At 70.6% G+C, this 105,445-nt stretch carries 93 protein-coding genes, 1 tRNA gene and 1 pseudogene (1 of these 95 cut by a window edge); 63 read left to right on the top strand and 32 right to left on the bottom strand.

Annotation, left to right across the window (positions count from 1 at the left end; genetic code table 11):
• Nucleotides 1–99 precede the first annotated feature (99 nt).
• From ACZBH1_RS17485 to der, 16 genes are all read left to right on the top strand, one after another.
• A complete protein-coding gene (locus ACZBH1_RS17485) occupies nucleotides 100–1,659 on the top strand; it encodes a primosomal protein (protein ID WP_463647054.1) in 1,560 nt (519 codons plus the stop codon).
• Nucleotides 1,659–2,696, top strand: a complete 1,038-nt coding sequence (locus ACZBH1_RS17480; protein WP_463647053.1) for an HAD-IIA family hydrolase — start codon at nucleotides 1,659–1,661, stop codon at nucleotides 2,694–2,696. Before ACZBH1_RS17485 ends, ACZBH1_RS17480 begins: the two co-directional genes overlap by 1 nt.
• 82 nt (nucleotides 2,697–2,778) lie before the next feature.
• Nucleotides 2,779–2,937 carry a hypothetical protein gene (locus ACZBH1_RS17475; protein WP_336397690.1) on the top strand — a complete coding sequence of 53 codons (159 nt, stop codon included), beginning with the start codon at nucleotides 2,779–2,781 and terminating at the stop codon, nucleotides 2,935–2,937.
• On the top strand, nucleotides 2,934–3,734 hold the full coding sequence (locus tag ACZBH1_RS17470) for a TlyA family RNA methyltransferase (RefSeq protein WP_463647052.1): 801 nt from the start codon (nucleotides 2,934–2,936) through the stop codon (nucleotides 3,732–3,734). Before ACZBH1_RS17475 ends, ACZBH1_RS17470 begins: the two co-directional genes overlap by 4 nt.
• Nucleotides 3,731–4,732, top strand: a complete 1,002-nt coding sequence (locus ACZBH1_RS17465) for an NAD kinase (protein ID WP_336397692.1) — start codon at nucleotides 3,731–3,733, stop codon at nucleotides 4,730–4,732. The genes ACZBH1_RS17470 and ACZBH1_RS17465 overlap by 4 nt, the downstream gene beginning before the upstream one ends.
• A complete protein-coding gene (recN, locus tag ACZBH1_RS17460) occupies nucleotides 4,729–6,423 on the top strand; it encodes a DNA repair protein RecN (protein ID WP_452324205.1) in 1,695 nt (564 codons plus the stop codon). Before ACZBH1_RS17465 ends, recN begins: the two co-directional genes overlap by 4 nt.
• Before the next feature lie 74 nt (nucleotides 6,424–6,497).
• A complete protein-coding gene (gene pyrG, locus ACZBH1_RS17455) occupies nucleotides 6,498–8,219 on the top strand; it encodes a CTP synthase (protein WP_336398045.1) in 1,722 nt (573 codons plus the stop codon).
• Nucleotides 8,216–8,845 (top strand): NUDIX domain-containing protein, encoded by a 630-nt coding sequence (locus ACZBH1_RS17450; RefSeq protein WP_336397694.1) that lies wholly within the window; start codon nucleotides 8,216–8,218, stop codon nucleotides 8,843–8,845. Before pyrG ends, ACZBH1_RS17450 begins: the two co-directional genes overlap by 4 nt.
• A gap of 55 nt (nucleotides 8,846–8,900) precedes the next feature.
• Nucleotides 8,901–9,851 (top strand): site-specific tyrosine recombinase XerD, encoded by a 951-nt coding sequence (gene xerD, locus ACZBH1_RS17445; protein WP_463647051.1) that lies wholly within the window; start codon nucleotides 8,901–8,903, stop codon nucleotides 9,849–9,851.
• 159 nt (nucleotides 9,852–10,010) lie between these two features.
• Nucleotides 10,011–10,901 (top strand): ParA family protein, encoded by an 891-nt coding sequence (locus tag ACZBH1_RS17440; protein WP_336397696.1) that lies wholly within the window; start codon nucleotides 10,011–10,013, stop codon nucleotides 10,899–10,901.
• A complete protein-coding gene (locus ACZBH1_RS17435; RefSeq protein ID WP_463647050.1) occupies nucleotides 10,885–11,730 on the top strand; it encodes a segregation and condensation protein A in 846 nt (281 codons plus the stop codon). The genes ACZBH1_RS17440 and ACZBH1_RS17435 overlap by 17 nt, the downstream gene beginning before the upstream one ends.
• Entirely contained in the window at nucleotides 11,720–12,325 is a 606-nt protein-coding gene (gene scpB / locus ACZBH1_RS17430; RefSeq protein WP_336397697.1) for an SMC-Scp complex subunit ScpB, read from the top strand. Before ACZBH1_RS17435 ends, scpB begins: the two co-directional genes overlap by 11 nt.
• A complete protein-coding gene (locus tag ACZBH1_RS17425; RefSeq protein WP_463647049.1) occupies nucleotides 12,322–13,134 on the top strand; it encodes a pseudouridine synthase in 813 nt (270 codons plus the stop codon). The genes scpB and ACZBH1_RS17425 overlap by 4 nt, the downstream gene beginning before the upstream one ends.
• The gene (locus ACZBH1_RS17420; protein ID WP_463647048.1) at nucleotides 13,135–14,241 is read left to right on the top strand and encodes a prephenate dehydrogenase; all 1,107 of its coding nucleotides are present in this window, start codon (nucleotides 13,135–13,137) and stop codon (nucleotides 14,239–14,241) included.
• A complete protein-coding gene (gene cmk, locus ACZBH1_RS17415) occupies nucleotides 14,234–14,998 on the top strand; it encodes a (d)CMP kinase (RefSeq protein WP_378880303.1) in 765 nt (254 codons plus the stop codon). The genes ACZBH1_RS17420 and cmk overlap by 8 nt, the downstream gene beginning before the upstream one ends.
• A 1-nt stretch (nucleotide 14,999) precedes the next feature.
• Nucleotides 15,000–16,538 carry a ribosome biogenesis GTPase Der gene (gene der / locus ACZBH1_RS17410; RefSeq protein ID WP_336397701.1) on the top strand — a complete coding sequence of 513 codons (1,539 nt, stop codon included), beginning with the start codon at nucleotides 15,000–15,002 and terminating at the stop codon, nucleotides 16,536–16,538.
• Nucleotides 16,539–16,544: 6 nt separating this feature from the next.
• On the opposite strand, the gene ACZBH1_RS17405 is transcribed toward der, so the two are convergent.
• Entirely contained in the window at nucleotides 16,545–16,970 is a 426-nt protein-coding gene (locus ACZBH1_RS17405; protein WP_336397702.1) for a GNAT family N-acetyltransferase, read from the bottom strand.
• Nucleotides 16,971–17,044: 74 nt separating this feature from the next.
• Between ACZBH1_RS17405 and ACZBH1_RS17400 the strand changes: the two genes are divergently transcribed.
• From ACZBH1_RS17400 to ACZBH1_RS17390, 3 genes are all read left to right on the top strand, one after another.
• Nucleotides 17,045–17,947: an NUDIX domain-containing protein gene (locus ACZBH1_RS17400; RefSeq protein ID WP_463647047.1), complete on the top strand. Its 903-nt coding sequence runs from the start codon at nucleotides 17,045–17,047 to the stop codon at nucleotides 17,945–17,947.
• A gap of 150 nt (nucleotides 17,948–18,097) precedes the next feature.
• The gene (locus ACZBH1_RS17395) at nucleotides 18,098–19,720 is read left to right on the top strand and encodes a helix-turn-helix transcriptional regulator (RefSeq protein WP_463647046.1); all 1,623 of its coding nucleotides are present in this window, start codon (nucleotides 18,098–18,100) and stop codon (nucleotides 19,718–19,720) included.
• A 113-nt stretch (nucleotides 19,721–19,833) separates the two neighbouring features.
• On the top strand, nucleotides 19,834–20,238 hold the full coding sequence (locus ACZBH1_RS17390) for a hypothetical protein (RefSeq protein ID WP_194395709.1): 405 nt from the start codon (nucleotides 19,834–19,836) through the stop codon (nucleotides 20,236–20,238).
• Here ACZBH1_RS17390 and ACZBH1_RS17385 read toward each other — a convergent pair.
• The 3 genes from ACZBH1_RS17385 to ACZBH1_RS17375 form a co-directional block, all read right to left on the bottom strand.
• Nucleotides 20,156–20,533 (bottom strand): RNA-binding S4 domain-containing protein, encoded by a 378-nt coding sequence (locus ACZBH1_RS17385; protein ID WP_452324213.1) that lies wholly within the window; start codon nucleotides 20,531–20,533, stop codon nucleotides 20,156–20,158. The genes ACZBH1_RS17390 and ACZBH1_RS17385 overlap by 83 nt on opposite strands.
• Complete coding sequence (locus ACZBH1_RS17380; protein ID WP_463647045.1) at nucleotides 20,530–21,210, bottom strand: lysoplasmalogenase family protein; 681 nt, start codon at nucleotides 21,208–21,210, stop codon at nucleotides 20,530–20,532. The genes ACZBH1_RS17385 and ACZBH1_RS17380 overlap by 4 nt, the downstream gene beginning before the upstream one ends.
• 80 nt (nucleotides 21,211–21,290) lie before the next feature.
• Entirely contained in the window at nucleotides 21,291–21,878 is a 588-nt protein-coding gene (locus ACZBH1_RS17375) for a GNAT family N-acetyltransferase (protein ID WP_463647044.1), read from the bottom strand.
• A 131-nt stretch (nucleotides 21,879–22,009) separates the two neighbouring features.
• Between ACZBH1_RS17375 and ACZBH1_RS17370 the strand changes: the two genes are divergently transcribed.
• The 4 genes from ACZBH1_RS17370 to ACZBH1_RS17355 all read left to right on the top strand — a co-directional run bounded on the left by ACZBH1_RS17370 (nucleotide 22,010) and on the right by ACZBH1_RS17355 (nucleotide 26,784).
• Nucleotides 22,010–22,083, top strand: a tRNA-Pro gene (locus ACZBH1_RS17370).
• A 582-nt stretch (nucleotides 22,084–22,665) separates the two neighbouring features.
• Nucleotides 22,666–24,327 (top strand): ribosomal protection-like ABC-F family protein, encoded by a 1,662-nt coding sequence (gene abc-f / locus ACZBH1_RS17365; protein ID WP_463647072.1) that lies wholly within the window; start codon nucleotides 22,666–22,668, stop codon nucleotides 24,325–24,327.
• A gap of 421 nt (nucleotides 24,328–24,748) precedes the next feature.
• Complete coding sequence (locus tag ACZBH1_RS17360) at nucleotides 24,749–26,146, top strand: sensor histidine kinase (RefSeq protein ID WP_463647043.1); 1,398 nt, start codon at nucleotides 24,749–24,751, stop codon at nucleotides 26,144–26,146.
• Nucleotides 26,140–26,784 carry a response regulator gene (locus ACZBH1_RS17355; protein WP_463647042.1) on the top strand — a complete coding sequence of 215 codons (645 nt, stop codon included), beginning with the start codon at nucleotides 26,140–26,142 and terminating at the stop codon, nucleotides 26,782–26,784. Before ACZBH1_RS17360 ends, ACZBH1_RS17355 begins: the two co-directional genes overlap by 7 nt.
• On the opposite strand, the gene ACZBH1_RS17350 is transcribed toward ACZBH1_RS17355, so the two are convergent.
• The 4 genes from ACZBH1_RS17350 to ACZBH1_RS17335 all read right to left on the bottom strand — a co-directional run bounded on the left by ACZBH1_RS17350 (nucleotide 26,762) and on the right by ACZBH1_RS17335 (nucleotide 34,038).
• The gene (locus ACZBH1_RS17350) at nucleotides 26,762–27,070 is read right to left on the bottom strand and encodes a DUF6907 domain-containing protein (RefSeq protein ID WP_336397722.1); all 309 of its coding nucleotides are present in this window, start codon (nucleotides 27,068–27,070) and stop codon (nucleotides 26,762–26,764) included. The two genes, ACZBH1_RS17355 and ACZBH1_RS17350, sit on opposite strands and share 23 nt — an antisense overlap.
• Nucleotides 27,071–27,188: 118 nt before the next feature.
• Nucleotides 27,189–31,853 (bottom strand): OmpL47-type beta-barrel domain-containing protein, encoded by a 4,665-nt coding sequence (locus ACZBH1_RS17345; RefSeq protein WP_463647041.1) that lies wholly within the window; start codon nucleotides 31,851–31,853, stop codon nucleotides 27,189–27,191.
• 156 nt (nucleotides 31,854–32,009) lie between these two features.
• Entirely contained in the window at nucleotides 32,010–33,335 is a 1,326-nt protein-coding gene (locus ACZBH1_RS17340) for a flavin monoamine oxidase family protein (protein WP_463647040.1), read from the bottom strand.
• Nucleotides 33,336–33,411: 76 nt separating this feature from the next.
• Nucleotides 33,412–34,038: a helix-turn-helix domain-containing protein gene (locus ACZBH1_RS17335; RefSeq protein ID WP_378880337.1), complete on the bottom strand. Its 627-nt coding sequence runs from the start codon at nucleotides 34,036–34,038 to the stop codon at nucleotides 33,412–33,414.
• Nucleotides 34,039–34,169: 131 nt separating this feature from the next.
• Between ACZBH1_RS17335 and ACZBH1_RS17330 the strand changes: the two genes are divergently transcribed.
• Together ACZBH1_RS17330 and ACZBH1_RS17325 are read left to right on the top strand one after the other, a co-directional pair.
• Complete coding sequence (locus tag ACZBH1_RS17330) at nucleotides 34,170–35,390, top strand: globin domain-containing protein (RefSeq protein WP_378880340.1); 1,221 nt, start codon at nucleotides 34,170–34,172, stop codon at nucleotides 35,388–35,390.
• A gap of 209 nt (nucleotides 35,391–35,599) precedes the next feature.
• A complete protein-coding gene (locus ACZBH1_RS17325) occupies nucleotides 35,600–37,984 on the top strand; it encodes a LuxR C-terminal-related transcriptional regulator (protein WP_463647039.1) in 2,385 nt (794 codons plus the stop codon).
• A 19-nt stretch (nucleotides 37,985–38,003) separates the two neighbouring features.
• On the opposite strand, the gene ACZBH1_RS17320 is transcribed toward ACZBH1_RS17325, so the two are convergent.
• On the bottom strand, nucleotides 38,004–41,453 hold the full coding sequence (locus tag ACZBH1_RS17320) for an Ig-like domain-containing protein (RefSeq protein WP_463647038.1): 3,450 nt from the start codon (nucleotides 41,451–41,453) through the stop codon (nucleotides 38,004–38,006).
• Nucleotides 41,454–41,867: 414 nt separating this feature from the next.
• Here ACZBH1_RS17320 and ACZBH1_RS17315 point away from each other — a divergent pair, with 414 nt between their 5' ends.
• The gene (locus tag ACZBH1_RS17315) at nucleotides 41,868–42,254 is read left to right on the top strand and encodes a hypothetical protein (protein ID WP_463647037.1); all 387 of its coding nucleotides are present in this window, start codon (nucleotides 41,868–41,870) and stop codon (nucleotides 42,252–42,254) included.
• Nucleotides 42,255–42,327: 73 nt separating this feature from the next.
• On the opposite strand, the gene ACZBH1_RS17310 is transcribed toward ACZBH1_RS17315, so the two are convergent.
• A complete protein-coding gene (locus ACZBH1_RS17310) occupies nucleotides 42,328–43,071 on the bottom strand; it encodes an NADPH-dependent F420 reductase (protein WP_463647036.1) in 744 nt (247 codons plus the stop codon).
• A gap of 73 nt (nucleotides 43,072–43,144) precedes the next feature.
• Nucleotides 43,145–44,227: an aromatic acid exporter family protein gene (locus tag ACZBH1_RS17305; RefSeq protein WP_463647035.1), complete on the bottom strand. Its 1,083-nt coding sequence runs from the start codon at nucleotides 44,225–44,227 to the stop codon at nucleotides 43,145–43,147.
• Between the two features lie 105 nt (nucleotides 44,228–44,332).
• On the opposite strand from ACZBH1_RS17305, the gene ACZBH1_RS17300 reads away from it, so the two are divergent.
• Nucleotides 44,333–45,325 (top strand): aldo/keto reductase, encoded by a 993-nt coding sequence (locus tag ACZBH1_RS17300; protein ID WP_463647034.1) that lies wholly within the window; start codon nucleotides 44,333–44,335, stop codon nucleotides 45,323–45,325.
• 67 nt (nucleotides 45,326–45,392) lie between these two features.
• Here ACZBH1_RS17300 and ACZBH1_RS17295 read toward each other — a convergent pair whose 3' ends face one another.
• Both ACZBH1_RS17295 and ACZBH1_RS17290 read right to left on the bottom strand, forming a co-directional pair.
• Nucleotides 45,393–47,309 carry a pectate lyase-like domain-containing protein gene (locus ACZBH1_RS17295; RefSeq protein ID WP_463647033.1) on the bottom strand — a complete coding sequence of 639 codons (1,917 nt, stop codon included), beginning with the start codon at nucleotides 47,307–47,309 and terminating at the stop codon, nucleotides 45,393–45,395.
• A gap of 101 nt (nucleotides 47,310–47,410) precedes the next feature.
• Nucleotides 47,411–47,998 (bottom strand): GNAT family N-acetyltransferase, encoded by a 588-nt coding sequence (locus ACZBH1_RS17290; protein ID WP_336397735.1) that lies wholly within the window; start codon nucleotides 47,996–47,998, stop codon nucleotides 47,411–47,413.
• Nucleotides 47,999–48,075: 77 nt separating this feature from the next.
• On the opposite strand from ACZBH1_RS17290, the gene ACZBH1_RS17285 reads away from it, so the two are divergent.
• Both ACZBH1_RS17285 and ACZBH1_RS17280 read left to right on the top strand, forming a co-directional pair.
• Nucleotides 48,076–48,504, top strand: coding sequence for an SRPBCC family protein (locus ACZBH1_RS17285; protein WP_452324235.1), 429 nt, complete (start codon nucleotides 48,076–48,078; stop codon nucleotides 48,502–48,504).
• A gap of 34 nt (nucleotides 48,505–48,538) precedes the next feature.
• Nucleotides 48,539–48,838: a DUF1905 domain-containing protein gene (locus ACZBH1_RS17280; RefSeq protein ID WP_336397737.1), complete on the top strand. Its 300-nt coding sequence runs from the start codon at nucleotides 48,539–48,541 to the stop codon at nucleotides 48,836–48,838.
• A 4-nt stretch (nucleotides 48,839–48,842) separates the two neighbouring features.
• On the opposite strand, the gene ACZBH1_RS17275 is transcribed toward ACZBH1_RS17280, so the two are convergent.
• The 3 genes from ACZBH1_RS17275 to ACZBH1_RS17265 all read right to left on the bottom strand — a co-directional run bounded on the left by ACZBH1_RS17275 (nucleotide 48,843) and on the right by ACZBH1_RS17265 (nucleotide 51,792).
• Entirely contained in the window at nucleotides 48,843–50,228 is a 1,386-nt protein-coding gene (locus tag ACZBH1_RS17275; protein WP_463647032.1) for an HNH endonuclease signature motif containing protein, read from the bottom strand.
• 92 nt (nucleotides 50,229–50,320) lie between these two features.
• On the bottom strand, nucleotides 50,321–51,349 hold the full coding sequence (locus ACZBH1_RS17270) for a lactonase family protein (protein WP_463647031.1): 1,029 nt from the start codon (nucleotides 51,347–51,349) through the stop codon (nucleotides 50,321–50,323).
• 62 nt (nucleotides 51,350–51,411) lie between these two features.
• Complete coding sequence (locus tag ACZBH1_RS17265) at nucleotides 51,412–51,792, bottom strand: hypothetical protein (RefSeq protein WP_463647030.1); 381 nt, start codon at nucleotides 51,790–51,792, stop codon at nucleotides 51,412–51,414.
• 68 nt (nucleotides 51,793–51,860) lie between these two features.
• Here ACZBH1_RS17265 and ACZBH1_RS17260 point away from each other — a divergent pair.
• From ACZBH1_RS17260 to ACZBH1_RS17205, 12 genes and pseudogenes are all read left to right on the top strand, one after another.
• A pseudogene (locus tag ACZBH1_RS17260) lies at nucleotides 51,861–52,049 on the top strand (DUF2510 domain-containing protein); the annotation flags it as partial.
• A 525-nt stretch (nucleotides 52,050–52,574) separates the two neighbouring features.
• The gene (locus ACZBH1_RS17255; protein ID WP_463647073.1) at nucleotides 52,575–53,153 is read left to right on the top strand and encodes a hypothetical protein; all 579 of its coding nucleotides are present in this window, start codon (nucleotides 52,575–52,577) and stop codon (nucleotides 53,151–53,153) included.
• A 245-nt stretch (nucleotides 53,154–53,398) separates the two neighbouring features.
• Entirely contained in the window at nucleotides 53,399–53,827 is a 429-nt protein-coding gene (locus ACZBH1_RS17250; protein ID WP_463647029.1) for a type IV pilin protein, read from the top strand.
• 118 nt (nucleotides 53,828–53,945) lie between these two features.
• Nucleotides 53,946–54,299 (top strand): hypothetical protein, encoded by a 354-nt coding sequence (locus tag ACZBH1_RS17245; protein ID WP_463647028.1) that lies wholly within the window; start codon nucleotides 53,946–53,948, stop codon nucleotides 54,297–54,299.
• Nucleotides 54,296–54,838 (top strand): PilW family protein, encoded by a 543-nt coding sequence (locus tag ACZBH1_RS17240; RefSeq protein WP_463647027.1) that lies wholly within the window; start codon nucleotides 54,296–54,298, stop codon nucleotides 54,836–54,838. The genes ACZBH1_RS17245 and ACZBH1_RS17240 overlap by 4 nt, the downstream gene beginning before the upstream one ends.
• Nucleotides 54,826–56,412, top strand: a complete 1,587-nt coding sequence (locus ACZBH1_RS17235; RefSeq protein WP_463647026.1) for a hypothetical protein — start codon at nucleotides 54,826–54,828, stop codon at nucleotides 56,410–56,412. The genes ACZBH1_RS17240 and ACZBH1_RS17235 overlap by 13 nt, the downstream gene beginning before the upstream one ends.
• A gap of 3 nt (nucleotides 56,413–56,415) precedes the next feature.
• The gene (locus ACZBH1_RS17230) at nucleotides 56,416–57,300 is read left to right on the top strand and encodes a prepilin peptidase (protein ID WP_463647025.1); all 885 of its coding nucleotides are present in this window, start codon (nucleotides 56,416–56,418) and stop codon (nucleotides 57,298–57,300) included.
• 28 nt (nucleotides 57,301–57,328) lie between these two features.
• A complete protein-coding gene (pilM, locus tag ACZBH1_RS17225) occupies nucleotides 57,329–58,339 on the top strand; it encodes a pilus assembly protein PilM (protein ID WP_463647024.1) in 1,011 nt (336 codons plus the stop codon).
• Nucleotides 58,336–58,983, top strand: a complete 648-nt coding sequence (locus tag ACZBH1_RS17220) for a PilN domain-containing protein (RefSeq protein ID WP_463647023.1) — start codon at nucleotides 58,336–58,338, stop codon at nucleotides 58,981–58,983. The genes pilM and ACZBH1_RS17220 overlap by 4 nt, the downstream gene beginning before the upstream one ends.
• The gene (locus tag ACZBH1_RS17215) at nucleotides 58,983–59,678 is read left to right on the top strand and encodes a hypothetical protein (protein ID WP_463647022.1); all 696 of its coding nucleotides are present in this window, start codon (nucleotides 58,983–58,985) and stop codon (nucleotides 59,676–59,678) included. The genes ACZBH1_RS17220 and ACZBH1_RS17215 overlap by 1 nt, the downstream gene beginning before the upstream one ends.
• Complete coding sequence (locus tag ACZBH1_RS17210; protein ID WP_463647021.1) at nucleotides 59,675–60,940, top strand: type IV pilus twitching motility protein PilT; 1,266 nt, start codon at nucleotides 59,675–59,677, stop codon at nucleotides 60,938–60,940. The genes ACZBH1_RS17215 and ACZBH1_RS17210 overlap by 4 nt, the downstream gene beginning before the upstream one ends.
• 1 nt (nucleotide 60,941) lies before the next feature.
• Nucleotides 60,942–62,177 carry a type II secretion system F family protein gene (locus tag ACZBH1_RS17205; protein WP_463647020.1) on the top strand — a complete coding sequence of 412 codons (1,236 nt, stop codon included), beginning with the start codon at nucleotides 60,942–60,944 and terminating at the stop codon, nucleotides 62,175–62,177.
• A 7-nt stretch (nucleotides 62,178–62,184) separates the two neighbouring features.
• On the opposite strand, the gene ACZBH1_RS17200 is transcribed toward ACZBH1_RS17205, so the two are convergent.
• Nucleotides 62,185–63,852 carry a GspE/PulE family protein gene (locus ACZBH1_RS17200; protein ID WP_463647019.1) on the bottom strand — a complete coding sequence of 556 codons (1,668 nt, stop codon included), beginning with the start codon at nucleotides 63,850–63,852 and terminating at the stop codon, nucleotides 62,185–62,187.
• Nucleotides 63,853–64,111: 259 nt separating this feature from the next.
• Here ACZBH1_RS17200 and ACZBH1_RS17195 point away from each other — a divergent pair, with 259 nt between their 5' ends.
• Together ACZBH1_RS17195 and ACZBH1_RS17190 are read left to right on the top strand one after the other, a co-directional pair.
• On the top strand, nucleotides 64,112–65,224 hold the full coding sequence (locus ACZBH1_RS17195) for a YihY/virulence factor BrkB family protein (protein ID WP_463647018.1): 1,113 nt from the start codon (nucleotides 64,112–64,114) through the stop codon (nucleotides 65,222–65,224).
• Complete coding sequence (locus tag ACZBH1_RS17190) at nucleotides 65,221–65,988, top strand: NAD(P)H-hydrate epimerase (protein WP_463647017.1); 768 nt, start codon at nucleotides 65,221–65,223, stop codon at nucleotides 65,986–65,988. The genes ACZBH1_RS17195 and ACZBH1_RS17190 overlap by 4 nt, the downstream gene beginning before the upstream one ends.
• Nucleotides 65,989–66,026: 38 nt before the next feature.
• Here the strand turns inward: ACZBH1_RS17190 and ACZBH1_RS17185 are convergent, their stop codons facing one another.
• The 3 genes from ACZBH1_RS17185 to ACZBH1_RS17175 form a co-directional block, all read right to left on the bottom strand.
• On the bottom strand, nucleotides 66,027–66,407 hold the full coding sequence (locus ACZBH1_RS17185; RefSeq protein ID WP_463647016.1) for a hypothetical protein: 381 nt from the start codon (nucleotides 66,405–66,407) through the stop codon (nucleotides 66,027–66,029).
• 99 nt (nucleotides 66,408–66,506) lie between these two features.
• Entirely contained in the window at nucleotides 66,507–67,238 is a 732-nt protein-coding gene (locus ACZBH1_RS17180) for a glutamine amidotransferase (protein ID WP_452324253.1), read from the bottom strand.
• A gap of 89 nt (nucleotides 67,239–67,327) precedes the next feature.
• Complete coding sequence (locus ACZBH1_RS17175; protein WP_463647015.1) at nucleotides 67,328–69,853, bottom strand: rhamnogalacturonan lyase; 2,526 nt, start codon at nucleotides 69,851–69,853, stop codon at nucleotides 67,328–67,330.
• Nucleotides 69,854–70,217: 364 nt separating this feature from the next.
• Between ACZBH1_RS17175 and ACZBH1_RS17170 the strand changes: the two genes are divergently transcribed.
• Nucleotides 70,218–71,048, top strand: a complete 831-nt coding sequence (locus ACZBH1_RS17170) for an endonuclease domain-containing protein (RefSeq protein ID WP_463647014.1) — start codon at nucleotides 70,218–70,220, stop codon at nucleotides 71,046–71,048.
• A 241-nt stretch (nucleotides 71,049–71,289) separates the two neighbouring features.
• Here the strand turns inward: ACZBH1_RS17170 and glgP are convergent, their stop codons facing one another.
• Complete coding sequence (glgP, locus tag ACZBH1_RS17165) at nucleotides 71,290–73,845, bottom strand: alpha-glucan family phosphorylase (RefSeq protein ID WP_378880418.1); 2,556 nt, start codon at nucleotides 73,843–73,845, stop codon at nucleotides 71,290–71,292.
• Between the two features lie 150 nt (nucleotides 73,846–73,995).
• Between glgP and ACZBH1_RS17160 the strand changes: the two genes are divergently transcribed.
• Together ACZBH1_RS17160 and ACZBH1_RS17155 are read left to right on the top strand one after the other, a co-directional pair.
• On the top strand, nucleotides 73,996–74,229 hold the full coding sequence (locus tag ACZBH1_RS17160; RefSeq protein ID WP_336397760.1) for a response regulator: 234 nt from the start codon (nucleotides 73,996–73,998) through the stop codon (nucleotides 74,227–74,229).
• Nucleotides 74,216–74,869, top strand: a complete 654-nt coding sequence (locus ACZBH1_RS17155) for a CYTH domain-containing protein (protein ID WP_452324257.1) — start codon at nucleotides 74,216–74,218, stop codon at nucleotides 74,867–74,869. The genes ACZBH1_RS17160 and ACZBH1_RS17155 overlap by 14 nt, the downstream gene beginning before the upstream one ends.
• An 89-nt stretch (nucleotides 74,870–74,958) precedes the next feature.
• On the opposite strand, the gene lpdA is transcribed toward ACZBH1_RS17155, so the two are convergent.
• Genes lpdA through ACZBH1_RS17140 form a run of 3 tightly spaced genes read right to left on the bottom strand, consistent with a single transcriptional unit; the run spans nucleotide 74,959 to nucleotide 77,366 of the window.
• Nucleotides 74,959–76,359: a dihydrolipoyl dehydrogenase gene (gene lpdA, locus ACZBH1_RS17150; protein WP_463647013.1), complete on the bottom strand. Its 1,401-nt coding sequence runs from the start codon at nucleotides 76,357–76,359 to the stop codon at nucleotides 74,959–74,961.
• 9 nt (nucleotides 76,360–76,368) lie between these two features.
• Nucleotides 76,369–77,055, bottom strand: coding sequence for a copper resistance CopC family protein (locus tag ACZBH1_RS17145; RefSeq protein ID WP_463647012.1), 687 nt, complete (start codon nucleotides 77,053–77,055; stop codon nucleotides 76,369–76,371).
• Nucleotides 77,055–77,366: a hypothetical protein gene (locus ACZBH1_RS17140; protein WP_452324260.1), complete on the bottom strand. Its 312-nt coding sequence runs from the start codon at nucleotides 77,364–77,366 to the stop codon at nucleotides 77,055–77,057. The genes ACZBH1_RS17145 and ACZBH1_RS17140 overlap by 1 nt, the downstream gene beginning before the upstream one ends.
• Between ACZBH1_RS17140 and ACZBH1_RS17505 the strand changes: the two genes are divergently transcribed.
• Entirely contained in the window at nucleotides 77,251–77,562 is a 312-nt protein-coding gene (locus ACZBH1_RS17505; RefSeq protein WP_491721159.1) for a four-helix bundle copper-binding protein, read from the top strand. The two genes, ACZBH1_RS17140 and ACZBH1_RS17505, sit on opposite strands and share 116 nt — an antisense overlap.
• Nucleotides 77,563–77,636: 74 nt before the next feature.
• Here the strand turns inward: ACZBH1_RS17505 and ACZBH1_RS17130 are convergent, their stop codons facing one another.
• Complete coding sequence (locus ACZBH1_RS17130) at nucleotides 77,637–77,987, bottom strand: hypothetical protein (protein WP_452324262.1); 351 nt, start codon at nucleotides 77,985–77,987, stop codon at nucleotides 77,637–77,639.
• Between the two features lie 206 nt (nucleotides 77,988–78,193).
• Here ACZBH1_RS17130 and ACZBH1_RS17125 point away from each other — a divergent pair, with 206 nt between their 5' ends.
• From ACZBH1_RS17125 to ACZBH1_RS17115, 3 genes are all read left to right on the top strand, one after another.
• Nucleotides 78,194–78,697: an FHA domain-containing protein gene (locus tag ACZBH1_RS17125; RefSeq protein ID WP_463647011.1), complete on the top strand. Its 504-nt coding sequence runs from the start codon at nucleotides 78,194–78,196 to the stop codon at nucleotides 78,695–78,697.
• Nucleotides 78,697–79,389: a transcriptional regulator FtsR gene (gene ftsR, locus ACZBH1_RS17120; protein WP_336397767.1), complete on the top strand. Its 693-nt coding sequence runs from the start codon at nucleotides 78,697–78,699 to the stop codon at nucleotides 79,387–79,389. The genes ACZBH1_RS17125 and ftsR overlap by 1 nt, the downstream gene beginning before the upstream one ends.
• A 128-nt stretch (nucleotides 79,390–79,517) precedes the next feature.
• A complete protein-coding gene (locus ACZBH1_RS17115) occupies nucleotides 79,518–80,060 on the top strand; it encodes a MerR family transcriptional regulator (RefSeq protein ID WP_336397768.1) in 543 nt (180 codons plus the stop codon).
• A 16-nt stretch (nucleotides 80,061–80,076) separates the two neighbouring features.
• On the opposite strand, the gene ACZBH1_RS17110 is transcribed toward ACZBH1_RS17115, so the two are convergent.
• Complete coding sequence (locus tag ACZBH1_RS17110; RefSeq protein ID WP_463647010.1) at nucleotides 80,077–81,291, bottom strand: trans-sulfuration enzyme family protein; 1,215 nt, start codon at nucleotides 81,289–81,291, stop codon at nucleotides 80,077–80,079.
• Between the two features lie 138 nt (nucleotides 81,292–81,429).
• A complete protein-coding gene (locus tag ACZBH1_RS17105) occupies nucleotides 81,430–82,239 on the bottom strand; it encodes a ParA family protein (protein WP_336397769.1) in 810 nt (269 codons plus the stop codon).
• Nucleotides 82,240–82,327: 88 nt separating this feature from the next.
• Between ACZBH1_RS17105 and ACZBH1_RS17100 the strand changes: the two genes are divergently transcribed.
• Genes ACZBH1_RS17100 through ACZBH1_RS17090 form a run of 3 tightly spaced genes read left to right on the top strand, consistent with a single transcriptional unit; the run spans nucleotide 82,328 to nucleotide 88,343 of the window.
• Nucleotides 82,328–85,735, top strand: a complete 3,408-nt coding sequence (locus ACZBH1_RS17100) for a pyruvate carboxylase (RefSeq protein ID WP_463647009.1) — start codon at nucleotides 82,328–82,330, stop codon at nucleotides 85,733–85,735.
• A 58-nt stretch (nucleotides 85,736–85,793) separates the two neighbouring features.
• Nucleotides 85,794–87,845, top strand: a complete 2,052-nt coding sequence (locus tag ACZBH1_RS17095; RefSeq protein ID WP_463647008.1) for a nucleotide-binding protein — start codon at nucleotides 85,794–85,796, stop codon at nucleotides 87,843–87,845.
• Between the two features lie 6 nt (nucleotides 87,846–87,851).
• Nucleotides 87,852–88,343 (top strand): peptide deformylase, encoded by a 492-nt coding sequence (locus ACZBH1_RS17090; protein ID WP_463647007.1) that lies wholly within the window; start codon nucleotides 87,852–87,854, stop codon nucleotides 88,341–88,343.
• A 104-nt stretch (nucleotides 88,344–88,447) separates the two neighbouring features.
• Here ACZBH1_RS17090 and ACZBH1_RS17085 read toward each other — a convergent pair whose 3' ends face one another.
• Both ACZBH1_RS17085 and ACZBH1_RS17080 read right to left on the bottom strand, forming a co-directional pair.
• The gene (locus ACZBH1_RS17085) at nucleotides 88,448–89,503 is read right to left on the bottom strand and encodes a zinc-dependent alcohol dehydrogenase family protein (protein ID WP_463647006.1); all 1,056 of its coding nucleotides are present in this window, start codon (nucleotides 89,501–89,503) and stop codon (nucleotides 88,448–88,450) included.
• 170 nt (nucleotides 89,504–89,673) lie between these two features.
• Nucleotides 89,674–91,500: an AMP-dependent synthetase/ligase gene (locus ACZBH1_RS17080; protein WP_463647005.1), complete on the bottom strand. Its 1,827-nt coding sequence runs from the start codon at nucleotides 91,498–91,500 to the stop codon at nucleotides 89,674–89,676.
• 153 nt (nucleotides 91,501–91,653) lie between these two features.
• Here ACZBH1_RS17080 and ACZBH1_RS17075 point away from each other — a divergent pair, with 153 nt between their 5' ends.
• The 3 genes from ACZBH1_RS17075 (at nucleotide 91,654) to ACZBH1_RS17065 (ending at nucleotide 94,710) form a co-directional block, all read left to right on the top strand.
• The gene (locus ACZBH1_RS17075) at nucleotides 91,654–92,589 is read left to right on the top strand and encodes an ROK family glucokinase (protein WP_378880450.1); all 936 of its coding nucleotides are present in this window, start codon (nucleotides 91,654–91,656) and stop codon (nucleotides 92,587–92,589) included.
• A 7-nt stretch (nucleotides 92,590–92,596) separates the two neighbouring features.
• Nucleotides 92,597–93,298, top strand: coding sequence for a lysophospholipid acyltransferase family protein (locus ACZBH1_RS17070; protein WP_336397776.1), 702 nt, complete (start codon nucleotides 92,597–92,599; stop codon nucleotides 93,296–93,298).
• Between the two features lie 74 nt (nucleotides 93,299–93,372).
• Nucleotides 93,373–94,710 carry a class II 3-deoxy-7-phosphoheptulonate synthase gene (locus tag ACZBH1_RS17065; RefSeq protein WP_336397777.1) on the top strand — a complete coding sequence of 446 codons (1,338 nt, stop codon included), beginning with the start codon at nucleotides 93,373–93,375 and terminating at the stop codon, nucleotides 94,708–94,710.
• A gap of 91 nt (nucleotides 94,711–94,801) precedes the next feature.
• Here ACZBH1_RS17065 and pknB read toward each other — a convergent pair whose 3' ends face one another.
• Nucleotides 94,802–96,754, bottom strand: a complete 1,953-nt coding sequence (pknB, locus tag ACZBH1_RS17060; protein ID WP_463647004.1) for a Stk1 family PASTA domain-containing Ser/Thr kinase — start codon at nucleotides 96,752–96,754, stop codon at nucleotides 94,802–94,804.
• A gap of 89 nt (nucleotides 96,755–96,843) precedes the next feature.
• Entirely contained in the window at nucleotides 96,844–98,085 is a 1,242-nt protein-coding gene (locus tag ACZBH1_RS17055) for a LysM peptidoglycan-binding domain-containing protein (RefSeq protein WP_463647003.1), read from the bottom strand.
• A gap of 140 nt (nucleotides 98,086–98,225) precedes the next feature.
• Between ACZBH1_RS17055 and ACZBH1_RS17050 the strand changes: the two genes are divergently transcribed.
• The gene (locus ACZBH1_RS17050) at nucleotides 98,226–98,576 is read left to right on the top strand and encodes an Rv2175c family DNA-binding protein (RefSeq protein ID WP_378880461.1); all 351 of its coding nucleotides are present in this window, start codon (nucleotides 98,226–98,228) and stop codon (nucleotides 98,574–98,576) included.
• A 33-nt stretch (nucleotides 98,577–98,609) separates the two neighbouring features.
• Here the strand turns inward: ACZBH1_RS17050 and ACZBH1_RS17045 are convergent, their stop codons facing one another.
• Nucleotides 98,610–99,704 (bottom strand): polyprenyl synthetase family protein, encoded by a 1,095-nt coding sequence (locus ACZBH1_RS17045; RefSeq protein WP_463647002.1) that lies wholly within the window; start codon nucleotides 99,702–99,704, stop codon nucleotides 98,610–98,612.
• Between the two features lie 63 nt (nucleotides 99,705–99,767).
• Here ACZBH1_RS17045 and ACZBH1_RS17040 point away from each other — a divergent pair, with 63 nt between their 5' ends.
• The 6 genes from ACZBH1_RS17040 to ACZBH1_RS17015 form a co-directional block, all read left to right on the top strand.
• Nucleotides 99,768–100,133 carry an SCO2097 family morphological protein gene (locus ACZBH1_RS17040; RefSeq protein WP_336397782.1) on the top strand — a complete coding sequence of 122 codons (366 nt, stop codon included), beginning with the start codon at nucleotides 99,768–99,770 and terminating at the stop codon, nucleotides 100,131–100,133.
• Between the two features lie 197 nt (nucleotides 100,134–100,330).
• Entirely contained in the window at nucleotides 100,331–100,762 is a 432-nt protein-coding gene (gene mraZ, locus ACZBH1_RS17035) for a division/cell wall cluster transcriptional repressor MraZ (protein ID WP_336397783.1), read from the top strand.
• A gap of 123 nt (nucleotides 100,763–100,885) precedes the next feature.
• Entirely contained in the window at nucleotides 100,886–101,839 is a 954-nt protein-coding gene (gene rsmH, locus ACZBH1_RS17030; protein WP_463647071.1) for a 16S rRNA (cytosine(1402)-N(4))-methyltransferase RsmH, read from the top strand.
• Nucleotides 101,836–102,438: a cell division protein FtsL gene (gene ftsL / locus ACZBH1_RS17025; protein WP_336397784.1), complete on the top strand. Its 603-nt coding sequence runs from the start codon at nucleotides 101,836–101,838 to the stop codon at nucleotides 102,436–102,438. Before rsmH ends, ftsL begins: the two co-directional genes overlap by 4 nt.
• 49 nt (nucleotides 102,439–102,487) lie before the next feature.
• Entirely contained in the window at nucleotides 102,488–104,275 is a 1,788-nt protein-coding gene (locus ACZBH1_RS17020; protein WP_463647001.1) for a peptidoglycan D,D-transpeptidase FtsI family protein, read from the top strand.
• Nucleotides 104,276–104,316: 41 nt separating this feature from the next.
• A protein-coding gene (locus tag ACZBH1_RS17015; protein WP_452324269.1) for a UDP-N-acetylmuramoyl-tripeptide--D-alanyl-D-alanine ligase crosses the window boundary here: on the top strand, nucleotides 104,317–105,445 show its 5' portion. It continues 287 nt past the right edge of the window; 1,129 of the gene's 1,416 nt are visible here — the first part of the coding sequence; its start codon is at nucleotides 104,317–104,319; its stop codon lies off the right edge, out of view.

The following is a 105,445-nucleotide window of genomic DNA, read 5'->3' as shown; positions in this document are numbered from 1 at the left end:
CGGACACCCATTACACGGAATGGCCACCCAACGCAGGGTGGCCATTCCGCGTTAACACGGTGGATTGCCGACGCAGAACGCATCCGGGAGGATCGAAGAATGGCAGAGCAGGAGCCGCGCGACGATCGACGCGCGCCGCGCGATCGACCCAGCAGCGGGAGGCCCTCGTCAGCGAGTTCGGACCGCAAGCCGTATGCAAAGCGTGACGGCGATCGGAAGCCGTACGCCAAGCGCGACGGCGACCGCCCGTACGCGAAGCGTGACGGTGATCGGAAGCCGTACGCCAAGCGCGACGGTGACCGTAAGCCGTACGAGAAGCGCGACGGCGACCGTCCCTACGCCAAGCGCGACGGTGACCGGAAGCCGTACGAGAAGCGCGACGGCGATCGGAAGCCGTACGAGAAGCGCGATGGCGACCGCAAGCCGTACGAGAAGCGTGACGGTGACCGTCCCTACGCGAAGCGCGACGGCGACCGCAAGCCGTACGAGAAGCGTGACGGCGACCGTCCGTACGCGAAGCGTGACGGTGACCGGAAGCCGTACGAGAAGCGCGACGGCGACCGCAAGCCGTACGAGAAGCGTGACGGCGACCGCCCCTACACGAAGCGCGACGGCGACCGTCCCTACGCCAAGCGCGACGGTGACCGCAAGCCGTACGCCAAGCGCGACAGTGACCGCAAGCCGTACGAGAAGCGCGACGGTGACCGCAAGCCGTACGAGCGCAGCGCGCGGCCGACGCGCGGCGGGGCGGACCGGCCTGACCGCGCCGTCCGCGAGGGCGAGATCCGTCCGGTCCGTCCGCGTCACGACGACCCGGTCATCTCCGATGACGTCACGCCGCAGGATCTGCCGCCGTCGGCGCGCAACGAACTGAAGACACTGAGCAAGGAGAATGCCGAGCAGGTCGCGCGTCATCTCGCCATGGCGGCGCAGCTGATCGACGAGGATCCCGTGCTCGCGCACCAGCATGCCCTGTCGGCGTCGCGTCGCGCGGGCCGGATCGCAGTGGTGCGCGAGACGCTCGCGATCACGGCGTACGCGACGGGCGACTTCGCTCTGGCGCTGCGCGAGTTGCGCACCTACCGCCGCATCTCGGGCAAGGACGACCAGATCGCGCTCATCGTCGACAGCGAGCGCGGTGTGGGACGCCCCGACCGTGCGCTCGAGGTGGGTCGGTCGGTCGACCGCTCCGCCCTCGACACCGCCGTCCGCGTCGAACTGGCGATCGCCATGTCCGGCGCCCGGCTCGATCTGGGCGAACCGGAGCGCGCGCTGCAGGAGCTCGACATCCCCGAGCTGGATCCCGACCGCGCCTTCGAATGGAGCCCGGGACTGTTCGCCGCGCGCGCCGCGGTGCTCGAGGAGCTCGGCCGTGCGGACGAAGCGGCTCAGTGGCACCGCCGCGCCATGGTCGCCGGAGAGGCGCTGGATGCGGCATCGGGCCTCGGCGATCTCGAGACCGTCTTCGTCGAGGAGGTCCTGGAAGAGGAATCCCTCGAGGACGACGCCGGCCGGGACGACGCCGAGTCCCTTCCCGACGACGCCGACGCCGGCGCCGACGAACCCGCCGGTGCTGAGGCATCCGTCGCCGACGAGGTGAGCGAGATCCTCATCGAGGCCGGCGTCGACGAGCCGGCGGCGGACGAGGCCGACCGCTGATGGCGCTGTTCGGGCGCCGCGCGGTGACGCGCGCCCCGCTCGACGGGGTCGACGTCGTGCTGGCCGACCTCGACGGCGTGGTGTACGCCGGCGCCGGGGCACTGCCGTATGCCGTCGAGAGCCTGAACCGCGCCCGCGACGGCCGCGTGCTCGCGTACATCACCAACAACGCGTCGCGGACGGATGCCTCGGTCGCCGGGCATCTCAGCGAACTCGGCCTCGCCACGGCGCCGCGTGACGTGGTGACCAGTCCGCAGGCCGCGATGCGACTGCTCGCCGACAAGATCGAGCCCGGCGCGACCGTGCTCGTGGTCGGCGGCGACGGTCTCGTGGTGGAGGTGGAGAAGGCGGGTTTCGTCGTCACGCGCAGCGCGGACGACGCCCCTGCTGCGGTCGTGCAGGGCTTCGCTCCCGAGGTCGGGTGGCTGCAGCTCGCCGAGGCGGCCTTCGCGCTCAAGACTCCCGAGGAGGAGGGCGGCATCCCCTGGGTGGCGACCAACACCGACTGGACGATCCCGCAGTCGCGGGGCGTCGCGCCGGGCAACGGCACGCTGGTGTCGGCGGTGCACACCGCCGTCGGCCGGCTCGCGACCGTCGCGGGCAAACCCGAGGCGCCGATCTTCCACGAGGCGGTGGCGCGCTTCAGGGCGCGGCATCCGCTCTTCCTCGGCGACCGGCTCGACACCGACATCCTGGGAGCCAACCGCGCGGGCATCGAATCCGCCCTCGTGCTGACGGGCATCGACCGGCCGAAGCACGTGCTGGCGGCGCCGGAGGGCTCGCGTCCGACGTACATCCTGGGCGACCTGCGCGAACTCCACGAGCCGTACCCGGAGGTGCACGTGAAGGACGGCGTCGCGAAGGTGCGCGATGCGCGCGTCGCGATCGACGGGGCCGACATCCGCATCCTGAGCGCCGGCGACCGGCCGATCGACCTCGTGCGCGCGGGCGCGGCGGCGATCTGGTCGACCGGGCGTGCGATCTTCGGGTTCCGCGTGCCCGAAGAGCTCTACGCCGATCCGTTCCACCGCCCCTGACCGCTGCTCGCCTCCGATCAGCGCGTGCGTGAGCGCGAGGCGCTTCGCGGTAGCGTCGCGGCACCGACGTATCCTGGGGACCATGGATCAGCCCCGAGAGCGTGAGGACGAGACCGGCGACCTGCTGTCGACACTCGAGGTGATCGAGGCGCAGCCGCTGGCCACGCGCGCCGCGGCGTACGACACGCTGCACGACACCCTCGCCCGTCGCCTCGAGGCGAGTCCCGGCACCGGGTCATGACGAGCCGCCTCGACGCCGCTCTGGCCGCTCGAGGTCTCGCGCGCTCGCGGACGCACGCTGCGACGCTCATCGCCGAGGGGGTCGTGACCGTCGACGGACGCCCCGTGGTGAAGGCCTCGATGCCCGTGGCCGACGACAGCGTGATCGAGGTCGCCGCCGCCGACCACTACGTGAGCCGTGCCGCCCACAAGCTCATCGCCGGCCTCGACGCCTTCGAGGTCGACGTTCGGGGCCGGCTGGCGCTCGACATGGGCGCCTCGACCGGCGGCTTCACGCAGGTGCTCCGCGAGCGCGGCGCCGCGCCGGTGATCGCCGTGGACGTCGGGCACGGTCAGCTCGCGGCATCCGTCGCGGCAGACCCTGCAGTGAGATCGGTCGAGGGCTTCAACGTGCGGTACATGACCGCGGCGTCCCTCGCCGAGGCGAGCGGGATCGCCGATGCGCCGTCCGTGATCACCGGCGACCTGTCGTTCATCTCGCTGGGCCACGTGCTGCCCGCCGCCCGCGCGGTCGCTGCCTCCGATGCCGACCTCGTGCTGCTGATCAAGCCGCAGTTCGAGGTCGGACGCACGGCTGTGAAGGGCGGACTCGTCACCAACCCCGTGCTGCGCGCCGACGCGGTCGCACGCGTGCTGTGGGCGGCGTGGGACGCCGGGCTCGGCACGTGCGGCCTGGTCTCCTCCCCGATCGCGGGCACGCACGGCAATTCGGAGTACATCGCCAACCTCGCGCCGGGCCGGGGGAGCAATCCGACAGAATGGTTGAGCACTGTGAACCGACTGGCGGGGAGCCGATGAACAACGCCGACGCACGCGCCGAGCGCAGCATCCTGGTGGTGGCGCACGCGCATCGCGCCGACACGGTGGCCTCCGCCGAGCGCGTCGTGGCCGCCCTCCGCACCGCCGGGGCGACGCCCGTGCTCGCCCCCGACGACAAGCAGGAGCTCGTCGACGCCGGCTCGCCGCTGGGCGATGTCGCGGTCCTCGGCGTCGACGTGCCCGTCCCGCACATCGAGCTGGCGATCGTGCTCGGCGGGGACGGCACGATCCTGCGGGCGGCCGAGCTCGTCCGAGACGGCAGCGCGCCCGTGCTGGGCATCAACATGGGCCACGTGGGCTTCCTCGCCGAGATCGAACGCGACGACATGGATGAGGCGGTGCGGCGGGTGATCGCCCGCGAGTACGAGGTCGAGGAGCGCATGGCGCTCCAGGTGCGCGTCAAGGACACCGGCGACTCCGTCATCTACGAGACCTGGGCGCTCAACGAGGCGACGGTCGAGAAGGCCAGCCGTGAGCGCATGCTCGAGGTCGTGGTCGAGATCGACGGCCGCCCGCTGTCGACCTTCGGCTGCGACGGCATGGTCGTCTCGACGCCGACCGGCTCGACGGCCTACAACTTCTCCGCCGGCGGACCGGTGATCTGGCCGACCGTCGAGGCGATCTCGGTCGTTCCGCTGTCGGCCCACGCGCTCTTCGCCAAGCCGCTCGTCGTCGGGCCCGAGCACGCGGTCGCCATCGAGGTGCTCGAGCGCACGAACGGCACCGGCATCCTCTGGTGCGACGGGCGCCGCTCGCACGATCTGCCCCCCGGCGCGCGCGTCGTGGTCCGGCGGTCCGATCGTCCGGTGCGCCTCGCGCGCCTGCACCCCTCCCAGTTCACCGATCGCCTGGTGCGCAAGTTCCGGCTCCCGGTGGAGGGGTGGCGCGGTCCCGCCGCGATCACGGGTGTGCTGCCGGTGCGCACGGCGCCGGAGACGGATGCCACGCCCGCCGCCGGCGCGGAGGCGCCGCTGTGATCGAAGAGATGCGGCTGCGCGACCTGGGCGTCATCGCCGAGGCGACACTGCCGATCGGGCCGGGCTTCACCGCCATCACGGGTGAGACCGGCGCGGGCAAGACGATGGTCGTGACCGGCCTCGGGCTGCTGCTCGGCCAGCGGGCGGACTCCGGCGCGGTGCGCGCCGGAGCGTCGCAGGCCACCGTCGACGGCGTGTGGATCGTGCCCGAGGAGGGCCCGGTCGCCTCGCGCGTTCGCGAAGCCGGCGGTGACGTCGAGCCCATCGGCGGCGGGCGTGCCGAGTTGTACGTCGGGCGGTCCATCTCGAGCGAGGGCCGCGGCCGGGCATCCGTCGGCGGCCGCGCCGCGCCGGCGGGCGTGCTGGCCGACCTCGCCGAGCAGCTCGTCGTCGTGCACGGGCAGTCCGAGCAGCTGCGGCTGCGCTCCGCGGCGGCGCAGCGCGACGCGCTGGACCGGTTCGGCGGCGAGGCCGTCCACACCGCCCGCGACGCGTACCGGCGCGCCTACGAGCACTGGCGTGCGGTGGATCGCGAACTGTCGCAGCTCACCGACGACCGCGACGCCCGGGCGCGCGAGGCGGACGAGCTGCGGGCGCAGCTCGCCGAGATCGAGCAGGCGGCGCCCATGGCGGGGGAGGACGCCGACCTCGCGACCCGCGCCGAGCGCCTCGCCAACGCCGAGGAGCTGCGGCTCGCCGCCGCGTCCGCGCACGACGGCCTCTCGGGCGACGGCGACGTCCCCGACGCCGGGTCCCTCCTGGCCGAGGCCCGGCGCGCGCTCGAGCGCGTCCACGACCCCGTGCTCGAGGAGCTCGCGGGGCAGCTGGCCGACGTGGGCTACCGCGTGGCCGACATCGCCGCGGCCCTGGCCGGGTACCTCGCCGATCTCGACGAGTCCGGCCCGCACGAGCTGGCGGCCGTGGAGGAGCGCCGCGCCGTGCTCGCGGGCCTCGTGCGCACGCACGGCACCCTCGACGCCGCGATCGACCTCCTCGACACCGGCTCGGCACGCCTGGCCGAGCTCGACGACGACGGCGAGCGCATCCAGCGGCTGACCGAGGAGCGGGAGGCCGCGGCATCCGTCCTCGACGACGCGGCGGCCGTCCTCACCGCCGCCCGCACCGACGCCGCCGCGCGCCTGGGCGCCGCCGTGACCGACGAGCTGCGCGCGCTGGCGATGCCCGATGCGCGGCTCGAGGTCGCCGTGACGCCCGGCGCCGACTCGACCCACGGCCGGGACGACGTCGCGATCCTCCTCGCGCCGCATCCGGGAGCGGAGCCCCGCCCGGTCTCGCGCGGCGCGTCGGGCGGCGAGCTCAGCCGCGTCATGCTCGCGATCGAGGTGGTGATCGCCGCGGTCGACCCCGTGCCGACGTTCGTGTTCGATGAGGTCGACGCCGGCATCGGCGGCGCCGCCGCGATCGAGGTCGGCCGCCGGCTCGCGCGGCTCGCCCAGTCGTCGCAGGTGATCGCCGTCACCCACCTCGCGCAGGTCGCGGCGTTCGCGGCCAACCACCTCACCGTCGTGAAGGCGAACGACGGCTCGGTCACGGCATCCGATGTCCGTCGCCTGGACGGCGCCGATCGCGAGGCCGAGATGGCGCGGCTGCTGTCGGGCATGCCCGATTCCGACGCCGCGCTCACCCACGCCCGCGAGTTGCTCAGCCTTCGCTCGGATGCGAACGGGTGAGCGCCCCGGCGCCCGCGTGTCCTCCGCTCCCGCGAAGCTCAACGAAACACCGCCTGATAGGATAAAAGCCCGTGATGCAGACTTCTGATTCTTCCCACGGCGACTCCCAGAGCGACACCACCAAGCACATCTTCGTGACCGGTGGTGTCGTTTCCTCTCTGGGCAAGGGCCTCACCGCCGCCAGCCTCGGGAACCTGCTGACCGCGCGGGGTCTGCGCGTCGTGATGCAGAAGCTCGACCCGTACCTGAACGTCGACCCGGGCACGATGAACCCGTTCCAGCACGGCGAGGTCTTCGTGACCGACGACGGCGCCGAGACCGACCTCGACATCGGCCACTACGAGCGCTTCCTCGACATCGAGCTGAGCCAGGCCGCCAACGTCACCACCGGCCAGATCTACTCGCAGGTGATCGCCAAGGAGCGTCGCGGCGAGTACCTCGGCGACACGGTGCAGGTGATCCCGCACATCACCGACGAGATCAAGCGGCGCATGCGCCTGCAGGCGACCGAGGAGCCCCGCCCCGACGTCATCATCACCGAGATCGGCGGCACGGTCGGCGACATCGAGTCGCAGCCGTTCATCGAGTCCGCCCGCCAGATCCGCCACGAGCTCGGCCGCAACAACGTGTTCTTCGTTCACGTCTCGCTCGTGCCGTTCATGGGCGCATCGGGCGAGCAGAAGACCAAGCCGACGCAGCACTCCGTCGCCGCGCTCCGCTCGATCGGCATCCAGCCCGACGCGCTCGTGCTGCGCAGCGACCGGCCGGTCACCGAGTCGAACAAGCGCAAGATCGCGCTCATGTGCGACGTCGACGAGGGCGCCGTCGTGAACGCCGTCGACGTGCCGAGCATCTACGACATCCCGTCGATGCTCAACGAGCAGGGCCTGGACGAGTACATCGTGCGCGCGCTCGGACTGTCGCGTGCCGGCGACGTCGACTGGTCGCGCTGGCAGCGGGTGCTCAACGCCGTGCACAACCCCAAGCACGAGGTGACCATCGGCCTGGTCGGCAAGTACATCGACCTGCCGGACGCCTACCTCTCGGTCACCGAGGCCCTCAAGGCCGGCGGGTTCGCCCAGGAGACCCACGTCAGCATCCGCTGGATCCCGTCCGACGAGTGCGAGACACCGGAGGGCGCCGCCAAGGCGCTGGGCACCCTCGACGGCATCGTGATCCCCGGCGGCTTCGGCATCCGCGGCATCGAGGGCAAGATCGGCGCGCTGAAGTTCGCGCGCGAGCAGGGCATCCCGACGCTCGGCATCTGCCTGGGCCTGCAGTGCATCGTCATCGAGTACGCCCGGCACGTCGCCGGCATCGAGGACGCGTCGTCGAGCGAGTTCGACCCCGACACCGAGCACCCGGTCATCGCGACCATGGAGGAGCAGGTCGACATCCTCGACCGTGGCGACATGGGCGGCACCATGCGCCTGGGGCTGTATCCCGCCGAGCTCGCCGAGGGCTCCATCGCCGCCGAGGTGTACGGCGCCCGGCGCGTCTCGGAGCGCCACCGGCACCGCTACGAGGTCAACAACCGCTACCGCGAGCAGATCGCCGAGGCGGGACTGGTGTTCTCCGGGATCAACCCCGACCTCGACCTCGTCGAGTACGTCGAGCTGCCGCGCGACGTGCACCCGTACTACATCGCGACGCAGGCGCACCCCGAGCTGCGCTCGCGCCCCACGAACGCGAACCCGCTGTTCCGCGGCCTCGTGGGCGCGGCGCTGGAGCGTCACCGTTCGAGCGAGCTGTTCGAGGTGGAGCCCTTCGAAGAGGTTCAGGAACCGGTCGCGTGACCGGCGGACGGATGCCGCAGCCCGGCGCCTCCGAGACGACCGGGGCGCTCCTGGCCGACGAGCCCGTCGACGCGACCGTCCTCGAGAGCGAGCGCGTCTACGAGGGCCGCGTGTGGGATGTGCGCAGCGACACGGTCGCCTACGGCGACGGGAGGATCGTGCGCCAGTACGTCGATCACCCCGGCGCCGCGGCGGTCGTGGCGGTCGACGACGAGAGCCGCGTGCTGCTGATCCAGCAGTACCGGCACCCGATCCGCCTGCGCGACTGGGAGGTGCCCGCCGGTCTGCTCGACGTGGCGGGTGAGACGCCGCTCGAGACCGCCCGTCGGGAGCTCGCCGAAGAGGCCGACCTGGTCGCCGACTCGTGGGAGCCGCTGCTGAGCATCTTCACCACGCCGGGCGGGAACGACGAGGTCGTGCACCTGTTCCTGGCGCGCGGCCTCTCGCCCGCCGGCGAGGTGCACGCGCGCGAGGACGAGGAGGCCGACATCCGCCTGGAGTGGGTGCCGCTGACCGACGTCGTCGCCGGCATCTTCGCCGGACGCCTTCGCAATGGCATCATGACCGTGGGGGTGCTCGCCGCGGCCGAGCGGCTGCGCGCGGCACAGGGGGCGCCGACGCCCTGACCTGCCGGTGGTGCAGGGCAGGGCACGGGTCGCCCCGGGACGAGGGCGGACGGACATGCGGATCGATCGTGCGGTGGACGCGTACCTGCGGCACATCGCGGTCGAGCGCGGGCTGTCCGAGAACACGGTGGCCGCGTATCGCCGCGACCTCGCCGGCTACGCCGGCTGGCTTCGCGAGCAGGGCGTCGAGGAGACCGGCGAGGTGACCGCGGTCATGCTCGGCAGCTTCGTCGCCGACCGCGCCGCCGCTCAGCCGCCGATGGCTGCGTCGTCGCTGGCGCGGCTGCAGTCGTCGGTGCGCGGGCTGCACCGCTTCCTGGCGCGGGAGGGCATCGAGACCGCGGACCCTTCCGCGAACCTGCGCCCGCCCAAGCAGCCGAAACGACTCCCGAAGGCGCTCACGATCGAGCAGGTGGAGAAGCTGCTGGATGCCGCGGGGCCGCCTCCCGCGACCGGCTCCGATGCGACCGGTGCCGCGGGTGGGGCGACCGGCGACCTGGTGGGGCTGCGCGACCGCGCGCTGCTGGAGCTGCTCTACGCCACCGGCGCCCGCGTGTCGGAGATCGTGCAGCTCGACGTCGACGACATGGCGCACGGCGACGTGCTGCGCGTGCGCGGCAAGGGGTCGAAGGAGCGGATCGTCCCGGTCGGCTCGTACGCACGGGCCGCCGTCGACGCCTACCTGACCCGGTCGCGGCCCGAGCTGTCGCGTCGCGGGCGCGCCACGCCGCGGCTCTTCCTCGGCGCGCGCGGCGCGCCGCTGTCGCGGCAGAGCGCGTGGCTCGTGATCCATTCCGCCGCCGAGCGCGCCCACCTCACGGCGCACGTCTCGCCGCACACCCTGCGGCACTCGTTCGCGACCCACCTGCTGCAGGGCGGGGCCGACGTGCGGGTGGTGCAGGAGCTTCTCGGGCACGCGTCGGTGGCGACCACGCAGATCTACACGTACGTGTCGGTCGACGCGCTGCGCGACGTCTACGCGACGTCGCACCCGCGGGCGCGCTGACGACTGGCGCGCGAGCGGCTCGATCCGACAGACTGAGCCGCTGGGTCGCCCGCCGGGCGGGCGCCGCGGTGGCGCGCTATGTGCTGCGGCACGGCGCTTCATCGAAGGATTCTCCTAGAGCCGACTAGGATCGAGCGAGCACGAGGAAGCGGGAGCACGGTGGCTGACAGCACGGCGAAGACCAGATCGGGGAAGGCCTCGAAGTCCGAGGTCCCCATCGGGCCTACCGGGCGTCCGTACCAGGGCTTCCCGACGCCGCCGAAGCTGAACGGGCACGGTCCCGCCCGCATCATCGCCCTGTGCAACCAGAAGGGCGGCGTCGGCAAGACGACCACCTCGATCAACCTCGCAGCCGCGCTCGCAAGCTACGGACGCCGCGTGCTCGCGGTCGACTTCGACCCGCAGGGCGCGCTGTCGGCCGGCCTCGGCATCCAGACGCACGAGATCCCGACGATCTACGATCTGCTGCTGGACGGCAAGCGCGACCCGCAGGACGTCATCGTGCAGACGCGCGTCGAGAACCTCGACGTCCTCCCCGCCAACATCGACCTGTCGGCGGCCGAGGTGCACCTCGTCAACGAGGTCGCGCGCGAGCAGACGCTCTCGCGCGTGCTGCGCAAGGTGGCCGGCGAGTACGACGCGATCCTCATCGACTGCCAGCCGTCCCTCGGCCTGCTCACGGTGAACGCGCTGACCGCGAGCCACGGCGTCATCATCCCGCTGGAGTGCGAGTTCTTCGCCCTCCGCGGTGTCGCGATGCTCATCGAGACGATCGACAAGGTGCGCGACCGTCTCAACCCGACCATCCGCCTCGACGGCGTCCTGGCCACCATGTACGACGCCCGCACGCTGCACTCGCGCGAGGTGCTCGAGCGCGTGGTGGACGCGTTCGGCGACGACGTGCTCGAGACCGTCATCGGCCGCACCGTCAAGTTCCCGGACGCCTCGGTGTCGGGCATGCCGATCACCGAGTTCGCGCCCGAGCACGCCGCGGCGCAGGCCTACCTGCGACTGGCGCGGGAGCTGGTCGCCCGTGGTGCCGTCGCCTGACGCTCCGACAGGCTCAGCGCCCGCGGGCGAAGGCCCGGCGGCCGCCGGCGACGGGTTCCGCGTCGCCCTGTCGAACTTCGACGGTCCGTTCGACCTCCTGCTCAGCCTCATCTCCAAGCACGAGCTCGACATCACCGAGGTGTCGCTGTCGCTCGTGACCAACGAGTTCATCGCCTACCTGCGCGAGCTCGGACCCGAGGAGGAGCTCGAGGAGGCGTCGGAGTTCCTCGTGGTGGCAGCGACCCTGCTCGACATGAAGGTCGCGGGGCTCCTGCCGCAGGGGGAGCTCGTGGACGCCGAGTCCGTCGCGCTCCTCGAGGCACGCGACCTGCTGTTCGCGCGCCTGCTGCAGTACCGCGCGTTCAAGGAGGTCTCGGCCTGGTTCGAGCGGTGCCTGCGTCGCGAGAGCGGGCGTCACACCCGGTCGGTGCGGCTGGACGAGAAGTACCGGCAGGCGGTGCCCGAGCTGGTGTGGTCGCTCAGTGCCGACGACTTCGCGGCGCTCGCCATGCTCGCCATGACGCCGAAGGAGATCCCGCGGGTCGGCCTCGACCACCTGCATGCGCCGCTGGTGAGCATCCGCGAGCAGGCGGCCATCGTGGTGACGCTGCTGCGGGATGCCGGCTCGCTGAGCTTCCGCGAGCTGATCGCCGGCGTCTCGCAGACGGGAGTCGTGGTGGCGCGCTTCCTCTCGGTGCTCGAGCTCTACCGCCACGCCGCCCTGTCCTTCGAACAGCTCGAGCCGCTCGGCGAGCTGACGCTCCGCTGGAGCGCGCAGCGCTGGAGCGACGAGAATCTCGCCACCCTGGGAGCCGACTATGACCACTGACACGACGCCCGACCCGCCCGTGGTGGACGCCTCCGACGTCGCGCGGCGCCTCGAGGCGATCCTCCTGATCGTCGAGGAACCGCAGAGCCTCGTGAGCCTGGCGGCCGCCGTCGGCGCGCCGGTGCCCGCCGTCCGCCAGGCGATCGCGGCGCTCGTCGACGACTACGACGGGCGCAGCGGCGGGCCGGTGCGCGGCTTCGAGCTGCGCGAGGTCGGCGGCGGCTGGCGCCTGTACGTGCGCGAGGAGCTCGACGACCTGGTGAGCGAGTTCGTGGGCGGACAGGCACCGTCGCGACTGTCGCAGGCCGCGCTGGAGACCCTCGCCGTCATCGCCTACAAGCAGCCGGTGACCCGCAGCCAGGTGGCGTCGATCCGCGCCGTGAACGTGGACTCGGTGGTGCGGACGCTGCTGGCGCGCGGACTGATCACCGAGCTGTTCGCGGATGCCGAGACCGGCGCCATCAACTACGGCACGACGGACGCGCTGCTGGTTCACCTCGGCATCAACTCGCTGGACGAGCTGCCGCACATCTCACCGCTGCTGGACGGCGCGGACGAAGTCGGCGACGGCATGGAAGAGGGGGTGCGTCGATGACGGGCGCGGAAGCGGAGGGCGAGCGCCCTTCGACAGACTCAGGGCAGCGCCCTTCGACAGACTCAGGGCAGCGCCTGCAGAAGGTGCTCGCGAACGCGGGCGTGGCTTCGCGGCGCGTCGCCGAGAACATGATCGTCGAGGGCCGGGTGCGCGTGAACGGCCGGGTCGTCACCGAGCTGGGCTCGCGCGTGGACCCCGAGAACGACCTCGTCGACGTCGACGGCACGGCCGTGCAGCTGGATCAGTCCAAGCGCTACGTCATGCTCAACAAGCCGACGGGCGTCGTCAGCTCGATGAAGGACGACCGCGGTCGCCCCGACCTGCGGCGCTACACCGAGGAGTGGGACGAGCGGCTGTACAACGTGGGGCGATTGGATGCCGACACCAGCGGCCTCCTCGTGCTCACCAACGACGGCGAGCTCGCGCACGTCCTCGCCCACCCGTCGTTCGGCGTCACCAAGGTCTACATCGCCAAGGTCGAAGGCACCGTGACGGCCCAGACGATCCAGCGGCTGGTGCGCGGGGTCGAGCTCGAGGACGGCCCGATCGCCGCAGACAAGGCGCGGCTCCTGTCCACGTCGGCGGAGGGCGGCGGATCGCTGGTCGAGCTGACGCTGCACTCGGGCCGCAACCGCATCGTGCGGCGCATGATGGCCGAGGTGGGGCATCCGGTCGTCGAACTCGTCAGGCGCCAGTTCGGCCCGCTCCACCTGGGAACCCTGCCAGCCGGGCGCACCCGCGAGTTGACTAAAGTGGAGCGCGGCGCTCTGCTGACCCTCGCGCGCCGGGCCGCCCCACAGGAGGACTAAGTGACCGAGACCCTCCTCGCTGCGCGCGTGCAGGGAACGGTGCGGATCGTCGGCGCCGGCCTGCTCGGCGCCAGCATCGGACACGCCCTCCGGGCGCGCGGCGTCGACGTCGCGCTCGACGACACGTCCCCGTCCCAGCTGCGCCTCGCCATCGACTACGGCGCCGGCCGCGCCGCGGACGATCGCGACGAGCCGGTCCTGGTCGTCGTGGCGGTGCCGCCGGATGTGACCGCCCACGTCATCGAGCGCGAGCTGGCCCGCTTCCCGCGGGCGGTGGTGACGGATGTCGCGAGCGTCAAGCTCGAGCCGCTGCGCGAGCTGCGTGAGCGCGGCGTCGATCTGACCCATTACATCGGCTCCCATCCGCTCGCCGGACGCGAGCGCGGGGGAGCGATCTCGGCGCGCGCCGACATCTTCGTCGGGCGCCCGTGGGTGGTCTGCCGCGACGAGGAGACGTCGTCGTCCGACCTCGCGCTGGTCGAGGGGCTCGCGCTCGACCTCGGTGCGACGCCCATCGAGATGACCCCTGAAGACCACGACCGCGCTGTCGCCCTGGTCTCGCACGTGCCGCAGCTCGTCGCGAGCCTGCTCGCGGGACGCTTCGTCGACGCCCCCGACGGGTCGCTGCGCCTGGCCGGCCAGGGCGTGCGCGACACGACGCGGATCGCGGCATCCGCCCCCGAGCTGTGGGTGCAGATCCTCGGCGCCAACGCGGAGCCGGTCGTCGACGTGCTCGATCAGCTCGCGACCGACCTGTCGGCGGTCGCGGACGCGCTGCGCCGGCCGGACGCCCCCGGCGCCCGGCGTGCTGTCGCCGACACCATCCGGCGCGGCAACGACGGCGTCGAGCGGCTCCCGGGCAAGCACGGCCAGAACCGCCGCTTCGAGCAGGTCGTGGTGATGGTAGACGACACTCCCGGTCAGCTCGGACGGCTCTTCGGCGAGCTGGGAGAGCTCGGCGTGAACGTGGAAGACCTGCGCCTGGAGCACTCGCCCGGCGCCCAGTTCGGCCTCGCCGAGATCAGCGTCGTCCCCAGCGCCGTGCGCCGGGCCGTCGACGGCCTCGAGTCGCGCGGCTGGAAGATTGCGAGCACCACCAATGACTGAGTCCCTGACCCGGCCGCCGGCAGACACGCCGGCCCCGACGGTCGTCGCGATCGACGGCCCCGCCGGCAGCGGCAAGTCCAGCGTCTCGAAGCAGGTCGCGCGCCGTCTCGGCTTCGGCTACCTCGACACCGGCGCGGCCTACCGCGCCCTGGCGTGGCACGCCCTCGAGCGCGGCTTCGACACCTCGGATGCGGCATCCGTCCTCGATGCGACAGGCGACTTCGACTACGCCATCTCGCTCGACCCCGACGCGTACTGGGTGCGCGTGGGCGAGGCGGACGTGACCGACGCCATCCGTGAGCCCCGCGTGACCGACGCCGTGAGCGGCGTGGCCCGGGTGCCGGCGGTGCGCGAGTCGGTGAATGCGCTGTTCCGCTCGCTCGTCGCGCGCTCGGGGCGCCCGGGCGTCGTGGTCGAGGGTCGCGACATCACGACCGTCGTCGCCCCCGATGCCCCGGTGCGCATCCTCCTCACGGCGGCGCCGGAGGTGCGCGCCGCGCGGCGCAGCGCCGAACTGACGACGCACGACGCCGCGGCGGTCGCCGCGGCGCTCCACCAGCGCGACGCGAAGGACTCGGCCGTGGTCGACTTCCTCACCGCCGCGCCGGGCGTCGAGGTCGTCGACTCGACCGACCTCGACTTCGATCAGACCGTGGACGCCGTGCTGGCCGTCATCCGCGCGGTCGACTCCGCCGCAGGCGAGACGCCGTCGGCGTCCTCGCGCGGCACCACGACTCACACCCGGACGGGAGCCTGAGATGGCCGCTGACACCACCCCCGACTTCGACGAGTTCGAGGCCGGCGAGGACCACCTCGCCGAGAACCTCGCCGAGCTCGACGACGACCTCGCCGAACAGCGCGCGGCCGCCCTGCGCGCCGGCCTCGAGGACTACGCCCTCGACGCCGAGGACGCGGCCCTGCTGGAGGGGCTCGTCCGCGGCGAGGACGGCGTCGAGTTCCTGCCGGCGCTGCCGGTCGTGGCGATCGTCGGCCGACCGAACGTGGGCAAGTCGGCCCTCGTCAACCGCATCCTGGGCCGTCGCGAAGCCGTGGTCGAGGACACGCCCGGGGTCACGCGCGACCGGGTGACGTACAAGGCCGAGTGGATGGACCGCCGCTTCACCCTCGTCGACACCGGCGGCTGGGAGCCCGACGCCCGCGGGATCGACCGCTCGGTCGCCGCGCAGGCGGAGGTCGCCATCGACCTGTCGGACGTCGTGCTGTTCGTCGTCGACGCGATGGTCGGCGCCACCTCCACGGACGAGCACGTCGTGCGACTGCTGCGCAAGGCGAACAAGCCCGTCTTCCTCGTCGCCAACAAGGTGGACGACGCCCGTCAGGAGCCCGAGGCCGCCGCGCTGTGGAACCTGGGCCTGGGCGAGCCCCACCCCGTCTCGGCGATCCACGGCCGCGGCGTCGCCGACCTCCTCGACGAGGTCGTCAAGGTGATGCCGGACGTGTCGGCGGTGGCGAAGGCCGAGATCGGCGGCCCGCGTCGCGTCGCCATCCTGGGCCGCCCCAACGTCGGCAAGTCGTCACTGCTCAACAAGGCCGCCGGCGAGGAGCGCGTCGTCGTGAACGAGCTCGCCGGCACGACGCGCGACCCCGTCGACGAGATCGTCGAGCTCGGCGGCAGGCTGTGGCGCTTCGTCGACACCGCCGGCATCCGCCGCCGCGTGCACCTTCAGCAGGGCGCCGACTTCTACGCGTCGCTGCGCACGTCGGCCGCGCTCGAGAAGGCCGAGGTCGCGATCGTCGTGATCGACGTGACGCAGCCGGTGAGCGTGCAGGATCTCAACATCATCGACCTCGTGCTGGAGTCGGGGCGCGCGCTGGTGATCGCCTACAACAAGTGGGACCGCCTCAACGACGACGACATGGACGGCCAGGACCGTCGCCGCTACCTCGAGCGCGAGATCGAGCAGGACCTGGCGCATGTCACGTGGGCGCCGCGCGTCAACATCTCCGCGCGCACCGGACGCCACCTCGACAAGCTCGTGCCGGCCCTGGAGACGGCGCTGGAGTCGTGGGATCAGCGCATCCCCACCGGCAAGTTCAACGCCTTCCTCACCGAGCTCATCGCCGAGCACCCGCACCCGGTGCGCGGCGGAAAGCAGCCGCGGATCCTCTTCGGCACGCAGGCGTCGACGCGTCCGCCCACCTTCGTGCTGTTCACGACCGGCTTCCTCGACCCGGGCTACCGCCGCTTCATCCAGCGGCGCCTGCGCGAGCTGTACGGCTTCGAGGGGACGCCGATCGTGATCAACATGCGGGTGCGGGAGCGCCGCCAGCGCTGACCGGACTCAGGTTCCCTGGCGGGCCGGGCGCACCATCGCGGTCACGTCCGGCTCGTGGAACCCGAACTGACGGTAGAGGCCGTGGGCGTCGCCGGTGAACAGCGTCCAGCGCATGTCGGCACCGGGTCCGTCGTCGATCATCAGGCGCAGCAGGCGCTTGCCGAGGCTCTGCCCGCGGTGATCGTCGAGCACGAAGACGTCGGCGAGATAGGCGAATCCGATGCCGTCGGACACCGCGCGGGCGAATGCGACCTGCTCCCCGGTGTCGCGCCGGTAGGCGCCCACGACCCGCCAGGCGCCGTCGATCTGCGTCTCGAGCTGGTCCCGTGTGCGCCAGCGCCCCCAGTACGCCCGGGTCGACAGGAAGTCCCACACCACGTCGCGCTGGATCCGGGCGGGGTCGTCGTCGAGGTCGTAGTCCACGGGGTCCATTGTGGCGAGCCGTCGCGGGACGGCAGGCGGGCCGCCCGAGACCCTGTGGCCCGGTGGTGTGACAGGCTGGCAGGGTGACGATCGAGCCGCCCGCCCCCGGTGAGCCGCGGCGTCCGCACGGGCCTCGCGACGCCGGTGACGCCTGGGTGGTCGCGCCGACGGGGGAGCGGTACTGGGGCCGGTTCGGGGCCGCCGGGCTCCTCGCCGTCGATCCCGGACGCGGCGTGCTGCTGCAGCATCGCGTCTCGTGGAGCCACTTCGGCGACACCTGGGCGCTGCCCGGCGGGGCGCGGCACGAGGGCGAGACCGCCTGCGACGGCGCCCTGCGCGAGTCGGCCGAAGAGGCGGGCGTGCCGGATGCCGCGGTGCGGCCGCGCGTGCTGAGCGTGCTCGATCTCGGCTACTGGACCTATACGACGGTCGTCGGGGATGTCATCGTGCCCTTCGAGCCCGTCATCAGCGACCCCGAGAGCCGCGAGCTCGCGTGGGTCCCGGTCGACGAGGTCACCCGGTACCCGCTGCACCCCGGGTTCGCCGAATCCTGGGGACGGCTGCGGCAGCTGCTCGACGTGCGCCCGGCGGTGGTCGTCGACATCGCGAACGTCATGGGGTCGGTGCCCGACGGGTGGTGGCGCGACCGATCCGGCGCCGCCGGTCGCTTGCTCGCGCGTCTCGCCGAGCTGGCGGCGCGGGGCGTCGCGGCATCCGCCCTCGACCTCCCCGAGCACACCTGGTATCCGGAGTGGACGGCCGTCGTCGAGGGTCAGGCTCGCAGTGCCGCCGGCGCTGCGGGTGTCGAGGTCGTCCGAGCCGAGGCATCCGGCGACGACGCGATCCTCGCCGCCGCCGAGCGCGCCGTCGCCGCGGGGCGCACGGTGACCGTCGTCACGAGCGATCGCGGCCTGGCGGAGCGGGTGACGGATGCCGGAGCCGCCGTCCGCGGCGCCCGCTGGGTGCTGGAGCTGCTCGACGCCTGACGGGGCCGTGGGTTCACTGGCCCTGCCGGGCGGAGGGCCTGCCGACGCGGCGCGCCTTGTGGGGCCGTCTCGGCGGCGGTACGTTTCGCGCAGGATCCGAGGGGAGCCGGCGCCGACCCGAGGCCGGCACGGGACCGACGGGGGAGCGACATGATCATCTCCAGCGACCTGGACGCCGGCCGAACGGCCGCGGCGGACCGGCGCTGGGCGGACGCGCTCGAGCTGCTCGCCCGCGTCGATGCGCGCGCCGGGCTCGCGGCATCCGATCTGGAGGTCCTCGCGACGGCCGCCCTGCTCCGCGGTGAGCCGCGCGCCTCCCTCGACGCGCTGTCGCGGGCCTACTCGGCGCACCTCGGCGTGCAGGACACCGCGGGCGCGGCGCGCTCGGCAGGCTGGCTGGCGCTGAACTTCATCGAGCAGGGCGACTTCACGAACAGCGTGCTGTGGGCCGCCCGGGCGATGCGGATCGTGCACGCGATGGCCGAGCCCGGCGCGCTGGCGGGCTTCGTGCGGCTGGCGCCGGCCGTCGGGCAGCTCGGCAGCGGGAACGCCGCCGAGGCGATCCATTCGTTCGAGGAGATCCTCGACGTCGCCGAGCGGGAGGGCGATCGCGAGGTCGCCGCGATCACGAGACTCGGCCTCGGCAAATCGCTGATCGAGGACGGGTCTCCGGCCGACGGCTTCGCCTGCCTCGACCAGGCGATGGCCGCCGTCGCGGCCGGCGACGTCCCGCCCCTGCCGAGCGGCGTGATCGCCTGCGCCTCGATCTCGGACGCCCTGCTGGCCTTCGACCTGGAGCGTGCGGACGCGTGGACGGCCGTGCTCAAGCGGTGGTGCGGCGAGCAGCCGCAGCTGATCGCCTTCAGCGGGCAGTGCCACGCGCTGGAGGCGGCGCTCCTGCTCGTCCGGGGTGCGTGGGCCGAGGCGTCGACGGCCGTCGATCTCGCCCTCTCGCGCTTCCGGGCGGGGGACTACCGGGCGATCTGGGGCGCGCCCTACCAGCTGGGAGAGCTCGCACGGCTGCGCGGAGCGTTCCACTCCGCCGAGGAGTCGTACCGCCGCGCGGCCGAGTCCGGGTGGGAGGCGCAGCCCGGCCTCTCGCTCCTCCACCTCGCGCTGGGGCGCACGGCGCGGGCGCAGGAGGAGATCCGCCGGAGCGCGGCCGGCGCCGACCCGGTCACCCGTCGGTTCCTGCTGCCCGCGCTCATCGAGATCGAGGTCGCGGCGGGCGATCCCGTGGCCGCGCGTCGCGCGCTGGAGGAGTTTCGCGGCGCGAGCCTCGACACGGCCAGCCCGATGCGCGACGCCGCCGTCGCCACGGCGGACGCAAGGGTGCTGCTCGCGGAGGGACGCGCGGCGGACGCGCTCGAGGCGGCGCGAGTCGCCGCGCACGCGTGGGATGCGGTGGGGGCGCGGTACGAGGCCGCCCGCAGCCGGGTGCTGGCGGGGCTCGCCCTCCGCTCGCTCGGCCACCCCGAGGACGCGAGGGCGGACGTCGAGGCCGCGCGCGCGGTGTTCCTCGACCTCGGCGCGGAGCCCGCCCTCGCCGACCTCGCCGCGCTGACGGGCGATCGGCGCGTCGGCGCCCTCACCCCGCGCGAGCTCGAGGTGCTGCGGCTCGTGTCGACGGGTCTCACGAACCGCGGGATCGGCGCGAGGCTGTCGCTGAGCGAGAAGACGGTCGCCCGGCACGTGGCCAACATCTTCGGCAAGCTCGGCATCTCGAGCCGGGCTGCGGCGACCGCGTACGCGTACGAGAACGGGCTGGTCTGACCAATCGCCCGCCGGGCAGCCGGGCCTACACACAATGACCCATTCGCGGCGCCCGCCCAAGATGGGCTCTTCGCCCGACGCGGTGCGCGGCGCCCTGCACCTACCGTGGCGATATGGACATCCCGCTGATCGCAGGCACGGTGGCGACCGTCGTCTTCGCGATCAGCAACCTGCCCATGCTCACCAAGGCGCTGCGCACCCGCGACGTCTCGTCGTACAGCCTCGTGAGCCTCGGGATGATCAATGCGGCCAATGCGGTCTACTCGCTCTACGTGTTCACGCTGCCGGTCGGTCCGATCTGGGCGCTGCACACGTTCTACGTCGTGTCGTGCGCCATCATGCTGGTGCTGTGCGTCGCGCAGCGCCGCGCGGCAACGCGGAGCGAGGTGGGGCACCGCGTGCCGGCGATCACCGTTACGGATGCGCTGGAACAGGTCACTCTCGCCCCCGCAGGCGATCGATCTCCCGACGCTCGCGCTTGGTCGGGCGCCCCGCGCCGCGATCCCGCTGCGCGATGACGGGGGTGGGGTCGCGTGGCGGCGTGCGGTCGTCCATGGCCTCGGCCGCGGGGGCAGCGCCGACCCGCTTGGAGATCGGCTGCTTCACGATCAGGATGCGGTCGAAGCCGCTCACCCGCACGCGGAGCTCGTCGCCCGGCCGCACGGGCTGTGCCGCCTTCGCGCGCTCGCCGTTGACCCGGACATGCCCGGCGCGGCATGCCGTCGTCGCGGCCGAGCGCGTCTTGTAGATGCGCACCGCCCACAGCCAGGCGTCGACGCGGACAGTCTTGGCCGAGGCGGAGGCATCCGTCACGTCGCCACCGCCGCGGTCGTCGCGGCATCGCGCCGCGCCGAGACGCCGACCAGGACGCCCGCCGCGATGAGGCCCTGACCGAGGCAGTACGTCAGCATGACGAGCGGGCTGGTCCAGTCGGGCATGGTATCGGGGAGGAACAGGCGGAAGGCCAGCACGGAGTCCGACGTCAGGAAGAAGACGCTGCCCCACACGATGAGCGGATGGCAGCGGGATGCCGCGACCGCCGTCCCTCCGAGCACCAGTCCGTAGGCGGCGACGGCCACGGCCAGGCCGCCGAGGTGCGGCCACAGGACGGCGAGGAGCAGGACCCACCACGCGCCGTAGACAGCGGCCCACAGCGGGACGCGGCGCACCGCCATCCGGCGCCAGAACAGCCAGATGTAGCAGAGGTGGGCCAGGCCGAAGAAGAGCAGCATCATCGGCACCGTCGGCAGGAACGGCACGAACGTGCCGGCTCCGTCGCCGAGCCACGACAGCGCGAGCGCTGCGATGAGAAGGCTGTGAGAGCTCGTCCAGCCGCGGCCGCGCGCTCCCCACACGACAGCGAGGGCGAGCAGGGGCATGAGCGCGAGCTTCGTCGGCGCCGCGACGCCGTCAGCGCCGGCCGCGAGCGCGATCACGTGGACGATCGACACCACGACGTGGGGCGCGAAGCAGACCCAGAGCCGGTGCATGATCCTCCTCGATACGCAGGGACGCCGTCCATCGTCGCACGCTTGCCAAAGGGTGCTGCCGCATTCTCGCCCTGTGATCGTCAGGCGGCGAGATCGAGCGCGACGAGCGCCAGATACGGCTTGGGGCGTGCGATCTCGCGGAAGCCGGCCTGCTCGAACGTCGACAGGACGCCGTGGTAGAGGTCGTTGACGGGGATCTTCTTACCGGCATCGGGATCCATGGGGTACGCCTCGATGACGCGCGCGCCGCCCGCCCGGGCGAAATCGACCGCCGCGTCGAGCAGCCGCGCGTTCAGTCCCTGCCGGCGGAACTCCTTGCGGACGACGAAGCAGCTCACGGCCCACACCGAGTCGTCGTCCCACGGCTCCTCGGAGTGCGCGGTGAAGTTCATAGTGCGTCCGAGACGGATCTGCCGCGTCCGCGGCCCGACCCGCACCCAGCCCGCCGCCTCGCCGTCGACGTACGCGATCAGCGCGGGCGGGGGCGCTACCTGCATCTCGTCGCGGAGCATCGCCTGGCGCTGCTCGATCGGCGTTCTCTGGAACTCCGCGTTGGTGATTGTCCACCACTGGCACTGGCAGCTGCGGCCGTCGCCTCCGCCGGTGAGGGCGTGCTGCGCGTCGTCGAAGCGGTCCGCGGTGGCCGGCGCGATCGTGATGTTCGCCATGCCGCGAAACTAACGCCGCCCGCCGACACCGGCAAGCGGACGACGGATGCCACGCCCGGGCGCACGCCGGTTCGCGACGCCTCCGCGGAGCGGGTAGGATGGGGGAGTTGTCCGCGCGAGAGCGGGGGCATCGGGATGTGGCGCAGCTTGGTAGCGCACTTGACTGGGGGTCAAGGGGTCGCAGGTTCAAATCCTGTCATCCCGACCGGAAAGTCCCGGGAACCTAAGGGTTCCCGGGACTTCTTAGTTGGTGAAACTTGACCACGTCATCGCAATGCCATCTTATTGACCGCTTCAGCGCCGTATCTCGACGCAGCCGCTCGAGTGGCTCGACTTCCTTCCGGTTGCTTCCGAACGGTGGGGCGACGTCCTACGCACCTCGCCATTCACACGCCGCGTGACCTCGCCCGAGTCGAAGATGAACTCAACCGCCGCCCCGACTCACGCTCGGCGATCGGACTCCAGCGGAAAAGTTCCGGCCTCGGTGGAGATCAAGAACAAGGCTGAACGCTGCACGGTCGCCGCTCACACAGCGGCGATCCGCGGAACGGTGTTGACCAGCTGCGGCCCGGCTGAAAGCTTCTCGCGGGTGGGTACGCTGATCTTCTCCTAGGTGGTTCTGTGTCGAGCTCTGCTCCACGGAAGTCCGAGCGCATGTGCTGTGCGCGATCCACCACCTGATCACGACCCGCGTGCGCATTCGCGTGAGCCATTCGCCGTGTCCGCCACCGACCTTTCGAGGCGAGTGGACTCATGAACCAGCGTGAGTCGGGAAATCGAGACCTACATGTTCCCATCTCAGTTGTCCCTGCACTCCGTGACGAAGCGTTTCGCCGACCGGGTCGTACTCGATCGCATCGACATGTCCATCCGCTCCGGCGAGCGTGTCGGCATCATCGGCGACAACGGTGCCGGCAAGTCCACGCTGCTCCGACTGATCGCAGGTGAGCTGCAGCCGGATTCCGGCGAACTGACCATCGCCGCGCCCGGCGGCATAAGTGTGCTCCCTCAGTCGCTCGATCTGCCCGAGCACGCGACCGCGCGCGACGCGATCGATACCTGCTGGCGAGAGCTACGAGCGCTCGAGCGGGCCATCGAGACCGCGGCGGCAGCGCTGATCGCGACCACCGATGCCGCGCTCGAAGTCGCTCTCACGCGGTACGCCGCGCTCGTCGACCGGTACGAGGCACGGGACGGGTACGCGGCGTCCGCGCGGTTGGATCTCGCGCTGCACGCGCTCGGCGTGGCCGGCATCGAACACGACCGTCCGTGGGCGTCGCTGTCGGGAGGCGAACGATCACGCGTTGCGCTCGCGGCGACGATCGCGGGCAACGCAGAACTGCTGCTGCTCGACGAGCCGACGAACGACCTCGACGACGATGCCTGGGACTGGCTGCTCGCCACCCTGCGTGCACATCGGGGCACGGTCATCGCGGTCACGCACGACCGCGCGTTCCTCGAGGAGTACACCGATGTGATCCTGACGGTCCGCGACGGCACAGTCGCTCGCTCTGGCGACGGGTATCGCGGCTACCTCGTCGCACGGGCAACGGCGCGCGAACGTCACCGCCTCGCGCACGAGACGTGGAAGGAGGAGGTCGCACGGCACGGCGCGCTGGTGGCGGCGAACGCCGGGCGTCTCGACGCGATCCCACGCAAGCTCGACAAGGCCGGCATGGGCGCGGGAGCATTCCGGGCCCGCGGGCGCGATCACGGCGCAATGGGCCGTATCCGCAATGCCAAAGAACGGCTCGTCCGCCTTGCCGAGCAGCCGGTCCTAGCCCCACCGGAACCGCTCGTCTTCGCGCCGCGGTTGTCGCGGAAGGCAATGGAAGCCGTACCGGATGTCCCGCGCAACGCGTCGGCGGTGCTGGATCCAACATCCATGCCGATCCTCGAGCTCGAGGATGTTCGTGTGGCTGCAACCGCCGTGGGCGCCCTGCGGCTGGGTGCGGGCGATCGCGTGCTGGTCACCGGGCCGAACGGCGTGGGCAAGACCACCCTGCTGCGGGTGATCTCCGGCGAGCTGGCTCCGACTCGAGGCGCGGTGCGGGTGGGCGGCCGGGTGGGGTACTTCCGCCAGCACTCAACGATCGTGGCGAGCCCGCGAAGCGTGCGCGAAGCGTTCGCTCGCGGCATCCGTGAAGACGTCGACACCGCACAAGAGCGAATCCTGCGCCTCGGACTCTTCCGTCCGGAGGACTTGGCGCTACCGGTCGCCGCGCTGTCGTACGGCCAGCGGAGGCGACTCGAGCTTGCGCTGCTCGTGAGCGGATCGCATGACCTGCTGCTGCTCGACGAGCCGACGAACCACCTTGACCCGGAACTGGTCGACGAACTGGAGTCCGCGCTCGACTCCTATGACGGCGCAATCGTGCTGGTCACGCATGATCGCATGCTGCGTCGCAGGTTCAGGGGCGCCCGGCTCGACCTTGAGGTCGCTGCGTAGGCCCTGCAAAGCGTATCGTCGCTGAAGTCGCACTGGGACAGATGGTGGATCGCCGGCGCCGGCCCGTCCTTGTCGATCATGTTGAGCACGGTGGTGGCCGCTTCGCCCTGGAGAAAGACCACACTCATCCAGCGCTTCTCGATCGGTGGTGCATCCGACGAGTCCGTCGGTCGGGATGTCAGGGCAGTGGTCATGCGGGGTCGCAGGTCCGAATCCTGCATCCCGACAGGAAAAAGGGATCGGCATCAGCGGGTCCCTGTTCCGTTCTCGGATCCGACGATTCCCACGACACATGCGTGGGGATACAATCGCGGAACGGGAGCGGCTCCAGGGGGGTGGCCGCTCGGGGAATCATCCGGGGTGTCTTCATGGGGGAAGCGGATCACCGCTGTTCGGCGTCGCCTGAGAAGGCGACTGCCACGTGACCGACAGGAGTCTGACGGCCGCAGGGTGCGCGGTCGGCATCGCCGTCACTGCGCTCGTGCTGTGGAGCCCGATCGTCTCATTCGGCTACAGGAATCCGTCGCTGCATCTGGTGCTCGACACCGTCGACGCCTGCGTCGCCCTCCTCGTGGCGTACCTGGTCTACGGGAGGTACAGCCGCGCGGGGCGGCTGCAGGATCTGCTCCTGTGCGTGGGGCTCGTTCTCCTCGCGGTGGCCGGCCTCGGGCTGACCGCGGTGGCGGGCGCGCTCCTCACCGAGCCCACCGGCCGGTTCGAGGTGTGGCTGCCGATCGGCGTCCGCGTGCTCGGCGGGCTGCTGATCGTCGCGGCGGCGCTCGTCCGTCACAGGTCTGCCCGACAGCTGGTGCCCCACCGACCGGCGACGACTGTGTTCGGCGCGGTCGCCTTCGCGGTCGTGCTGTGCGCGCTCGCCCTGTGGTCGGTGCGGCTGGAGCTGCCGCTCGCGCTCGACCCCGCGTACATCCCGACGTCCACCGACCCGCCGTTCGCCGGAGCGCACCCGCTTCTGATCGCGGGCCAGGCCGTCGCGGCGGCATCCTTCTTCATCGCGTCCGCGTCCTTCACCGTTCAGGCGACCGAGCGGGACGACGAGCTGCTCCGGTGGCTCGGTCCGGCCTGCGCCCTCGGCGGGTTCGCGCGACTCAACTACGCGCTGTTCCCTTCGCTCTACACCGACTGGCTCTACACGGGCGACTTCCTGCGCACAGGGTGCTACCTGCTGCTGCTCATCGGCGCGATGCGCGAGATGAAGTCCTACTGGACCGCTCAGGCGCGGGCCGCCGTGCTCGACGATCGTCGTCGCCTCGCACGCGAGCTGCACGACGGCGTCGTACAGGAGCTCGGCTACATCCGCGCCGAGAGCCATGCGCTGCCGACGGGCTCGCCGAACGCGCTCCGCATCATCGCGGCGTGCGACAGAGGGCTCGACGAGGCGCGCTCGGCGGTCAACGCGCTGGGCCGCACCGTCGAGGAGGAGCCCTTCGGCTTCACGCTCCACCGCGCGGTGCGCGAGCTCTCCGAGCGCTATCGGGTCAACCTCGAGGTCGACGTCGACGACTCGATCACGGCCGATTCAGACCAGCGTCATGCGCTCATGCGGATCGCTCGCGAGGCGGTGTCGAACGCCGTCCGCCACGGCAAGGCCGAGCGGATCTGGGTGAGGCTGAGCCGCGACGGCGGCGCGCGGCGGCTGACGGTCGAGGACGACGGGACCGGGTTCGACGTCGACGCGACGATCGCGGCCGGCTCGGGCTACGGCCTCATCAGCATGCGCGACCGGGCCCAGGGGCTGCCCGGCGTGCTGAGCATGGAATCGCATCGGGGCAAGGGGAGCGTGGTGACGGTCGCATGGTAGGGGAACGTCCGATCGAGGTGGTGCTGGCCGACGATCACGCGCGCGTCCGCGCCCAGGTGCGCGCCGCGCTCGAGGCCGGCGGCTGCGTCGTCGCCGCAGAGGGCGCCAGCGCCGAGGAGGCGGTGGAGCTCGCCCTCGCACACCGGCCCGACGTCGTGCTGCTGGACATCCACATGCCCGGCAACGGGATCACCGCCGCCCAGCAGATCAGCCGTCAGCTCCCGGGTGCCGCGATCGTCATGTTGACCCAGTCCGCCGACGACGATGACCTCTTCGACTCGCTCCGGGCGGGGGCATCCGGCTATCTGCTCAAGAGCGCCGACCCCGTGTCGCTTCCCGACGCCCTGCGCGGTGTACTCGCGGGCGAGGCGGCCATGCCGGCCGCTCTGGTGACGCGCATCCTGAACGAGTTCCGTCGGCCCACACGACGCCCGTTCGCGCGTTCGTCGGCGGTTTCGAAGCTGAGTCCACGCGAGAGGGAGGTCATGGAGCTGCTCGCGCAGGGGCTCTCGACCGAGGAGGCCGGGAAGCAGCTGTTCCTCTCGCCCACGACGATCCGCGTGCACGTGTCGACGGTGCTGCGCAAGCTGCAGGTGAAGGATCGCGCCAGTGCGTTCAAGCTGCTGAACGAGGGATAGCGCCGACTTCCGCGAGCTGGATGAGGGATGCCCCGAGCTCGGCGGCTTCTGCGAGCGAGTACTCGCGCGTGCCGACGATCACGTACGGTCCGTCGGCCTCGTCGGTTCGCGGGTCGACCGACATGCACAGGCGGGCGATCACGTCGTCTGCCAGGACGAGCGGCTCGCTGACGTGGAGCCAGTCGTCCTCGCCCGCGGCGGCGCCGTGACGGGTGCGGCACCACGCCGGGCAGGTGCGTTCCCCGACCGAGGCGGCCCGGTCGACGTCCATCTCGTCCGGAGTCATGAGTGCTCCTTGTCGGGTCGCCGTGAGCCACGAGGGCGGGGCTCCTCGTCCCCAAGCGAGGAGCCCCGCAGACCTCCTCCGTCCCCACGAGGAGGAGGTCCGGTCTTCGGTCCGCGCGTCAGCGCAAACCGATGTTGACGTAGTACGTCTGCCCGTCGTCGAGCTTCAGACCGATGCGCCAGTAGTTGCCGCCTCCGTTGCCCGTCTTCCAGTTGTAGATGTACTGCTGCGCGGTGGCGTCGTAGCGGTACGCGGTGCCGCTGTCCGCCGTCGCCGGGTAGCTCGTCTCGTCCACGGGTGCCGACGTCGCACTGCCCTTGACCGGCGTCAGCCAGGCCGGTGCGGTCGCCGACTGCACGACCTTGCCGGCGGCGTCCTTGAGCTGGAACTTCACGGGCACGGTGCTGCCGGCCTTGAAGATGCTCGTCGAGACGCCGACCTGGTGGGCCGTGTCGTTGATCGGCTGCAGGAACCCGTCGAACCGGTAGGTCACCGTGTACGTGCCGGTGAGGATCGTCTGGTTGCCTGCGTTGTCGGTGGCGGTCGCGGTGTAGGAGAACGTGCCCACGCCGTTCGCGGTGCCGCCGGTGACCGAGACCACGCACGACGCGAGGCCGGAGACGTTGTCGGTCGCCGTGCAGGTGGCCGCGGGCGCGGATCCGAGCACGTAGATCCCGCCGGCCACGTTCACGCCTGCTGCCGTGAGCGTCGGCTTCTCCTGATCGATCCGGATGCCTCCCAGCACGGCCGAGGCCGTGTTCCCGGCCTTGTCCGTCACTGCTCCTGCCGGCGTGTTCAGGCCGTTGGAGGTGAGGACCTGGGGATCAGGGCAGGTCGCCACACCCGACAGTGCATCGGCGCAGGTGAAGGTCACGGTGACGGGGCCGGTGTACCAGCCGTTGGCGCCGAGCTGTCCTGCCGTGATCGCGGTGGTGATCGTCGGCGCTGTCTTGTCGAGCTTCACCGTCACGCTGTCGGTGCCGACGTTGCCGGCGGTATCGGTGGCGGTTCCGGTGACGACCTGGCCGGCGGTCTCCTCGGAGACGAGGACGGGTTCGCTCACGCTGCTCACGCCCGAGCCCGCGTCGTCGTCCTTCGCGGTGAAGGAGACGGTCACGTCAGCCATGTTCCACTCGTCGGCGTTCGGCGCCGGCGAGAGGGTGTGCTTCACGGTCGGGGCGATGTTGTCCCACTTGAGCGACACGGTGTTGGGCGACTCGGCGTTTCCGGCGTGGTCGACCGCGTAGTAGCTGACGGTCCCGCTGCCGGTTCCCGTCAGGGGGACCGTGGCCGTCGCGCTCGCACCCGCCGCGCGCTGCGGCGCACCTCCGTTCACCGCGTACCAGATCTCCTTGACCCCGGAGAGGCCGGCCTGGTCGGTGGCGGTCAGGACGACACCGGCGGTGGCGGCCGTGCACCAGCCGTTGACCTTCGTGCACGTGTTGTCGCTGAGGGTCGTCGGGGCGGTGCCGTCGATGTTGATGCCCTCGACGGTGATGCCCGCGGCCTCGTTGCCCGCCTCGTCCCCGGCGCTGCCGCTGGTGGCGCTCTTGTTCGCGCCGTCGCCCGAGACGACCTTGCTCGTGGGGCACTGCGCCACGCCCGACAGGTTGTCGGTGCAGGTGAAGTCGACGATCACCGAGGAGTTGTACCAGCCGGCGGCGTTGGGTGCGGTGGAAGGGTTCCCCTCGATCTCGGGCGCGGTGCGGTCGATCTTGACGCCGGTGACCGAGGCGGGATCGCTCGTGTTGCCGGCCTTGTCGTCGATGGTGACCGGCCCGGCGCCGAGGTCGTCGCCTTCGCCGGTGATGATGCTTGCCGTGGGCTGCGAGGCCGGGTCGATGCCCGACAGTCCGTCATCGCCCTGCCATTGCACCGTCACGTCGTCGCGGTACCAGCCGGCCCCGTTCGCAGCCGGCAACACGCCGGCTAGCGTCGGCTTCGTCTTGTCGATGTTCACCGGACCGACCGTGGTGCTGTTCAGGTTCCCTGCGTTGTCCCGCGCCTGCCCAGCAGCGGTCTGCCCGGCTCCCTCATTCTCAAGGAGGACGTCAGGCGCGCAGCCGGCGATGTCGGACTCGGCGTCGGAGCAGGTGAACTTCACCGTCACGTCGTCGTTGTTCCAGCCGAAGGCGTTGGCCGCAGGGATCGCCTGACCGGTGATGGTCGGGAGCACCGTGTCCACGTTGATCGTGAGGCTCTGCACCACCTCGATGTTGCCGGCGATGTCGACGCTCCAGTACGTGACCTCGTGCGTGCCCGTCGACAGGTTCTCGGTGAACTCCTCGCCGTAGAGCTGCGGGTCACCGCCGTCGATCGTGTAGTAGGTCGCCGCGACACCGGAGTGCTCGTCGGAGGCGTCGAACGCGAACGGGATGCCGCTCGTCACGAACCAGCCGCTCGCCGGCGAGATCGGGTTGATGACCGCCGTCGTAGGAGCGGTCGTGTCGACCTTCACCTCGATCGCCGGCCCGGCCTGCTCGACGTTGCCCGCGGCATCCTTGCTCCAGAACGTGACGGTGTGCTCCCCGTCCGCTGTGATCGAGAACACGCCGGAGTACTCCTGCGCTGCGCCGCCGTCGACGGTGTAGAGGGTGGATGCCACGCCCGAGAGGTTGTCGTTGCCGGTAAGGGTCACCTCCACCGCCGCACTGTGCCAGCCGTCGTCACCCGCATCGGCGAGGGAAGCGGTCGTGACCGGGGCGGTGCGGTCGATCCGGATGCCGGACGCGGTCTCAGTGGCGGTGTTGCCCGCGACATCGATGCAGCTCGCGGTGTCGGACAGGTTCGCACCCTCGCCATCGACCACCCTCGTGCCCGGCGCGTCCCCGACGCCCGATCCGCCTTCGTCGGTGCACGTCCACACCACGGTGACGTCGCCGGCGCTCCATGCCGTGGAGTACTCAGCGGTGAGCACGGGAGCCGTCGTGTCGACGTTGATGCCGGTCACGGTGGTCGAGGCGCTGTTGCCCGCGGCATCCGTCGCCGTCCCCGACGCGGTCTGACCCGCACCGTCGCTCAGCACAGCGGCCGGCGAGAGGCTCGCGATCCCCGACAGGGCGTCTTCCGCCGAGAAGCTGACGGTGACGTCCTCGTTGTACCAGCCGGCGTCGTTCTTCGTTCCTCCGACGGTCGCGGCGATGGTGGGGGCGGTCTTGTCGACGCGGACCGTGGCGGTGTCATTCGCGGAGTTGCCCGCATTGTCGGTCGCGGTGCCCACGACGTTCTGCTCACCCTCGTCCGCGACGATCACGTCGGCGCTGCAGTCGGCGAGCCTCGAACCGCCCTGGTCCTCGCACGTGAACGAAACAGTGACGTCGGTGTTGATCCAGCCGGCGCCGGTATAGGTGTCGGGGTCGAAGACGTGGCCGATGGTGGGCGCCGTCTTGTCGATGTTGACCGTCGCGGTGTGGAAACCCTCCTCATTGCCCGCGGCGTCCACGCTGCGGTAGGTGATCGTGTGCGCGCCCTCGGTGCTGAGCGAGAACGTCGTGCCCTGCTGCACGGCGCCACCGTCGACGGTGTACTCGGTGCGGGCGACGCCCGAGAGGTTGTCACCGGGCGTGAGGACGACCGTGACGGCCCCGTTGACCCAGCCGTTCGAGGCGCCGGAGATGCCTGTGGTCGGCGCGGTCCGGTCGATTTTCACCGCCGGGCTCGTAGCGGTCGTCGACAGTCCGGCGCCGTTGGTGACGGACTGCGTGCTCGTCAGAGCCGTGCCCTCGCCGGTGATCGTCGTGTCGGAGGGCTGCGTCGGGACACCCGACTCGGCGTCGCTGGCGGTCCAGTCGATCACGACGTCGCCCTGGTACCACCCTGCGGGGTTGGGCTGGGTGGTCGGCGAACCGCTCAGGATCGGGGCGCTGGTGTCGCCGGCCGGGGAGGTCGAGGAGGCCGTCGCCGTGTTGCCGGCGGCGTCGGTCGCGGTGCCTGTGACGGTGGTGTTCGGCCCGACGGTCCGCGAATTGGTGGTCGAGCCCTCGGCCAGGCAGGAGGCGACGCCCGACGTCGTGTCGGAGCAGGTGAAGGTGATGGTCGTCGTGCCGTCGGCGTTCTTCACCTGCGACGCGGTGATGGTGGGGGCCGCCTTGTCGACGCGGACCGTGACGGAGCCGGTGTCGGTGTTGCCGAGCTGGTCCGTGGCGCTGGAGCTTCGGGAGATGGTGCCGTCGGTCGTGACCTCATCCGTGGCGGGGGTCGGACCGCTCTTGACACCCGCGCCCGCGTCCGTGGCGGTCCAGCTGACCGTCGCGTTCGTGTTATTCCAGCCGGCCGCGTTGGGAGTCGGTGCGACGGTTGCGCTCAGGATCGGCGCGGTGTTGTCGACCGTGTACGAGGCGGGAAGGGTCTGGCCCTGCCCACCGCAGTTTGTCCCGTTGTTGTTGGTCACGACCTTGTCAGATGCGCCCGCGGTGACGCCGCGCAGCCCGTCGCCGGCGCTGGCAGTCGTGGTGATCGTCCACGAGCTCCTGCCGGCCGTAGACGTCTGGACAGCGGGGAACGCCCCCTTGACCTCGACACACACGGTGTCAGGGGACGTCGCCAGGGTCAGCGTTACGCTTGCCCCGGTCTTGACGTACAGCATCCCCGAAGCGGAGACGTGTCCGGAATCGCTCGAGAATGTGGCCGCTGTCACGTTCGAGGCTGCGAACGCGGCCGGCGCGCCGAGCCCGGCGATCACGAGGGCCAGCACGGCCGCGATCACCGCCCAGAGGGTCCGGCGCTTCCGCGGCGGCGATGCTGACGCGTCGTTGCGGGCCGCGAGCAGGCGTGACGAATCCATGGCGTGTCCTTCGGATGGAGCGCCGGCGGGAGCGCGATTTCGGGTACTCCCCGAACATATGAGCCGCGTATGGGTGTGACTACGCCCGGAGCGTTCAAATACCTGAACGCCGAGGCAACGGCGCGTTCAGATCCATAAACGCCGGATCCTCGGGCGTCAGTCGGCCCAGGCATCCTCGATCGCAACGTCGCGCCCCAGCACGTTCTGCGCCGCACGATGGCCCGACAGCATCGCGGCGGTGACGGTCGCGGGGTCGTCGGTCCAGGTCGCCTCGCCGGCGAGGTGCAGCACGCCGCCGATCGGTGTGGCGAGGTCGTCGTGGTCCGAGGTCGTCGAGCCGACGGTCATGAAGGCGTAGGAGCCGTGCGACCACGGGTCGTCCTGCCAGTCGGTCACGTGCACGGAGGTCGGGTTTGCCACGCGCTCGCCGTAGAGGCGCCGCAGCTGAGCGAGGATCGAGTCGACGATCTCCTCCTCGGTCCAGTCCCGCGTCTCCACCGCCGCGGGACCGGCGGCGAACGCGAGCAGCGTCGGGGTGCCGTGCAGCGCGGTCAGGTCGTACCACGAGTGCCACCAGCGGCCCTCGTCCCCCTGCTGCCGGATCGCGTACACGCCGTCGTCCCAGAACTTCGTCGGGAAGCGCAGGAACACCTTCTCGAACGCGTTCATGCGCAACCGGCCGAGCGCTCCCGCGACCGGCTCGGGGAGGGCGGGCTCGATCTCGAGGTCGCCGGACTGCAGCACGCCGACCGGCACGGTCACGATCGCGCTGTCCGCCGCGAACAGCCCGTGGTCGGTCGTGACGAGAACGCCCTCCGCTGACCACTGCACTCGCGACACCACGTGGATGAGCCGGATGTCGAGGCCCTCGGCCAGCCGCCGCGGCAGCCGGTCGTAGCCGTCGGGGAAGACCACCTCGTCGCCGTCGATGACATCGTCGTCGAGGCCGTGCGCGGCGAGGTCCTCGATCCATGCCCCGTACTGCTCCTCGGTGCGGTGCTCGAGGTATTCGCGGACGCGCTGCGTGCGCTCGGCGTCCCAGCCCTGCGCGTCGAGCGCGGCCTCGGTGACGTCGCGATACGACGCATCGGGAGCGGATGCCGCGACCACATCGATCAGCGCCCGGTCGACGGTGTGGATGTCGGCGATGTACGCCCGGGTCGCGGCATCCGTCAATCGCACGCCGTCGGGCCCGTAGTAGGCGATCGGGCGACTGTCTGGCTGATACCCGCCGACGGTGAACTCGACCATGGGCATGCCGAAGGCCTCCGCCGCCGCGGCGACGGGGGAGCCGGTGATCCCGTGGATCCACGACGCGCCCATGTCGGTCGTGAGCCCGTACCGGCGATCGGTCGAGATGCGCCCGCCCACCCGGTCGCGGGCCTCGAGCACGACGACGCGGCGCCCGGCCCTCGCGAGCAGCCGCGCCGCGGTCAGTCCGGCGACGCCTGCGCCGACCACGATCGTGTCGAAGTGCTCCATCGTCGATCCCACCCCTTCGCGCACCGACGCGCGCTCCCGACGCTATCGAGCGGGCGACCGGGTCGCGAATCCGCGTTCACGCCGAGCCGACGGCGCCCTCGGCGTGCGTGAGGAGCAGGCGGCACCGGTGCGCCGTGACGAAGGGCTCGAGACGCTCCATCGCGAGCGGTCCGTCGGTGTGCAGCAGCACGTCCTGCACCAGCCGGGCGTGCACGCCGCAGACGAGCGCGCGGTCCTCGTCGATCATGTCGTGGTAGCGGCAGGGCGCGAGGTCGAACGACAGGGTCCGCTCGTCGACGGCCGGGTCGAGACCGGCGTCGTCGAGGTGCTCGTACAGCACGTCGAGCTGGCGGGCGGCGTCGGCGTCGAGCACCGGAGGCTCGGCGCCGGTCACGGCGCGCAGCATCCGTCCCCGCTTCTCGGCCCCCACGACGCGTGCGCTCGCCGCGGCGCTCGGGGCCGATTCGCGTACCGGATGGAACACGACGGGCGGGCGACCGCGCACGCCGACCTGCAGGGCCTCGCTGCGGATCAGGCCCTCGTCCTCGAGCACCCGCAGGTGGTCGCGGACGGTGTTGAGCGGGATGCCGCACTCCGACGCCAGCTCGCCGGCGCGGCGTCCGGGCACCCGCTGGACGGCGCGCAGCAGCTGGAGGCGGCGCGGCTGGGTCAGTCCGCGGAAGTCGTGTGCGCGGCGTGGCATCCCTCGACCGTAGCCGGGCCGCCGCGGGAGCGCTGGGGAGAGCGCCGGATAAAACCGGTGGAACGCCCAGCGCTCCCGCGGCGGTCAGGCGAGGCTCGAAGGCGTTGCGACCGGAGCGAGAAAGGGAACGCATGAAGCTCTCACCGGAGTCAGAAGCCGTCGTCCGAGCCACCGCGGGTGTCGTCGCCGCGCACGCCGAGGAGATCACCAAGGTCTTCTACCCGGCGATGTTCGCCGCCCACCCCGAGCTGCTGCGGGTGTTCAACCGCGCCAATCAGGCGGTGGGGGAGCAGCCGAAGGCGCTCGCCGCGTCCGTCGTGGCGTTCGCCGTGCACCTCATCGACCCCGATGCCCCCGACTTCACGCCGGTGATGCGCCGGATCGCCCACAAGCACGTGTCGCTCGGCATCCAGGCCCGCCAGTACACGATCGTCGGACACCACCTGCTCGATGCGGTCGGAACCGTGCTCGGCGACGCCGTCACCCCGGAGGTGCGAGCCGCGTGGGACGAGGTGTACTGGCTCTTCGGGTGCTCGCTCATCGCCGAGGAGGCCAAGCTGTACGCCCTCGGCGGCACCGACCCGGAGCAGCCGTGGCGGCCGCACCGGGTGGTCGAGCGGTTCGAGGAGTCCGACGAGGTGTTCTCGCTCCTGCTCGCGCCGGTCGACGGCGAGGTGCCGTCGCATCGCACCGGGCAGTATGTCGCGATCGCCGTCGACCTCCCCGACGGGTCGCGCCAGCCCCGCCAGTACACGATCTCTTCCGGCCCTCGCGGCGACTCGCTGCGCGTGACGATCAAGCGCGTCCGCGGGGTGGACGGCGCGCCCGACGGTCAGGTGTCGACGTGGCTGCACGAGAACGCGCAGCCGGGCACCGTGCTGGACGTCTCGCAGCCGGCGGGAGATGTGGTGCTCGACGAGTCCGAGCGGCCGCTCGTGCTCGTCTCGGCGGGCATCGGCATCACTCCGATCGCCGCGATCCTCGAGGACCTGTCGCGGCGCCAGCCCCACCGTACCGTGCGGCTCTTCCACGCCGACCGCGCCCACGACACCCACGCGCTCTACTCGTCGCTGCGGCGCCAGGTCGTGGCGATGGAGGACGCGAAGGCGCAGAACTGGTACGAGACCGATGCCGAGCGCGCACCCACGCTCCACCCGGCGCGTCCGGGGTACATGGACCTCAGCGACGTCGAGCTGCCGGAGGGCGCGACGGTCTTCATGTGCGGACCGCTGCCCTTCATGCGCGCTGCGCGCGCCACCCTCGTCGGGCGCGGGATCCCCGGCGAGCGGATCCACTACGAGGTGTTCGGCCCCGACCTGTGGGCGCAGAATCCGGAGGCCGCGGCCGCCTGAACCGTGCGGCGCCCCGGTGTCGGGGTCGTGCGCCGCGCACGGAATCGGAGGTTCTGGCTGACACGCCGGGGAACGGATGCCGCGCCCCGGCGTGTCGCGCACGACCTCCGATCCTGTGCACTGGCGCGGGTGCGGGCACGTGCCAATATGCTGTGGTCACGGGGCGACGAGGCTCCGAGATCGCAGGGTTCTGGGGAAGGGGCGCCGGCGTGACGCTCATCGGGCGCGAGCGGGACCTCGCGCTGGTCAGAGGTCATCTCGCCGACCCGGGGGCGCGGATCGTCACGATCCACGGACCGGCCGGGTCGGGCACGAGTGCGGTCCTGGGCGCCGCGGCGACCTCGGCCGCCGCGTGGTCGGTCGACCTCGCCGACGCCGAACGCGAGGCGCCGATCTGGGTGACGGTGGCGCGGCGGCTGGGCATCGGCCTGGACGGCGGCGAGGACGCCGAGGCGCGGATCACCGAGGTCGTCGCCCGGAGGCCGATCGCCCTCGCCATCGATCACGCCGACGCCGAGTCGCTCCGTGCGGGGCTGCCGAGGCTCCTCGACCGGTGCCCGACGCTTGCCGTGGTCGTCGCTTCCCGCGCTCCGCTCGGGCTGCCCGAAGAGCGCCACGTGAGACTCCAGCCGCTCCCCGTCCCGCTGCCGGGCGCCGATCTCGAGACGGTCGCCGAGTCGCCGAGCGTGCGACTGTTCGTCCAGCGCGCGCAGGAGGTCGACGCGCACTTCCACCTCGATCCCGGCACCGCAGACGATGTCGCCCGCGTCTGCCGCCTGGTCGGCGGTCTGCCGCTGGCGATCGAGCTCGCGGCGGCTCGCGTGCGACTGCTTCCGCCCGCCGAGCTCGCGGCACGCCTCGCCGCGGACGGGAGCGATCCCGACCTGCTCACGTCGGGTCTGGGGGACGGAACGGGGCGACGGCTCAGCCTCCGCGACGCGCTGGACTCCACGACCGCCGCGATGACGGGCGGTCAGCGCGCGCTGCTGGTGTGCGCCGCCGGGTTCGAGGGCACGTTCCCTGTCGACGCCCTCGTGTCGCTCGACGGCCGCCCGCTCGGTGAGGTGCTCGACGATCTCGGTGCGCTCGTGGACAGCCGTCTGGTCGAGCCGATCGCCGTCGGAGAGCAGGAGCCGGCGTTCGACCTGCTCCCCATCGTGCGCACGTACGTGCGTGGGGCGGAATGGGCCGACAGCGGACGGGCGGGCGACCTGCGTCGCGCCTATGTCTGCAGGACCGCGGATGCCGCAGCCCGTGCGGCCGCGGACTGCCGGCCGTCGATCGACATCGAGCGGATCCGCGTGCTTCGGCGGGACGTCGTCTCGGTGCTCGACGACCTGGCCGCCGACCCCGTGACGGCGGCGCGCCTCGCCGTGGACGCCGCCGGCGTGCTCGAGGGACTCCCGGAGCGGGCCGCTGTGGAGGCCGTGCTCGGGCAGGTCATCGCGACCGGCGCCGTCGACGGGCTCGAGCCGGCGCTCGCCGCGCGGGTGTGGCTGTGGTCGGCGGCGCTGATGGCCGAGACGCCGGACGCACAGGGGAGCGCGGCCGAGATCGGCGCGCGGTGGCAGCGCTCACGCGACCTCGCGGACGAGCTGGGCGATTCCCTGCTCGTCCTCCTCTGCCACTCCGTCGCGGTGGCCATCCACCCGGCCACCGGCGACGTCGCCCGCTTCGTCTCGTCGATCCAGCAGGGCCGCGCCCTCGCGGCGTCGATCGGCCACGCCGCATGGCTCGCGCGCTTCGAGGTGTGGTCGGCCGTGCTGATGCAGACGAGCGGGCGCCTCGACGACGCGATCGACCTCGCCCTGACGGCCTTGCGGCGCGCGACCCGCGTCGCCGACGCCAAGGCCGTCGCCGCCGCGACGGTGCTGCTTCGGACCGCACGCCCCGAGCCCGCCGACCATCCGCTCGCCGTGCCGTCGCTGGAGTCCGCCCTCGAGCTCGGACGCACGTCGGGCGATGCCTACATCGAGTCGATGATCCTGGCGGCGCTCGCCGGGCGCGAGCTGGATGCCGGCAGGATCCCGGAGGCTGCTCACTGGTGCCGCCTCCGGCTCGAGGACACCGCACGGCGCGGCTGGACGAGCGCGGCCGGCCTCTCGGTGGTGCACGCGGCGCTCATCGCCGCGCGGTCGGGCGATGCGGCCTTCGCGGCGCGCCTGCTGGGGGCGGTGGCCGCCGACGAGGAGCGCATCGTCCGGCTCCTGCCGCCGCGGCGACGCGAGGCGTACGAGGCGCTGGCCCCGCAGCTGCGTGCGCGTCTCGGCGGCGAGCGCTACGCGGCGCTGGTGGCAGCCGGCAGCGTCGAGTCCGCGGCCGGGGGCGCAGCGCTCGCGCTCGCGTGGCTCCAGCGCGATGTGCCGTCGCCGGCGTCCCCGCAGGCGTCGTCCGGCAGCCTCACGCCGCGCGAGCTCGAGGTGCTCGCGCTCCTCGCGAACGGGCTCACCAATCGCGAGATCGCCGACGAGCTGCTCCTGTCGGTCAAGACGGTCATGCATCACTCGGTCGCGATCTACCGGAAGCTCGATGTGCGCGGCCGTGCCGAGGCGACCGCGTACGCGCACCGCCACGGGCTGGTGACCGCGCGGTAGCCCCCCGAGGCCGTCGTCGTCAGGGCTTCGGGGGCTTCGGGGTCTTCACCTTCGTGTCCTTCTTGAGGGTGAACTCGAAGGAGTCCGCGGTGTAGTTGCCGGCGGCATCCGTCACCATCAGGTCGAACGTGTGCGTGCCCTGCGCCAGCGGGGGAGCCGTCCACGATCCCGAGGCGGCGTCGGCGCAGTCGACGGGCTCGCCGTCGAGGCGGCAGGCGTAGCCGGTGATCGGCGCATCGGGACCGAACGGGGTGGTGCTGAACCGGACGGCGTTCTTCGCCTTGGCCCAGGCGAACGAGTCGATCGTCGGGGGACCGCTGAGGAGGCGGAACGACACGGTGAACGGGGTGTCGTCGGAGTGCTCGTCGCCGGGGATCCGCGCCGTCACCTCGTACCGGCCGGTCTCGAGCCCGTCGGGGTCGAACTCGGGGAACGAGATCGCCGAAAGGCGTCCGTCGGCGTCCAGCAGGCTCGCGACGGTTCCGCAGCGCTCGACCGGACTCGCCGGTATCTCCGTGTACAGCAGGCTGACGCACAGGTCGCCCGTGTAGTCGCCCCACTCCTCGCGCCCGCCCATGACGTACGGCACGAGCTCGGGAACGGCGTCGACCGACATGGCGAGCGGGTCGATCTCGTTCGCGACGGCGGCGCGGAAGCGGTCGCCGGACGCCGGGACGAGGTCGATCGTGAGCGGCATCATGGTGCGGGCGCCGGTGACCTGCTGCACGACGACGGGGATGGTGGTCGTCCCCAGATCGTCGAGTCCGGCGGTCACCCGGAGGTCGAGCACCCATTCGCCGTTCGCGGTGTCGTAGCCCGTCGACAGCGTCACGGCGCCGTCGAGGAACTGCACGATCGACTTCGGCGTGTCGTCGGCGGGATCGACGACCCCGAACGACGTGGGCGTCCCGCCGGTGCCGGGGACGATCCGCGCGAGCTCGTAGTTCGGGTTCGCGGTGACCTGTACGGGGATCTCGACGGACGAGTGGACGGCGTCGAACACGACCAAGCCGGGCTGGTCCGGACCGGGAGCGGTGCGGGGCGCCGTGAGCACCGGACGCGCCGGGTCGTCGATCGCGAAGGACTGCGTGGTGGCGGTGCCGAACCGGTCGGTGATCGTCACCTCGACGCCCTGGGTGAGGTCGGCGTCGCCGGCGAGCGTGTGCGAGAGCGCGGCCTTCAGCTCGGGGAAGAGGTCCGTCCTCACGCTGGAGCAGCTCATCGGGTCGATCGTGTGGCAGGTGAGGTCCACGCGCGAGTGCTCGCCCGGTTCACCGGTGACCGAGCCGGGCCACGTGACATCGATGGTGAAGTCGTTCGATGGCACCGCCGCCCCGAGCTGCGCCGAGACACGGAGGCCGGATGTGCCGTCGTCGTGGAACGTGAGCTCCGCGATCTCGGTCTGCGGCGGGACGATGCGGAAGTCGACCGAGCCCCACGCGTCGGGCACGGCGCCGTCCGCCGGATCGGTGTCGTGCGCGCGGACGGCGGCACGGTAGTCGCCCACCTCCGTCGGCTTGAACCTGGTGTCGTAGCTGGTGACCTCGGGGACGACGTCGATCCACGCGCCGGTGATCGGATCGACCCGCTTGACGGTCCACGTGTAGGTGTACCCGGTCTCGTGAAGACCGTCGAACGTGCCGTCGGCCGCGACGGGGTTCGGGCGCAGGATGACGGTCCGGCCCGGCGTGAGCGGCCCGACCGCGCTCGGCCGGACGCCGCCGACGCTCGGCACGTCCGGTGCGACGAGCGCCACCGAGACCGAGCGGCCCTCGCGGTCGATGTAGTGGATCGTCGATGCCCGCTGGGCCACGAGCATGCCGCCGCCGTCCAGGCGGGACACGCTGAAGCCACCGTCGGGGGCCGCCGCTCCTTCGGCGGGCGGCACACGGCTGGCCGTCGTCTCGCGCCCGGCGTTGTCGGTGTACCGGAACTCCAGGGCCGGCTTCTCACCGTCGCCCTCGTCGACGATCATCCAGTCGCGGCTGAAGCGGACGGTGGTGTCGCTGTCGCCCATCGGCACCGTGATGGAGTCTTCGACGCGCGGGGTGGTGGTGCCGTCCATGACGAGGAAGCGGTAGTCCTGCTCGGTCGTCTCGTTGGGGGTCCACAATGCATCGACGTCGGGGATGAAGGCGCCGTCGATCGTGTTCGACGTCTTGACGAGGATGAGATCGAGGATCCTCGCCACCGCTGGGTCGTCGCGGTACGCCGGCTGGTTCTCGGCTGTCATGCCCTCGCGCAGTTCGAGTCCGGCGTAGTCGTCGCGCAGATCGTCGAGGAAGAAGGGGTCGGTGGCGTCCTTGGCGTTCTTCAGGCGCTCGGCGAGCTTGATGCCGACCTGCTCGTGCTCGGCGAGCTGGATGGACGCCACCACCGTGACGACGATCGCGAGGATGACGATCCCCACGACGGTCGCCGCCGCGCCGGCCGCCGTGGCGGGGACGAGCGCGCCTCCCCATGCGGCGTGCGGGAACACGCCTGCGAACACCGTCCCCAGAGCGGTCCCAGCTCCGGCGGTGCCGGCCGCCAAGGCGGCGCTGCCCGCAGCGGCGGCGGCCGCGGCAGCGGCCCCTCCCGCGATCGCGGCACCCGCCAGTGCGCCATACGCCCGCTGCACGTCGGCGATCTCGTCGGCGTAGCCCGACGTCGAAAGCCGGTCCAGCCCGAGCTCCGCGGCGTTGCGGTACATCCCCCACGCCTGGAAGGCGTCGGCCGACGGCTGCGGCGGGGCGAACACGAAGGCGCTCTCGAGCACCGTGTGCCTGCGCGCACACCAGTCGACGACCTCCTTGGGCAGCGGCACGGGATTCGTGATGAACGCGGGCGCCGCCGGCGGCGTGTACCCGCACTCCAAGGCCTTGAACGCCGCGTGCTCCTCGACGGCGTACTGGGCGATCTTGCGGTCGGTGCCGAGCAGCTGGCGGTTGACGTAGTCGAGGGTCGTCTGCTCGTTGGCCGTGAGCTCGACGCCGTAGAGCGAGCGATCGAGGATGTCGAGGATCCGCATCATGACGTAGGCGCGGAGCTGGTCGCCGGCCAGGCGCTGCACGCGGCCGTCGGCCGGGATGTCGTACATGGCGGTGATGACGTCGACGCCCTCACCGATGATCCATCCGAGCGCCTCCGCCGCGCCGCCCTCGTCGCCGAGGGTGTAGCCCGATACCGAGCCGCCGACGTTCAGGTCGCCCGCGAACGGGTCGCCGGTGCCCTGCGTGCCGATGCAGATGGAGCCCGAGCCGCTGTCGATGCACTGCGACCGCACGGTCGACTGGTCGCCGATGGTCGTGAGCGAGCCGTTCGAGCTGATGACGAGCTCCAGCGACCCTTCCGCGACGATCGGGACGGTGAACGACGTGATCGGGTCGTCTGGCTCTGTCGTGTCAGCCGCGGCCGGCGAGGCGGCGAGAGGGGCGAAGAGCGCGGCGACGGTGATCGCGACGATCAGGCGGGTGGTTCGCAGCTTCATCGCAGCTCTCCTCTGCACGCAGAATGCTCGTACTGTGTGCACCCAACCGCGAAGCACTTGGTGCCGCATCGGGCAAATGCCCTATCTTGCGTGCCGCGGGGGCGGAGCGCGGGCGCGCACAGCGTCGGAGGTTCTCGCCGACACGCGGGGAACGGATGCCGCCACGCGGCGTGTCGGCGAAGACCTCCGATCCTGTCCACGGGCACGGGTGCGCACAACCTCGGAGGATCTGGCCGACGCGCCGGGGAACGGATGCCGCGACCCGGCGTGTTCGCGAAAACCTCCGATCCTGTGCACGGGCGCGGGTACGGGCAACAGCCGGCGCTCGGCTAGCGTGCTCGTCCGGTGCTGACAACCCCCTCGCCCCGCGCCTGCGATCCGCTCAGGCTGGAATCGATGCAGAGGAGGTCTGCCATGGACAGGAACGCAGACGACATGGGTGCCGTCGACCCCGGCATGCGTGACGCCGAACGCAGCATCGACGCCGTGGGCGAGGGCGAGTACGACACGTCGCGCAGTGAGGTGACGACCGCCACGACCGATCACGACGAGATCCGCCGGTGGGCGGAGGACCGTCATGCGACGCCGGCGACGGTAGGTGACACCGGCGACGCCATCGGCGACCTGCGGTTCGACTTCGATTTCGGGCCGGAGCTCGTAGAGCTGCGGCCGGTGAGCTGGGAGGAGTGGCTCAGGGCGTTCGACGAGCGCGGGCTCGAGTTCGTGCACCACGCGGACACCCGGCCTGACGGATCGGTGTCGTACGACTTCTTCCTGGAGCCGCGCCGCACCGGTGTCTGAAACGGCCTGGCGCAGCCGGCTGACCTCGCCGGCTGCGCCAGACTGAGGTGACAGCTCACCCGAGCCGCGCCGGTCAGGGCGCGGCATCCGTCCCCGCATCTCGACGCGCCCGGGCGACCACGATGCCGCGCTGCGACGTCTCGAACCGGTCGAGCATCGCCTGCAGCTCGGCGGCGTCGACGTCGGCGCCGAACGCCTCCGCCCCGGGCTCGAGCTTGATGCCCTCGCGCAGCGGACCGGCGAGCACCGGGTCGAATCCGAGGGCGTCGACGATCCGCATCACCGCGCCCACGGCGGCGGCGTCGTCACCCGCCACGGCGATCGCCTTGCGCCCGGGAGCGCCTGCGGGCCTGGCCTCTTCGTCGAGGTCGCGGTAGCCCATGTGGTTGAAGGCCTTCACGACGCGCGACTGCGGGAGGAACCGCTGCACCGTCTCGCTCGTCGTCGTGCGCAGGTCCGCGAGGTCCGAGCGCAGCCCGTCGACCTCCCACCAGTAGTTCATGGCGTCGATCACGAGCCTGCCGCGCAGCTCCTCGACGGGAAGCTCCCGGTAGCGGGGGAGCGGCAGCGCGAGCACGACGGCGTCGGCGTCGCGGGCGACGACGGATGCCTCGGCAGCGGTCGCCCCCGGAGCAACGGCCTCGATCGGCACGGCGATGCGGCCGGGGTCTCCCGAGCCGGCGACGAGGACGCGGTATCCGGCCTCGCGGGCGAGCCGCGCGAGCACCCGGCCGACCCGCCCCGCGCCGATGATGCCGAGCGTCCGGATCTGCTCGAGGTCCGCCGACGTGCCGCTCTGGTCGCTGCGTTCCGCCATCCGCTCAGGCTAACCGCCGGACGGATGCCGCACCCCGCCGACGCGGCAGGCGCACGGGCACGGGGCGCGTGACTCAGACGAAGGGGCGCGAGACGTCGATGATGCGCCGCACGCACAGCTCGACGGCGGCGCCGGTGGCGATGCCGGTGCGGTGCGACGGGTGGGGCGTGCCGAGCGCCCGCTGGTAGGCGGTGAGCGCTTCGTTCGCCTCGCGGAAACGGCGGGGGGCGGCCTCGTCGCCCAGGGGCGTGGCGGTGAGCGCGGCGGCGGAGCGGATGGCCTGGGCGAGCTCGGCGCGCACCTCGTCGGTGACGGCGGCGTCGTCGGAGGCCTGCAGCTCCAGCAGCAGGTCGATGAGGTCGCGGGTGAGGAACGCCGTCCGGTCGAGCGCCGTCATGCGCAGCGCGTTCTGCTCCCGTTCGTCGCCGTGGCCCCGGCGGCGCGGGTTTGCGCGGGCGCTCTCGTCGGCCTCGTCGACCTCCACCGTGACGGCCGCGCGCGCCTCGTCGAGCGACTCGAGCGCGGACGTGAAGCGGTCGGGCTCGATGCGGTCCTCGGCGACGGCGTCGGCGGCATCCGTGAGCAGGCCGGTGACCGTGTCGCGGAACGCGGACAGCCGCTCGCCCGCCTGCCGGAGGTACAGCGGCGGCACCACGATGAGGTTGACGGCGATGCCGACGATGACACCGAACGCCACCGTGCCGAGGTACGAGATGGAGAAGCCCTCGGGGTCGGAGCCGCCGGTCAGCAGCACGAAGAGCGCCGCGAGCGCCGCCCAGTCTCCGCCGGCGCCCAGGAGCCGGAGACCGCCCAGCAGCACGCCGACGCCGATGACGACGCCGAGCACCAGGCCGCCCGGCAGCCCCAGCCGCAGCCCCGCGACTCCGCACATGCCGAGACCGATGCCGACCGCCAGGCCGAGGAGCACCTGCATGCCCACCGCGGCCGACCGGGCGATTGTCGGGTGCATGGTGACGAGCGCCCCCAGTGGTGCGTAGTAGGTGTACTGGTCCTCGGCGAACGGGATCAGCGGGGCGAGGTACCACGCGATCACCGCCGCGAGCGATGTCTTGATCGCCAGCAGCAGGCGCGGTTGCTGAGCAAGTCGCGCGGTGTACGACACGGCCCGCCTCAGCGGTTCGGCGCGTTCGTCCATGACGACGTCCCTCCCATCGGTCGCTGGCCCCAACCTAGTCTCCGCGCCACAAGGTGCAGGAGGTGGGATGCTGGAACCCGCTCATCTCGATCGCGGAGGATCCCCATGCAGCAGCGCGCACTCGCCCGCACCGGACGCTCGGTGTCGGCGATCGGTCTCGGCACCTGGCAGCTCGGCGCCGACTGGGGCGATGTCAGCGAGGAGGACGCGACGGCCGTGCTCGCGGCATCCGCGGATCACGGCGTCACGCTCTTCGACACCGCCGACGTCTACGGCGACGGGCGGAGCGAGTCGATCATCGGGCGCTTCCTCGCCGGGCGGGGCGACCACGGCATCACCGTCGCGACCAAGATGGGCAGGCGCGCGGCGCAGGAGCCCGAGAACTACACGCCCGAGAACTTCCGCGCGTGGACCGACCGGTCGCGCCGCAACCTCGGCGTCGACACGCTCGACCTGGTGCAGCTGCACTGCCCGCCCACCGCGGTGATCGAGCGCGACACGACGTACGACGCCCTCGACGCGCTCGTCGCGGACGGCGCGATCGCGGCGTACGGCGTGTCGGTCGAGACGTGCGCGCAGGCGCTCGCCGCGATCGCCCGCCCGAACGTGACGAACGTGCAGATCATCTTCAACCCGTTCCGGCTGAAGCCGCTCGATGAGGTGCTGCCCGCGGCGCAGGCAGCCGGCGTCGCGATCTTCGCGCGCGTGCCCCTCGCGTCGGGCCTGCTGTCGGGCAAGTACACCGCCCAGACGACGTTCGCCGCCGACGATCACCGCACCTACAACCGGCACGGCGAGGCGTTCGATCGCGGCGAGACGTTCTCGGGCGTCGACTTCGAGACCGGCGTCGCGGCCGCCGACGAGCTGGCCGCCGCTCTTCCGGACGGCGTGTCGCTTCCCGCGGCGACGCTCGCGTGGATCGCCGCCCAGGACGGCGTGACGAGCGTCATCCCCGGCGCGCGCAACGTGGGCCAGGCCGAGGCGAACGCCGCCGCGGGTGCGCTCCTCGACGACGGCTTCGACGTCGACGGGTTCGACCGGGTCGTCCGCGAGGTCTACGACCGGGATCTGCGGGCGTCCATCCACCCGCTCTGGTGAGCACGCGCGACACGCGGATGCCTCGGCCCGGCGTGATCCGCCGGGCCGAGGCATCCGTCATCCGGCCTTACGGCGCGGGGTAGTCCACGACGTACTGCGGCACGCCGATCTTGGTCGTGTCGGCCTGACCGCCGATGCCGTTCACGACGTGCTGGATCGTGCCGGCCGAGAGGTTCACCGTCATGATGTGGTGCAGCTGCACGCCCGGGGTCTCGGGTGCTTCGAATCCGTTCTCGGTGAGGATCGACGGGTTGTTCTGGTTGAACACGTACACGCCGGCGCCGTCGAGGCGGTGGGTCGTGACCTCGTCGGCGACCTTGTAGCCGGGGTAGCCGAGCGTGCCGTCGGGCTGCGTCCAGTCCGCCTGGGTGGGCGGGTCGTAGGGCAGCTCGTTCTGATAGAGGACCACGTGGCCGTCCTCGCCGTTCCACTGCGTGTTGAACTGCTGGAAGTGCTCCACGAAGAGGCCGGTCGCCGTCACGCGGTCGCCCTCGACGATGACGCCGTTCGTGCCGGTGTTGGTGTTCCACCGGTCGGTGTCGCCGTTCACGCCTTCGGTGAAGCCCTCGATGCCGTGATCGCCGCGCCACACCCAGGTGTGATCGATGAGCACGTCGTCCGAGTGGACTTCGAGCGCCGTGGTCACCTTGCCGATGTGCGGTCCCCCGACGCGGAAGTACACGTCGCTGAGGGTGATCGGGTTAGCCGCGTCGAGCACCTTGTCGCTGTCGGGCTCGCCGACGCGCAGCAGCACGGGCGAGAGCTCGGTGCCCGCGTCGATCGTGACGCCGGCGATCACGATGCCGTCGGCATCCTTCACCTGCATCGGGACGGCGCCGCCCACGGCGGTGAGCGTCGCGTGCCCGAGGCCGAGCACGACGGTGCCCGCGCGCTTGACCTCGATCGTGCGGTCGATGTCGTAGACGCCGGGCGTGAGGATCAGGTGCTGTCCGCGGGCGAGCGCGTTGTTGATGTCCTTGACCGAGTCCGCGGGCGTCGCGATGAAGAAGTCCGTGATCGGGATGCTGCGCCCCGCAGTCTCGCCCTCGGCCCAGGTGATCCCGCGCGTGTCCTCGGCGGCAGCCGGTACCCGCACGTTGTAGCGGCCGTCGTCGTCGACATAGAGGTACGGCTTCTCGCGGCTGAGCGGCGTCTCGTCGAGGGTCGTGTACGGCGGGTCCGGGAAGGACGTGTCGTCGGGGGCGCCGACGACGCCCGAGAAGACCTGGTTCCACACGCCGTTCGACCAGCCGGCGACCTCGCTGTTGCGGATCAGCCACTGCTGCTGCGAGCCGTTGATCACGAACGGCAGCCGCGAGTCGGCGATGAAGCCGCCGCTGGCGTACTGGGGGCCGGCAGTGCAGTAATCCATGAGCGAGAGGTTCGCGCCCGAGATGTCGAGCCGTCGCATCGAGACCGCCTGCGACACCGCCCAGAACTCCGCGCTCGCGCGGCAGCCGTCCTGCCCGGTCTTGTCGATGTCGATCGACAGGTTCGAGATGGTGCGCCAGAAGTTCACGAGGGCGAGGCAGTTGCTCGTGCCGCCGTTCTCGAGGCACCGGTTGTACACCTCGACGGCGCCGTGGATGGTGACGTCCTCGGGTGAGGCGCCGAGGCCCGCGATCTCGGTGTAGTAGCCGACCTTCGCCTGCAGCGGCTCGGCGGCCGAGCCGTACTGGCCGGGCAGGAAGAACACCGACCGGCGCTCCGAACCCATCTCGGCGTCGACCTGCTGCGCGTGCAGCGCATCGAGCTCGGTCTGGATCTGCGAGACGGGGGTGTCGGGGCTGTAGATCGTGACGTTCGGCCCGAAGTCGGGGTCGAACGGGTCGACCGTCCGCGGCGGCGCGGCGGTGGCGGGGGCGGCGAACAGCGCGCCGGCGACGAGGGCCGCGCCGGTGGCGACGGCCAGGAGGCGCGCCGTCCGGGCGGGGCGCCCGGAGCGCGCCGGAGCGACACCGAGGCGGGGAACAGGTGCGGGCATGGGGAACCTCTCCGTCGAGGGTGGGAAGCGATGTTGCTTACCGGACTGTAACCAATCGTGGGAGCGTTCTCAAGGATTGTTTTCGGACAGCGCTTGCTCGCTCAGAAGTCGCGTCGCATCACGAGACGACGCTTGGTGGGGTGCGTGATCTCACGGAATCCGGCCGCGAGGAACGGCCCGACGGCGCCGACGCTCATCTCGTCCCAGATGACCTTCTTGCCCTGTGCGAGAAGCGGATAGCCCTCGACGGCCGCGGCTCCGCGAGCGCGTGCGTGCTCGGCGGCGGCCGCGACGAGCGGGTAGGTGAGGCCCTGGCCGCGATGGCCCTTGCGGACCACCAGGCACGGGATCGCCCAGACGGAGTCGTCGTCGGGGTCTTCGGTGCGTCCCTGCCAGGGGACGGGTGATCCGCGCACGCGTCCGTACACCCCGCGGCGGTCGACCGCCGCCCACGCGACGGGCTCGGCGTCGTCGTACCCGACGATGCCGATGGTCTCGGTGGCGCGCGGATCGCCGCAGTGCGTCTCGGCCTCGAGGATCGCGGCCCGCTCGCTCTCGGGCATGTACCACCAGTCGTGGTCGCCGAGTCGCTGTCGCTGGCATTGGCAGCGTCCGGCGGCGCCGGTGAGGATCGCCTGCAGGTCGTCCCACGACGCCTCGTTCGCGGGGACGAAGCGGAGTGCGCTCATGGCGGGAGCGTAGACCCGCCCTCCGACGTGCGCGACAGGAGCGGTCGGCTGCGGCTGCTCGGGCGTACGGTGTTGAGATGCATGAGCTCACCGAAGAGGCGCTGGTCGCGGCATCCGTCGACGTGGTCTGGGCGGAGTTCACGCTCGGCGACCTGCTCGTCAGCTGGTTCTGGCCGCCGCGGTTCGAGACGACCGCGCTCGTCGAGGTGCACGAGCTGGGGCCATGGCAGGTGCGCTCCGAGGTGGCCGGCATCGCAGTCGAGGCGACGGTGCTGGGCTTCGAGGCGCCGCACCGCCTGCGGCTGGCGTGGCGGTGGGCGGGGGAGGAGCACACCACCGACGTCGGGATCGAGCTGGAAGAGGCGGCGGATGCCACGACCCGTGTGATCGTGCGGCATTCCGGGTTCGCGACCGCCGACGAGCGGACGCAGCACGTGGACGGCTGGTCGAGCTGCCTGCAGCGGCTCGTCGACCGGCACGGCGGTCCGCCGGGCGAGCACCTCTGACGGGACGTCCGACCCGCTCGCTAGTCTTCAGCTCGTGATCATCGAGTTCGACGGCGAGGTGTGGCGCTGGGATGCCCGTGACGATGCGTCGTGGTTCTTCACGTCGGTGCCGCCCGAGCTGAGCGCGGACATCCGCGAGATTCCGCGGCCGTCTCGCGGTTTCGGGTCGGTGCGCGTGCGGGCGCGGGTGGGCGGCACGGAGTGGGCGACGTCGATCTTCCCGGACTCCGGGTCGGGGTCGTACGTGCTGCCGCTGAAGAAGGCCGTGCGCGATGCCGAGGGGCTCGCCGACGGGGGTCCGGTGACGGTGCGGCTCGAGGTGCTGGACGGCTGACGGGTCACCAGGGTGGGGGCTCGGGGTCGACGATGCGGGCGGTCGGTGTGACCCACCACGTGACGCCGGTGCTCTCGTCCCGATGGAGCTTCCACGCGCTCTTCGTCTTGAGCACGTGATGCCGTTCACAGAGCGGAGCGAGATTCGTGTCGGTCGTGGTGCCGCCGTACTGCCAGTCGAGGCGGTGGTCGATGTCGCAGTCGCGGGCGGGGCGGGTGCAGCCGGGGCCGATGCAGACCGGGTCGCGCACGCCGAGCCAGCGGCGAAGCGCTGTGGGAACGCGATAGGTGCGCCGATCGACGTCGAGCACCGTGCCGGTGATGGGGTGCGTGAGGATGCGCACCCAGCTGGCGGCCTCGCCGGCGAGGCGACGGGCGGTGTCGGCGTCGATCGGGCCGTAGCCGTCGAGCGTCGCCGGCTCGTCGTCGTGGCCGAGGAGCGTCATCACCGGGACGGTGACGGCGACCGCGGCGCGCGCGGGCGCGGGGCCGGTCTGCGGGGTCTCGCCGTGCGCCAGGAGGTCGAGGAGCACGTCAGCGCGGATCTGCGCGACGGTGCGCTCTTCGCCGGGCTGGTCGCGCAGGTGTCGGGCATGGGCGTCCGCCCGGCGCTGGGCGGCCTGCACCTCGGCGGCGGGGCCGAAGATGCTCAGTGTCGCCATGCCGTCGGGCTCGGCGGTGGTCCAGATCCGACGGTCTTCGGCGGCCCGACGGTGCCGATCGTCGATGGACTCAGGGTGCACTCGCTCACGGACGACGCGGGCGCGAAGACGGAACTTGCCGGGCGGCATCCGCCGTGCTCCCTCGATCACCTGCGCGTCGAACTGCGCCCACACCTCCGAGGCGGAACGGGGGAGCGAAGCGGCGTGCTGCGCCGCGGTGTTCGCGTTCTGCTCAGAGACGGCACCGGACGCGAACGCCGCCCACACGAGGGGGCATCGTTCACGGAGAGTGTCGACGTGGAAGGCGCGCGTGCGCACGATCGCCTCGGACAGCCCGAGCCGCACCGCCACGTCTGCCGCGGCCGAGCGCACCGCGATGTCGCGGCGCTCCGCGCGCACGGCACCGACCGAGCGGCCCTGCGGATCACGCCATGCGGGGTCGAGGGTCGGATCGGGGCCGGTCCACGGGTCTGGGCAGTCCGCGGCGTCCCGAAGCACGGACGCGATGCCCGCGTACTGCTCGGCGAGAAGGATGCGGCTGCGCACCGTCGCGTACTCGATGGCCTTGAGCCCGACCGAGTGCATCTCACCGCTCGCCTGCAGCGCGTCGAGGTCGACGTCGGGAACGAAGTCTTCGAACTCGGGCGCCTCCCATGGGCCGAGCTGGAACCAGGGGTCGTCATCGATCCAGGCCGGCAGCGGCGCCGCGGCATCCGATGAAATCTCCATAACTGAATCTTAGACGCCACCTCCGACATTCGCACCTATATTCGAGAAACGCCTGCCGTGCTCAGCTGTGCCGCCGACCGAATCACGCCGGTTCAGACGAAGCGCACCCAGTTGGCCCCGCCGCCGGTCTCGGCACGCTGCAGCAGCTCGAGCCGGTCCGCGTCCACCGCGTAGAGTGCCACGGACGTCGAGCGCTCGCCCGCCGCGACGAGATACGCGCCGTCCGGGCTGAGCGCGAAGCCACGGGGCTGCTCTTCGGTGACCGTGAACCCGGTGGGGGCAGACACCGACCCGTCGTCCGCGACGGATACCGCACCGAGCGTGCTCTCGGTGCGCTCCGAGGCCCACAGCCACCGGCCCTGCGCACCGAAGTGCAGGTCGGCGCCCCAGATGAGGTGCTCGGCCTTCGGGTCGGCACCGAACCGGCTGTGCTTCAGGCCCTTGGACGGATTGAAAGCGGATGCTGCGCCCACCAGCTCGAGCGTTCCGTTCGAGGTGTCGCGGGCGAAGTGCAGCACTTCGGCCGAGAACTCCGTCAGCACGTACACGGCATCCTGCGCGTCGTTTAGCACGAGGTGCCGCGGGCCGCTGCCCTTCGGCGCCGCGACGGTCTCGGGCGTCAACGCGACGAGGCGCAGGTCATCGTCGAGGGCGTACTGCGCGACGAGGTCGGCGCCGAGCGACACGAAGTACGCGAAACGGCTGTCGGCGCTGGGCAGCACCGAGTGCAGGTTCGGGAATTCCACCCGCGACACCGGCTCGCCGACCACCCCATCGGTGATCGTGGCGCTGATTCCATATCCTCCGCCGTACGATGCGCCGAGAAGCCCAGCGCCGTCGCGGGTGAGAGCGAGGTAGTTCATGCCGCCGTCGGGCAGGTCGCGACGCGACACCTCCGACAGGCGCCCTGAGCTGCGGTCCAGGCGCAAGGTCACGATCGCGGCGGGCTCACCCTTGACGCCGGCATAGACGAGGTCGCGGGCGGCGTCGACGGCGAAGGTGGAGCATCCGTTCAGTCCTTCGGTCACGGCGATCCGCTCGAGAGCGCCGTCCGTCAACTGGAACGTGCTGATGCTGCCGTCACCGGCGTTCGCCACGAGGATGAGATGCGATTGCGTCATGCGTCGATCGTAGGCGCGCGACACCCCGCCGATGGGGGTCGGCCCGGGCGGAGGCATCCGCTTCACTCGTCCGCAGGTTCGACGCTCAGATAGTGGGTGAAGACCGACCCTGGCCGCCATCTGGAGTCTGCCGAGAAGTCGCAGGCGGGCTGCGCCTCGAACACGGGCGTCGGCCAGCTCGCGATGACGTGCGGTTCGGCTTCTGCGTACATCTCTTCCAGGCGCGCGCGGATGTCGTCGGCCCACTCCTCGACCGTGTTCTGCACCAGGCCGATCAGACCGGCGAACTGCCTCGCGATCTGCCTCTGCAGGTGCTGGCTGATGACCGCATCGCCCACGCGGCGGATGCGACCGGCCTGATCGAGATACGCGATCGGCGCCGGACGCACCAGCTCGGACTGCGAGTGCGCCAGCTTCCCCTCGCCGTCTGGGTCGCCGCTCATCGAGCGCCTTCGGCGCGCGCGCGTGCTCCGATCATCGGGACCTCCCGTGTCCCTGGAGTGGATGAGGGATGTCTGCGGATGACCGTCGCGACCCGCTAAGTTGGCCTCGAGCGAGAATCATTCTGCTGGGGAGCATGATGTCCGATCGGTCTACTGGGGGACCGCCGCCGGGCTGGTACGCCGAGTCACCGGGTGCCGCCCGCCTGAGGTGGTGGGATGGTGCTGCCTGGACGCAGCACTATCGATTCACGACGACGGATGCCGCGGCTCCGCCGCCGTCCGATGGGCCGCTGTCTAGGGCACCCACTGCCGTCGAGCCCGCCGCGCGCGCGTCACGGGGGACGAGTCGTGCGCAGCGTCGTCACACGCGGCGGTCGCATGCCGAGCCGACGGAGCGGCGAAGCAACATTGCGGCGTTCTTCGCCGTGTCGACGTCGGATGCCGCGACGCCCGCCCCATCGGCGGTCGAGCAGGTCGCACCGGCGCAGACCGCTGCTGTGCACGCGTGGCCTCCTCCGGTGTCCACTCTCTCCGGTCCCATCCAGACCTCGCCCGAGCCGGCGGCGACGCGACGCGCCGCGGCCGCAGCGAACGCATCTTCGATGCCTGACGTTCCACCCGGCGCGCTCCCGGATCAGCCGACGGTGTCGACGTTCGAGTCGACACTGGGTGACACGTCGCCGCCGGCGCCGCGCGCGGAGCCAGCGAGCCCGAACCTTCCCGCCGGTGAACCGCGTCCCGGCCGCGAGGGAACCGAACGGGAGGCTTCAGCGAATTCAGCTGTGCTCCGCCGTACCCGCACCGGGTCGGGTGCCGCCGTCGACCCGTCTGCCGAGGGTGGGTCGAAGGAGCCTTCCTCCGCGCTGACCACTGACCCGGAGACCGACGAGCCGGAGGTACCCCCACCGGTCTCCGACGGCGAGCTGCTGGCCGAGCGGTTCCCCGACCAGATCGTGGTGCGACCGGCAACTGCTGCGGACGAGGATCGGATGCCGCGGCCCCTCGTCTACCACCCGGTGTCGAGCGCGTACGTCGGTGAACTGACGAGGTCGCTGCCGGAGAAGTCGGCGAGAAACGGGGCCGCCACGGCGTCGCTCATCGTCAGCGGACTGAGCCTGTTGGGCGGAATCGCCGTGGTCTGGTGGCTTTCTGCCTACGACCCCTTGCTCGCGGGCACCGCGAGCATGGTGAATCTCGGGTTGGCCGTCACGGCCTTCTTCTTGGCGATCGGGGGACTCGTGGTCGCGGTGCAGCGCCCGACGCAGAAGGCGGGATCGGTGGTCGCACTCGTCGTCTCGGCGCTTCTGACGGTGTGGCTCGCGACCGTCCTGATTCTGGTGACAGTCGCGATCGCCGCGTGACGACGAGCGTGCTCGCTCGTCTTAAGCCATTCTTCAGGAAACCTTGCCCACAGCTGCGTTGACACCGGATGCCTCGGCCCGCCATGCTCAGTCTCGGGGAGGGGATTCACGCACGTGTGTGTGTATCCCTACTACCCAGCTTCGACTAGCTGGGATTTCGTTATTGGGGAAATGGACTAACCGGTACTCAGTGTGCCGGTTCGTCGAAGTTGACCTTGACACTCGGAATGGGGAGTAACAGCGCTATGCGTGCAACCATCAAGAACTACATGGACGCTCTGAAGCAGCGTCGCGCGGAAGAGGGCGAAGAGGGCGGCTTCTCGCTCATCGAGCTCATCATCGTCGTCGTGATCCTCGGCATCCTCGTCGCCGTCGCGATCCCGATCTTCGCGAACATCCAGGCGCAGGCGCAGATCAACGCGAACGCGGCCGCGGCTGCCAACGGGGCCACTGCCGCTGCCGCGGCCGCAGCAGATTCGCCGGCATCGCCGACGGTGCAGGAGGCTGCTGCTTCCGCAGGGTCGAATGGGATCACGACCGCGCTCGTTGGTTCGGGCGTCACCGTGACCGACATCTGTGTCGCGGCGTACACGGGGGCCACTGCTCCCCCTGCGCCCGGTGCCACTGTTCCGGCGCCGACTACGACCGTTGCATACGCCGGACCCGGCTGCTAGCCAGGTCTGAGGTGCGAGGGCCGGGGGCCGCTAGCCCCCGGCCCTCGTGGCATCATTAGAGCGGGGCGGGCACGCGGGGAGGTGTGCGATGTGGGGACGGGGTAAGTCCGAGGATGGTTTGGGAATCATCGAGATCATCATCGGCATGTTCCTGCTCGCTGTCATCGCCATCGCGATACTCCCGGCACTGTGGCAGGGCATCCGATACTCGAGCGAGCAGTCTGCCACAGCGACCGCCGTGCGCGAGCTGAATTCCCTTATCGAGAGCGTTCGGGACAACCCGACTTGCGCGAGCATCGTTGCAGCCACGGGCACGCAGAGCTTCACAGACGGTGCTGGGCGGACGCTGCAGAGTGCAGGGACGTTCACCCCGTGCCCCGCGGTTTCGAAAATGGTCACGGTGACTCTCTCCGCGACAGATGCTTCGAGCCAGACTCTCGCGACGGTCTCCGCGATTGTGTATGTGCCATGACCCGTTACGCGGGCGATGAAGGGGACGAGGCTGGTCTGTCGCTTATCGAACTCATCATCTACATGCTGCTCGCATCGGTGCTGTTGGTGGCGATGGCCACCATCCTGGTGAACTCATGGAGCACGCAAAGGGACGTGCAGACAACGAATGAGGCGACAAACCGCGGACAACTCATTGGCCAGAGCATCGAGCGCGCAATGCGCAATGCCCAGGCGTTCGACGTGTCGACCGACGGAACGATGCTTCGGGTGGATACGCGGCTCGATGGGTCACGGCGCTGCCAGGGTTTCTGGATGAACGGCGGAGCGGCGTACATGACCACCTCGGCAACCGCGCTGCCATTCGCTATCACGCCGGACTGGCCGGACCCGTGGCAGTCAGGAATCGTGCAAAACGGCTCCACGCGGTTCTTCGAGCAGGACGGGCTCAGCGTGACATTCACGTTCGACATCACCACCGAGTCCTCGCCGGTGCGCTTTCAGGGTGAAGCTTCCATGCGCACGCCGGCAACAGGAGGGTCCACACCATGCTGGCCTTGAATCGACGTCCGCGCGCACCTCTTCAACATGAGGAGGACGGCGCGGTGCTCGTGACCGTCGTCGTTGTCATGTTCGTTGGGTTCTTGATCGTGGGCATGATCGCCGCCAGCGTCGTGTTCACGCTTCAGGCCAACGTGACGAACAAAGGAACGACCCAGGCCTTCATTGCGGCCGAGTCAGGGCGGGATGTCGCTGTGGCGGCGCTCTCGGATGGCTGCGCGACGACCGACATGTCGGGGTCTGGGACCGGCCCGACCTTCACCTATGCGGTGCGTACGGTCGCGAAGACCGGCCCCAACCCGCCTACCAACTTCGATGATCTGAGTTCATCCGCGTGCCCCGCGTCGGACGCGTGGGTCGTCGTCCGCTCGACAGGCTCCGGTCCGGACGGCTCTACTTCGACCGTCGACTCCGTCTATGAGTGGGAGCGAACGTATTCCGACGTGCCGGGGGGTGTGGTCACATACTTTGCGGGAAGCATCACTCAAGGCGTCGCGCATTACACCGGCGACCTCGTGCTTCGCGACGGGAACTGGTCGTGCAACATCAACGGTCTGCTGGACGGCGACCTGTACGTGCTCACCGGAACGGTCAGCATCTCCACCGGTTGCAGGATCAACGGCGATATCTACGCCAATGGCAACGTCACGAGCAACGGCAACGACTGGCGCGTTGATGCCCGCCCCTCGAGTGAGAGCACAGGGAGTATCACGACCAACGGACTTGTGAGTCTTCCCTCGACGGGCAGCAACTCGGTGGCGGGCAACATCCACGCCAAGGGTGACGTAACGCTGAGCGGTGGCGGAACCGGCGTCGTCGGCGGCACGGTGACGTCGCGAAATAACGTAGATGTGAATACGAGCTGGACGACCGGTGCGCAGACGGCGGCTTCACCTGACGACCCTGTCTTCGTCCCGACGCTCGCTTGGTTGATGGCCGCCACGCAATGGATCGACTTGCCGGCCTCGGCGAGTTGGGGCACGCGCGAACCGAACGTCTGCACCAAGACCGCGGCGCAGCTGGTTTCCCTGATCTCCGCGAGTGGCGGTCCGCTTGTGCTGGATTTGACTCCGTGCTCAAACGGTGCGGCACCGTTCACCGGCCAGACCCTGGACCTCGCGTTGAACAATGTGACGGTCAATCGCGATGTGGTGATCCTGAGCCCGGCGGGCAAGCGACTCAAGGTGGACATTTCCGGGACTACTCAAGACGGCGGGGCGACACGACAAATCTTCTTCGTTCACGTTGACAACACGGCGGACAACCTCCCGACCTGCGGAAATGGCAGCACGCAAGATCAATTCGATGTCGCCGGCCTGGTGGACCCGGACGTGCGGCTCATGGTCTATGCGCCCTGCGGCCTCGGCGGAACCGTCAATGCGAGCTTCTCCGGTCAGCTGTACGCCGACGACACCACCCACTTCGTTCAGAGCTCCGTGTACACCTGCAAGCCGATGACATGGCCGGTGGTGTTGCCGAAACTGGGGTGCACTATCAAGGGTGAGGACGGTGTGCTCGACGACAGCACGATCGTTCAGAAGCTCGGCGAACTCGTCTATCAGACTGAGCGTTGATAGATGACGCAACTCGTCATTTTCTTCGTCATTGTTGCGGCGGTGTTGGGACTTCTGATCGGTTCGTTCTTGAACGTTGTCGCATATCGTTTGCCTGCGAAGGTCTCGTTGATGCGGGAGAGTCGCTGCCCGCACTGCGACGTCGCGATCAAGCCGTGGCACAACGTCCCGGTGCTCGGCTGGATCGCGTTGGGCGGTCGTTGCGCGCACTGCAAGGCGTCCATTTCGCCGCGCTATCCGATCGTTGAAGCATTCACTGGACTCGCCTTCGCCATCGTGACGTGGTGGGGACTCGCCATCTACGATGGTCTGCTGAACGCGACGCTGCCCGAGTATCTCGCGCTCCCGACTGTCGACGGCATTGCGGTGCCCGCGGATGTGTGGGGACTTTGTCTCGTCGTCGTGGCCTTCCTCTATTTCGCAGCGGTCAGCATCGTGCTCACCCTGATCGATCTCGACACGCGCCGTCTGCCGAACGCGATTGTCCTCCCGAGCTACCTGGTCGCGGGTGCTCTGCTCACCCTCGCGGCCTGGCTGACCGCGGAGTGGGGCGCCCTTCTGCGAGCGGGCATCGGCATGACTGCGCTGTATCTCTTCTATGCCGGTCTCCGCCTTGTGCGACCGACTGGCATGGGGGGAGGTGACGTCAAGCTCGCGGGTGTGATCGGGATCTACCTGGGATGGCTTGGGTGGGGTGCGATCGTGGTAGGGGCGTTCGCCGCATTTCTGTACGGGGGCGTATTCGGGATCGTGTTGATGCTCCTTCGACGCGCCGGACGAAAGACCGCGATACCGTTCGGTCCATGGATGATCCTTGGCGCGTGGACCGGTGTGTTCGCAGGCGAAGCGCTCGGCCGCTGGTATGTGAATCTGTTCACCGGGGCGTGATCGCCGCGGTCCGGGGGAAGGGAAGAAGATGAGCAAGACGATCGTCGCGCTGGAGGTGACGGAGGAAAGCGTGCGCGCCGCCGAACTCTCACTCGGCCGAAAACCGCATCTCATCGCATATGGCGAGGTGCCGTTGCCGCCGGAAGCCGCGCGAGATTCGGAAGTGCTCGACGCCGGGACTGTCGCCGTCGCGCTACGGCAGCTCTGGACTGGCGCGCGGTTCAAGAGCAAGAACGCTGTGCTCGGCGTCGCCAGCCGGCGAATTCTCGTCCGCGAGTACACGACGCAGGCCATGCGTCCGGATCTCCTGCGTGAAGCGCTGCCCTATCAGGTGCAGGACCTGCTTCCCGTGCCTTCAAGCCAGGCGGTACTCGACTTCTTCCCGCTGTCCCAGGAGAACGACCAGGTATCCGGGCTCCTCGTCGCGGCCGTGTCGGAGAACATCGAGCAGATCGTCACCACGCTGTCGAAAGTCAAGGTGCGCGTGCAAGCGGTGGATCTCACGGCGTTCGGGCTGTCTCGAGCCACGGCACCCCTGGCTGGAACCGAAGAGGTCGCCGCGACGGTACATATCGGCGATCACACGACGCAGCTCGTAGTCTCGCGTGGCGGCGTGCCGCTCTTCGTACGCATACTTCCGATCGACGTCGCAACCTCGGCCGTGCAACGACGCAGTGTCGAGGCGATGGCGGAGCCCGCTCTCGAGCTCGTCGGGGGAAACGGCGGCTCTGGGCGCACGCGGGGCGGAATACGAGCGGCTCAGTCTCCGGGCGTACAGGATCTGGCGGCGCGTCTTCGAAGCACGCTCGCCTTCTTCAGTAGCCGCTCGAATGGGTTGGCAGTATCTCGCGTCTTCGTGGCCGGAGCCGGCGCGGCAGCGGAGGGAGTGATGGAAGCGCTCGACGCGGCGATCGACGCCGAGCTTCGGGTCATCTCCGTGGGAGATGTGATTCAGATGACCACTCCGCCGCCCAACGGCGACGTGGCTCTCAATCTCGTGTCCACGGTCGGTATCGCACTTGGGGAGGTGCGACGGTGACCGCGATTTCGTCGCCACTCGCCGGTATGCCGCGGGTCAACCTCATGCCGCGGTCGGAGCTGATTCGCCGTGAGCGCGACAAAACCGTGCGGCTGTGGGTATGGATCGTGCTCGCGGCCGCTCTCGTCGCGGGCTTGATCATCGTCGGTGCGTTCGCGTTCAAGCTGTTCGCCGATCAGCGGCTCGCGGCTGAGCAGGCGCGCACGAATACGCTTCTCACCGAGATCGCGTCGCTGTCAGAGGTCAGTGAGGCCCTTGCAACGGAATCAGAGTTGACGGCCTTTCGCGGGGAGGCGATGGCCACCGACTTCGAGTGGGCGCCCGTCGTTGCCAAGATCACGGCAGTTCTTCCCGGCGACGCTGCGCTGACCGGGTTCGACGTCAGCGCCGGAGGCGTTCCACAGGGCGAAGATCCGACCGTGGAGCCGGGCTTGGTCGGAACGGTGAGAGTCGACAGTCCCACACCGTTGGACATCGTGGCCATCATTCGATCTCTGCGCGGCGTGGAGGGCGTGCTCTTTGCCGACGGGCGTTCCGTAACCTCCAGTGAGGTATCCGAGGCTCGGTTCGCATACGTCCTGGACGTCGTGTTCGACCAGTCGATCTATTCCGGGCAGTACGCCACCGATGAGGGAGTGAACTGATGCCGAAGCAACTGGTGACTGCGGTAGGTCTGGTCATTGCTATCGGCATCGTCGCTCTCGGCGTGTTCCTCGTCGCGTTGCCGCTCTACTTTCAGGCGGTCAGCGTCGACGCGCAGACCGCGACCGTCGCGGCATCGAACGCCGTGTACGAGACGCAGGTCGACAGTCTCCGCGGCGAGCAGGAGAACCTCGACACGATCAATCAGAATGTCGACGGTCTTCGGTCGCAGATTCCTGCTACCGGCCAGTTCGATGACGTGTTCGAGGTCATCGGGCGGGCGGCCGAGGCGTCGGGGGTGTCCCTCACCGCCGCGACTGCGGGCGAGCAGGTCTCGTTCGTTGCCCGCACGGGCGCGGATGCCGACGAGTCCGCGGCTGCGGCGCCGACGCCACAGCCGACGCCGACGCCAGCGCCGGCGGCCCCGGAGGGGGCGGGCGCACCACCCACCGTCCCGTCGTCGACGCCGGCGGCCGTGCCTGAGAATGATCTCGCGTCGGGCCGTCAACAGGTCGACTTCATCATCACCGCGTCCGGCGCGGATATGGCACAGGTCACGGGTTTCCTCGATGCGCTGCGGACGGGCCCTCGGCTCCTCAGCATCGTGACGGCTGTCTCGAATCAGACCGGCGAGGGGACGATCGACGTCCAGATCACGGCTCTCGCTTACCTCGACACGGAAGGCTCGGCGGAATGACTGACCTCGACTTCGAGTCGCTGCTCGCGCAGGGTGCCCGATTGCGGGCATCCGACGTTCACATCACCGCCGATGCTCCCGTGCTCTTGCGCATCGACGGGGATCTGACTCCGGTTCCCGGGTACCCGGGACCAGTTTCCGAGGACTGGGTGGAGAAGACGGCCTTCCATCTCATGACGGAGAGCCAGCGCCGTGATTTCCTCGAGCACGGCGAGGTCGACCTCGCACACGCCACACCGGGCATCGGCCGGTTCCGCACGAACGTGTACCGCCAACTCGGCTCGATCGCGATCGCACTGCGATACATCCCCGACCGGGTCTATTCGCTGGACGAGCTCGGCGCTCCGCCGATCGCGCGCGACCTCGCGCTTCGCCCTCGTGGTCTTGTGCTGCTGACGGGTCCCACGGGTTCGGGGAAGTCGACAACGCTCACCGCGATGGTCGACATCATCAACCAGCTGATTCCGGCGCATATCATCACGATCGAGGACCCGATCGAGTTCCACCACGAGTCGAAGCGTTCGCTCGTGCACCAGCGCGAGGTCGGCCGCGACACGAACTCGTTTGCGGAGGCCCTCCGTCGTGTGCTGCGCCAGGACCCTGACGTCATCCTCATCGGGGAGCTTCGCGATCCCGAGTCGATCTCCACTGCCCTGTCGGCCGCGGAGACCGGACACCTCGTCCTCTCGACGCTGCACACGCAGGGCGCTGCGAAGAGCATCAACCGCATCATCGATGTCTTTCCCGCAGATGCGCAGCACCAGATCCGGACACAGCTCGGTGACACGCTTCAGGGGATCATCAGCCAGACGCTTCTGCCGCTCGCGCAAACCAACGGTCGGACGATCGCAACGGAGGTGCTGGTCAACACCCCGGCGGTTGCGAACATGATCCGTGAGGGCCAGGTCGCACAGCTGTACTCTGCTATGCAGGCGGGTTCGGCCGTGGGCATGCACACGCTCGACCAGGACCTTCGGCGGCTCGTAGCCGACGGCACGATTGCACGTAATGTCGCCGCAGACTTTGCCGTCGACCCGAAGAGCCTCGACGGCATCGTCGTGCGGGCTCGCGACCTCGATGCCGAGGACTGGATGCACCACGCCGGCGAGTGGCGCCAGGGCGAGCTCGACGCAGTTCCTGCCAACGCGGCATCGGGGACGGGCGTGGGGATGGGCTCCCGATTCGGCACGCCGACCGTGGGCGGACGCGTCGATCCGACGGCGCGTGACGTGACCTGGGCGCTTCCGGACGGAGAGGACTGACATGGCTGTCGTGCAGGAGTTCCTCTATCGTGCGGTCGACCCGCGAGCCGGATCGGTGGTCAAGGGTACGGTCGAGGCCGCGAGCGAGGCGGCGGTAACCGGCAAGCTCAAGGCACAGGGCCTCACGCCGCTTGAGGTCACACCCAAGTCGAAGACCGGACTGCATCGCGACATCAAGCTACCCGGCGGCACCAAGACCGTGTCTGCGCGGACGCTGGCAGTGTTCGCCCGTCAGATGGCGGGTCTCATCAACGCCGGTCTTCCGCTGATGCGAACCCTTTCGATCCTCATCGAGCAGAGCGATGACAAGAGGCTCCAGCCGGCGCTCGTGCAGGTCCAAGCGGACGTCGAGTCGGGTTCCTCGTTCTCTGCCGCGCTGGCGCGGCACCCGCAGACCTTCCCCCCTCTGATGCTCAGCATCATCAAGGTCGGCGAAGCCGGCGGTTTCCTCGGCGGCGCGCTGAACTCCATCGCCGACAACTACCGACGAGAGGCGGAGCTGCAGAACAAGATTCGAGCAGCTGTCACATATCCGGCGATCGTGCTCTTCATCGCGATCGTGGGCGTCCTCGCGATGGTGACGTTCGTCGTCCCCGTGTTCGAGGGCATGTTCGCGAGCATCGGTTCATCGCTTCCGCTGCCCACTCAGATTCTCGTCACCATCTCGAAGAACATGTGGTGGATCCTGCCGGCGATCGCGCTCACCGTCGTCGTAGCGATCGCCTGGTGGCGCGCGAACCGGCATACGGAGCAATACCGGCGCGTCGTCGACCCTCTCAAGCTGAAGGTGCCGATCTTCGGCAAGCTGACCACCAAGATCGCCGTCGCGAGGTTCTCACGGAATCTGTCCATGATGCTTCAAGCAGGCGTCCCCATCATCCAGGCGCTCGCGATCGTCGGGCAAGCCTCCAATAACTGGAAGATCGAGCAGGCGGTGCGTGACGTCCAGGAGTCGATTCGTCAGGGTCGTTCCTTCGCTGTGCCCTTGGCGAAGGCAGGAGTCTTCCCATCGATGGTGCCGCAGATGGTGTCTGTCGGTGAGGAGTCCGGCACGCTCGTCGACATGCTCGGGAGCATCGCCGACTTCTATGAAGACGAGGTCAAGACGGCGACGGAACAGCTGTCCTCGACGATCGAGCCGGTGCTCATCGTGGGCCTCGGCGTCGTGATCGGCGGAATGGTCATATCCCTCTATCTGCCGATGTTCACGCTGTACGGAGAACTCGCCAACCAGTAAGCGTCCGTTACACGGTGACCCGGAGCACCTCTTCGATCGTCGTCAGCCCCTGCGCGACCTTCGACCAGCCGTCTTCACGGAGCGAGACCATGCCCTGCTCCAGCGCGACCTGACGGATCTCCGAACCGGTCGACCGCGTCGTGACCAGCGACTCGATCTCGTCGCTCAACGTCATGATCTCGTGGAGCGCGACGCGGCCGCGGTAGCCGGTGTTGCTGCAGGCGGGGCATCCGACCGCCTTGTACAGCTCGGGAAGATCGTGCGGGTCATGCGGGAAGCCGAGTGAGGTCAGCACCTCGGTCGTCTCGACGAGCGGCTCGCGGCAGCGCATGCACAACCGACGTGCGAGGCGCTGCGCGATCACGGCCGAGAGCGCCGTTGCGACGAGGAACGGCTCGCAGCCGATCTCGGTGAGACGTGTGAGTGCCGACGGTGCGTCGTTGGTGTGCAGCGTCGACAGCACGAGGTGACCGGTGAGGGCGGCCTCGATCGAGATGTTCGCGGTCTCGAAGTCGCGGATCTCACCGACGAGCACGACGTCGGGGTCGGACCGGAGGATCGACCGCAGCGCCGACGCGAACGTCAGGCCCGCACGGTTGTTCACCTGCACCTGGTTGATGCCGGCGATGCGGTACTCGACCGGGTCTTCGACGGTGATGACGTTGATCTTCGGGTTCGCGATCGAACGGAGCGCCGTGTACAGCGTTGTCGACTTGCCCGAACCGGTCGGGCCGGTGGCGAGGATCATGCCGTGCGGCTTGGTGATCGACTCACGGAAGCGCCGGTCGTTGACGCCCGAGAACAGCAGGTCGCGCATCGCCATCGTCTGACCGGTGTTGTCGAGGATTCGCATGACGATCTTCTCGCCCCACACGGTGGGCAGCGTGGCCACGCGGAGGTCGACGGTGCGGTTCTCGTGCGTGACCGAGAGGCGGCCGTCCTGCGGCTTGCGCTTCTCGGCGATGTCGATCGACGACATGATCTTCAGGCGCGAGATGATGCCGTCCTGAATCGCCCGGTCGGCCTTCTGCATCTCGTGCAGCACGCCGTCGATGCGGAAGCGCACCGTCAGCTGCTTCTCGCCCGGCTCGACGTGGATGTCGCTCGCACGGTCGTTGATCGCCTGCGCGATCAGAAGGTTCACGAACCGCACGATGGGCGCGGCGTCGTCCTGCTCCTCGAGGCTCTCGGTGAACGCGGCCTGGTTGGCCTCGCTCGACTCCTCGATCGACATCGACAGCTCGCTGAGCTCTTCGTCGGAGCGCAGGAACCGCTCGAACATGTTCGTCAGCGCGTCTTCGGCGACGACCACCGGCTCGACGAACAGATCGGTGATGCTCGCCACATCGTCGAGCGCGACGATATCCGTGGGGTCGAGCACGCCGACGGTCAGGCGGTCACCCTTGCGATCCACCGGGATCAGGCTGTACTTGCGACACAGGTTCCCGGGAACCAGCGCCACGACGCTCGGGTCGAGCGGCGTGTTCGCCAGATCGACATACCGGTGGCCGGTGTGCAGAGCGATCGCCTCGGCCACCTGCCCCTCGGTCACCAGATGCGAGCTCACCAGCAGGCGCTGCAGCTCGGGCCCTTCGCCCGTCTGCGCCAGCGCCGCTGACATGTCTGCCGCCCGTACCGCCCCAGTCAGTACGAGTGTTTGCGCCAATCCCCTCACAGCGTCCCCCATTGAATCCCCAGATGGTACGACGACGGGCGGAACTGCGGGAGGGGTTGACAGACGACCGCGAGCTTCGCGACGTGAGCGAAACGGTGCAGCCATGCCTGTCATTATGCCCAAGACCCCCCAGCAGCGATCTCCCCAATCGCCAAGAGACTCCCCAGTCCCTAGACGACATAATACGCATGCCGTCAAGACCGGCGCGCTGAGAAAACGCACTGACTAGTGTGGCGCCATGGCGACGTCGACTGGTTCAGTGACCGAAGACACGAACCCGCCGGGCGCGCCGGCCGGGGGAGCGGTCCCCGCCAGCGGGTTCATCCCGAAGGCGACCGCGTGGGCGCTCTCGCTCAAGCCGGTGCGGGTGTGGCTGCACTACGCCGAGCGCCGCGGACCGATGCTCTCCGACAGCGTCACCTACCGCGCCTTGTTCTCGGTCTTCGCCGGCGTGCTGCTGGGCTTCTCGTTCGCCGCCCTCTGGCTGAGCGACAACCCGGAGGCGTGGCGATCGCTGGTGTCGGCGGTGGATGCGGCGATCCCCGGCCTCGTCGGCGAGGACGGCCTCGTCGACGTCTCCGACATCGAGGCGCCTGCGGGCCTCACCGTCACCGGCATCATCGCCCTGATCGGTCTGCTCGCAGCGGCCATCGGCGCGATCGGCTCGCTCCGCGTCGCCCTCCGCACCCTCGCCGACAAGGTGCACGACGACGTCTTCTTCGTCTGGGTGCTGCTGCGCAACCTGCTCCTCGCGATCGCGATCGGCGGCGGCTTCGTGCTGTCGGCCGGCGCCACCTTCATCGGCACATCCTTCGTGGGCGGCGTGCTCGACTGGCTCGGCCTCAGCCAGAGCTGGTTCGCGGAACTCGCCACCCGCACCGTGTCGATCCTCGTGGTCTTCGTGCTCGACATGGCGCTCGTAGCCGTCGCGTTCCGCACGCTCAGCGGCGTGCGCCCTCGCGCCAGGTCGCTGTGGACGGGCGCCTTCCTGGGCGCCGTCGGCCTCATCGTGCTGCAGCAGCTGTCGAGCCTCTTCGTGCGGGGCGCCGGAGCCAACCCGCTGCTCGCCTCCTTCGCCGCCCTCATCGCCCTGCTCATCTGGCTGAACCTCTCGGCCCAGGTGATCCTCCTCGCCGGCACCTGGATCATCGTCGGGGAGCGCGAACGCGTCGACCGGGTGCGCGAGCGGTTCGGGTCGCCGACCTTCGCGCTCCGCCGCGTCCGCCAGGCCGAGGACGCCGTGCGCGTCACCACCGAGGAGCTCGCGCACGCCCGCGCCGACGCCGATCGCGAACGCGAGGAGGCGCGCAAGAAGCAGGTCGAACAGGACGCGAAGAAGCAGGCCGAACAGGACGCAGGAGAGAAGTCATGAGCACCGAGGTTCCCGTCTACACGGCCGAGCAGGTGCGCGCCGCCGAACGACCCCTGCTCGATGAGGGCGTGCCGCTCATGCAGCGCGCGGCCGGTGCCCTGTCGCAGATCATCCGCGCCGAACTCGGCAGCATGAAGTCCGGAGGGGCCGCCCCTGCCTGGCGGGCGCTGGAGCCGACCGTGCCCGGAGCGCCGCAGGAGCATCGCCCGCGCATCCTGGTTCTCGCCGGCGGCGGCGACAACGGCGGCGACGCGCTCTACGCCGCCGCCGGACTCACCGACGTCGCCGACGTCGACTTCGTGCTCGTCGGCGACCGCTTCCATGAAGCCGCCTTCACCGCCGCCATCGGATCCGGCGCCCGCCGCATCGAGCTCGACGAGGCCGAGCACGCCGGCGACGCGTACGCCGTGCTCGTCGACGGCGTCGTCGGCATCGGCGCCTCCCGCGACTCACGTCTGCGCGGCGCCGCCCGCGACGCGGTCACCACCCTTCTCGGATGGGGGGAGCTCGAGCGGATGCCGCGCGTCGTCGCCGTCGACATCCCCAGCGGTCTCCATCCCGACACCGGCGCGGCCGACGACGCCGTGCTGCCGGCATCCGTCACCGTCACGTTCGGCGCGGTCAAGGCCGGGCTCGTCACCGGCCGCGGACCGGACCTCGCCGGCGACATCGTGCTCGTCGACATCGGACTCTCGGACGCCCTGGCTTCGGTGGAACCGGTGGGGGAGGCATCCGTCTCCCGCGTCGTCACAGCCCAGCGCTGACGCCCGCAGCCCGGCAGCCCGCGGGGCGCCGGACGGGGCTAGTCGTCGTCGTCGCGGTCGCCCTTGTTCCCCGGGAAGTCGGGAGAGTCCTTGTCGTGCCCGAACGCGTTTCCGCGTCCGTTGCCGCCAGGGCCGTCCTCGTGCTTCTCGGCACCGCGTCCGCGCGCGTCGTCGTCGTCGCGACCGCGGTCGTCGTCGTCGCGGGCACCGTTGTCGCCGGGGAAGCCCGGGGAGTCCTTGTCGTGCCCGAACGCGTTCCCGCGCCCGTTCTCGCCCGGTCCGTCGTCGTGCGAGACGAGGAGCGACGAGGGCACCAGGGACGTCAGCGGAACACCCGCCGCGATGCTCGGCACGAGGATCGCCGTCGCAGCGACGCCCGCGATCACCGCTCCGGTGATGAGCAGCTTCTTCGAACCCATGACGCACCTCGTTCTCGGGCGGCGGAGGCAGCCGGTGCGGGGAGCGTACCACCGCCCACGGGCCGTGCGAAGAGGCCGAGGCGCTCGCGGACGCGGGGCTCAGCGCGCGTAGCGCTCGACGAACGCGCGGAGGATGCGGCTCGGATGCGACACGGCCGCGCGTCGCACGGCCGACAGCGTCAGCTCCAGCTCGCCCGCGCCGAAGTAGCCGTGGTCGGCGTACGCGTGGATCCGCGTCGTGATCCCCTCGACGTCGAGCTCGGGGTGGAACTGCGTCGCGTAGACGTTCTCTCCCACCCGGAACATCTGCACCGGGCATCCCGGCGACGACCCCAGCAGCACGGCCGACGACGGCAGGCGCGTGATCGCCTCCTTGTGCCCGACGAACGCGTTGAACGTGGCGGGCATGCCGGCCAGCAGGGGATCGGATGCCCCCGCTTCGGTCACGGTCACCGGCACGACGCTGATCGGCTCGCCGTAGGTGCGGTCGATCACCGCGCCCTGATGAGCGCCCACGGTGCCCACGCCGTAGCAGGCGCCGAGGAACGGGAAGTCACGCGCCACCACCTCGTCGAGGAGGGTCTGGAACTCCGCCTCCACCCGGCGCTGGACCGGCGACTTCTTCTCGAGGGGATCCGACGCGTTGAACGGCCCGCCGCCCACGAAGATGCCCGACAGCGCGTCGAGGTCCAGCCGCGGCATGGGCCCGGCCTCGAGCCGTACCCGCACCAGCTGGTCGGGCGTGAGACCGGAGTAGCGCAGGAACAGCGCGTACTCCTCGTCGGCCGGCAGATCCTCGGCGCGCGTGGCGAGGAGGACGAACGGCTTCACCGCACCAGCCTACGTGGGCGCGGGAGCAGAGAATGACGGATGCCCCGACCCGGCGCGAGTCGCCGGGCCGAGGCATCCGCTCCCGATCGTCAGTCCCTGGTCTGGAACTGGTGGGTCCAGCTCGACTCGGCGCCGGTGTCGACCGCGAAGCCGGCCTTCGGCACGGCCGTCACGGTGACCTCGCTGCCGTCGGCGACCTCGTTCGGCCCCTTGGCGGCGAGTTCGCCGTTCAGGTAGACGTCGAACGCCGCGTCGGGCGCCACGACGACGAGGTCGGTGGCGGCGCCGCGGCGCTCGACGAACCTCGGCTCCTTCGGCGTCGCGGCCGTGGTGAGCACGGGCACGTTCGCGAAGTCCATGTCGCTCGCGAGGTAGTAGCTCGTGTACGACGGCTGGTTGTAGGTGGTGTTCTGGCGGGCCACCTCGGCGCGGTACTGCACGTCGTGCAGCAGCGTCGGCAGCTTGTGCGTCGTGACCTCGGTGCTGGTGAAGATGCGCAGCGCGCTCGAGTCGGCGGTGCGCACCAGCAGCTCCTCGCGCCAGTCGCCGAGCACGTCGGCCACGAGCGACGGGTTGCCCTTCGTGTAGTTGTTGGTGCGCGTGCCGTCGGCAGTGAGCAGGCGGCCGCGGGTCCAGTCGTCGATGGTCGGTGTCTGCTCGATGCTGCCGTTCACGATCTGCGTCGTGAGGTCGGCCGCCCACCGGATCGACTGGTTCGTGCCGGGCGTGCTGCCCGGCTGCACGGACTCGCCCGTCGCGCTCAGCAGACCCGAGCCCTCGCTGCCGTTCGGCATGCTCGCCCACACCTCGATGCCCGAGACGTCGGCCCGCACGTCGCCGATCATGCTGCGGCCCGTGTCGCGGCCGGAGTACGCCCCGAAGACGACCTCGCCGGTCGCGGCATCCCGCATCGCCGACCCGTAGGGCGCGTACGTGCCGCCCTCGTGCGCCGTCCAGATCTCGAGGCCGGGGCGGCTCGGGTCGATGTCGGTGACGTGCATGGCGTCGCCGTGGCCGAGGCGCACGTTCTCACCCGGTGCCGCGCTGCCTTCGGGCAGCACGTCGAACGAGCTGTACAGCAGTCCGCCGTCGTCGTCGATCGTCGCCGCGCCGTACACGATCTCGTGCTTGCCGTCGCCGTCGACATCGGCCGCGCTCAGCGAGTGGAAGCCCTGCGTCGTGATCGAGCCGTACACCGGATCGGTGCCGTCACGGCCGTGCGGGCCGTCGTTGAACGGGTTCGTCATGGGCACGTGCCCGCTGTCGACGAACCAGCGGGTGCTGAGGCTCTCGCCGTCCCAGTCGTACGCCGCGATCGTGGAGCGCGTGTAGTAGCCGCGGGCGAAGATGGCCGACGGATGCGTGCCGTCCAGGTACGCCACGCCCGCCAGGAACCGGTCGACCCGGTTGCCCGGCTCGATGCGCGACATCGCGTAGTCGCCCCACAGCAGGCCGTCGTCGCCGCGGCCCGGCTCGTAGCGGACGGTCTCGAGCTCTTCGCCGGTGGCCGAGTCGAAGACCGTCAGGTACTCCGGCCCGTCGACGATGAAGCCCTCGAACGTCGTGAGGTCGTTGCGGCCACTGCGCGACGGCGCGTAGGTGGTGATGAAGTAGTCGACGAGCTCGGTCGCCGACGCCTCCGACAGCGGGTACTCGTGCGCGACCGGGATGCCGAACGCCTCCTCGAGCGTCGCCGGCCAGTTGCCCGCGACGACCTCGGGATGCTCGGACCAGCCCTCGAACACCTCGATGAGGTGCTCACGGTAGTCGGCGGCGCTCATGCGGTAGTCGTCGGTGTGCGCGTACCCCGCGGCGAGGTCTTCGGCGAGCATCGTGATGGGGGCAGGCGTCTGGGCCGTTCCGTCGGCGTCGTACCGCGTGGAGGTCGTGCCCGGCGCCGTCTTCAGCATCGTCTCGGACCGGCCGTCGCCGTCGAAGTCGTAGACCATGAACTGCGTGTAGTGGGCGCCCGCGCGGATGTTGACGCCGAGGTCGATGCGGTTGAGCAGCGTGCCGTCGAGCTCGTAGGTGTCGACGTACACCGGGCCGGTGTAGCCCTTCTGCGACACGTCCTTCGAGTTGGACGGGTCCCACTTGACCACGAACTCCAGCGCGCCGTCGCCGTCGACGTCGGCGACCGACGCGTCGTTGGCCGAGTAGGTGTACGCCTCGCCGACGGGGGTCACGCCGTCGGCGGGCTTCTGCAGCGGCAGGTCGTAGAACCCGTCGCCCCATACCGAGACCGGCGCCGACTGGTCGCCGGTGATGTCGTGCCACGCCGGCGCGACGGTGTACTCCGAGTCGGCGGTGCCGTCGGGGTCGGAGTAGTTCGTGCTGTCGTCGACCGTCGCGATGCGCTCGCCGTCGCGGAACACCGCGAACGACGGGCCGCTCACGCCCGTCTCGGTGGCGGGCCCGGCCTCGGTCGCGAGCAGGCGCCAGCTGAGGAAGACGCCCTCGCCGGTGGACACCGCGACCAGGCCGCGGTCGAGCGCCTCGAGCTGCGGGGCGCTCGGAGCCTCCTCGGCCAGCGCCGGCTGCGCGAGGCCCAGGGTGAGGGCGCACGCGGCAGTGCCTGCCACGAGCGCGCGGACGGATGTTCTGCGGAGATTCATCGTCGAATCGTTCTCCCGAGTCAGTGGCCCGCGTGGGGTACGGACCGTCCATCGTGAAGACGCGAGGAATGCGTTTTCCCGAGCGACGTTAGTCACTGACCGCGGCCCGGTCAACCACCCTTTCGGCGAGATTGGAACGATTTAATGTGCCGGGCCGGTGCGGTCGCGTGCGTTGCCGGGGCACAGGATCGGAGGTTGTGCGTGGCACGCCGGGTCTCGGCATCCGTTCCCGGCGTGTCGGTGGAAGTCTCCCATTCTGTGCTTCGGGTGCGGAGTTCCTCCCCAGCGATGCGGAGTCGTCCGAGCGCTCACATATCCGACCGGATGCACAGAAGTCGGATGCCGCGACCGTGAGTCTGGCCGGATGTGCACCGCCGCCTCGCCCGCCGTCGTGACGTTCCGCGAACTCAGAGAATCCGGGCTGTCGCGGTCGAAGATCGCGGCGGCGGTGCGGCACGGCGTTCTCTCGTCACCGCGGCGGGGAGTGTACGAACGCCTCGGCGTCTGTGACGAGGTCAAGGCCGCGACGGCCCATGGCGGCTGGATCGCGTGCGTGAGCGCCGCGCGCCACCACGGGCTCTGGGTGACCGACCATGGCGACGGCCTGCACGTCGGACTTCGCGCCCACGGGCGCGCTTATGCCCACGACGACTGCTCGTGCGTCGTCCACTGGAGCGACGACGGCGCGAAGCGCAGCTCCTTCGGAGTGCCATCGATTCGAGCGGTGGTGCGGCAAGTGCTTCGATGCCAAGGGCTCGAGTCGTTCTTCGTGGTGCTGGAGTCCGCGCTCCGGTTGCGCAAGCTCTCGAGCGCCGACCTCGTGTGGCTTCGGCAGCACACGAATGCCGGGGCCCGGGACGCGATCGGATTCGCCCGTCGCGACGCCGACAGCGGCCTCGAGTCGTTGCTGCGATGGCGGCTGCGGCCGCATGGGCTCAGTGTGCGGACGCAACAGGCGATCACCTCGGTCGGCCGCGTGGACTTCGTGATCGGCGAGCGCCTGATCGTCGAGGTCGACGGCGCAGACAACCACGACGGCGAGTCGCACCGTCACAAGGACCTCGTCCGCGACGCCAACGCCGCGGCGTGGGGATACGTCACCCTCCGCTTCGACTACGCGATGGTCGTCCACGACTGGGACACGGTCGAGCTCGCCATCCTCGGACTCGTCGACCGCGGGCTCCACCGGGCGTGACCTCGTGTGCACACCGTCGGAGGTTTTCGGCGACTCGCCGGGTGGCGGCATCCGTTCGCGGCGTGTCGGTCAGAACGTCCGATTCTGTGCGCCCAGCCGCGCCGACGCCGGGTGCACACCGTCGGAGGTTTTCGGCGACTCGCCGGGTGGCGGCATCCGTTCGCGGCGTGTCGGTCGAAGTCTCCGATTCTGTGCCCCGCCGGCCCGCACGACGACGGATGCCTCGACCCGGCGAGACGGACTACGAGGCGTACGTCACCAGGCCGAGCTCCACCGGCGACACCAGCTGCGGGTGGGCCGGGCGCACGCGGACGGTGTAGCCGAAGGTGCCGGTCACCGTGAGGGGGAGCGTGGCCGTGAACGTCGTGACGCCGTCGACAGCGGCGCCCGGCGTGAGACGGTACACCGAGTGGTCGCGGTCGAGGGCGTCGTCCTCGTCGGTGCGTCCGTAGATCAGCTCCACCGCGACGTCGTCGGGCGACAGACCGTCCAGGCGTACGTCGGCGCGCACCTCGAGCGTGTCACCGGCCTGTGCCTGCTGCGGGATGCCCGTGCTGTCGACGCTCGCGATCGACACCCGGCTCCACGCCGCCTTCACGCGCGCGATGAACGCCGACACCGCGCGCGCCTCGGCGAAGTCGCCGGCGCGCAGGGCGACGTCGTGCTGAGCGGCGGGGACGTACAGGCGCTCGACGTAGTCCCGCACCATGCGGTCGCTCGTCGCCTTCTTGCCGAGGTCGGTCATCGTGTGGCGCACCATGCGCAGCCACGCCGTCGGGATGCCGCCCTCGCGGTCGTAGAACCGCGGCACGAGCTGGTGCTCGATGAGGTCGTACAGGGCGGCCGCCTCGGCGTCGTCGCGCTCCTCGTCGTTCGACGCGGTGTCGGCGCTCGGGATCGCCCAGCCGTTCTCGCCGTCGAACCACTCGTCCCACCAGCCGTCGAGGATCGAGAGGTTGAGCGCGCCGTTGAGCGCCGCCTTCATGCCGCTCGTGCCGCACGCCTCGAGCGGACGCAGCGGGTTGTTGAGCCACACGTCGCAGCCCGGGTACAGGTCCTTGGCGAGCGTGATGTCGTAGTCCGGCAGGAACACGATGCGCCCGCGCACCTTGGGGTCGCGGCTGAAGCGCACCAGCTGCTGGATCAGGATCTTGCCCGAGTCGTCGGCCGGGTGCGACTTGCCGCCGATCACGATCTGCACCGGCCGCTCGGGGTCGGTGAGCAGCTTCGTGAGGCGCTCAGGGTCGCGCAGCATCAGCGTCAGGCGCTTGTACGTCGGCACGCGGCGCGCGAAGCCGATCGTGAGCACCTCGGGGTCGAGGAGGTCCTCGACCCACGACGGTGCGCGGCCGCTGCCGTTGGTGACGGATGCCGCGACCCGCCGCCGCGCCTCGGCGACGAGCTCGCCCTTCATCTGCTGGCGGACGCCCCACAGCTCGGCGTCGGTGACGACGGCGTGGTCGGTCCAGTCGTGCGCGTCGGAGTGGGCGTCGCCCCACGCGCGCTCGCTCACGGACTTCAGCGCCGGGTGCACCCACGTCGGCGCGTGCACGCCGTTCGTGATCGAGGTGATGGGCACCTCGTCGGCGTCGACGCCGGGCCACAGCATCCCGAACATCCCACGGCTCACCTCGCCGTGCAGCACCGAGACGCCGTTGGCGTGCTGACCCAGGCGCAGACCGAGCACGGCCATGTTGAAGACGCCCTGGTCGCCGCCCGCCCACGTCTCGAGCCCGAGCGCGATGGCGCGCCCGGCGTCGAGGTTCTGGAAGAGGCCGCTCGCGAGGTAGTCCGCGATGAGGTCGCGCGAGAAGCGGTCGATGCCCGCCGGCACCGGGGTGTGGGTGGTGAAGACCGTGCCCGCGCGCACCTGCGCGAGCGCCTGGTCGAAGTCCAGGCCGTCGTGGGTGATCAGCTCCGACATCCGCTCGAGGCCCTGGAACCCGGCGTGGCCCTCGTTCGTGTGGTAGACGTCGGGCGCGGGGCGGCCGGTGAGCTCCGACCACGCGCGCACGGCGCGGACGCCGCCGACGCCGAGCAGCAGCTCCTGCAGCAGGCGGTGCTCGCCGCCGCCGCCGTAGAGGCGGTCGGTCACGCGACGCATCTCGTCGGTGTTCGACGGGGTCTCGGAGTCGAGCAGCAGCAGCGGGATGCGGCCGATGTCGGCGACCCAGACGCGCGCGTGCAGGCGGCGGTCGGCCGGGAGGTCGAGTGCGATCTCGACCGGGGCTCCGCTGCGATCGCGCAGCAGCGTCAGGCCGAGGCCGTACGGGTCGAGCAGCGGATACGCCTCGCGCTGCCAGCCGTCGTCGCCGATCGACTGACGGAAGTAGCCGGCGCGGTAGAAGAGGCCGACGCCGGTCAGCGGCACGCCGAGGTCGGAGGCGCTCTTCAGGTGGTCGCCGGCGAGGATGCCGAGGCCGCCGGAGTACTGCGGAAGCGAGCCGTCGACGCCGAACTCGGGGGAGAAGTACGCGATGTGCGCCGGCTTGTCGCCCTCGAGGTGCTGGAACCAGCGGTCGCCGGTGAGGTACGCGGTGAGGCGCTCGTCCTCGGCGGCCACGCGGGCGACGAACTCGTCGTCGCGGGCGAGCTCGTCGAGGCGCTCCTGGCCGAGCGCCCCGAGCATGCGGGCCGGGTTGGCGCCGATCTCGTCCCACAGCTGCGGATCCATCGAGGCGAAGAGGGAGTGGGTCGCCCGGCTCCACGACCAGCGCCAGTTCGACGCGAGGCGGTCGAGCGGGGCGAGGGAGTCGGCGAGGACGGGGCGGACCGTGAACGTTCGGATGGCCTTCACGCGAGCGATTCTATGGGTACAAGCTGGAAGCGCTTGCACCAGATGCTGCTCGGGCACCTCAGGATCGTGCAAGGGCTGTGCCCGTGACACGTCCGGCGCCAAATCGCAACGGAGCGGGCTCGCGCCGGGCGCCGGGTCTACGCTGACCGTATGGCCATCGCACGACTGCACGGAGGCCCGCTCGACGGGCAGCTCCTCCCGCTGGAAGACCCGGACCTCGACCGCATGATCGTCCCGTACAGCGAGACCCAGGTGGTCTACGAACGCCGAGGCGACCTCGAGCGCACGGGCGACCACGACGGGCCGACCGAGGCGGAGTTCTGGTTCGTCGAGGCCGAGGACGACATCGACCCCGACAGCGACCAGCCCCGTGAGCGCCGCTGACCCGTCCTCGCCCGACGACGCCGGTGCGACGCACTCGGTCGAGATCGAGTTGAAGTTCGACGTCGACGAGTCGACGCCGCTGCCCGACTGGTCCCCGCTGCCGGGCGTCGCGTCGGTCGGCGAGCCCGAGGTCCGCGAGCTCGACGCCGTCTACCTCGACAGCGACGACCTCGCCCTCGCGCACGCCGGGTACGCGGTGCGCCGGCGCACCGGCGGCCCCGACGAGGGCTGGCACATCAAGGGACCGCGTCACGGCGAAGGCGGACGCCTCGAGCAGCAGTGGCCGTTGGGCCCTGCGGACGAGATCCCGGATGCCGTCGCCGCCGCCCTCGCGTCGGTCGCCACCGTCCGCGAGCTGGCGCCGATCGCCCGCATCCGCAACAGGCGCGTCGCCTACGCGCTGCGGGATGCCGACGGGGGAGTGGTCGCGGAGTTCGTCGACGACCACGTCGTCGCCACCGACGAGCGGGCCGGCACCGAGCGCACCTGGCGCGAATGGGAGTTCGAGCTCGGACCGGCGGCGCCCGAGCCGGGTCCCGAACGACGGCGCCTCTTCGCCAAGGCGGGCAGCGCCGTGCTCGCCGCGGGCGGCAGGCCCGCGGCATCCGCCTCCAAGCTCGCCCGTACGCTCGGCTACTGAGCATGCGAGAAGCCCCGGAGCCGAACGGCTCCGGGGCTTCTCTGCGGCTGCTGCGCGGGATACGCCTCGTCAGCGCGATCCGGCGCGCGTCAGAGGTTGATCATGTGGCCGGCGAGACCGTGGAAGGCCTCCTGCACGGCCTCCGACAGCGTCGGGTGCGTGTGGACGTTGCGCGCCGCCTCGAGGGCGGTGAGGTCCCACTTCTGGGCGAGCGTCAGCTCGGGCAGCAGCTCCGAGACGTCGGGGCCGATGAGGTGGCCGCCGAGCAACTCGAGGTGCTCGCCGTCGGCGATCAGCTTGACGAAGCCGATCGGCTCGCCGAGGCCGTTCGCCTTGCCGTTGGCCGAGAACGGGAACTTCGCGACCTTGACGTCGTAACCGGCGTCGCGGGCCTGCTGCTCGGTGAGCCCGAACGACGCGACCTGCGGCGAGCAGAACGTGGCGCGCGGCATCATGCGGTAGTCGCCGAGCGTCATGGTCTCGGCCTTGCCGATCGTCTCGGCGGCGACGACGCCCTGCGCCTCGGCCACGTGCGCCAGCTGCAGCTTGGCGGTGACGTCGCCGATCGCGTAGATGTGCGGCACGTTCGTGCGCATGTGGTCGTCGATGTCGATGGCGCCGCGGTCGGTGAGCTTGACGCCCGTGGTCTCCAGCCCGAAGCCCTCGACGTTCGGGGCGAAGCCGATCGACATCATGACCTTGTCGGCGTCGATCGACTGCGTGTCGCCGCCCGCCGCCGGGGTGTAGGTCACGGTGACGCGGTCGCCGTGGTCGGTGACCGTCTCGACCTTGGTCGAGGTGAGGATGTCGACGCCGTACTTCTTGTACTGCTTCGCGATCTCCTTCGACACGTCGGCGTCCTCGTTGGGGAGCGCCCGGTCGAGGAACTCGATGATCGTCACCTTGACGCCGTAGTTCACCATCACGAACGCGAACTCCATGCCGATGGCACCGGCGCCGACGATCACGATGGACTTCGGGAGGTCGCGGGCGAGGATCTGCTCCTCGTAGGTCACGATGTTGCCGCCGAGCTGCACGCCCGGGAGGAGACGCACCCTGGAGCCGGTCGAGATGATCGCGTTGTCGAACGTGACGTCCTCGGTGGAGCCGTCGGCCTTGGTCACCCGCAGGGCGTTGGGGCCCGTGAACGAGCCTCGGCCCTCGTACTCGGTGACCTTGTTCTTCTTCATCAGGTAGTGGATGCCCTTGACGTGGGTCTCTGCCACCTTGCGGCTGCGGTCCCACGCGACGCCGAAGTCGAAGTGCACGTCACCCGAGATGCCGAACAGGTCGGCCTTGTGGTGGAACTGGTGCGCGAGGTCGGCGTTCTTCAGCAGAGCCTTCGAGGGGATGCAGCCGACGTTGAGGCAGACACCGCCCCAGTACTTCTCTTCGATGATCGCGACCGTGAGGCCGAGCTGAGCAGCACGGACGGCCGCGACGTACCCGCCGGGACCCGCGCCGAGGATGGCGACGTCGTAGTGAGGCATGCTTCCAGCCTAGTGGGCGGCCGGGGGCTCGGAACCGGGCCCGGAGGCGCCTCCCGCCGCGCCGTCACCGGCCTCGCCGGGGCGTCCGTCGCGGCGCGCGCGGGCGACGAGGAGGTAGACGACGACGCCCGCGGCGGCGGCCGCGATGAGGCCGAACAGCACCCACGGCCACACCGCGGCGTCCGAGCCGGCGTCTTCCGGGGCGACCGTGGGGGCGGTGCTCGGAGTCGGCGTCTCGTCGGGCGCCGCGGTCTCGGTCGGCGCGGCGGTGGCCGTCTCGGCCGGGGTGGGTGCGGCGGCAGCGACGGTGAACGAGTACTCGCCCGAGATGGGGTGTCCGTCGCTGGAGACGACCTTCCACAGCACGGTGACGGCACCGGATGCCTCACCCGCGAGGGGCTGGGTGAGCACGTTGTCGCTGACACTCGGCGAGCCGTCCACGAGCGTCATGCCCGCGGCATCCGTCACCTGCACCACCGAGGCTCCCTCGTCGCCGGCGATCCCGGCGCTGAAGGTCAGCGTCAGCTGCGCGGGCAGGGCGTCGAGGGCGGCACCGGCGGCCGGGTCGCTGCCGATGAGGTCGTCGTGGGCCTGCGCGGGGGATGCCGCCCCCAGGGCGACGCCGAACGCCACGAGCAGTGCGGCGGCCAGCGCCGAGAGGCGCGCTCCGAGGGGCGTGTGAATTGCGTGTGACATCACCCGATCGAGCCTAACCGGCCCTTTGCTCCCGACCCTGAGAGGTCTAGCCTGGCCGCAGGCGGGTCACCTGCCCGCCATCCCCACGTTGGAAGGACGGCGGCGATGGACGCGATGATGATGGGCGCCATGTCGAAGGACATGATGTCGATGCCCGGCATGGAGACCATGGACATGTCGGTGATGCAGGCGTGTATGGACGCCTGCTCGGCCTGCGAGCAGGCATGCACGGTCTGCTCCACGCAGATGATGTCGTGCGCTCCGGCGTGCATGAACTGCGCCGACATGTGCAACACGATGATGCGCGCCATGATGCGCCCGCAGGGCATGACCCCGGCCGCCATGATGTCGATGCTCGACGCGTGCATCGCGATGTGCCAGGTCTGCATGGACGAGTGCATGGAGCACGCCGACCACAGCGAGGTCTGCAAGATGTGCGCGCAGTCGTGCCAGGCGTGCATGGACGCGTGCATGAAGATGCGCGAGTCGATGATGGCGATGGGCTGAGCCCCGTCGCCTTCGTCATGACGGGCGCGGCGCGCCACGGACGCTGAGCCCGCGGGCCCGGTCGGTGCGAGGCGTCAGCCCCGGAGGACGTTGAACCGCGCCCCGCCGACGGCGAGCACGTGGTAGCGCTCGTGGAGCGCGACGGGGGTGCCCGCGGTCGCGACCGCTGCGGCCCCCGTGCCGTTCCACAGCGCGACAGCCGTGCCGTCGGCGACCGTGCGGACGATCACGAAGCCGGAGCGGGCGTCGGATGCCTCGACGATCGCGTCTGCCCATTCGGACGGCGTGGCCGACGCGAGGCGCGCCTGGATCAGGTGCAGCGCGTGGCCGGGCGCGAACGAGGAGCAGCTGTCGCCGTGGTCGCACATGCACGCCGCACGCTCACGCACCTCGAGGGGCGGGATGTGGCGGTGCTGGCTGGACACGATCGACTCCTTGGGTCGCTGAGCGGCTGAGGTTTCTGCCAGGCTAGGCGGGCATGCTTTTCATGGCATCTCAGGTGACACGTGGCGAAACATTGCGTGTACGAGTTCTTCCTGCGCGGCTGGGGCGGCACGGCGAAGCGAACCGGTGAAGGCCTCTTCCGAGGCTGGGGCGATCGGATAGGCTGAACAGACAAGAGGAGGAAACCGTGGAGCACGACCGCCGACCCGATGAGGGCGAGATCCGCCGCGCAGCCGGGGCCGACGCACGGGATTCCGACCGCGCATCCGACATGACCCAGACGTTCGGCCATGATTCCGATCTGTCGTTCGTCCCGTTCGGCAGCGAACTGGCCGACGCAGAGCTCGACGCGATCGATGCCCTGCCGTCCGGTGCCGCTCTGCTGCTCGTGCGTTCCGGACCCACCGCCGGCGCCCGCTACCTCCTCGACTCCGACGTGACCACCGTCGGGCGTCACCCCGAGGCCGACATCTTCTTCGACGACGTGACCGTCTCGCGTCGGCACGCGGAGATCACGCGCAACGGCACGTCGTTCGAGCTCGTCGACCAGCGCTCGCTCAACGGCACCTACGTCAACGGCGAGCGGGTCGACCGCGCCACGCTCACCAACGGCGCCGAAGTGCGGGTCGGCAAGTTCCGCCTCAACTTCTTCGTCTCACCGGCCGACCTTACGCAGGCAGCGGAGGCCTGATGCCCGCGGCATCCGCCCGTGAGCGGGCGTCGTCCGCGGGTCTTCTCAGCATCGGTCAGGTTCTCGCCCGGCTGTCGCCGGAGTTCCCGTCGCTGACCTCGAGCAAGCTGCGCTTCCTCGAGGTGCAGGGGATCGTGACGCCGCTTCGCACCGAGTCCGGCTACCGCAAGTTCTCGCAGGACGACCTCGAGCGCCTGCGCCTCGCGCTCACGCTGCAACGCGACCACTACCTGCCGCTGTCGGTGATCCGCGAGTACCTCGAGGACGTCGACGCCGGACGCGACCCGGCGACCCCGACTGCCGTGCCGCCGCCGTCGATCGTGCCCGCACCGCGCCGGTACCGCCGCGAGGAACTGCTCTCCGCCGCGGGCGCCGCGCCGCAGCTGCTCAACGACGCGATCAGCACCGGGATCCTCGCGGGAGCCGAGAGCTACACCGAGCAGTCGGTCACGCTGCTGCGCGCCCTCGTGGCGCTGGACCGTCACGGCATCGAGCCGCGACACGTCAGGGCCCTGCGCCAGAGCGCGGAGCGCGACGTCGCGCTGGTCGAGTCGGCTCTCGCTCCGCTGCTGCGCCGGACGGATGCCTCGTCCCGGGGCCGCGCCGGCGAGCTCGCGCCCGAGCTCGTCCGCCGGCTCGACGACGTGCGGGCCATGTTCGTGCGCAGCGCGCTGGACCGCATGCTCTCCTGACGCCCACGCGACGGACGTCGCCGGGCGAAGCCGCGCGCGACACGCCGACCTCCGAACAGCGGATGTCGTTGCCGCGAGGGGGAGGCTGATCTAGCGTTGAGGTATTCGATCCGGAGGGGGGAACGAGCATGACCGGAGATGCTGCTGAAGGCGAGCGTTTCGGTGCAGACCTCCTCTTCACGGACGGCCTGCCCGCGATGGACGACGAGGTCGGGTACCGCGGGGCGGTCGCCGCCCGCGCCGCCGGCATCACGTACCGTCAGCTCGACTACTGGGCCCGCACCGAACTGGTCGAGCCGACCGTGCGCGGCGCGAGCGGCTCCGGGTCGCAGCGTCTGTACGGCTTCCGCGACATCCTCGTGCTCAAGCTCGTCAAGCGTCTGCTCGACACCGGGATCTCGCTCCAGCAGATCCGCACCGCCGTCGACCAGCTCCGTGCCGCGGGCATCCGCGATCTCGCCGGCACGACCCTCATGAGCGACGGCGCGTCCGTCTACCTGTGCACGTCCAACGACGAGGTCATCGACCTCGTCAGCCGGGGCCAGGGCGTCTTCGGCATCGCCGTCGGCAAGGTGCTGCGCGAGGTCGAGTCCGAGCTCGTCGAGTTCGAGGTCGAGAAGCCCGACGCCATGGACGAGCTCGCGGTGCGCCGCGCCGCCCGCACCGCCTGACGCGCGACGGCCCGGCTCAGCCGCGCACCGCTTCGACGCCGGCGGTCGCCGATGCGCCGACGGTGAGCGCCTGAGCGAGATCGGCGATGAGGTCGGCGGGCTCCTCCAGTCCGATCGACAGCCGCACGAGCGCATCCGAAGGCTTGGCCTCCGACGCGACGGGGCGGTGGGTGAGCGCCGCGGGGTGCTGGATGAGCGAGTCCACGCTGCCGAGCGACACCGCGTGGGTGAACAGGCGGACGGATGCCGTGAGCGCGGCCGCCGCATCGAAGCCCTCGGCCAGTTCGATCGCGATCATCGCGCCCGGGCCGTCCTGCTGCGTCCCGACCAGCCCGAGCGGGTCGCTGGAAGAGAACCCGGGGAAGTGCACGCGCGAGACCTCGGGGCGCGTCGTCAGCCACTCCGCCACCGTGCGGGCCCCCGCCTGCTGCGCGCGCATCCGCACCGGCAGCGTCGCGAGTCCCCGGTGCAGGAGGTAGGCCGCGAGAGGATGCATGATCGCGCCGGTGATGGCGCGGGTGCGGCGAAGAGCTGCGGCCGTCCGCGCGTCGCAGGCGACCACGCCGCCCACCACGTCGCCGTGCCCGCCGAGGTACTTCGTCGCGCTGTGCAGCGAGAGCGATGCGCCGAGGTCGAGCGGCCGCTGCAGCACCGGCGTCGCGAACGTGTTGTCGACCAGCACCGGCACCGAGCCCGCCGCGGCCACGACGGCGGCGATGTCGACGAGGTCCAGCGTCGGGTTCGCCGGCGTCTCGAGCACGACGAGCGCGGTGTCGCGGCGGACGGCGGAGGCGACGGCATCCGGAGCGCAGTACGTCGTCTCGACGTCGAGCAGGCCCGACGCCAGCAGGTGGTCGGTGCCGCCGTAGAGCGGGCGGACGGCGACGATGTGCCGGCGCTTCGACTCGTGCGCCATCGCGAGGATCACCGCGGTGACGGCCGCCATCCCCGACGAGAACGCCACGGCCTCCTCGGCGTGCTCGAGTCGTGCGAGCGCCTCCTCGAACCGGGCGACCGTCGGGTTCCACAGCCGGGCATAGACGTGGGACCCGCCCTCGAACGGATGCCCGCCGGTCGCGAGCACCTCGTACGACATGCCGCCGAGCTCGATGCCCGGAAGCGGGTTCGTCGACGAGAGGTCGAGGGGGAGGGCGTGGACGCCGAGGCTCGCGAGGTCTTCGCGGCCGGCGTGCACGGCAAGGCTGTCGGGGTGCAACGTCATCGGTGCCATGGCGATATGGTCAGCGAGTTCGCCGCGAAAGGCAAATCGTGTTCAGCGCGGCGTGCACAAAGCGTGCAGACTGATCATCTGCTGAGCAGACTGATCAGCAGGCGGATGCCGCGGGCCCCGGCATCCGTCCCGAGAGGGTCAGGAGCGGGTGTCCTCGGGGACGGGGATGCGGCCGGTGCGCATGACGCGGTCGAGCAGCGAGTCGAAGTCGGCCGCGAGCTCCTGCGCGGAATCGCCCGGCCAGATGTGCAGGGGCTTCGCGGCGCCCTGCGCCTGCTGCAGCGACGTGCGCTCGGGCAGCTGCGGCGAGAGCACCAGCGGGCCGAACATGTCGCGCAGCTCCTTGATGCGGAACTGGTGCTCGATGGACTGCGGGCGCACGCGGTTGACCACGATGCCCAGCGGCTGCAGACGGGGGGAGAGGCCGCGGCGGATCTCCTCGATGGCGCGCAGGGCGCGGTCGGCGGCGGCCACCGAGAACAGGCCCGGCTCGGTGACGACGATCACGCGGTCGGAGGCCGCCCAGGCCGTGCGCGTCAGCGCGTTGAGTGACGGGGCGCAATCGATCAGCACGAGGTCGTAGTCGGCCTCGATGGTCGCCAGGGCCTCTTCGAGCTTCCAGACGTCGCGCACGCTCGGGTGCGGGCCGTCGAAGTTGATCGCGGACGGGCTGCCGATCAGCACGTCGATCGTGCCGGGATGCACCTTGGCCCAGCCGCTGGAGGTGATGGCCTGGCGGACCGTCTTCTCTTTGGGATTCCCGAGGACGTCGGCGACGTTGAGGCGCCCGGCGACCTGGATGTCCATGCCCGTCGAGACGTCGGACTGCGGGTCGAGGTCGACGACGAGCGTGCGGACCCCGCGGGCGAAAGCCGCCGACGCGAGTCCGAGAGTCACGGTCGTCTTGCCGACTCCACCCTTGAGCGAGCTGACGGATAGGACGTGCACAAGGCACCACGTTACCGTCCCCTAGGCTGAGAGCACACTCAGCCTGATTATTCAGGGGCCCGCCTGCGTCGCCGCACACGGAGGTCGAATGTTCCGCAAGATCCTGGTCGCGAACCGAGGCGAGATCGCCATCCGCGCATTCCGCGCCGCCTACGAGCTCGGAGCCCGCACCGTCGCGGTGTTCCCCTTCGAGGATCGCGGGTCGCTGCACCGCCAGAAGGCCGACGAATCGTACGAGATCGGCGAGAAGGGGCATCCCGTCCGCGCCTATCTCGACGTGGACGAGATCGTGCGGGTCGCCAAGGAGGCCGGCGCCGACGCCATCTACCCGGGCTACGGCTTCCTCTCGGAGAACCCCGAGCTCGCCGAGAAGGCCGCCGCGAACGGGATCGCCTTCATCGGACCCCCGTCCCACGTGCTGGAGATGGCGGGCAACAAGGTCACCGCGAAGCAGCACGCCATCGCCGCCGGCGTGCCGGTGCTGCGCTCGACCGAGGCATCCGACGACGTCGACGAGCTGCTCGGCCAGGCCGACGACATCGGATTCCCCATCTTCGTCAAGGCTGTCGCCGGAGGCGGCGGGCGCGGCATGCGCCGCGTCGAGCGGCCCGAGGAGCTCGCACCCGCCCTCGCCGAGGCCATGCGCGAGGCGGGCAGCGCGTTCGGCGACGCCCGCGTCTTCCTCGAGCAGGCGGTGCAGCGGCCGCGGCACGTCGAGGTGCAGGTGCTCGCCGACGGCACGGGCGAGACCGTCCATCTCTTCGAGCGCGACTGCTCGGTGCAGCGCCGTCACCAGAAGGTGATCGAGATCGCGCCTGCGCCGAACCTCGACCCCGCTGTGCGCGACGCGCTCCACGGGTACGCGGTGGCGTTCGCGCGCTCCATCGGCTACGAGAACGCCGGCACCGTCGAGTTCCTGCTCGAGACGGCCGGTCCGCGCACCGGCGAGGTCGTCTTCATCGAGATGAACCCGCGCATCCAGGTGGAGCACACCGTCACCGAAGAGGTGACGGACGTCGACCTCGTGCAGTCGCAGATCCGCATCGCGGCGGGGGAGACCCTCGCCGACCTCGGCCTGACCCAGGACCGCATCCAGCTGCGCGGCGCGGCACTGCAGTGCCGCATCACCACGGAGGACCCGGCGCAGGGCTTCCGCCCCGACACCGGGCGCATCACCACGTACCGCTCGCCCGGCGGCGCCGGGATCCGCCTCGACGGCGGCACCACGGCCGCCGGCTCGCAGATCAGCCCGCACTTCGACTCGATGCTCGCGAAGCTCACCTGCCGGGCACGGGACTTCCCCGCCGCCGTCGCGCGCGCGCGCCGGGCGCTGGCGGAGTTCCGCATCCGCGGCGTCGCGACCAACATCCCGTTCCTCCGCGCGGTGCTCGACGACCCGGCGTTCGTCGCGGGCGACGTCAGCACCTCCTTCATCGACGAACGGCCCGCGCTGCTCACGAGCAACCCGTCGCGCGACCGTGCGACGAAGCTGCTGAACTGGCTGGGCGACGTCACGGTCAACCGCCCGTACGGCGAGAAGCCGCTGTCGGTGTCGCCGGGCAGCAAGCTGCCCGAGATCGACCTCGCCTCGGCCCCGCCCGCAGGCACGCTCGACCGCCTGCGCGAGCTCGGGCCGGAGGGCTTCGCGAAGGCGCTGCGCGAGCAGCGCAGCCTCGCGGTCACCGAGACCACCTTCCGCGACGCGCACCAGTCGCTGCTGGCCACCCGCGTGCGCACGCGCGACCTCGTGCGCGTCGGGCCGCACGTCTCGCGCATGACGCCGCAGCTGCTGTCGGTCGAGGCGTGGGGCGGGGCGACCTACGACGTCGCGCTGCGCTTCCTCGCGGAGGACCCGTGGGAGCGCCTGGAGGCCCTGCGCACCGCGATGCCCAACATCCCGATCCAGATGCTGCTGCGGGGCAGGAACACGGTGGGCTACACCCCTCGGCCGGTCGAGGTGACGGACGCCTTCGTGCGCGAAGCCGCGGCCACGGGGGTCGACATCTTCCGCATCTTCGACGCGCTCAACGACGTGTCGCAGATGCGGCCCGCCATCGACGCGGTGCGCTCGACCGGCACCGCGCTGGCCGAAGTCGCCCTGTGCTACACCGCCGACCTGCTCGACCCGTCGGAGAAGCTGTACACGCTCGACTACTACCTGCGCCTGGCCGAGCAGATCGTGCAGTCAGGGGCGCACATCCTCGCCATCAAGGACATGGCCGGGCTCGTCCGGCCGGCAGCGGCGGCGAAGCTCGTCAGCGCGCTGCGCGAGAACTTCGACCTGCCGGTGCACCTGCACACCCACGACACCGCGGGCGGCCAGCTCGCGACGCTGCTGGCGGCGAGTGCCGCGGGAGTGGATGCGGTGGATGCCGCGGCAGCGCCCATGTCGGGCACCACGAGCCAGCCGTCGCTCTCGGCCCTCGTCGCGGCGCTCGCGCACACCGACCGCGACACCGGGCTCGACCTCCAAACCGTCAGCGACCTGGAGCCGTACTGGGAGGCCGTCCGGCAGCTCTACCGGCCGTTCGAGTCGGGCCTTCCCGCGCCGACCGGCCGCGTGTACCACCACGAGATCCCCGGCGGTCAGCTCTCCAACCTGCGCCAGCAGGCGATCGCGCTGGGGCTGGCCGACGACTTCGAGCTCATCGAGGACATGTACGCCGCGGCCGACCGCATCCTCGGGCGCATCCCGAAGGTGACGCCGTCGTCGAAGGTCGTCGGCGACCTCGCGCTCGCCCTCGTCGCGGTGCGCGCGGACCCCGCGGACTTCGAGGCGAACCCCCAGGGCTACGACATCCCGGATTCCGTCGTCGGCTTCATGGCGGGCGAGCTGGGCGACCTGCCGGGCGGCTGGCCCGAGCCCTTCCGCACGAAAGTGCTCGAGGGGCGCACGATCTCGATCGACGTGCCGCCGCTGACCGACGAGGAGCGCGACGGCCTGGCCGGAGACGCGGTGAGCCGCCGGCGCACCCTCAACCGGCTGCTGTTCCCCGGCCCTGCCCGCGAGTTCGAGAAGAACCGCGAGACCTACGGCGACCTCACCGCGCTCGGCACCCCCGACTACCTGTACGGGCTCAAGCCCGGCGAGGAGCACGTCGCCGAGATCGACCCCGGCGTGCAGCTGTACGTCGGACTCGAGGCGATCGGTGAAGCCGACGACAAGGGCATCCGCACCGTCATGACGACGCTCAACGGCCAGCTGCGGCCGGTCTTCGTCCGCGATCGCAGCATCAAGGTCGAGACGCGCCAGGCGGAGAGGGCCGACACGTCGAAGCCGGGGCAGGTCGCCGCGCCGTTCTCTGGCGTCGTCACCCTCAAGACGGGCGTCGGCGACAAGGTCTCGGCGGGTCAGCCGGTCGCGTCGATCGAGGCGATGAAGATGGAGGCGGCCATCACCGCACCCATCGACGGGGTCATCGAGCGCCTCGCGATCGCCGAGACGACGCAGGTCGATGCCGGCGACCTTTTGGTCGTGATCCGCCCCTCGCAGTAGCCTGGAAGGCGGCATATGCCCGTATGCGCCGTTCCGCCCTGCCCAGGAGTACCGCCCAGTGACGCCCGACCGCAACGACCACACGCACGACGAGCCTGAGAACGGCGTGCTCTCCGACACGGGGAGTCTCGACACCACAGGCCTCGGCATCCTCGGCGGTGGGACGGCACAGGTCAACGTCGAGCTGCCGACGGAGTCCGAGGACGACCTCGACGACGACGCGGTGATCGACGGCGAGGTCCCCTTCGTCATCGAGATCCCGGCCGACGCGGACCTGCCGGTCATCATGCCGGTCGCGGTCGAGGAGCCCGGCACGCACACCACCGAGGCCGAGATCGTGGACGACACCGCCGACCTCGAGGAGTGGACCGTGGAGGGCGAGGGCTTCGGTTCGGAGGCTCCCGCGGAGGACGTCGCGGATGCCGACATCGTGGAGTACGAGGCATCCGTCGTCGCGCACGACTCCGCCGCCGAGCCCGAGACGTACGGCGAGGGGGAGGGTGAGCCTGTCGCCGACGAGCACCACGCCGCGGAGTACCTCGACCCTGAGCCCGAGGTGCAGGACGAGCCCGCGGCCGACGCGCACGCCGAGCCCGAGCCTGTGTTCGTCGCCGAGCCCGAGGTTCACGTCGAGCCCGAAGTTCACGTCGAGCCCGAGCCCGAGGCGGCGCCGGTGCCGGACGATTCCCACACCCCGGCCGAGGACTTCCCGGTGGACTTCGAGGACGTGGAGTTCGAGGACGCCGACTTCGACGGGGAGTTCGACCCCGCCGAGTTCGAGCTCGTGCTCGACGACGACGGCGCAGAGGCCGCTCTGGCTGACGCCGCCCTGGCGGAGAATCCCGCCGCAGGAGACGATGTCATCGCGACCGACGACACCGCGGAGGACCCCATGACTGCGAAGACCCCGGCCGACGACGCGAAGGATGCCGCGCCCGGTGCGGCGTCCCCGGCGACCCCTCCCGCCGCGCCGTCGGTTCCCGCCGCCGCTGCGGCGGCCGCGAGCCCGGCGACGGGGCCGGTGTCGAGCCGGCGTCGGTCGACGCACGGCACGGGCGCGCAGCCGGTCGTTGATCGCTCGGCCGAGCGCGCGGTCGAACGCTCGGTCCCGCGCGCCGACGTGGCGCTCGCGTCGAAGCGGCTCGGCGAGCTCGAGTCGAGCCGCGAGACCGCGGACCTGCTCACCGCCGACCGACTGCTCGACCCGCATCAGGTGGTGCGTCCCGAGCCCGAGGGTGCCTGGCAGCAGTTCGTCTACTCGATCTCGGGCCGGCGCATCAACCTCGGCGACAGCAAGCGCGCGCGGGCGCGCAAGGAGCTCGACCGCCGCATCGCCGCGCCGCTGCCCGGTGGCGCGCGCTTCGTGCCGGTGGTCTCGCGCAAGGGCGGCGTCGGCAAGACGACCGTGACCACGCTGCTCGGCATGGCGCTCGCCGACGCCCGTGACGACCGCGTCATCGCCGTCGACGCCAACCCCGACCGCGGCACCCTCGCCGAGCGCATCACCCGCGAGAGCGGCAAGACCGTGCGCGACCTGGTGCGCATCCGCGGCGAGGTCGTGGGCTTCAACGACCTCTCCAACATGGTGGCCCGCGACGAGACCAGGCTCGACGTCGTCGCCTCCGACGCCGACCCGCGCGTCTCGGAGGCGTTCAACGACGCCGACTACCGCGACGTGGCGAGCCTCGCCGCGCACTACTACTCGGTCGTCCTCACCGACACCGGCACGGGCATCGTCCACTCCGTCATGGAGGCCACGCTCGATCTGGCCGACCAGCTCGTCATCGTGGCGGGCCTCAGCGTCGACGAGGCCCGGCTGGCGTCCGAGACGCTCACGTGGCTCGAGACCAACGGGCACTCCGAGAAGGTGCGCAACGCGGTGGTGGTGCTCAACAGCGCCCGGCCGGGGCATCCGCTCGTCCAGCTCGACGAGCTCGAGACGCACTTCCGCACCCGCGTGCGCGCGGTGGTGCGCGTGCCGTACGACGCGCACATCGCGGCAGGCAGCGCCATCGTGTTCCGCGAGCTGCAGCCGGCGACGCGCCTGGCAGCCCGCGAGCTCGCCGCGATCGTGGTCGAGGGTCTCCGTTCGCTGCGGCCGGCGGCCTGAGCGCAGATGGCCGTCCGTCCGATCCGCCTCTTCGGCGACCCTGTCCTGAAGTCCGTCAGCGCCCCCATCGATGACATCGACGACGGCGTTCGCGCCCTCGTGCGCGACCTCGTCGACACCGTCGAGCTGCCCGGGCGCGCCGGTGTCGCAGCACCCCAGATCGGCGTCGGCCTCCGCGCCTTCAGCTACAACATCGACGGCGACATCGGGTACGTGCTGAACCCCGTGCTTGTGGAGGTGTCGGGCGAGCCCGAGCCCGTCGGCGAGGGATGCCTGTCGGTGCCGGGCCTGTGGCATGAGGCCCTCCGCTACCCGTGGGCCAAGGTCGTCGGCATCGACCTCGACGGCGGCGAGGTCGTCATCGAGGGGGAGGGGCTGCTCGCGCAGGCGCTGCAGCACGAGACCGACCACCTCGACGGCACGCTCTACATCGACCGGCTCGCGCCCGAGCACCGTCGCGTCGCCATGCGCGAGATCCGCGAGTCCGACTGGTTTTGACGCGGTGCGAATCAATGCGACGAAGGAGCGTTGATGCGTGCCGGGTCAAGATCGAGTAGGCGAGGAACGAGCCGTATCGAGATCCCGCCGGACGGGTCGAGCCGCTAGGCCGTCAGGATGACCTTGAGCGCCTTGGTCTCGGCCGCGCGGCCGAACGTGTCGTAGGCGTCCATGATGTCCTCGAGCGAGAAGCGGTGGCTGATGAAGCCGCCCACAGCGAGCCGTCCCTGCGCGAGCAGCTTGATGAGCATGCGCGAGGTGTCGGTGTTGACCAGTCCGGTTGTGATCGTGAGGTTCTGGATCCACGCCGACTCCAGCGGGAAGCTCACGGGCTTGCCGTGGACGCCGACGTTCGCAACGTGGCCACCCGGCCGCACGATCGCCAGGCACATGTCCCACGTCGCCGGCACCCCGACAGCCTCGACGGCGACATCCACGCCGAGCCCGTCCGTGAGAGCCAACACCTGCTCTTTCCAGTCCTCGTCCGACGCGACGACGCCGTCGCTCGCGCCGAAGCGCCTCGCCTGCTCGACCCGGTTGGCGTCGATGTCGATCGCGATGACCCGGCTCGGCCCGTAGAGCGAGGCTGTCGTCATCGCGGCGAGGCCGACGGGGCCGGCGCCGATGACCGCGACGACATCACCGGGCTCGACGGCGCCGTAGCGGATGCCGATCTCATGCCCGGTGGGCAGGATGTCGCTGATCATCGCGGCCTCTTCGGCGGCAACCCCTTCGGGCACCTTGTGCAGCGAGGTCTCGGCGAAGGGCACCCGCACGTATTCGGCTTGCGTGCCGTCGATGAGGTGACCCAGGATCCAGCCGATTCCCGACGCACCTTCGTCGGCGAGGCAGTGGGAGTACATTCCCTCGAGGCAATAGCCGCACTTTCCGCACGCGGAGATGCACGAGATGATGACGCGATCGCCGACGGCGATCTCGGTCACAGCCGCACCGACCTCGGTCACCACGCCGACGCCTTCATGGCCGAGGATGCGCCCGGATTCCACCGTGGGAACGTCCCCCTTGAGGATGTGCAGATCCGTTCCGCAGATCGTCGTCGTCTCGATCTTCACGACCGCATCCGTCGGCTTCTGAACCTGGGGCGCAGGTCTCTCCTGCCAGACGATCGATCCCGGACCTTGATACACCAGTGCTTTCATGTCTGCTCCTTGGATGTCCCCGCACAGGGCCGGGATACTCATCGTCCGCTTCGCGGCGAGTCCTCGGCAGGGACCTTCGACCTGCGGTGACTCCTGGGCCACAGACGGCACAGGGACGCACGAAGAAAGCGAATGCCGGGAGCCCCGGCATCCGCTCTCTTCGTCGTTGATCAGCTCAGCGACACGTTCGATGTGCTGACCGGCACGGCGTAGAGCTCCTCGATGTCGGAGGCGAAGTCCGCGAGGATCACGTTGCGCTTGATGCTCATCTTCGGCGTGAGGTGTCCGCTGGCCTCGGTCCACTCGCTGGGGAGGATCGTGAACTTGCGGATGGACTCGGCGCGCGAGACGAACTTGTTCGCGTGGTCGATCGCCCGCTGCACCTCGGCGCGGACGGCGTCGTTCTTGGCGGCGTCCTCGAGGGACATGTCGGCGGGCAGGCCGTTGTTCGCCAGCCAGGCCGGCAGCATCTCGGGGTCGAGGGTGACCAGGGCCGCGATGAACGGCTTCTGGTCGCCGACCACCACGACCTGGCCCACGATCGGGTTGGCGCGGATGGGGTCCTCGAGGGCGGCGGGGGCGACGTTCTTGCCGCCCGCCGTGACGATGATCTCCTTCTTGCGGCCGGTGATCGTGAGGAACCCCTCGTCGTCGAACGAGCCCAGGTCGCCGGTCTTGAACCACTCGCCGTCGAAGGCGGCCGCGGTCGCCTCGGGATTGCGCCAGTACTCCTTGAAGACGTTGATGCCGCGGACCTCGAGCTCGCCGTCGTCGGCGAGCCGCATGCCGACACCGGGGAGCACCGGGCCCACCGTGCCGATCTTCGACTTCGTCGCCAGGTTCACGGTCGCGGGCGCCGTGGTCTCGGTGAGGCCGTAGCCCTCGAGGATCGTCACGCCGAGGCTGTGGAAGAAGTGACCGAGACGCGGTCCGAGCGGTGCCGAACCCGACACCGCGTAGACCACGCGGCCGCCCATCGCGGTGCGCAGCTTGCTGTAGACGAGCCGGTCGAACAGCGCGAACTTGATCTTGGTGCCGAGGGGCACCTTCTTGCCCTCCTGCTGCAGACGCGAGTGCTCGATCGCGGTGTGCGCGGCGGCGCGGAAGATCTTGCCCTTGCCGCCCGCCTCGGCCTTCTGCTCGGCCGAGTTGTACACCTTCTCGAACACGCGCGGAACGGCGAGGAGGAACGTGGGCTTGAACGACCCGAGCGCGGGCAGGAGCTGCTTGGTGTCGGGCTGGTGGCCCGTCTTGACGCCGGCGTGGATGTCGAGGATCGAGATGAAGCGCGCGAAGATGTGCGCCGTCGTGATGAACAGCAGCGTCGATGCTCCGGGCACCTCGACGACCTCGTGCAGCGCCTTGGCCGAGTTGCGCGTGAGCTCGACGAAGTTGCTGTGGGTCAGCACGCAGCCCTTCGGGCGCCCGGTCGAGCCGGACGTGTAGATGAGCGTGGCGATGTCGGCGCCGTTGGCGATGTTCCGCCGGCGCTCGATCTCGTCGTCGGCCACGGAGGCGCCCTCGGCGATGAGCGTGTCGAGGTCACCGGCCTGCATCTCCCACGCCGAGCGCACGAGGGGCAGCTCCCCCTTCACCTCGGTGAAGCGGGCGGTGTGCTCGGGGCTCTCGGTGATGATGGCGACGGCGCCGGAGTCGGTGAGGATCCAGGCGATCTGCGACGCCGAGCTCGTCTCGTAGACGGGGACCATCACGGCGCCGGCATAGAACAGCGCGAAGTCGACGAGCGTCCACTGATAGGTGGTGCGCGCGACGAATCCGACCTTGTCACCCGGCTGGATGCCGCCGGCGACGAAGCCCTTCGCGAGGGCGACGACCTGCTTCTGGAACTCCGACGCGGCGATATCGCGCCAGCCGTCGCCCTCGGGGACGGCGAAGAGCGCGAGGCCGGGCGTCTTCTTGACACGCTCGACCAGCAGGTCGGTGACGTTCGCCTGCGGATCGGCGGGGACGATGGCAGGGACTTCGAATTGGACCACGGCAGCTCCTTCGGTACCGGATTGCGGGAATCTCGGGTGGGTCTGAGCAGAGTCTAATCGGCTGTCACATCCGACTCACCGGCGGATGTGGACAGCGCCGCCTGGATAGACTTCAAGGCGCCGTCGCGGGCGCGCCGGCCGGAGAGGGAGACTGTGCTCAAAGTCGGCATCGACATCGGCGGGACCAAGATCGCGGGAGGCGTCGTCGACCCCGACGGGCACATCGTCGAGAAGGTCCGCGTCGACACCCCCGCCGACACCGCAGCACTGGCTCAGGCCGTCATCGACATGGCTCGCCACTTCCGCGCCGGCCACGACATCGCCGCCGTCGGCGTCGCCGCGGCCGGCTTCATCGACCGCCGGCGTGCGACCGTCATCCACGCGCCCAACATCGCGTGGCGCAACGAGCCGCTCAAGGCCACGCTGGAGGCCGGCATCGGCCTGCCCGTCGCCATCGAGAACGACGCCAACGCGGCCGGCTGGGCCGAGTACCGGTTCGGCGCCGGCCGGGACGTCGGGCACATGGTCATGCTCACGATGGGGACCGGCGTCGGCGGGGCCATCGTCCTCGACGGCGAGCTCTTCCGCGGCGGCCACGGCATCGCGGCGGAGCTCGGCCACATGCGCTTCATCCGCGGCGGCATCCTGTGCGGCTGCGGACAGAGCGGATGCCTCGAGCAGTACGCGTCCGGACGCGCCCTGCAGCGCGAGGCCAACGACATCGCCGACGCCGGCGGCATCGGCGACGCCCTCGCGCGGCTGCGGTCGGAGAAGGGCTCGATCTCGGGCCCGGCCGTCTCCCGGCTCGTGCTGGCCGGCGACCCCGGGGCCATCGAGGCGCTGCGGCGTGTGGCGACGGCTCTCGGCGAGGCGTGCGGCGGGTTCCAGGCCGTCCTCGACCCCGAGCTGTTCGTCATCGGCGGCGGCGTCGCGCAGCTCGGCGAGGACCTGCTCGCGCCGGTCCGCCTCGCCTACGAGACGTCGCTGCCGGGGTACGGCGACCGCCCCGTCGCGCAGTTCGCGATCGCCCAGCTCGTCAACGACGCCGGGCTCATCGGCGCAGCCGACCTGGCCACGCCGGAGGGCTGAGCGCGCGATGTTCTACTGGCTGATGAAGTACGTGGTGATCGGACCGATCGTCAAGGCGATCTGGCGCCCGTGGATCATCGGCCGCCGGAACGTCCCCGCCGAGGGTGCGGCGATCCTCGCGAGCAACCATCTGTCGTTCGTGGACTCGGTGTTCCTGCCGCTCATGATCGACCGGCCCGTCGCGTTCCTCGCCAAGAGCGACTACTTCACGGGCAAGGGCCTCAAAGGCTGGGCGACCCGCATGTTCTTCAAGGGCACCGGCCAGCTGCCCATCGACCGGTCCGGCGGCAAGGCATCCGAGGCATCCCTCAACACCGGTCTCCAGGTGCTCGGACGCGGCGATCTGCTCGGCATCTACCCGGAGGGCACCCGCAGCCCCGACGGCAAGCTCTACCGCGGCCGCACCGGCATCGCGCGCATGGCGCTGGAGGCGCACGTGCCCGTCGTGCCGGTGGTCATGGTCGACACCGACACGATGATGCCGATCGGCACCACGGTGCCGCGCATCGTGCGCGTGGGCATCGTGATCGGCGAGCCGCTGGACTTCTCACGCTTCCAGGGGATGGAGGGCGACCGGTACATCCTGCGCTCCATCACCGACGAGATCATGGTGGCCCTGCAGCGGCTGGGGGAGCAGGAGTACGAGGACGTCTACGCCTCGACGGTGAAGGACCGGCTGTCGACGCGCACGCGGACCGACGCCCGATAGCCGCGCCCTGACGCCTCGGCGAACAGCGCGTCACAGCGCACCGGGGCGCCGCGCCCCGCGGCTAGAATCGAGGGATGCTTCAGCAGCTCGATGCCCTCGACCACTGGCGGACCCTGCCCATCAAGCAGCAGCCCGCGTGGCCCGACGCAGAGGCGGTGGCTGCGGTGTCCGCTGAGCTGGCCACGCTGCCCCCGCTCGTCTTCGCCGGCGAGGTCGACAACCTGCGCGACCGGCTCGCGCGCGCCGCATCGGGCAACGCGTTCCTGTTGCAGGGCGGCGACTGCGCCGAGACCTTCGCCGGCGCCACGGCCGAGCAGATCCGCAACCGCATCAAGACGGTGCTGCAGATGGCGGTCGTGCTCACGTACGGCGCCTCCATGCCGATCGTGAAGATGGGGCGCATGGCGGGTCAGTTCGCCAAGCCCCGCTCGAGCGACACCGAGACGCGAGGCGACGTCACCCTGCCGGCGTACCGCGGCGACATCGTCAACGGCTACGACTTCACCGAGAACTCGCGGCAGGCCAACCCCGAGCGGCTGCTGAAGGGGTACCACACGGCGGCGTCGACGATCAACCTGATCCGCGCCTTCACCACCGGCGGCTTCGCCGACCTCCGCGAGGTGCACTCGTGGAACAAGGGCTTCGCGCAGAACCCGGCCAACCAGCAGTACGAGCGCCTCGCGACCGAGATCGACCGGGCCATCAAGTTCATGGAGGCTGCCGGCGCCGACTTCGACGAGCTCAAGCGCGTCGAGTTCTACACCGGCCACGAGGGCCTGCTCATGGACTACGAGCGCCCGATGACGCGCATCGACTCCCGCACGAACACGCCGTACAACACGTCGGCGCACTTCCTGTGGATCGGCGAGCGCACCCGCGAGCTCGATGGCGCTCACGTCGACTACTTCTCGAAGATCCGCAACCCGATCGGCGTGAAGCTCGGCCCGACGACCTCGCCCGAGACGACCCTCGCGCTCATCGACAAGCTCGACCCCGAACGCGAGCCCGGCCGGCTCACGTTCATCACGCGGATGGGCGCCGGCAAGATCCGCGATGCGCTGCCGCCGCTGCTGGAGGCCGTCAAGGACTCCGGAGCTGTGCCGCTGTGGGTCACCGACCCCATGCACGGCAACGGCATCACCACGCCCACCGGCTACAAGACGCGTCGCTTCGACGACGTCGTCGATGAGGTCCGCGGCTTCTTCGAGGCGCACCGCGCGGTCGGCACGTTCCCGGGCGGCATCCACGTCGAGCTCACCGGCGACGACGTCACCGAGTGCCTGGGCGGCTCCGAGCAGATCGACGAGGCGACCCTCGCCACCCGCTACGAGTCGCTGTGCGACCCGCGCCTGAACCACATGCAGAGCCTGGAGCTCGCCTTCCTCGTGGCCGAGGAGCTCGAGAAGCGCTGACCTCGCGCCGCTGACACGACGACGATCCCGGATGCCTCTCGCCGTGGCATCCGGGATCCGTGCTGTCGGCCGGGTGGGGGTGCGCGGCGGCTCAGCCGGTGACGGTGAGCTGGATGTACACGCGCGTGCCGCGGACCCGGAACTCACCGGCGGCGGGATCGGATGCCGTCACCTCGGTGATGTCGTCGGGCACGACGCCGAAGAACGCCGCGTAGTCCACCTGGAACCCGGCTCCCTCGAGCTTCTCGATCGCCTCGTCACGGCTGTCGCCGACGACGTTCGGCACCTCGAACAGCGGGGGACCGGTCGACACCACGAGCGTGACCATGTCGTTCGGCTGCCACGAGCGTCCTTCGGGGCCGCTGACGCGGATCACGCGGCCCTCCTCGATCGCGTCGCTCGCCTCGGTCGCACTCTCGTCGGCCACGACGAGCCCGACACCCTCGAGCGCGCTCCGCGCGGAGCCCTCGCTCTGATCCACCACGTCCGGGACCGGTCCGACCGAGACCGAGAGCCGCGCGGTGTCGCCCTGGTGCACGACGCATCCCTCGAAGCAGGCGACGTCCTGCGAGCCGTCCTCCGGCGCTCCGGCCGGACGGATCGAGACGTTGACGACCGTGCCGGGAGCGTCGTCGGTGAAGAACTCGGAGTTCTCGTCGACCGTCTGGACGGACTGCTCGCTCAGCACACTGCGGGCGTCGGTCTCGGACATGCCCGCGAACGACGTGAACGTCGCCTCGGCCGGGCCGAGCGAGACGAAGACGTTGACCTGGGCCTCGCGGTCGACGCGCGAGCCCTGCGGCGGATCGGTGCGGATGACGAGACCGGCGGCGACGTCGAGGCTGCTCTCACCCTGCTGCACGGCGACGAGCGTGTCCTGCTGCAGGCGGGCGGATGCCTCTTCATACGTCATGCCGGACACGTCGGCGACGGCCACGAGCGACCCGGGACCCGACCCGAAGTACCAGCCGAGCCCGCCGGCGAGCGTCGCCAGCAAGAGCACCGCGATCAGGAGCCAGGCGCCGCGCGTGCGCCGGCGCTGGGTCGCCCGGCGCAGGCGCCCGGCGTTGTCGACGTCGCCCATGGCGGTGGTGGGTCCGGTCGGCGTGCCGGGCAGGACCGCCGTGAGCTCGCCCGTCGAGGCGCCGTCGTCGCGCACGATCCCGATGGGGCCGGTGCGGGCGACGACGGGCGCGACGCCGAGCTCCCGCTCGATCTCGCGCAGGCGCTGCAGCATCTCGCGCGCGTCGAGGGGGCGGTCGTCGGGCGACCTCTCGGTCGCCCACAGCACGAGCTCGTCGAGCGGCTCGGGAACGCCCGGATTCTTCACGCTCGGGCGGGGGACCGAGTCGGTCGCGTGCTGGAAGGCGATCTGCATCGGCTGCTCGCCCTTGTAGGGCTGCTCGCCGGTGAGCATCTCGTACAGCATGATGCCGATGGCGTAGATGTCGCTGCGCGCGTCGGCGGTGCCGCGAGTGACCAGCTCGGGGGCGAGGTACGCGATCGTGCCGAGGAGCTGGGCGCCCGAGGCGGTGTTGGCCGTCGTGGCGCGAGCGAGCCCGAAGTCGCCGATCTTGATGCGGCCGTCCTCGGCCAGCAGGACGTTCTCGGGCTTGACGTCCCGGTGCACGATGCCGGCCTTGTGCGCGGCGGCGAGGCCCGACAGCACCGCGTCGAGGATCGAGATCGCCTGCGGGACGGTCAGCCGGCGCTGCTCGCGCAGGAGCTCGCGCAGGGTGATGCCCGGCAGGTACTCCATGACGAGGTACGCCATGTCGCCGTCCTGGCCCTGGTCGAACACGTTCACGACGTTCGGATCGGCCAGTCGGGCGGCCGCGCGGGCCTCCTGGATGAACCGGCTCTGGAACACGGTGTCGTCGCTCAGATGCCCGTGCATCACCTTGAGGGCGACGCGGCGCTCCAGCCTCAGGTCGGTCGCGACGTACACGGTGGCCATGCCGCCGCGTGCGATGCGAGCACGCACCCGGTACCGGCCGTCGACCAGACGGCCGATCAGCGGGTCCGTCTGCTGACTCGTGCTCACGCTGAGAGTCTACGGACGCGCACCTGCGAGCCGGCGGAGCGCCTCACCCTGCGACCGTACCGTTACCGACGGTTCGGCGGGCGCGGGCCTCACCCGAGGGCGGCGAGCCACGAGAAGGCGGGCGCCTCCCACTGGGCATACGCGTCGGGGTACGCCGAGATCTGCACGGCCTGCGCGGCCTGGGCGAACGACATGCCCTCCCAGCCGGGGATGTCCAGGAGACCGCGCGTGCGCGCGCCGTTCGGGTCGCCCGCGCCGCCGAAGAAGACCCGCGTCGCGCGCGCCGCGTCCTGCACCTCGGCCGCGGTGCCCCAGCCGTAGCTGGGACGCTGCTGGAAGAGCCCCAGCGAGTCCCGGTCGCCCCACGTCACGTTGCGCAGCGAGGACTCCTGCATCGCGGTGCCGAGCGCGATCGCGATGGCGCGGTCCGAGGCGCCGAGCTCGCGGCCGATCCGCACGATGAGGTGCGCGTTGGCTGCCTGCTCGGACGTCAGCCCGGGGACGGACGGACCCGATGCCGGGATCTTCAGCGTCTGGCCGGGGTAGATGATCGACGCCCGGCTGAGGCCGTTGGCCGAGAGCACCGCGTCGACGGAGACGCCGTGGCGGCCCGCGATCGCGCTGACGGTGTCGCCCGCGGCGACGGTGTACGACCCGGCCGCGGCGCCCGGGGCCGGAGCCGGAGCAGGGGAGGGGGCGGATGCCGCCGGCGCCGACGCACCCGGGATCGAGATCGTCTGTCCGGGGTAGATGATCGACGACCACCCCAGGCCGTTGGCCGACAGCACGGCGCCGACGGTGGCGCCGTGCCGCCGGGCGATGGAGCTGACGGTGTCGCCGGCGGCGACGGTGTACGCGCCGGCTGCGGGTGCGGCCGGCGCCGGCGTGGTCGGTGCCGGCGCGGGGCTCGCCGTTCCGGTGAGCTTCAGCACCTGACCCGGCTGGATGATCGACGACCAGCCGAGTCCGTTGAAGGCGAGGACATCGGCGACCCTCAGGCCGAAGCGCGCGGCGATCGCGCTGACCGTGTCGCCCGGCTGAACCGTGTAGGTCGCCGACGCCGCGTGGGTCGGGCGCACGGAGGCGGTCACGCCCACCGCGGCGGAGAGGGGGGTCGGCAGTGCGCGCACGGTCGCCGGCGCGCCGGGTCCGTGCAGCGTCGCGGGGAGGGGGCCGCGGGAGGCGGCATCCGTCCCCACGGCGTGAGCCGGAGCGCCCGAGAGCGCGAGGGCGATCGAACCGACGACGGCCGCCGAGACGCCGACGGGGATGCCGCGCGAGGCGGCGACGCCCTGGTGGACCTGGTTGCTGGTACTCCGGACTGATCGCACGAGACTCCCCCTCCGTCGACTCCGAAAACGCTGTCACGGATGTTTATTGGTGTCAACGCCTGTGAAAAAAGGGGCTTGTGTGACTGATGGGACAGGAGTCGCCGGATCCGGCCCGCGCGCGATCTGGGATAGTTGCATTCGTGACCGCTGACGACTCTTCGCGTTTCGAGACCGATTGGCTCACCCTTCCTGAGCTCGTGGAGGTGCTGGGCGAACCCCTGGGCCGGGTGCGCCGGCTCCTCGACGAGTCGCACCTGGTGGGCTCGCGCCGGGACGGCGTGCTCAAGGTGCCGGCCGTCTTCGTGGTCGATGGGCACCCGCTGTCGTCGCTGCGGGGCACCGCGATCGTGCTCCACGACGCCGGCTTCTCGGACGACGAGGTGATCGACTGGCTTCTGACGCCGGAGGAGACCATCGGCGCCGCGCCGATCGAGGCGCTCCTGGCCGGTCGCAAGAGCGAGGTCCGCCGGGTCGCCCGCACCCTCGCCTGATCGGGGGCGTCTCCGCCGGGGAAGAGGCGGGCCTCAGGTCGTCCGGACGGTCGCGGCGTGTGCCAGGTCGCGCAGCGCACCCACCGCCGCGTTGCCGAGGCGGGCGCCCGAGAGCGCGCGGTCGGCCTCATGGGCGTATTGCGCGATGAGCTGCTCGACCCGGTCCAGCGCGCCGGTGTCGACGATCGTCTGCTGCAGCGAGGCGATCTGCTGCGCGTCCAGCCCGGGATCGCCCACCATCTCGTCGAGGATCCGCCGTGCGGGGGCCGCCAGGGCCTCTCGCGCGTAGGCGATCAGCACCGTGCGCTTGCCCTCGCGCAGGTCGTCGCCGGACGGCTTGCCGGTCGCGGCCTCGTCGCCGAACACCCCGAGCACATCGTCGCGCAGCTGGAAGGCCATGCCGAGCGGATGCCCGAACGCGGCGAGGGCGGCCTCCTGCGCGGCATCCGCCCCGGCCAGCGCGGCACCGATCGCGAGCGGCTGCTGCACGCTGTACCGCGCGGACTTGTACGACGCGACGCGCAGCGCGCGCTCCGCGTGGCGGTCGTCCGGCTCGCTCACGAACGCCGACTCCTCGGCGATGTCGAGGAACTGCCCGAGCGTGACCTCGCGGCGCATCAGCGCGTACTGGCGGCGGGCGGCGGCGGCGCGGTCGGGGGAGAGCCCGGTCAGGCCCTCCTCGAGGAGGTCGTCGCTCCACGCCACGAGCAGGTCGCCGACCAGGATCGCCGCCGAGCGGCCGAAGTCGTCCGCGTCGCCGGCCCAGCCGGCGCGGCGGTGGCCCTCCTCCAGCGCGCGATGCGCGGACGGGCGGCCGCGGCGGGTGTCGGAGTTGTCGATGAGGTCGTCGTGCACGAGCGCCGCGGCGTGGAAGACCTCCAGTGCCGCGGCGGCCGCGAGCACCGGCTCGGGGGCGTCGCCCGCGGGTGACGCCGCTTCCTCCACCGCCCTCCACCCGGCGATGCAGAATCGGCCGCGCAGGCGCTTCCCGCCCGTCACCGCATCGGCGGCCGCATCGACGAAACGGGCGGCCTCGGGGCCGGCGTCGGCGACATCCTGTCGCCTGACCGTGACGAACATGTCCACTCGCTGGGAAATGGCTTCGATCGGCTCTGCGAGGGCGGACACGGGCCTAGCCTAGTGACGAAAGGCACGCGTACAATCGAGCCACCGAAGTACAGAGGGGGATGCATGCCACTCTCCGAACAGGAGCAGCGCCTGCTGGACGAGATGGAACGCCATCTCATGCGCAACGACGCGGACGTCGTCAGCGCGCCCCGCGGCGGACGCTCACTGAGCTATCGCAACATCGTCTACGGCACGATCCTCGTGCTGCTCGGCCTCGGTGGGCTCATCGTCGGCGTCTCGCAGCAGCTGATCGTCGTCGGCGTCATCGGGTTCGTCGTGATGCTGGGCGGCGTGATCCTCGCGATCACCCCCGGCCGCGGTCCCGGCAAGGCGCGCGTCGAGCCCGAGCGGCCCCCCAGAGCGCAGTCCAACTCCTCGTTCATGGATCGCATGAACGATCGCTGGGACAGGCGGCAGGAGGAGCGCTGAGCGTCCCCGCCGCCTGAGCAGCAGAACAAAGCACCGACCTTCGGGTCGGTGCTTTTTTTCGTGCCCGCAGGCACCCCGAGCGGTGCCGAGTGGGGGCGGCGGAGAACCGGTAGCGAGAAATGGTGGTCAAGTGGAGGAGAGTGGAGTAAAGTGGCGGACATCCCGGGGGGCCGGATTGAAGGGGGTGTGATGTACCGATGCTTTTGGGTACCCACACACCCAAGCTGGATGACAAAGGGCGCGTCATCCTCCCGGCCAAGTTCCGCGACGACCTTGGTGGGGGTGTCGTCGTGACGCGCGGACAGGACCGCTGCCTGTACGTGTTCAGCGAGAAGGAGTTCGAGCGGGTGCATGACCGCATCCGCGAGGCGCCGCTCGCGAACAAGCAGGCGCGCGACTTCCTGCGCATGTTCCTCTCGGGTGCCAGTGCCGAGAAGCCCGACGGTCAGAACCGCATCACGATCCCACCTCCGCTGCGCGCATATGCCGGCCTGGAGCGCGACCTCGTCGTCACCGGCGTGGGCGCTCATGCCGAGATCTGGGACGCCGCTGCGTGGAACACCTACGCAGAGGCCAACGAAGAGAGCTACGCCGAGCTGGAGCAGGAGGTGATTCCGGGCCTGTTCTGAGGCTCACGTCGCCTGAAGCCCGACTCCCAGCCGCTCCCGCCCTGACGCCACTTCCCCGGTGCCAGGTCAGAGCGGATGGGGATCAGGCTCCAGGGGACGGGATCCGCGGATGCCCTGTCGATCATGAACCTGCGCGACATCCACACCCCGGTCATGCTCGAGCGCTGCATCGAGCTGCTCGCCCCCGCCCTCAAGCGGGACGGCGCGGTCTTCGTCGACGCGACCCTCGGCATGGGCGGGCACTCCGAGGCGTTCCTCGAGCGGTTCCCCGGGCTCCACCTGGTCGGACTCGACCGCGACACCGACGCGTTGCGCATCGCGGGGGAGCGGCTCGCCCGCTTCGGCGACCGCGTGCACCTCGTGCACACCGTCTACGACGGGATCGCGGATGCCGTCGCCTCGGCCGGCTTCGCCGCAGCCGACGGCATCCTGTTCGACCTCGGCGTCTCGTCGCTGCAGCTGGACGTGGCCGATCGCGGCTTCGCCTACGCGCAGGACGCGCCGCTGGACATGCGCATGGACCAGTCCGCCGGCACCACCGCGGCCGAGGTGCTCGCGACCTACGGCGAAGGCGACCTGCGCCGCATCTTCGAGCGGTACGGCGAGGAGAAGCTCGCCGGACGCTACGCCCGCGCCATCATCGCCGCCCGCGCGGAGGCGCCGATCGAGCGCTCCGGCCGGCTGGTCGAGATCCTCCAGGCGGCGACGCCGGCGGCCGCGCAGCGCACCGGGCACCCCGCCAAGCGGGTCTTCCAGGCGCTGCGCATCGAGGTCAACCGCGAGCTGTCGGTGCTCGAGCGGGCCGTCCCGTCGGCGCTCGGCATCCTGCCGGTCGGCGGCCGCATCGTCGTGCTGTCGTACCAGTCGCTCGAGGACCGGCTCGTCAAGCGCGCCCTCGCGGATGCCTCGGCCTCGACCGCGCCCCGAGGCCTGCCGGTCGAGCTCCCCGAGCACGCCCCCAGGTTCCGGCTGCTCGTCAAAGGCGCCGAGCTGGCCACCGACGAAGAGCGCGCGGTCAACCCGCGCGCGACGCCGGTGCGCCTGCGTGCCGCCGAGCGAGTGAAGGAGGACTCATGAGCACCGCGAACGCCCTCGCCGCTCCCGCGCGGACCAGGGGTGCCGTCGCGCCGGATCGCGTCGGCGACCCGCGCCGCGGACTGCGGGTCGTCGAGGCTCCCGCCCGGCGCCGCCGCCCGAAGCTCCTCTACGGCGTCATCGCGGTGCTCGGGGCGTTCCTCATCGCCGGCGCGCAGATGGCGCTGTCGATCATGACGACCCAGGGGACGTACGAGATCGCCGCCCTGACGAGCCAGCAGCGCGACCTGACGTACGAGAAGCAGATCCTCTACGACGACGTCGCGGGCCTCAGCTCGCCGCAGTACCTCGCGGCCAACGCCGCCGCGCTGGGCATGGTGATCAATGAGGCGCCGAGCTACCTGCGGCTGAGCGACGGTGCGATCCTCGGGCCCTCGGAGGTCGCGATGGGGGCCTCGTCGGTCGACGCGATCGGCCGCGGCGCGGTGCCCAACGCCCTCATCACCGACACACCGCTGGTCACCGTCCCCGACGCCACCATCGACGGCGTCCCGGTGCAGACGGCGGGTCCCGGCGACGCCGGTGTCGGCAACACACCGCCGCCGATCACCGAGGGACTGCCGGTCCCGAGCACACACTGAACCCGGACACACCCCACGGCGATCGAGACCGAGACGACGACTCACGCAGATGACGACACGCAGCACGAGAAGCCCCCGCCGCCGGACCGTCGTGGCCCTCGCCGTCGTCCTCGCCGTCCTCGCCGGCTTCATCGTGCGCCTGGTCGACATCCAGGTCGTCAACGCCGACGAGCACATCCAGGACTCGCTGGACACGGCGTTCGCAAGCTCCCAGACCCTCTACGGGACCCGCGGGCAGATCGTCGATGAGAGCGGGCAGACGCTGGCCGGCAGCATCCTCCGCTACGACTGCCAGCTCGACCCCCTGCTGATCACGCAGATCGACGCCCAGGTGCTGGAGGGCGAGTCCGACGCGCCGCTGTGGGGGGACCTGTCCAGCGACGTCGCCCGCATCACCGGGCAGACTCCGGAGGAGGTGCGCGAGATCGTCGGCACCGCCCTGGCCGCCGACCAGTACTCGCGCTACGCGCAGCTGAAGAAGGGCGTCTCGACCGAGCAGTTCCGTGCCCTCGCCGACCTCGAGGCGCCGTACATCACGTGCATCTCCCACCCGGCGCGCGCCTACCCCGACGGCGCCGTCGCGGGCAACCTCGTCGGGTTCATGGGCACCGACGGCGAGGCGCTCGAGGGACTGGAGAAGTCGCAGAACGACTGCCTGGCCGCCGAGAACGGCAGCCGCAGCTACGAGAAGGGCAAGGACGGCGTCGTCATCCCCGGCACCGAGACCGAGGTGCCCGCGCAGGACGGCGGCACGCTGCAGCTGACCATCAACCGCGACCTGCAGTGGTATCTGCAGCAGCTCATCGCCGAGCAGACGCAGAACATGGCCGCCCAGCACGGGTCGGTCCTCGTCTACGAGGTGAAGACCGGCAAGGTGCGTGCGGCGGCGGAGTACCCGACCGTCGACCCCAACGACGTGGACGCCACCGATGCGGAGGACCGGACCAGCGAGATCTTCCGCGGCTCCTTCGAGCCCGGGTCGACGTTCAAGGCGCTCACCGCCGCCACCGTCATCGACGCCGGCGGTCAGACGCCGCATTCCACGGTCACCGCCGCGGGGCTGGAGACATTCCCGAACGGTGCGCGCGTGCGCGACGCGTTCCAGCACCCCGCGAACCTCTACACGCTGACCGGCGTGCTCATCGACTCCTCGAACGTCGGCATCTCCAAGTTCAGCGAGCGGGTCGACAACCAGACGCGCTTCGACTACCTGACGCGCTTCGGCATCGGCGCCGGCACCGGCTCGACCTACCCGCTCGAGGGCAACGGGCTGATCCACCCGGTGTCGGAGTGGGGCGCGCAGACGGCGTACAACACGTCGTTCGGGCAGGGCGTCACGACCACGATGCCCGAGCTCGCCCGGGCCTACGGGGCGATCGTGAACGACGGCGTGATGATGCCGCTGACGATCGTCGAGTCGTGCACCCGGCCCGACGGCACCGTGGTGACGCCGGAGCTCGCCGAGCCCGAGCAGGTGATCAGCGAGACCACGTCGGCGCACATGCGCGAGATGCTCGAGAACGTCTTCCTGCAGGCGCCGTACGCCAAGACGGTCGAGATCCCGGGCTATCGCCTGGGCGGCAAGACGGGCACCGGTGAGAAGCCCGACCTCGTCAACGGCGGCTACAAGGCGGGTGTCTACTACACGACCATGGTCGGGTTCGCGCCCGCCGACGATCCCGAGTACGTGGTGGTCGTCACCCTCGACGAGCCGACGAAGGTAACATCGTCTGCGGCCAATGCGACCGCGTTCCAGAAGGCCATGACCCAGGTTCTGAAGACGTATCGCGTCATGCCCTCGACGTCGTCGCCGGAGCTGCTGCCCAAGTTCGGGTAGTCCCGTGCCGGATTCCAGCTGAGGGCCGGAGTACTCCCCACATGATCGCGCTCACCATCGCCCAGATCGCCCACGCCGTCTCGGGCGAGCTTCATCTCGCCCCCGGCGCCACCGCCGACACCGTCATCTCGGGGGCCGTCGACACCGACTCCCGGCTCATCGAGGCGGGCGGCGTGTTCGTCGCGAAGCCCGGCGAGGAGACCGACGGCCACCTGTTCGTCGATGCCGCCGCCGGGAAAGGCGCGGCCCTCGCGATCGTGGAGCGGACGGTCGAGGCTCCGGTGAGCCAGATCGTCGTGGCCGACGCCGTGGAGGCGCTGGCCGATCTCGCCCGCGACGTCGTGAAGCGGGTGAAGGATGCCGGTGACCTCCGCGTCGTCGGCATCACGGGGTCCAACGGCAAGACGACGACGAAGAACCTGCTCGCCCGCATCCTGGAGGGGGAGGGCGAGACCGTCTCGCCGAAGGCGTCGTTCAACAACGAGGTCGGCGCGCCCCTGACCATGCTCCGCGTGACCGCGTCGACGAGGTACCTCGTGAGCGAGTTCGGGGCGAGCGGCCCCGGCGCCATCGCGCGCCTCGCCGGCCTCGTCGACCCGGACGTCGCCGTCGTGCTCATGGTCGGGATGGCCCACGCCGGCGGGTTCGGCGGGATCGAGGGGACCTTCCACGCGAAGTCCGAGCTGGTGAAGTCGCTGCGGGCGGGCGGCGTGGCCGTCCTCAACGCCGACGACGCCCGGGTCGCCGCGATGGCGCCCATCGCGTCCGAGGCGGGTGCGGGTGTCCGCTGGTTCGGCCGCGGCCAGGGTGCGACCGACGTGCGGGCGGACGACGTCGTGGTGACGGCATCCGGAACCTCGTTCACCGTGACCGCCGACGGCGTCTCGCTGCCGCTGCGACTGCGGGTGCTCGGCGAGCACCACGTGATGAACGCGCTGGCCGCCATCGCCGCGGCCACGACGCTCGGCGTGTCCCTCGCCGACGCCGTCGCGCGCCTGGAGACGGTCGAGATCGCCGAGCGCTGGCGGATGCAGCCGCTGGGCTCGGACCGCGTGCGCATCATCAACGACGCCTACAACGCCAGTCCCGACTCCATGGCGGCAGCCCTGCGCACACTCGCGCAGATCACCGGTCCGGGCGAGCGCACGGTGGCGGTGCTGGGCGCGATGA

The sequence above is a fragment of the Microbacterium sp. ZXT2-5 genome, assembly GCF_055329545.1.
Note: the sequence above shows the minus strand (reverse complement) of the source record. Positions and strands in the feature narration are given on the sequence as shown.

Excerpts from the sequence above, each read along its gene's own strand:
- ftsR (WP_336397767.1), top strand. The coding sequence starts at position 78,697 with ATGCCCGCGGCATCCGCCCGTGAGCGGGCGTCGTCCGCGGGTCTTCTC.
- ACZBH1_RS17265 (WP_463647030.1), bottom strand. The coding sequence starts at position 51,792 with ATGAGCGGCGACCCAGACGGCGAGGGGAAGCTGGCGCACTCGCAGTCC.
- ACZBH1_RS17090 (WP_463647007.1), top strand. The coding sequence starts at position 87,852 with ATGGCCGTCCGTCCGATCCGCCTCTTCGGCGACCCTGTCCTGAAGTCC.
- ACZBH1_RS17115 (WP_336397768.1), top strand. The coding sequence starts at position 79,518 with ATGACCGGAGATGCTGCTGAAGGCGAGCGTTTCGGTGCAGACCTCCTC.
- ACZBH1_RS17350 (WP_336397722.1), bottom strand. The coding sequence starts at position 27,070 with ATGACTCCGGACGAGATGGACGTCGACCGGGCCGCCTCGGTCGGGGAA.
- ACZBH1_RS17315 (WP_463647037.1), top strand. The coding sequence starts at position 41,868 with ATGGACAGGAACGCAGACGACATGGGTGCCGTCGACCCCGGCATGCGT.
- ACZBH1_RS17320 (WP_463647038.1), bottom strand. The coding sequence starts at position 41,453 with ATGAAGCTGCGAACCACCCGCCTGATCGTCGCGATCACCGTCGCCGCG.
- ACZBH1_RS17085 (WP_463647006.1), bottom strand. The coding sequence starts at position 89,503 with ATGAAAGCACTGGTGTATCAAGGTCCGGGATCGATCGTCTGGCAGGAG.
- ACZBH1_RS17465 (WP_336397692.1), top strand. The coding sequence starts at position 3,731 with ATGAACAACGCCGACGCACGCGCCGAGCGCAGCATCCTGGTGGTGGCG.
- ACZBH1_RS17485 (WP_463647054.1), top strand. The coding sequence starts at position 100 with ATGGCAGAGCAGGAGCCGCGCGACGATCGACGCGCGCCGCGCGATCGA.
- ACZBH1_RS17270 (WP_463647031.1), bottom strand. The coding sequence starts at position 51,349 with ATGACGCAATCGCATCTCATCCTCGTGGCGAACGCCGGTGACGGCAGC.
- ACZBH1_RS17470 (WP_463647052.1), top strand. The coding sequence starts at position 2,934 with ATGACGAGCCGCCTCGACGCCGCTCTGGCCGCTCGAGGTCTCGCGCGC.
- ACZBH1_RS17240 (WP_463647027.1), top strand. The coding sequence starts at position 54,296 with ATGACCCGTTACGCGGGCGATGAAGGGGACGAGGCTGGTCTGTCGCTT.
- xerD (WP_463647051.1), top strand. The coding sequence starts at position 8,901 with ATGCGGATCGATCGTGCGGTGGACGCGTACCTGCGGCACATCGCGGTC.
- ACZBH1_RS17330 (WP_378880340.1), top strand. The coding sequence starts at position 34,170 with ATGAAGCTCTCACCGGAGTCAGAAGCCGTCGTCCGAGCCACCGCGGGT.
- abc-f (WP_463647072.1), top strand. The coding sequence starts at position 22,666 with ATGTTCCCATCTCAGTTGTCCCTGCACTCCGTGACGAAGCGTTTCGCC.
- cmk (WP_378880303.1), top strand. The coding sequence starts at position 14,234 with ATGACTGAGTCCCTGACCCGGCCGCCGGCAGACACGCCGGCCCCGACG.
- ACZBH1_RS17100 (WP_463647009.1), top strand. The coding sequence starts at position 82,328 with ATGTTCCGCAAGATCCTGGTCGCGAACCGAGGCGAGATCGCCATCCGC.
- ACZBH1_RS17395 (WP_463647046.1), top strand. The coding sequence starts at position 18,098 with ATGATCATCTCCAGCGACCTGGACGCCGGCCGAACGGCCGCGGCGGAC.
- ACZBH1_RS17375 (WP_463647044.1), bottom strand. The coding sequence starts at position 21,878 with ATGGCGAACATCACGATCGCGCCGGCCACCGCGGACCGCTTCGACGAC.
- ACZBH1_RS17355 (WP_463647042.1), top strand. The coding sequence starts at position 26,140 with ATGGTAGGGGAACGTCCGATCGAGGTGGTGCTGGCCGACGATCACGCG.
- ACZBH1_RS17425 (WP_463647049.1), top strand. The coding sequence starts at position 12,322 with ATGACGGGCGCGGAAGCGGAGGGCGAGCGCCCTTCGACAGACTCAGGG.
- ACZBH1_RS17110 (WP_463647010.1), bottom strand. The coding sequence starts at position 81,291 with ATGGCACCGATGACGTTGCACCCCGACAGCCTTGCCGTGCACGCCGGC.
- ACZBH1_RS17295 (WP_463647033.1), bottom strand. The coding sequence starts at position 47,309 with ATGCCCGCACCTGTTCCCCGCCTCGGTGTCGCTCCGGCGCGCTCCGGG.
- ACZBH1_RS17275 (WP_463647032.1), bottom strand. The coding sequence starts at position 50,228 with ATGGAGATTTCATCGGATGCCGCGGCGCCGCTGCCGGCCTGGATCGAT.
- ACZBH1_RS17070 (WP_336397776.1), top strand. The coding sequence starts at position 92,597 with ATGTTCTACTGGCTGATGAAGTACGTGGTGATCGGACCGATCGTCAAG.
- ACZBH1_RS17175 (WP_463647015.1), bottom strand. The coding sequence starts at position 69,853 with ATGAATCTCCGCAGAACATCCGTCCGCGCGCTCGTGGCAGGCACTGCC.
- ACZBH1_RS17305 (WP_463647035.1), bottom strand. The coding sequence starts at position 44,227 with ATGGACGAACGCGCCGAACCGCTGAGGCGGGCCGTGTCGTACACCGCG.
- ACZBH1_RS17140 (WP_452324260.1), bottom strand. The coding sequence starts at position 77,366 with ATGGCGCGCATCATCGTGTTGCACATGTCGGCGCAGTTCATGCACGCC.
- mraZ (WP_336397783.1), top strand. The coding sequence starts at position 100,331 with ATGCTTTTGGGTACCCACACACCCAAGCTGGATGACAAAGGGCGCGTC.
- scpB (WP_336397697.1), top strand. The coding sequence starts at position 11,720 with ATGACCACTGACACGACGCCCGACCCGCCCGTGGTGGACGCCTCCGAC.
- ACZBH1_RS17475 (WP_336397690.1), top strand. The coding sequence starts at position 2,779 with ATGGATCAGCCCCGAGAGCGTGAGGACGAGACCGGCGACCTGCTGTCG.
- pyrG (WP_336398045.1), top strand. The coding sequence starts at position 6,498 with ATGCAGACTTCTGATTCTTCCCACGGCGACTCCCAGAGCGACACCACC.
- ACZBH1_RS17480 (WP_463647053.1), top strand. The coding sequence starts at position 1,659 with ATGGCGCTGTTCGGGCGCCGCGCGGTGACGCGCGCCCCGCTCGACGGG.
- ACZBH1_RS17405 (WP_336397702.1), bottom strand. The coding sequence starts at position 16,970 with ATGGACCCCGTGGACTACGACCTCGACGACGACCCCGCCCGGATCCAG.
- ACZBH1_RS17160 (WP_336397760.1), top strand. The coding sequence starts at position 73,996 with ATGGCCATCGCACGACTGCACGGAGGCCCGCTCGACGGGCAGCTCCTC.
- ACZBH1_RS17505 (WP_491721159.1), top strand. The coding sequence starts at position 77,251 with ATGGACGCCTGCTCGGCCTGCGAGCAGGCATGCACGGTCTGCTCCACG.
- ACZBH1_RS17205 (WP_463647020.1), top strand. The coding sequence starts at position 60,942 with ATGGCTGTCGTGCAGGAGTTCCTCTATCGTGCGGTCGACCCGCGAGCC.
- ACZBH1_RS17210 (WP_463647021.1), top strand. The coding sequence starts at position 59,675 with ATGACTGACCTCGACTTCGAGTCGCTGCTCGCGCAGGGTGCCCGATTG.
- ACZBH1_RS17380 (WP_463647045.1), bottom strand. The coding sequence starts at position 21,210 with ATGCACCGGCTCTGGGTCTGCTTCGCGCCCCACGTCGTGGTGTCGATC.
- ACZBH1_RS17145 (WP_463647012.1), bottom strand. The coding sequence starts at position 77,055 with ATGTCACACGCAATTCACACGCCCCTCGGAGCGCGCCTCTCGGCGCTG.
- ACZBH1_RS17335 (WP_378880337.1), bottom strand. The coding sequence starts at position 34,038 with ATGCCACGCCGCGCACACGACTTCCGCGGACTGACCCAGCCGCGCCGC.
- ftsL (WP_336397784.1), top strand. The coding sequence starts at position 101,836 with ATGAGCACCGCGAACGCCCTCGCCGCTCCCGCGCGGACCAGGGGTGCC.
- rsmH (WP_463647071.1), top strand. The coding sequence starts at position 100,886 with ATGAACCTGCGCGACATCCACACCCCGGTCATGCTCGAGCGCTGCATC.
- ACZBH1_RS17285 (WP_452324235.1), top strand. The coding sequence starts at position 48,076 with ATGCATGAGCTCACCGAAGAGGCGCTGGTCGCGGCATCCGTCGACGTG.
- lpdA (WP_463647013.1), bottom strand. The coding sequence starts at position 76,359 with ATGCCTCACTACGACGTCGCCATCCTCGGCGCGGGTCCCGGCGGGTAC.
- ACZBH1_RS17215 (WP_463647022.1), top strand. The coding sequence starts at position 58,983 with ATGCCGAAGCAACTGGTGACTGCGGTAGGTCTGGTCATTGCTATCGGC.
- pilM (WP_463647024.1), top strand. The coding sequence starts at position 57,329 with ATGAGCAAGACGATCGTCGCGCTGGAGGTGACGGAGGAAAGCGTGCGC.
- ACZBH1_RS17390 (WP_194395709.1), top strand. The coding sequence starts at position 19,834 with ATGGACATCCCGCTGATCGCAGGCACGGTGGCGACCGTCGTCTTCGCG.
- ACZBH1_RS17345 (WP_463647041.1), bottom strand. The coding sequence starts at position 31,853 with ATGGATTCGTCACGCCTGCTCGCGGCCCGCAACGACGCGTCAGCATCG.
- ACZBH1_RS17065 (WP_336397777.1), top strand. The coding sequence starts at position 93,373 with ATGCTTCAGCAGCTCGATGCCCTCGACCACTGGCGGACCCTGCCCATC.
- ACZBH1_RS17040 (WP_336397782.1), top strand. The coding sequence starts at position 99,768 with ATGCCACTCTCCGAACAGGAGCAGCGCCTGCTGGACGAGATGGAACGC.
- ACZBH1_RS17290 (WP_336397735.1), bottom strand. The coding sequence starts at position 47,998 with ATGAGCGCACTCCGCTTCGTCCCCGCGAACGAGGCGTCGTGGGACGAC.
- ACZBH1_RS17230 (WP_463647025.1), top strand. The coding sequence starts at position 56,416 with ATGACGCAACTCGTCATTTTCTTCGTCATTGTTGCGGCGGTGTTGGGA.
- ACZBH1_RS17235 (WP_463647026.1), top strand. The coding sequence starts at position 54,826 with ATGCTGGCCTTGAATCGACGTCCGCGCGCACCTCTTCAACATGAGGAG.
- ACZBH1_RS17190 (WP_463647017.1), top strand. The coding sequence starts at position 65,221 with ATGAGCACCGAGGTTCCCGTCTACACGGCCGAGCAGGTGCGCGCCGCC.
- ACZBH1_RS17340 (WP_463647040.1), bottom strand. The coding sequence starts at position 33,335 with ATGGAGCACTTCGACACGATCGTGGTCGGCGCAGGCGTCGCCGGACTG.
- ACZBH1_RS17300 (WP_463647034.1), top strand. The coding sequence starts at position 44,333 with ATGCAGCAGCGCGCACTCGCCCGCACCGGACGCTCGGTGTCGGCGATC.
- der (WP_336397701.1), top strand. The coding sequence starts at position 15,000 with ATGGCCGCTGACACCACCCCCGACTTCGACGAGTTCGAGGCCGGCGAG.
- ACZBH1_RS17310 (WP_463647036.1), bottom strand. The coding sequence starts at position 43,071 with ATGGCGGAACGCAGCGACCAGAGCGGCACGTCGGCGGACCTCGAGCAG.
- ACZBH1_RS17170 (WP_463647014.1), top strand. The coding sequence starts at position 70,218 with ATGTGCACCGCCGCCTCGCCCGCCGTCGTGACGTTCCGCGAACTCAGA.
- ACZBH1_RS17250 (WP_463647029.1), top strand. The coding sequence starts at position 53,399 with ATGCGTGCAACCATCAAGAACTACATGGACGCTCTGAAGCAGCGTCGC.
- ACZBH1_RS17185 (WP_463647016.1), bottom strand. The coding sequence starts at position 66,407 with ATGGGTTCGAAGAAGCTGCTCATCACCGGAGCGGTGATCGCGGGCGTC.
- ACZBH1_RS17020 (WP_463647001.1), top strand. The coding sequence starts at position 102,488 with ATGACGACACGCAGCACGAGAAGCCCCCGCCGCCGGACCGTCGTGGCC.